Annotated in this window: 92 protein-coding genes, 2 tRNA genes and 2 pseudogenes (2 of these 96 running past the window's edge); 62 read left to right on the top strand and 34 right to left on the bottom strand. The window is 73.9% G+C overall.

Translation table 11 applies throughout. The features are described from left to right. Positions 1-1708: the 3' portion of a cytochrome c oxidase subunit I gene (locus tag ICW24_RS04320; protein WP_443588037.1), read on the top strand. The gene continues 11 nt to the left of window position 1, outside the view; 1708 of the gene's 1719 nt are visible here — the last part of the coding sequence; the start codon falls outside the window, past its left edge; its stop codon occupies positions 1706-1708. 4 nt (positions 1709-1712) lie between these two features. Here ICW24_RS04320 and ICW24_RS04325 read toward each other — a convergent pair whose 3' ends face one another. The 4 genes from ICW24_RS04325 to ICW24_RS04340 all read right to left on the bottom strand — a co-directional run bounded on the left by ICW24_RS04325 (position 1713) and on the right by ICW24_RS04340 (position 10753). Then, entirely contained in the window at positions 1713-2510 is a 798-nt protein-coding gene (locus ICW24_RS04325) for an SGNH/GDSL hydrolase family protein (RefSeq protein WP_226344486.1), read from the bottom strand. Positions 2511-2686: 176 nt separating this feature from the next. Then, complete coding sequence (gene glgB / locus ICW24_RS04330) at positions 2687-7003, bottom strand: 1,4-alpha-glucan branching protein GlgB (RefSeq protein WP_226344487.1); 4317 nt, start codon at positions 7001-7003, stop codon at positions 2687-2689. Beyond that, positions 6996-8711 carry a maltose alpha-D-glucosyltransferase gene (gene treS / locus ICW24_RS04335; RefSeq protein ID WP_226344488.1) on the bottom strand — a complete coding sequence of 572 codons (1716 nt, stop codon included), beginning with the start codon at positions 8709-8711 and terminating at the stop codon, positions 6996-6998. Before treS ends, glgB begins: the two co-directional genes overlap by 8 nt. Further along, positions 8711-10753, bottom strand: a complete 2043-nt coding sequence (locus tag ICW24_RS04340) for an alpha-1,4-glucan--maltose-1-phosphate maltosyltransferase (protein WP_226344489.1) — start codon at positions 10751-10753, stop codon at positions 8711-8713. The genes treS and ICW24_RS04340 overlap by 1 nt, the downstream gene beginning before the upstream one ends. A 301-nt stretch (positions 10754-11054) precedes the next feature. On the opposite strand from ICW24_RS04340, the gene ICW24_RS04345 reads away from it, so the two are divergent. Next, positions 11055-13619: a glycogen/starch/alpha-glucan phosphorylase gene (locus tag ICW24_RS04345; protein ID WP_226344490.1), complete on the top strand. Its 2565-nt coding sequence runs from the start codon at positions 11055-11057 to the stop codon at positions 13617-13619. Positions 13620-14005: 386 nt separating this feature from the next. Continuing rightward, a complete protein-coding gene (locus ICW24_RS04350; protein ID WP_226344491.1) occupies positions 14006-15481 on the top strand; it encodes a CocE/NonD family hydrolase in 1476 nt (491 codons plus the stop codon). Here ICW24_RS04350 and glgX read toward each other — a convergent pair. Further along, on the bottom strand, positions 15466-17661 hold the full coding sequence (glgX, locus tag ICW24_RS04355) for a glycogen debranching protein GlgX (RefSeq protein WP_226344492.1): 2196 nt from the start codon (positions 17659-17661) through the stop codon (positions 15466-15468). The genes ICW24_RS04350 and glgX overlap by 16 nt on opposite strands. A gap of 80 nt (positions 17662-17741) precedes the next feature. On the opposite strand from glgX, the gene ICW24_RS04360 reads away from it, so the two are divergent. The 5 genes from ICW24_RS04360 (at position 17742) to mnmA (ending at position 23037) form a co-directional block, all read left to right on the top strand. Next, the gene (locus ICW24_RS04360; protein WP_226344493.1) at positions 17742-18215 is read left to right on the top strand and encodes a hypothetical protein; all 474 of its coding nucleotides are present in this window, start codon (positions 17742-17744) and stop codon (positions 18213-18215) included. A gap of 226 nt (positions 18216-18441) precedes the next feature. After that, the gene (locus ICW24_RS04365; RefSeq protein ID WP_226344494.1) at positions 18442-19230 is read left to right on the top strand and encodes an electron transfer flavoprotein subunit beta/FixA family protein; all 789 of its coding nucleotides are present in this window, start codon (positions 18442-18444) and stop codon (positions 19228-19230) included. A gap of 24 nt (positions 19231-19254) precedes the next feature. Next, complete coding sequence (locus ICW24_RS04370; RefSeq protein WP_226344495.1) at positions 19255-20211, top strand: electron transfer flavoprotein subunit alpha/FixB family protein; 957 nt, start codon at positions 19255-19257, stop codon at positions 20209-20211. 529 nt (positions 20212-20740) lie between these two features. Continuing rightward, positions 20741-21943, top strand: coding sequence for a cysteine desulfurase family protein (locus ICW24_RS04375; RefSeq protein WP_226344765.1), 1203 nt, complete (start codon positions 20741-20743; stop codon positions 21941-21943). Beyond that, a complete protein-coding gene (gene mnmA / locus ICW24_RS04380; protein ID WP_226344496.1) occupies positions 21943-23037 on the top strand; it encodes a tRNA 2-thiouridine(34) synthase MnmA in 1095 nt (364 codons plus the stop codon). Before ICW24_RS04375 ends, mnmA begins: the two co-directional genes overlap by 1 nt. A gap of 27 nt (positions 23038-23064) precedes the next feature. Here mnmA and ICW24_RS04385 read toward each other — a convergent pair whose 3' ends face one another. Next, on the bottom strand, positions 23065-23922 hold the full coding sequence (locus ICW24_RS04385; protein ID WP_226344497.1) for an IclR family transcriptional regulator: 858 nt from the start codon (positions 23920-23922) through the stop codon (positions 23065-23067). A gap of 61 nt (positions 23923-23983) precedes the next feature. Between ICW24_RS04385 and ICW24_RS04390 the strand changes: the two genes are divergently transcribed. The 8 genes from ICW24_RS04390 to ICW24_RS04425 are packed head-to-tail and all read left to right on the top strand — an operon-like array spanning position 23984 to position 32771. Beyond that, positions 23984-25594: an ABC transporter substrate-binding protein gene (locus ICW24_RS04390; protein WP_226344498.1), complete on the top strand. Its 1611-nt coding sequence runs from the start codon at positions 23984-23986 to the stop codon at positions 25592-25594. 7 nt (positions 25595-25601) lie between these two features. Further along, positions 25602-26642: an ABC transporter permease gene (locus ICW24_RS04395; RefSeq protein WP_226344499.1), complete on the top strand. Its 1041-nt coding sequence runs from the start codon at positions 25602-25604 to the stop codon at positions 26640-26642. After that, positions 26639-27454, top strand: a complete 816-nt coding sequence (locus ICW24_RS04400; RefSeq protein ID WP_226344500.1) for an ABC transporter permease — start codon at positions 26639-26641, stop codon at positions 27452-27454. The genes ICW24_RS04395 and ICW24_RS04400 overlap by 4 nt, the downstream gene beginning before the upstream one ends. Next, entirely contained in the window at positions 27454-29292 is a 1839-nt protein-coding gene (locus ICW24_RS04405; RefSeq protein ID WP_226344501.1) for an ABC transporter ATP-binding protein, read from the top strand. Before ICW24_RS04400 ends, ICW24_RS04405 begins: the two co-directional genes overlap by 1 nt. Next, positions 29289-30425 (top strand): serine hydrolase domain-containing protein, encoded by a 1137-nt coding sequence (locus tag ICW24_RS04410; RefSeq protein WP_226344502.1) that lies wholly within the window; start codon positions 29289-29291, stop codon positions 30423-30425. Before ICW24_RS04405 ends, ICW24_RS04410 begins: the two co-directional genes overlap by 4 nt. Beyond that, a complete protein-coding gene (locus ICW24_RS04415; protein ID WP_226344503.1) occupies positions 30422-31309 on the top strand; it encodes a beta-keto acid cleavage family enzyme in 888 nt (295 codons plus the stop codon). The genes ICW24_RS04410 and ICW24_RS04415 overlap by 4 nt, the downstream gene beginning before the upstream one ends. A gap of 8 nt (positions 31310-31317) precedes the next feature. Then, a complete protein-coding gene (locus ICW24_RS04420; RefSeq protein ID WP_226344504.1) occupies positions 31318-32325 on the top strand; it encodes a 3-hydroxyacyl-CoA dehydrogenase NAD-binding domain-containing protein in 1008 nt (335 codons plus the stop codon). Then, on the top strand, positions 32322-32771 hold the full coding sequence (locus tag ICW24_RS04425; RefSeq protein WP_226344505.1) for a thioesterase family protein: 450 nt from the start codon (positions 32322-32324) through the stop codon (positions 32769-32771). The genes ICW24_RS04420 and ICW24_RS04425 overlap by 4 nt, the downstream gene beginning before the upstream one ends. Positions 32772-32828: 57 nt before the next feature. Here ICW24_RS04425 and ICW24_RS04430 read toward each other — a convergent pair whose 3' ends face one another. Then, the gene (locus tag ICW24_RS04430) at positions 32829-33704 is read right to left on the bottom strand and encodes an alpha/beta fold hydrolase (protein WP_226344506.1); all 876 of its coding nucleotides are present in this window, start codon (positions 33702-33704) and stop codon (positions 32829-32831) included. Positions 33705-33953: 249 nt separating this feature from the next. On the opposite strand from ICW24_RS04430, the gene metH reads away from it, so the two are divergent. Then, complete coding sequence (gene metH, locus ICW24_RS04435) at positions 33954-37715, top strand: methionine synthase (protein ID WP_226344507.1); 3762 nt, start codon at positions 33954-33956, stop codon at positions 37713-37715. Between the two features lie 109 nt (positions 37716-37824). Here metH and ICW24_RS04440 read toward each other — a convergent pair whose 3' ends face one another. From ICW24_RS04440 to ICW24_RS04455, 4 genes are all read right to left on the bottom strand, one after another. Next, complete coding sequence (locus tag ICW24_RS04440) at positions 37825-41334, bottom strand: DEAD/DEAH box helicase (protein ID WP_226344508.1); 3510 nt, start codon at positions 41332-41334, stop codon at positions 37825-37827. An 86-nt stretch (positions 41335-41420) separates the two neighbouring features. Further along, positions 41421-42206, bottom strand: a complete 786-nt coding sequence (locus tag ICW24_RS04445) for a DUF4232 domain-containing protein (protein WP_226344509.1) — start codon at positions 42204-42206, stop codon at positions 41421-41423. A gap of 151 nt (positions 42207-42357) precedes the next feature. Then, complete coding sequence (locus ICW24_RS04450) at positions 42358-44028, bottom strand: ABC-F family ATP-binding cassette domain-containing protein (protein ID WP_226344510.1); 1671 nt, start codon at positions 44026-44028, stop codon at positions 42358-42360. Next, positions 44025-44672: a TetR/AcrR family transcriptional regulator gene (locus tag ICW24_RS04455; protein WP_226344511.1), complete on the bottom strand. Its 648-nt coding sequence runs from the start codon at positions 44670-44672 to the stop codon at positions 44025-44027. Before ICW24_RS04455 ends, ICW24_RS04450 begins: the two co-directional genes overlap by 4 nt. 232 nt (positions 44673-44904) lie before the next feature. Between ICW24_RS04455 and ICW24_RS04460 the strand changes: the two genes are divergently transcribed. The 6 genes from ICW24_RS04460 (at position 44905) to gatB (ending at position 54735) form a co-directional block, all read left to right on the top strand. Beyond that, on the top strand, positions 44905-45966 hold the full coding sequence (locus ICW24_RS04460; protein WP_226344512.1) for a uroporphyrinogen decarboxylase/cobalamine-independent methonine synthase family protein: 1062 nt from the start codon (positions 44905-44907) through the stop codon (positions 45964-45966). Positions 45967-46024: 58 nt separating this feature from the next. Then, positions 46025-48382, top strand: a complete 2358-nt coding sequence (ligA, locus tag ICW24_RS04465) for an NAD-dependent DNA ligase LigA (RefSeq protein WP_226344513.1) — start codon at positions 46025-46027, stop codon at positions 48380-48382. 13 nt (positions 48383-48395) lie between these two features. Beyond that, positions 48396-51152: an alpha/beta hydrolase gene (locus ICW24_RS04470; protein WP_226344514.1), complete on the top strand. Its 2757-nt coding sequence runs from the start codon at positions 48396-48398 to the stop codon at positions 51150-51152. A 44-nt stretch (positions 51153-51196) separates the two neighbouring features. Beyond that, positions 51197-51493 carry an Asp-tRNA(Asn)/Glu-tRNA(Gln) amidotransferase subunit GatC gene (gatC, locus tag ICW24_RS04475; RefSeq protein WP_226344515.1) on the top strand — a complete coding sequence of 99 codons (297 nt, stop codon included), beginning with the start codon at positions 51197-51199 and terminating at the stop codon, positions 51491-51493. Positions 51494-51626: 133 nt separating this feature from the next. Beyond that, entirely contained in the window at positions 51627-53174 is a 1548-nt protein-coding gene (gatA, locus tag ICW24_RS04480) for an Asp-tRNA(Asn)/Glu-tRNA(Gln) amidotransferase subunit GatA (protein WP_226344516.1), read from the top strand. A gap of 1 nt (position 53175) precedes the next feature. Beyond that, positions 53176-54735, top strand: a complete 1560-nt coding sequence (gene gatB / locus ICW24_RS04485; protein WP_226344517.1) for an Asp-tRNA(Asn)/Glu-tRNA(Gln) amidotransferase subunit GatB — start codon at positions 53176-53178, stop codon at positions 54733-54735. A gap of 82 nt (positions 54736-54817) precedes the next feature. Here gatB and bfr read toward each other — a convergent pair whose 3' ends face one another. After that, complete coding sequence (gene bfr / locus ICW24_RS04490) at positions 54818-55303, bottom strand: bacterioferritin (protein ID WP_226344518.1); 486 nt, start codon at positions 55301-55303, stop codon at positions 54818-54820. After that, positions 55290-55496 (bottom strand): (2Fe-2S)-binding protein, encoded by a 207-nt coding sequence (locus ICW24_RS04495; protein ID WP_226344519.1) that lies wholly within the window; start codon positions 55494-55496, stop codon positions 55290-55292. Before ICW24_RS04495 ends, bfr begins: the two co-directional genes overlap by 14 nt. Positions 55497-55661: 165 nt before the next feature. Here ICW24_RS04495 and ICW24_RS04500 point away from each other — a divergent pair, with 165 nt between their 5' ends. The 8 genes from ICW24_RS04500 to ICW24_RS04535 all read left to right on the top strand — a co-directional run bounded on the left by ICW24_RS04500 (position 55662) and on the right by ICW24_RS04535 (position 66152). Continuing rightward, a complete protein-coding gene (locus ICW24_RS04500) occupies positions 55662-56231 on the top strand; it encodes a SixA phosphatase family protein (protein WP_226344520.1) in 570 nt (189 codons plus the stop codon). A 303-nt stretch (positions 56232-56534) separates the two neighbouring features. Beyond that, a complete protein-coding gene (locus ICW24_RS04505; protein WP_226344521.1) occupies positions 56535-58232 on the top strand; it encodes a reprolysin-like metallopeptidase in 1698 nt (565 codons plus the stop codon). A 146-nt stretch (positions 58233-58378) separates the two neighbouring features. Beyond that, complete coding sequence (gene ilvD, locus ICW24_RS04510) at positions 58379-60124, top strand: dihydroxy-acid dehydratase (protein WP_372360491.1); 1746 nt, start codon at positions 58379-58381, stop codon at positions 60122-60124. Positions 60125-60754: 630 nt separating this feature from the next. Next, entirely contained in the window at positions 60755-62641 is a 1887-nt protein-coding gene (locus ICW24_RS04515; protein WP_226344523.1) for an acetolactate synthase large subunit, read from the top strand. Further along, positions 62638-63150, top strand: a complete 513-nt coding sequence (gene ilvN / locus ICW24_RS04520) for an acetolactate synthase small subunit (protein WP_226344524.1) — start codon at positions 62638-62640, stop codon at positions 63148-63150. Before ICW24_RS04515 ends, ilvN begins: the two co-directional genes overlap by 4 nt. A gap of 48 nt (positions 63151-63198) precedes the next feature. Beyond that, positions 63199-64230 (top strand): ketol-acid reductoisomerase, encoded by a 1032-nt coding sequence (gene ilvC, locus ICW24_RS04525; RefSeq protein ID WP_226344525.1) that lies wholly within the window; start codon positions 63199-63201, stop codon positions 64228-64230. Between the two features lie 206 nt (positions 64231-64436). Continuing rightward, positions 64437-65024, top strand: coding sequence for a Uma2 family endonuclease (locus ICW24_RS04530; protein WP_226344526.1), 588 nt, complete (start codon positions 64437-64439; stop codon positions 65022-65024). A 99-nt stretch (positions 65025-65123) separates the two neighbouring features. Continuing rightward, positions 65124-66152 carry a hypothetical protein gene (locus ICW24_RS04535; protein ID WP_226344527.1) on the top strand — a complete coding sequence of 343 codons (1029 nt, stop codon included), beginning with the start codon at positions 65124-65126 and terminating at the stop codon, positions 66150-66152. 22 nt (positions 66153-66174) lie between these two features. Here ICW24_RS04535 and ICW24_RS04540 read toward each other — a convergent pair. Further along, a pseudogene (locus ICW24_RS04540) lies at positions 66175-67643 on the bottom strand (alanine/glycine:cation symporter family protein). Between the two features lie 824 nt (positions 67644-68467). Here ICW24_RS04540 and ICW24_RS04545 point away from each other — a divergent pair. The 3 genes from ICW24_RS04545 (at position 68468) to ICW24_RS04555 (ending at position 71750) form a co-directional block, all read left to right on the top strand. Further along, on the top strand, positions 68468-69532 hold the full coding sequence (locus tag ICW24_RS04545; protein WP_226344529.1) for a 3-isopropylmalate dehydrogenase: 1065 nt from the start codon (positions 68468-68470) through the stop codon (positions 69530-69532). 491 nt (positions 69533-70023) lie between these two features. Next, entirely contained in the window at positions 70024-71130 is a 1107-nt protein-coding gene (locus tag ICW24_RS04550; protein WP_226344530.1) for a branched-chain amino acid aminotransferase, read from the top strand. Positions 71131-71210: 80 nt separating this feature from the next. Then, positions 71211-71750, top strand: coding sequence for a DUF1707 domain-containing protein (locus ICW24_RS04555; protein WP_226344531.1), 540 nt, complete (start codon positions 71211-71213; stop codon positions 71748-71750). Between the two features lie 239 nt (positions 71751-71989). Here ICW24_RS04555 and ICW24_RS04560 read toward each other — a convergent pair whose 3' ends face one another. Next, a complete protein-coding gene (locus ICW24_RS04560) occupies positions 71990-72943 on the bottom strand; it encodes a 3-methyladenine DNA glycosylase (RefSeq protein WP_226344532.1) in 954 nt (317 codons plus the stop codon). A gap of 94 nt (positions 72944-73037) precedes the next feature. Between ICW24_RS04560 and ICW24_RS04565 the strand changes: the two genes are divergently transcribed. The 5 genes from ICW24_RS04565 to ICW24_RS04585 all read left to right on the top strand — a co-directional run bounded on the left by ICW24_RS04565 (position 73038) and on the right by ICW24_RS04585 (position 77843). After that, positions 73038-73967, top strand: a complete 930-nt coding sequence (locus ICW24_RS04565) for an SGNH/GDSL hydrolase family protein (protein WP_226344533.1) — start codon at positions 73038-73040, stop codon at positions 73965-73967. 43 nt (positions 73968-74010) lie between these two features. Beyond that, entirely contained in the window at positions 74011-74787 is a 777-nt protein-coding gene (locus ICW24_RS04570; protein WP_226344534.1) for a fumarylacetoacetate hydrolase family protein, read from the top strand. A 36-nt stretch (positions 74788-74823) separates the two neighbouring features. Then, positions 74824-76344, top strand: a complete 1521-nt coding sequence (gene gltX / locus ICW24_RS04575) for a glutamate--tRNA ligase (protein WP_226344535.1) — start codon at positions 74824-74826, stop codon at positions 76342-76344. 75 nt (positions 76345-76419) lie between these two features. Next, positions 76420-77064 (top strand): uridine kinase family protein, encoded by a 645-nt coding sequence (locus ICW24_RS04580; protein WP_226344536.1) that lies wholly within the window; start codon positions 76420-76422, stop codon positions 77062-77064. Further along, on the top strand, positions 77061-77843 hold the full coding sequence (locus tag ICW24_RS04585) for an HAD family hydrolase (protein WP_226344537.1): 783 nt from the start codon (positions 77061-77063) through the stop codon (positions 77841-77843). The genes ICW24_RS04580 and ICW24_RS04585 overlap by 4 nt, the downstream gene beginning before the upstream one ends. Before the next feature lie 10 nt (positions 77844-77853). Here ICW24_RS04585 and ICW24_RS04590 read toward each other — a convergent pair whose 3' ends face one another. The 9 genes and pseudogenes from ICW24_RS04590 to ICW24_RS04630 form a co-directional block, all read right to left on the bottom strand. Continuing rightward, the gene (locus ICW24_RS04590; protein WP_226344538.1) at positions 77854-78375 is read right to left on the bottom strand and encodes a glycine cleavage system transcriptional repressor; all 522 of its coding nucleotides are present in this window, start codon (positions 78373-78375) and stop codon (positions 77854-77856) included. A 124-nt stretch (positions 78376-78499) separates the two neighbouring features. Continuing rightward, positions 78500-78961, bottom strand: coding sequence for a SufE family protein (locus tag ICW24_RS04595; RefSeq protein ID WP_226344539.1), 462 nt, complete (start codon positions 78959-78961; stop codon positions 78500-78502). Continuing rightward, positions 78958-79872 carry a sulfurtransferase gene (locus ICW24_RS04600; RefSeq protein ID WP_226344540.1) on the bottom strand — a complete coding sequence of 305 codons (915 nt, stop codon included), beginning with the start codon at positions 79870-79872 and terminating at the stop codon, positions 78958-78960. The genes ICW24_RS04595 and ICW24_RS04600 overlap by 4 nt, the downstream gene beginning before the upstream one ends. Positions 79873-79974: 102 nt before the next feature. Then, positions 79975-81474 carry an FAD-dependent monooxygenase gene (locus ICW24_RS04605; RefSeq protein WP_226344541.1) on the bottom strand — a complete coding sequence of 500 codons (1500 nt, stop codon included), beginning with the start codon at positions 81472-81474 and terminating at the stop codon, positions 79975-79977. Beyond that, entirely contained in the window at positions 81471-82349 is an 879-nt protein-coding gene (locus ICW24_RS04610) for an MFS transporter (protein WP_226344542.1), read from the bottom strand. The genes ICW24_RS04605 and ICW24_RS04610 overlap by 4 nt, the downstream gene beginning before the upstream one ends. A gap of 53 nt (positions 82350-82402) precedes the next feature. After that, a pseudogene (locus ICW24_RS19625) lies at positions 82403-82537 on the bottom strand (hypothetical protein); the annotation flags it as partial. Positions 82538-82603: 66 nt separating this feature from the next. Further along, positions 82604-83650 carry a DUF3500 domain-containing protein gene (locus ICW24_RS04620; RefSeq protein WP_264176185.1) on the bottom strand — a complete coding sequence of 349 codons (1047 nt, stop codon included), beginning with the start codon at positions 83648-83650 and terminating at the stop codon, positions 82604-82606. A gap of 38 nt (positions 83651-83688) precedes the next feature. Then, a complete protein-coding gene (locus ICW24_RS04625) occupies positions 83689-83898 on the bottom strand; it encodes a hypothetical protein (protein WP_226344544.1) in 210 nt (69 codons plus the stop codon). A gap of 2 nt (positions 83899-83900) precedes the next feature. After that, a complete protein-coding gene (locus tag ICW24_RS04630) occupies positions 83901-84581 on the bottom strand; it encodes a FadR/GntR family transcriptional regulator (RefSeq protein ID WP_264176186.1) in 681 nt (226 codons plus the stop codon). On the opposite strand from ICW24_RS04630, the gene ICW24_RS04635 reads away from it, so the two are divergent. Together ICW24_RS04635 and ICW24_RS04640 are read left to right on the top strand one after the other, a co-directional pair. Further along, complete coding sequence (locus tag ICW24_RS04635; RefSeq protein WP_226344546.1) at positions 84558-85070, top strand: fumarylacetoacetate hydrolase family protein; 513 nt, start codon at positions 84558-84560, stop codon at positions 85068-85070. The genes ICW24_RS04630 and ICW24_RS04635 overlap by 24 nt on opposite strands. A gap of 279 nt (positions 85071-85349) precedes the next feature. Continuing rightward, positions 85350-86606 carry an HNH endonuclease signature motif containing protein gene (locus ICW24_RS04640; protein WP_226344547.1) on the top strand — a complete coding sequence of 419 codons (1257 nt, stop codon included), beginning with the start codon at positions 85350-85352 and terminating at the stop codon, positions 86604-86606. 71 nt (positions 86607-86677) lie between these two features. Here the strand turns inward: ICW24_RS04640 and ICW24_RS04645 are convergent, their stop codons facing one another. The 3 genes from ICW24_RS04645 to ICW24_RS04655 all read right to left on the bottom strand — a co-directional run bounded on the left by ICW24_RS04645 (position 86678) and on the right by ICW24_RS04655 (position 90033). Next, positions 86678-87121, bottom strand: a complete 444-nt coding sequence (locus tag ICW24_RS04645) for a DUF309 domain-containing protein (protein WP_226344548.1) — start codon at positions 87119-87121, stop codon at positions 86678-86680. A gap of 232 nt (positions 87122-87353) precedes the next feature. Continuing rightward, positions 87354-88265: an NAD-dependent protein deacetylase gene (locus ICW24_RS04650; RefSeq protein WP_226344549.1), complete on the bottom strand. Its 912-nt coding sequence runs from the start codon at positions 88263-88265 to the stop codon at positions 87354-87356. A 67-nt stretch (positions 88266-88332) separates the two neighbouring features. Further along, positions 88333-90033, bottom strand: a complete 1701-nt coding sequence (locus tag ICW24_RS04655; RefSeq protein WP_226344550.1) for a glutamine--tRNA ligase/YqeY domain fusion protein — start codon at positions 90031-90033, stop codon at positions 88333-88335. Positions 90034-90243: 210 nt separating this feature from the next. Between ICW24_RS04655 and ICW24_RS04660 the strand changes: the two genes are divergently transcribed. Continuing rightward, positions 90244-90315 (top strand) — tRNA-Gln (locus ICW24_RS04660). A 169-nt stretch (positions 90316-90484) separates the two neighbouring features. Continuing rightward, positions 90485-90557 (top strand) — tRNA-Glu (locus ICW24_RS04665). Between the two features lie 84 nt (positions 90558-90641). Here the strand turns inward: ICW24_RS04665 and ICW24_RS04670 are convergent. Next, entirely contained in the window at positions 90642-91403 is a 762-nt protein-coding gene (locus ICW24_RS04670) for an IclR family transcriptional regulator (RefSeq protein WP_226344551.1), read from the bottom strand. Positions 91404-91530: 127 nt separating this feature from the next. On the opposite strand from ICW24_RS04670, the gene leuC reads away from it, so the two are divergent. The 3 genes from leuC to ICW24_RS19630 all read left to right on the top strand — a co-directional run bounded on the left by leuC (position 91531) and on the right by ICW24_RS19630 (position 94376). Continuing rightward, positions 91531-92973, top strand: a complete 1443-nt coding sequence (gene leuC, locus ICW24_RS04675; RefSeq protein WP_226344552.1) for a 3-isopropylmalate dehydratase large subunit — start codon at positions 91531-91533, stop codon at positions 92971-92973. Between the two features lie 21 nt (positions 92974-92994). After that, positions 92995-93585, top strand: a complete 591-nt coding sequence (gene leuD / locus ICW24_RS04680; protein WP_226344553.1) for a 3-isopropylmalate dehydratase small subunit — start codon at positions 92995-92997, stop codon at positions 93583-93585. 392 nt (positions 93586-93977) lie between these two features. Next, a complete protein-coding gene (locus tag ICW24_RS19630; RefSeq protein ID WP_226344554.1) occupies positions 93978-94376 on the top strand; it encodes an HU family DNA-binding protein in 399 nt (132 codons plus the stop codon). A gap of 364 nt (positions 94377-94740) precedes the next feature. Here the strand turns inward: ICW24_RS19630 and cofC are convergent, their stop codons facing one another. Beyond that, the gene (gene cofC / locus ICW24_RS04690; protein ID WP_226344555.1) at positions 94741-95445 is read right to left on the bottom strand and encodes a 2-phospho-L-lactate guanylyltransferase; all 705 of its coding nucleotides are present in this window, start codon (positions 95443-95445) and stop codon (positions 94741-94743) included. A 102-nt stretch (positions 95446-95547) separates the two neighbouring features. Between cofC and ICW24_RS04695 the strand changes: the two genes are divergently transcribed. From ICW24_RS04695 to ICW24_RS04705, 4 genes are all read left to right on the top strand, one after another. Next, entirely contained in the window at positions 95548-96570 is a 1023-nt protein-coding gene (locus tag ICW24_RS04695; protein WP_226344556.1) for a lysophospholipid acyltransferase family protein, read from the top strand. Next, a complete protein-coding gene (locus ICW24_RS04700; protein ID WP_226344557.1) occupies positions 96563-97564 on the top strand; it encodes an NAD(P)H-dependent glycerol-3-phosphate dehydrogenase in 1002 nt (333 codons plus the stop codon). Before ICW24_RS04695 ends, ICW24_RS04700 begins: the two co-directional genes overlap by 8 nt. Positions 97565-97728: 164 nt before the next feature. Next, complete coding sequence (locus tag ICW24_RS20010) at positions 97729-97950, top strand: hypothetical protein (RefSeq protein ID WP_504739321.1); 222 nt, start codon at positions 97729-97731, stop codon at positions 97948-97950. 569 nt (positions 97951-98519) lie between these two features. After that, on the top strand, positions 98520-99647 hold the full coding sequence (locus ICW24_RS04705) for a D-alanine--D-alanine ligase family protein (RefSeq protein WP_226344558.1): 1128 nt from the start codon (positions 98520-98522) through the stop codon (positions 99645-99647). A gap of 37 nt (positions 99648-99684) precedes the next feature. Here ICW24_RS04705 and ICW24_RS04710 read toward each other — a convergent pair whose 3' ends face one another. After that, positions 99685-100182 (bottom strand): DUF3515 family protein, encoded by a 498-nt coding sequence (locus tag ICW24_RS04710; RefSeq protein WP_226344559.1) that lies wholly within the window; start codon positions 100180-100182, stop codon positions 99685-99687. Between the two features lie 107 nt (positions 100183-100289). Here ICW24_RS04710 and ICW24_RS04715 point away from each other — a divergent pair, with 107 nt between their 5' ends. Then, positions 100290-101294: a thiamine-phosphate kinase gene (locus tag ICW24_RS04715; protein WP_226344560.1), complete on the top strand. Its 1005-nt coding sequence runs from the start codon at positions 100290-100292 to the stop codon at positions 101292-101294. Positions 101295-101348: 54 nt separating this feature from the next. Here the strand turns inward: ICW24_RS04715 and rpmB are convergent, their stop codons facing one another. Next, on the bottom strand, positions 101349-101543 hold the full coding sequence (rpmB, locus tag ICW24_RS04720; protein WP_226344561.1) for a 50S ribosomal protein L28: 195 nt from the start codon (positions 101541-101543) through the stop codon (positions 101349-101351). A 303-nt stretch (positions 101544-101846) separates the two neighbouring features. Here rpmB and ICW24_RS04725 point away from each other — a divergent pair, with 303 nt between their 5' ends. From ICW24_RS04725 to mutM, 8 genes are all read left to right on the top strand, one after another. After that, positions 101847-103700, top strand: coding sequence for a DAK2 domain-containing protein (locus tag ICW24_RS04725; RefSeq protein WP_226344562.1), 1854 nt, complete (start codon positions 101847-101849; stop codon positions 103698-103700). Positions 103701-103773: 73 nt separating this feature from the next. Then, entirely contained in the window at positions 103774-106047 is a 2274-nt protein-coding gene (locus ICW24_RS04730) for an ATP-dependent DNA helicase RecG (RefSeq protein WP_226344563.1), read from the top strand. Positions 106048-106051: 4 nt separating this feature from the next. Next, complete coding sequence (gene rsmD / locus ICW24_RS04735; RefSeq protein ID WP_226344564.1) at positions 106052-106633, top strand: 16S rRNA (guanine(966)-N(2))-methyltransferase RsmD; 582 nt, start codon at positions 106052-106054, stop codon at positions 106631-106633. A gap of 86 nt (positions 106634-106719) precedes the next feature. Continuing rightward, entirely contained in the window at positions 106720-107238 is a 519-nt protein-coding gene (gene coaD, locus ICW24_RS04740) for a pantetheine-phosphate adenylyltransferase (protein WP_226344766.1), read from the top strand. 239 nt (positions 107239-107477) lie between these two features. Next, the gene (locus tag ICW24_RS04745; RefSeq protein WP_226344565.1) at positions 107478-108062 is read left to right on the top strand and encodes a YceD family protein; all 585 of its coding nucleotides are present in this window, start codon (positions 107478-107480) and stop codon (positions 108060-108062) included. Position 108063: 1 nt separating this feature from the next. Next, positions 108064-108258: a 50S ribosomal protein L32 gene (rpmF, locus tag ICW24_RS04750; protein ID WP_226344566.1), complete on the top strand. Its 195-nt coding sequence runs from the start codon at positions 108064-108066 to the stop codon at positions 108256-108258. A gap of 25 nt (positions 108259-108283) precedes the next feature. Then, positions 108284-109069, top strand: a complete 786-nt coding sequence (rnc, locus tag ICW24_RS04755) for a ribonuclease III (protein WP_226344567.1) — start codon at positions 108284-108286, stop codon at positions 109067-109069. Next, entirely contained in the window at positions 109062-109997 is a 936-nt protein-coding gene (gene mutM, locus ICW24_RS04760; RefSeq protein WP_226344568.1) for a bifunctional DNA-formamidopyrimidine glycosylase/DNA-(apurinic or apyrimidinic site) lyase, read from the top strand. Before rnc ends, mutM begins: the two co-directional genes overlap by 8 nt. Before the next feature lie 187 nt (positions 109998-110184). Here the strand turns inward: mutM and ICW24_RS04765 are convergent, their stop codons facing one another. Further along, positions 110185-111159 (bottom strand): Abi family protein, encoded by a 975-nt coding sequence (locus tag ICW24_RS04765; protein WP_226344569.1) that lies wholly within the window; start codon positions 111157-111159, stop codon positions 110185-110187. Positions 111160-111589: 430 nt separating this feature from the next. On the opposite strand from ICW24_RS04765, the gene ICW24_RS04770 reads away from it, so the two are divergent. Both ICW24_RS04770 and ICW24_RS04775 read left to right on the top strand, forming a co-directional pair. Then, positions 111590-112249, top strand: a complete 660-nt coding sequence (locus ICW24_RS04770) for a hypothetical protein (protein ID WP_226344570.1) — start codon at positions 111590-111592, stop codon at positions 112247-112249. A gap of 9 nt (positions 112250-112258) precedes the next feature. Then, positions 112259-112540, top strand: a complete 282-nt coding sequence (locus ICW24_RS04775; RefSeq protein WP_226344571.1) for an acylphosphatase — start codon at positions 112259-112261, stop codon at positions 112538-112540. Positions 112541-112551: 11 nt separating this feature from the next. Here ICW24_RS04775 and ICW24_RS04780 read toward each other — a convergent pair whose 3' ends face one another. After that, entirely contained in the window at positions 112552-113436 is an 885-nt protein-coding gene (locus tag ICW24_RS04780; protein WP_226344572.1) for a hypothetical protein, read from the bottom strand. Positions 113437-113805: 369 nt separating this feature from the next. Further along, a complete protein-coding gene (locus tag ICW24_RS04785; RefSeq protein WP_226344573.1) occupies positions 113806-114651 on the bottom strand; it encodes an SCO4651 family lipoprotein in 846 nt (281 codons plus the stop codon). A gap of 269 nt (positions 114652-114920) precedes the next feature. Between ICW24_RS04785 and smc the strand changes: the two genes are divergently transcribed. Continuing rightward, positions 114921-115343 carry the beginning of a chromosome segregation protein SMC gene (gene smc / locus ICW24_RS04790; RefSeq protein ID WP_226344574.1) on the top strand. The gene runs 3195 nt beyond the window's last position, so the window shows 423 of its 3618 coding nt (coding positions 1-423); the start codon lies at positions 114921-114923; its stop codon lies off the right edge, out of view.

Genomic DNA, 115343 nt, shown 5'->3' on the forward strand with positions numbered 1-115343 from the left:
CTCGACGACGGCCAGACCGTCGAGGACGACCACCCGGTCACGCAACCCCGGGTATCCCGGCCGCCCCGGTCGACGCAGACGCTCCGAGCCGGCCCGCCCACCCCCGCCACCGCCGGGTCACCGGGGGCGACGCGTCCTCGGCTGGGTGACGAGCACCGACCACAAGGTCATCGGCAACCTCTATCTCGTCACGGTCTTCGGGTTCTTCATGATCGGCGGGCTGCTCGCCATGATCATCCGCGCGGAGCTGTTCGCACCGGGGTTGCAGGTCGTCGACAACCTCGAGCAGTTCAATCAGATGTTCACGATGCACGGCTCGATCATGCTGTTGCTCTTCGCGACCCCGTTCTTCGCCGGCTTCGCCAACGCGATCATGCCGCTGCAGATCGGTGCGCCGGACGTCGCCTTCCCCCGACTCAACATGCTCGCCTACTGGTTCTATCTGTTCGGCGGGCTCATGGCCGTCTCAGTATTCCTCGTCCCCGGCGGCGCGGCCTCCTTCGGGTGGTTCGCCTACGCCCCGCTCTCGAACGCCACCTTCACTCCCGGCCTCGGGGGCGACCTGTGGCTCGTCGGCCTGGCGCTGTCCGGCTTCGGCACCATTCTCGGCGGCGTCAACTTCGTCACGACGATCGTCTGCCTGCGGGCCCCCGGGATGACGATGTTCCGGATGCCGCTCTTCACGTGGACGGTCCTCATCACCTCGATCATGGTGCTCATGGCGTTCCCGGTGCTCACCGCCGCCTTCTTCGAGATCATCAGCGAGGTCCTGCCGGTGTTCTCGCGGAAGCCGCTCTTCGGCTACAAGGGGCTCATCTTCGCGACGATCGCCATCGCCGCGCTCTCCATGACGGTGTGGGCGCACCACATGTACGCGACGGGTCAGGTGCTGCTGCCCTTCTTCGCCATGATGTCCATGCTCATCGCCGTGCCGACCGGGGTGAAGTTCTTCAACTGGGTCGGCACGATGTGGGGCGGATCGCTCACCTTCGAGACGCCGATGGTGTGGGCGCTCGGTTTCCTCACGACGTTCCTCTTCGGGGGTCTGACGGGCATCGTCCTCGCCAGCCCGGCGCTGGACTTCCACGTGACCGACACGTACTTCGTCGTCGCCCACTTCCACTACACCGTGTTCGGCACCGTCGTCTTCGCGATGTTCGCGGGCTTCTACTTCTGGTGGCCCAAGCTGACGGGGCGGATGCTGGACGAGAAACTCGGCAAGGTGCACTTCGCCATGCTCTTCATCGGATTCCACGGCACGTTCCTCATCCAGCACGTGCTGGGCATGCAGAACATGCCGCGCCGCTACGGCGACTACCTCGTCGAGGACGGGGTGACGGGCCTCAACCAGGTCTCGTCGATGTTCGCCTTCCTCCTCGGCGCCTCCACCCTCGTGTTCCTCTACAACGTGTGGCGGTCGCGCTCGGCGCCTCTCGTGCTGGACGACGACCCCTGGGGGTACGGTTCGTCGCTGGAGTGGGCCACCTCGTGCCCGCCGCCCCGGCACAACTTCGACCAGATCCCCCGCATCCGCTCCGAGCGACCGGCCTTCGACCTGCACCACCCGGAGGCCTCGGCGCAGGAGACGACCCAGGTGGACCCCGACCCGCACACCCTGGCGAGATTGGAGGAGTCGACCGGCCGGGAGACGACCGGCCGGGGCCCGACCACCCGGGGCGCCGCCGATCGCGACCCCCCGGTGCGCTGACCGCCTAGCCGCCGAGATCGACGGGCGCGACGACGGGACGCTTCGCGGAGCGCCCGTCGCCGCTGCTGCGGCCCCGCATATGGCGGTGGACCCAGGGCGCGAGATGCGTGCGGGCCCATTCCCGGTTCGCCGCCATCGACGCGAGCCGCGTGAGCGGCGTCGCGGGCGGGAGGGCCTCGAGGGGCTCGACGTCGTCGAGACCGAGGGTCCAGGCGGCGGCGTCGGCGACGACCCGGTGCCCGCGGGAGCTGAAGTGGATCCGGTCGGGCGCCCACATGCGCAGGTCCTGCAGCTCACGCAGCGTCCACAGGTCGACGACGGGGCAGTCGTGCCGCTGGGCGATGCCCCAGACGTGGGCGGTCAGCTCGGCCATGCGCGGGTTGACCCGACCGACGATCGGCATCCACCCGATGTCGGGCGCGGTCACCATGAGCACGTCGGCGCCCGTCTCGCGCACCCGCGCGACGGCGGCCTCGAGCCCGTCGGCGACCTCGGCCAGGCTGACCCGCGGGCGCAGGAGGTCGTTCCCGCCGGCCGAGATCGAGACGAGGTCGGGAGCGAGGTCGAGCGCGGCGTCGAGCTGCGGGCCGGCCACGTCGGCGAGCACGCGCCCCCGCACCGCGAGGTTCGCGTAGCCGAAGTCGAGACCGGCCCGGGTGTTGCGTCGCGCCAGCCGCGCGGCGAGCAGGTCGGCCCAGCCGACGAACGAGTCGGGGTCGTCGGCCGAGGCGTCCATGAGTCCCTCGGTGAACGAGTCCCCGAGCGCGACGTACCGCTGCCACCTGCGACCCTCGACCTGCATCCTCCGGTGACCCCCCGTCGTCGATCCTCGTCGGTACTCGTGCGGCCCCGACGCTATCAACCCGCGCTCCGCCCGCCCCGGCGCCCTCCGCCCGCACCGGCGGGCCCACGGCCAGGACGCGGCGCGCCCCTCGACCGCGAGGGTCGAGGGGGCGCGCCGTGACACGGCGGGGACGCTCAGGTGATCGTCGGCGGCGCGTCCGTCGGGTTCGCGAGGTCGGCGTCGCGCTCGGCGCCGCTGCCGGAGGTCCCCACGGGGGGTTCGGCGATCTCCTCGGGCGAGACGTCGGCCGCGACGGCCTCCTCCTCGACGACGGGTGCCCCGCTCAGTTCGGGCCGGGCCACCCCGGGGGTGCGGGCGCGGCGCGAGGCGTCGGCGCTCGGGAGCGGCTCCGACGGCGTCGACGTCGGCTCGAACCACACCGCACCGAGCTTGGGCAGCGTGATGAGCGCCGAGTACGGCTGCCCGTGCCACGGCACCTCCTCGGCCACGACCTGACCGAGGTTGCCGACCCCCGAACCGCCGTAGTCGGTCGAGTCGGTGTTGAGGACCTCGCGCCACGGGCCCGGGTGGGGCAGGCCGACGCGGTAGCGGTGGTGCTCCGTGCCCGCGAAGTTGACGACGGCGGCGAGGACCGGGCGCTCACCCGACTCGTCGGCGGTGCCGTACCGCAGGTAGGAGTACGTGTTGCCGGCGGCGTCGTTCGCGTCGATCCACGCGAAGCCCGACGGGTCGTTGTCGTGCGCCCACAGCGCCGGGCGGGACGTGTAGAGCCGGTTGAGGTCCTTGAGCAGCGCGTGCATCTTCCAGTGCGGCTCGTGGTCGAGCAGCCACCAGTCGAGGCTGCGCGCGTCGGCCCACTCCGACTCCTGCGCGAACTCCTGGCCCATGAAGATCAGCTGCTTGCCGGGGTGGCTCCACATGAAGGCGTAGTACGAGCGCAGGCCGGCGAGCTGCTCCCACCGGTCGCCCGGCATCTTCCGCAGCATCGAGCCCTTGCCGTAGACGACCTCGTCGTGGCTGATGGGCAGGCAGAACTTCTCGGAGTACGCGTACACCATCGCGAACGTCATCTGGTGGTGGTGGTACTGCCGGTAGACGGGCGGCTGCTCGACGTAGGAGAGCGTGTCGTGCATCCAGCCCATGTTCCACTTCAGCCCGAACCCGAGCCCGCCGAGGTACGTGGGCGTCGTGATCCCGGGCCAGCTCGTCGACTCCTCGGCGATCGTCACGGCGCCGGGGTAACGGCGGTAGACGGTCGCGTTCATCTCCTGCAGGAGCTCTACGGCCTCGAGGTGCTCGCGGCCGCCGTAGCGGTTGGGCAGCCACTCGCCGTCGTTGCGCGAGTAGTCGAGGTAGAGCATCGAGGCGACGGCGTCGACGCGCAGCCCGTCGACGTGGAACTCCTCGATCCAGTACGAGGCGTTGGCCACGAGGAAGTTGCGCACCTGCGGGCGGCCGAAGTCGAACACGTGGGTGCCCCAGTCGGGCTGGTCGCCGCGGCGGGGGTCCGGGTGCTCGTAGAGGGCCTGCCCGTCGAACTTCGCGAGCGCGAACGAGTCCTTGGGGAAGTGACCCGGGACCCAGTCGAGGATGACCCCGATGCCGGCCTGGTGCAGGCGGTCCACGAGGTAGCGGAACTCGTCGGGCGAGCCGAACCGCGACGTCGGGGCGTAGTAGCCGGTGACCTGGTAGCCCCAGCTCGGCCCGTACGGGTGCTCCATGACGGGCATGAACTCGACGTGCGTGAAGCCGAGGTCGCTGACGTAGTTGACGAGGTGCTCGGCGAGCTCGGTGTAGCTCAGACCCTGGCGCCACGAGCCGAGGTGGACCTCGTAGACGCTCATGGGCGCGTTCTGCGCGTCGGTGTTCTCGCGCCGCTCGAGCCACTGCGCGTCGCCCCACTCGTACCCCGAGCGGGTGACGACGGAGGCCGTCTCGGGCGGGCACTGGGTGGCGCGGGCCATCGGGTCGGCCTTGGGTCGCCAGTAGCCGTCGGCCCCGAGGATCTCGTACTTGTACGTCGTGTTCTCGGCGACGCCGGGCACGAACAGCTCCCACAGGCCGGTCGAGCCGAGGGCGCGCATCGGGTGCGACTGGCCGTTCCAGTGGTTGAACTCACCGATGAGGCGGACGGCGCGGGCGTTGGGGGCCCACACGGCGAAGCTCGTGCCGACGACCTCGCCCATCGCGCCGGGGTAGGTGCGTACGTGCGAGCCGAGCACCCGCCACAGCTCCTCGTGGCGGCCCTCGCCGATGAGGTGGAGGTCGACGTCGCCGAGGGTCGGCCAGAAGCGGTAGGGGTCATCCTGCGTGATCGCCTCGCCGCCGGCGTAGGTCACTTTCAGGCGGTAGTCGGACAGCTCGGCGCGGTCGAGGTGGACGACCCAGACGCCCGAGTGCTCGTGGGTCATCGGGTGGACCGAGCCGTCGGGCAGCTCGACCTCGACGCTCTCCGCCAGGGGCCGCAGCGCCCGGACGGTGACGCCGCCCGCGAAGGGGTGCGCGCCGAGGACGTGGTGCGGGTCGCCGTGGCCGCCGCGCGCGAGCAGGGCGAGCTCGTCGCCGTCGACGGGACGCGGGCCCGACGGCCGGTCGCCGGCGGGGGAGTCGGCGCCGTCGGATCCGGCGGGGGAGTCTGCGGGGGTGACACCGGCGGCGGGCGTGGGCACGCCCGAACCGGCCACGGCGCCGGTCGCGCCCGTGGTCCCCGCGGCGTCGGCGGACTCGGCGTCGACCGCCGGGTCGACGACGGGGTCTCCCGAGGCGACGACGCCGGTCGAGGACGTCTGAGCTGTGGGGTTGTCGGGGTGTGTGGGGGCCGCGAGATCCGGCCGGCCGGTGGACGCCTGGTCCGAGCGGGTCGGGGGGGTGGGGTCCGACATGGGGGTCGGTGTCCTTTCGGTCGGGGCGGTCGGAGGACCGCCGTGACCCGCGACGACCGGCGTCACGGGGACGTCGTGGTCGTCGCTCAGGTCGGGGATGGCGCTGGGGCTGACGCGGACGCGCGCCGAGCCGGGCTGCGGCTCGCACAGGCGAGCGACGGCGCCGGCGGGGATGGGCAGCCACGCGGGGCGGTTGCGCGCCTCGTAGCCGACCTCGTACAGCGCCTTGTCGAGTTCGAGTGCGGCGAGCAGGGTCGCGCTGTTCGGGTCGTGCCGGGGGTCGGCGCCGGAGCGCGCGGCGTACCCGGCGAGGAACGCCTCGCGGGCGTCCGCGGCCCAGCGCGCCGCGGCGGACGGGCCGGCGGCGGCGGTGCCGGGATCGGACGCCGACGCCGAGGCCGACTCCAGGTCGATCGAGCCGGCCGCGTAGTCGAAGGAGCGGAGCATGCCGGCGACGTCGCGCAAGGCGAGGTCGGGGACGCTGCGCTGGGCCAGGGGCCGCAGGGGCTCGCCCTCGAAGTCGAGGAGCACCCAGCCCCGCCCTGGCACGCCGAGCACCTGCCCGAGGTGGTAGTCGCCGTGGACGCGATGCAGGCGCGGCCAGTCCACGGACACCGCGGCCGCGAACACCGCGTCGATGCGGTCGGACAGGCCGGCCAGCTCCGGGTCGGCCGCGAGGGCCGACGCGCGGCGAGAGGCCCACTGGGCGGCGAGGGCGTCGCGGTCGGAGGCGGTCGCCTCGATCGTCGGCATCGCCTCCGCGAGGACGGCGTGCACCTCGGCGGTCGCCTCGCCGAGGGCGTGGGCCTGCGCGGTGAAGTCCTGGCCCGCACGCGCCGCGTCGAGCGCCACGCGCCACGCGTCGGCGCTGCCGGGCAGGAACTCCTGCGCGAACGCGAGGTGGCCGCGGGCCTGGGGAGCGTCCGAGCCGTCGGCGGGCGCGGTCGCCCACGACGCCTCGACGGCGCCGACGGAGGCGGGCACGCGCGTCGACCCGGCGGCCGAGATGGCGCCCTGCACGACGACGTCGGGGTTCTCGCCGGCCTGCAGCATGCGGAACACCTTGACGATGACGTTGTGGACGACGCCGTCCTCGCCGGTGGCCGCGCAGATGATCGACGTGTTCGACTGCTCGCCCGAGAGCACCTTGCTCGCGGTCACCTCCAGCGCCGCCGTGCCGGGCTGCGGTCGGCCGACCACTCGCAGCTCCGGCGTCCACGACACGCTCGCGTGCTGCGCCTGCACCCGGCCCTGGGCCAGCGCGAGCAGCTGCTGCGCGTACACCGGGTCGTGCGTCGCGTCGTAGACCCACCGGTGCCCGAGGACGCCGTGCTCGGTCTCGCCGACGAGGGCGCGCTCGGCGCCGTCGAGCGGCGAACCGCGGTAGGTCAGCGGCACCTGGTAGACGACCGGTTCGTCGCCGGCGGTGTCGAGGACCACGAGGGTCTCGATGCCGACCTCGTCGCGCGGGTCGTCGAGGCGGTAGCCGTCGAGGCGCGTGAGCCGCGGCGTCCGCCCCTTGTTCGCGTACCACCGCTGCCGCCCGATCCACGCGGAGACGAGCTCGAGCTTGCCGGGTTCGACGGTCGTGTCGTAGATCTCAGCCACGGTCGCGCTCCACGAGCTTGAGCCAGAAGAAGTCCCGCGAGCCCAGCGTGAGCTGCACGGTCGCGTCGTCGCGGACGTCGGCGAACCCGCTGCCGCCGAACAGGTCCCGCACGCGGGCCCCGGCGAACCGCTCCGGGAGCTGCACGACGCCCGCCTGCGGGCGCGACGAGAGGTTGTTGACGACGAGCACGGTCTCGCCGTCCTCGTACCCGTCCGGGGCGTCCTGCTCGGACAGGTCGCGCACGTACGCGAGCAGCGCCTCGTTGTCGGTGGTCATCATGTCGAACGTGCCGAGCCCGAAGACGGGGTGCCGGCGGCGCACGTCGAGCATGGCGCGCACCCAGTGCAGCAGCGACGAGCTCGTCGCCATCTGCGCCTCGACGTTGATGTTGTTGTGGTGGTAGACGAGCGACTGGATGACCGGCAGGTAGAGCTTGCCGGGGTCGACGTTGCTGAAGCCCGCGTTGCGGTCGGGCGTCCACTGCATCGGCGTGCGCACGGCGTCGCGGTCGGCGAGCCAGATGTTGTCGCCCATGCCGATCTCGTCGCCGTAGTACAGGCACGGGCTGCCGGGCAGCGAGAGCACGAGCGCGTGGATGACCTCGGTCTCGGGACGGCTGTTGTCGAGCAGCGTCGCGAGGCGGCGGCGGATGCCGACGTTGGCCCGCATCCGCGGGTCGGGCGCGTACCAGCCGTACATCGCGGCCCGCTCCTCCGGCGTGACCATCTCGAGCGTCAGCTCGTCGTGGTTGCGCAGGAACGTGCCCCACTGGGTGCCCTTGGGGATGGCGGGGGTGTCGGCGAGCACGTCGATGATCGGCGTCGCCTTCTCCTCGCGCAGCGCCGAGTACAGGCGCGGCATGACGGGGAAGTGGAAGCACATCTGGCACTCCGGCGCCTCCTCGGTGCCGAAGTAGTCGACGACCTCGTGGGGCATCTGGTTCGCCTCGGCCAGCAGGACGCGGCCCGGGTACTCCTCGTCGACCATGGCGCGCAGCTCGGCGAGGAACTCGTGCGTCTTGGGGTGGTTCTCGCCGTTGTGCCCCTCCTCCTCGAAGAGGTAGGGCACGGCGTCGAGCCGGAAGCCGTCGATCCCGAGGTCCATCCAGAAGCGGACGACGTCGAACATCGCCTCCTGAACCTTCGGGTTCTCGAAGTTCAGGTCGGGCTGGTGGCTGAAGAAGCGGTGCCAGAAGAACTGCCGGCGCACGGGGTCGAAGGTCCAGTTGCTGACCTCGGTGTCGACGAAGATGATGCGCGCGTCGCCGTACTTCGTGTCGTCGTCGGACCACACGTAGAAGTCGCCGAACTCGCCGTCGGGGTCGGACCGGCTCGCCTGGAACCACGGGTGCTGATCGCTCGTGTGGTTCATGACGAAGTCGGTGATGATGCGGATTCCGCGGGCGTGGGCCTGGCTGACGAGCTCGGTGAACTCCACGAGCGTGCCGAACTCCGGCAGCACGGCCGTGTAGTCGGCGATGTCGTAGCCGCCGTCGCGCAGGGGGGAGGCGTAGAACGGCGGGATCCACAGGCAGTCGACGCCGAGCCACGCGAGGTAGTCCAGCTTGCCGATGAGCCCCGTGAAGTCGCCCGAGCCCGTGCCCTTGGAGTCGGAGAAGGCTCGCACGAGGACCTCGTAGAAGACCGCGGTCTTGAACCAGTTCGGGTCGTGCTTGAGGCCGGGCTGGGAGAGGTTGAGCCCCTGCATCAGAACCTCCTGACGTGGATGATGTGCACCGGCTCGCCGTCGCGGCCGACACGGACGAAGTTGTGGGCGCCCCAGTCCCAGGACTCGCCGGTGACGAGGTCCTTGGCGAGGAACCGGTCGTCCCAGCCGAGGCCGAGCGAGGGCATGTCGAGGTGGATCATCGTCTCCCGCGTGGAGTGCGGGTCGGTCGCGGCGACGACGATGACGACGTCGTCGATCCCGTCGCGCGTGTAGCGCTTGGAGAAGCACAGCACCGAGTCGTCCTCGACGATCTGGGCGCGGTAGTTGCGCAGCCACTGCAGGGCGGGGTGGGCCCGGCGGGCGTCGTTGAGCATGCGCAGGTAGTCGGCGAGCCACAGCTGCCCGGCGAGCGGACCGCCGGGCTCGTAGTCGGCCCAGCGACGGTCCTTGAACTCGTACTTCTCGTTGTCGATCTGCTCCTCGGCGCCCGGGCGGGCCACGGACTCGATGAGCTCGTAGCCGGCGTAGATGCCGTACGTGGGCACGAGGGTCGCGGCCAGGGCGGCCCGCAGCTTCCACGCCGTCGGCCCGCCGTACTGCATGTACGGCGTGAGGATGTCGTGGGTCGTGGGCCAGAAGCTCGGGCGCATGAACGCCGCGGTGTCCTCCGACAGCTCGGTCATGTACTCCTCGAGCTCGGCCTTGCCGTTGCGCCAGGCGTAGTACGTGTAGCTCTGCTGGAAGCCGACCTTGGCCAGGGCCGCCATCATCGCCGGCCTGGTGAACGCCTCGGCGAGCCAGACGACGTCCGGGTGGTCCTTCGCGACGTCGGCGATGAGCCACTGCCAGAACTCGACCGGCTTGGTGTGCGGGTTGTCGACGCGGAAGATCTTCACGCCGTGGTCGATCCACACCTGCACGACCCGGCGGACCTCGGCGTAGATGCCGGCCGGGTCGTTGTCGAAGTTCAGGGGGTAGATGTCCTGGTACTTCTTCGGCGGGTTCTCGGCGAAGGCGATGGTGCCGTCGGCGCGCGTCGTGAACCACTCGGGGTGGGAGGTGACCCACGGGTGGTCGGGGGAGCACTGCAGCGCGAGGTCGAGGGCGACCTCGAGGCCGAGGTCGGCCGCCCGCGCCACGAAGTGGTCGAAGTCGTCGAAGTCGCCGAGGCTGGGCTCGATCGCGTCGTGGCCGCCGTCGGCGCTGCCGATCGCGTACGGGCTGCCCGGGTCGGCCTCGCCCGCGACGAGGGTGTTGTTGGGGCCCTTGCGGTTCGTGCGACCGATCGGGTGGATCGGGGTGAGGTAGACGACGTCGAAGCCCATCCCGGCGATGGCCGGCAGGCGCTCGGCGGCGGTGCGCAGCGTGCCGGTGACCCACTCGCCGGTCTCGGGGTCGCGGTGGCAGCCCTCGGAGCGCGGGAAGATCTCGTACCAGGCGCCGTACAGGGCGCGGACGCGCTCGACGAGCCAGCCGTACTCGGGGCTCGGGGAGACGGAGTCGCGCAGCGGCCGGGCGTGCAGCTCGGCCACCACGTCGGCGGTCATCCCGGCCGCGAGGCGGGTGGCGGCCGACCGGTCGGCGTCGCGCAGCGCGGCGACGGCGTCGGTGAGGGCGCGCGTGCCCTGCTCGGGGCGCCCCGGCACCGCCAGCGCGCGCTCGAGGACGAGCGCGCCCTCCTCGAGCATGAGGTCGACGTCGACACCGGCGGCCACCTTGATCGACGCGTCGTGCTCCCAGGTGCCGTACGGGTCGGACCAGCCCTCGACGCGGAACGACCACGCGCCCTCGGCGTCGGCGACGACCGTGGCCTCCCACAGGGACAGACCGACGTTGGTGCAGGTCATGGGGACGTGGTGCTCGCGCCCCGCGGCGTCGGTGACGACGACGGTGGCGTTGGCCGCGTCGTGGCCCTCGCGGAACACGCGGGCGGTCACGGGGACCTGCTCGCCGACGACGGATTTCATGGGGAAGGCGCCGTTCTCGACGACGGGGGTGACGTCGAGCACCGGTATCCGCCCGAGGGGGCGTTGCGGGGGCGACGACTGGGCGATCGGGGTGTTCGCAGAGGTCGTGGTCACGGCCCCGACGCTATCGAATCGATGCAGCCGACGACACCCCGAGGCGTGCCTCCCCCCGGCCGACCCCCGGCCGCCCCGCCGGCCGAGGTGTCGGCGGTCTTGCGCACGCCGCCCATCGGCGCCCGTTTCGTCCCGGATCGGGGCCGACGAGCGGGCGCCGGGCCCCCTGCCGGCGGCTCGGGAGCGGCCGGAGCGGACCGGCGGTCGCCTATCCTGGCAGGCGAGACCGGACCGTGGTTCCGCGCAGAAGCGGGCCGGAGCATCCAGCACGTCCGGATCCCTCGACGACTCCGGAGGCGAGATGACCCAGAAAGCCACTCCGCACGCGACACCTGCGAGCTGGCTCGCGGACGAGAACCCCCAGGCGTACAGCGCCGATCACCAGGGTCCCGCGATCACCCCGACGAGCCCGCTGGCCACCGCACCGGTGACCCGCCCCCCGCGGACGGTGGACGGTTTCGCGAAGGAGTTCCTCGAGGAGCTCAACTTCGGTGAGGGCGTGCTGCTCTCGCGGTCGACGCCCAACGACCAGTACCTGGCCCTGGCGCGCACGGTCCGCACCTACCTCATGGCCGACTGGCTCGAGACGGCCCGCGCCCGGCGCGAGAAGCCGACGAAGATCGTCGGGTACCTGTCCGCCGAGTACCTGCTCGGGCGCCAGATGGGCAACGCCCTCCTCGCCACCGACCTCGGCGACATCGCCTGCGAGGCGCTCGCGAGCCTCGGGCTCGACCTGCCGACGCTGCGCGCCCAGGAGGTCGAGCCCGGCCTCGGGAACGGTGGCCTCGGCCGGCTCGCGGCGTGCTTCATCGACTCCCTCGCGACGATGGACGTCCCGTGCATCGGCTACGGCATCCGCTACGAGTACGGCATCTTTCGGCAGACGTTCGAGGACGGCCGCCAGGTCGAGGTGCCCGACTCGTGGCTGCAGTACGGCGCCCCGTGGGAGTTCCCGCACCCCGACCGCGCCGTCCGGGTCGACTTCGGCGGGCGGACCGAGACCTACGTCGACTCCTCCGGCCGCGAGCGCTCGCGCTGGATCTCCGACTGGCACGTCCTCGGCGTGCCCTACCACTACATGGTCCCGGGCTTCCAGAACGGCGTCGTCAACACGCTGCGGTTGTGGTCGGCCAAGGCCACGCAGGAGTTCGACCTGCAGGTCTTCAACGCCGGCGACTACGCCGAGGCCGTGCGCGCCCAGACGTTCGCCGAGAACATCTCCAAGGTGCTCTACCCGGAGGACTCGACGCCGCAGGGCCGCGAGCTGCGCCTGCAGCAGCAGTACTTCTTCGTCGCCTGCTCCCTCAAGGACTTCCTCGACCGGACGCTGGGTCCCGACTTCGACCTGACCCGGCTCGACGAGCGGATCATCTTCCAGCTCAACGACACCCACCCGGTCATCGCCATCCCCGAGCTCATGCGCCTGCTCATGGACGAGCACGGCTTCGAGTGGGGTCCGGCGTGGGAGATCACCCAGCGCTGCTTCGCCTACACGTGTCACACCCTGCTGCCGGAGGCCCTCGAGGTGTGGCCGGTCGACCTCCTCGGTCGCCTGCTGCCGCGCCACCTCGAGATCATCTACCGGATCAACGAGGAGTTCCTTGCCGACGTCCGGGCGCAGTTCCCGGGCGACGAGCTGCGGGTGCGCCGCATGTCGATCATCCAGGACCACCCCGAGCGGGCCGTGCGCATGGCGAACCTCGCGACGGTCGCGGGCGTCAAGGTCAACGGGGTGGCGGAGCTGCACAGCCAGCTCCTGCGCGACAAGGTGCTGCCCGACTTCTCGCAGATGTGGCCGGAGAAGTTCACGAACGTCACCAACGGCGTGACGCCGCGCCGCTTCGTGCGCCTGGCCAACCCCAAGCTCTCCGCGCTCGTCACCGACACGATCGGCACGGGCTGGGAGACCGACCTCGACCGACTGTCGGGGCTCGAGGCCTCCGTGGACGACCCGGAGTTCCGCACCCGCTTCCGCGAGGTCAAGCAGGCGAACAAGGACCGCCTCCGGGCCCTGCTCGCCGTGCGCGACGGGATCGAGCTGCCGGAGCACGCGATGCTCGACGTCATGGTCAAGCGGCTGCACGAGTACAAGCGCCAATCGCTCAAGCTCCTGCACATCGTCACCATGTACCGCTCCATCGTGGAGGGCGAGGTCACCGCGGATGACGTCGTCCCGCGCGCCTTCGTCTTCGGCGCCAAGGCGGCGCCCGGGTACCACATGGCGAAGGAGATCATCTTCCTCATCAACTCGGTCGCGGCGACGATCAACGCCGACGAGCGGGTGCGCGGGGTCATGTCGGTGGCCTTCCCGGCCAACTACAACGTCACCCTCGCGAACAAGCTCATCCCGGCCGCCGACCTCTCCGAGCAGATCTCGCTCGCGGGCAAGGAGGCGTCGGGCACGGGCAACATGAAGTTCGCGCTCAACGGTGCGCTGACGATCGGCACCGACGACGGCGCGAACGTCGAGATCCGCAAGCTCGTCGGCGACGACAACTTCTTCCTCTTCGGCATGTCGGAGCCGGAGGTCGCGCAGCTCCAGGCGGCGGGCTACGTGCCGAGCGCCGTCTACGAGTCGAACGAGACGCTGAAGAAGGCGATCGACCTCCTCGCCAGCGGGCACTTCACCGGCGGGAACCGCAACCTCGCGGCCCCCGTCGTCGACGACCTGCTCTACAACGACCGGTTCATGACCCTCGCCGACTTCCAGTCCTACGTCGACGCGCAGGCGCGGGTCGACGAGGCCTACCGCGACGAGGAGGGCTGGACGCGCTCGGCGATCCTTAACGTCGCCCGCTCGGGCTTCTTCTCCTCCGACCGTTCGATGCGCGACTACCTCGACCGCATCTGGATGCCGCAGGGCTGAGCCGCCGCTGCCCGCCGCGGCCGGCCCGCCGCCCGCGCCCCGCACGCCCTCGCGTGCGGGGCGCCGGCGTGTCCCGGCGGGGCGCAGCAGAGGGTCGCGTGCGGCGTGGGCCCCGCCCGGGTGAGGATCGTGGACATGGACCCTCTGCGCCGTCTCGGCGGGACCCTCGCCGATCGTTCCTCGGGCTGCCGCCCGCCATCGACCGGCACGTCGTCGACCGCGACCTGCCGTGCCGATGCCCGACGGGGTCACGCTCCTCGGCGACCGCTACCGGCCGGCCTCGGCCACCGGGCCGCTGCCCGTCGTCCTCGTCCGGCTGCCCTACGGGCGGGGGAACGTCGCCGGCCTCGCGTTCGGGGCCGTGTTCGCGCGGCGGGGGCTGCAGGGTGTTCATCCAGTCGACGCGGGGCACGTTCGGCTCCGGCGGCCAGTTCCGGCCCTTCACGACCGAGCACGAGGACGGACTCGCGACCCTCGAGCGGGTGCGGCGGCAGCCGTGGTGCGACGGCCGGGTGTCGATGACCGGCGGCAGCTACTTCGGGCACACGCAGTGGGCGATCGCCCCGTACGCCGACCCGCCGCTGGTCAGCGTCTCGCCGCACGTCACCGCGGCCCGGGTGACCCGGGCGTTCTACGAGCACGGCGCGCCGGGCCTGCGCACCGCGTTGACCTGGAGCGCCCAGATCGGCCGCCAGGAGTCCCGCGGTCTGCCGAAGGCCGTGCCCGACCCCGTCGCGACGGCGCGGCTGCGCGCCGCGATGCGGGGGCTGCCGCTCCAGGCCGCCGACACCCGGGCCGTCGGCGCACCGGTCACGTTCTGGCGCGACTTCGTCGGGCACGCCGCCCCGGGCGACGCCTTCTGGGACGTCGCAGACCACGACCACGTCGACATGTCCCGCATGCCCCCGGCCAACATGGTCACCGGCGGGTGGGACCCGTTCGTGGCGGGACAGCTCCGCGACTTCCGGGTCCTGCGGGAGGCGGGCGTCGACGCGCGGCTCCTCGTGGGGCCGTGGCTGCACGGCGAGCCCGCGGAACTGAGGGCGATGCTGCGCAGCGACGTCGAGTGGCTGCGGCACCACCTCGCCGGCGGGCCCGCGCCGCAGGGCGGGCGGGTCCGCCTCCACCTCCAGCAGGCGGGCACCTGGCTGCACCTCGACGAGTGGCCGCCGCCCGTCGAGACGCTCGGCCGGTACCTGCGCGGCGACGGGCGGCTCACCCCGGAGCCCGAGTCGGGCGCGGCCGCGCCCAGCGCGTTCACGTACGACCCGGCGGACCCCACCCCGAACCTCGGCGGCCCGCTCCTCACCCCGCCCGGAAAGCAGGCCGACCAGTCGGCCGTCGAGGCGCGCCCCGACGTCCTCGTCGTCACCGGCGAACCCCTGACCGCCGACCTCGACCTCGTCGGCGAGGTGAGCGCCCGCGTCCACGTCCGGACGGAGCTCCCGCGCGCCGACCTCGTCGTCCGGCTGTGCGACGTCGACGAGCGCGGTGTGTCGCGCAACATCACCGACGGCATCCGGCGCCTTGAGCCGGGCACGGTTCCGGCGCCCGACGTGCGCGTCGGCGACGACGGGGTCCTCGCGGTCGACGTCGAGCTGTTCCCCACCGCCTACCGGGTGAGGGCGGGCCACCGCCTCCGGGTGCAGGTCGCGGGCGGCGCCTTCCCGCGGTTCGCCCGCAACCTCGGCACCGACGAGCCGTTCGGCGCCGCGAGCACCGGCCGGACCTGCCGGTTCGAGGTCTTCCACGACGCCGACCACCCCTCGGCCGTCCGCCTGCCCGTGCTGCGCACGGGCGCATCGCCGGCCGAGGGACCCGTCGACCCGGCGGGTGGACCGCTCGGTCAGACGACGCAGTAGACGCGCAGGCAGTGGGGGCCGATCGCGTCGGTCGCGCCGCCGGGCGTGCGGGCCGGCTCGGCGTCCTGCGGCGCCGGCCGCTCCCAGCTCGAGTCCCACAACAGCTCGTAGGTCCGGGCGCCGGCGCCGGCGCCGGCGTCGACGTCGGGCAGGCGCACGTGCGCCGGGCCGTGCTTGCCCTGGAAGACGAGGAGCAGGGAGGTCGGGTGGTCCACGGAGCCGGGTCGGTGGTCGGTCTCGTCGGCGAGGAGCAGCATCTGCAGGACCCGGCTGCGCGGGTCCTCCCAGGCCTGGTGCGTCATCCGCTCGCCGAGGCGACCGAACCACAGCACGTCGGCGCGGCCGTCGCCGGGGCGCGGCTCGTCCGAGAAGAACGTGCGCTGGCGCAGGACCGTGTACGTCCGGCGCAGCCGGGTGAGGAACGCCGTCGTCGCCGCGAGGTCCTCCTGCCAGGGGGCGAAGTCCCAGTCGACCCAGGAGAGGTCGTTGCGTACCCCGACGGCCGCGCAGTAGGCGTTGTTGTTGCCGCGCTGCGTGCGCCCGAACTCGTCGCCCGCGGTCAGCATCGGCACGCCGGTGGCGAGCAGGGTCGTCCCGAGCAGGTTCCGGATCGAGCGGCGTCGGGCCGCGAGGATCGCCTCGTCGTCGGTCGAGCCCTCGACACCGTGGTTCCACGAGCGGTTGTCGCCGTGCCCGTCGCGGTTGTCCTCGCCGTTGGCCTCGTTGTGCTTGTGCTCGTACGCCGTCGTGTCGGCCAGGGTGTAGCCATCGTGCGCGGCGACGTAGTTGATCGACGCGAGCGGCCCGCGGGCCGACGGCCCGTCGAAGAGGTCCTGGCTGCCGGCGAGGCGCGTGGCCAGCTCGCGGACCCCGTGCCCGTCGACGCGTCCGGCGTGGCGGCTCGGGTGCGCGACGTCCGGGAGCCAGAACGTCCGCACGGCGTCGCGGAACCGGTCGTTCCACTCCGAGAAGGGCGCCGGGAACTGGCCGGTCCGCCAGCCGTGGATGCCGACGTCCCACGGCTCCGCCACGAGCTTGACCCGCGAGAGCACCGGATCGGTGCGCAGGGCCATGAGGAAGGGGTGGTCGGGGTCGTAGTCGTCGCTGCGGCCGCGGGCCAGCGCGACGGCGAGGTCGAACCGGAAGCCGTCGACGCCGTAGGCCGTCACCCAGTGCCGGAGCGAGTCGAGGACCATCCGCAGCGTCGTCGGATCGCGCAGGTCGAGCGTGTTGCCGCAGCCGGTCACGTCGACGTCGTGGCCGCGCGCGTCGAGGCGGTAGTAGGCGGCGTTGTCGAGGCCGCGCCAGGACAGGGTCGCCCCGGCGCGGGACTGTTCGCACGTGTGGTTGTAGACGACGTCGAGGAGGACCTCGAGACCCCGCTCGTGGTAGGCGGCGACCATGGCGGCGAACTCCGCGAGCACCTCGGCCGGCTCGGTGGCGGCGGCGTAGGCCGCGTGCGGGGCGAAGAAGCCGAGGGTGTTGTAGCCCCAGTAGTTCTCCCGGCCGTTCGTCGCCAGGTGCGGCTCGCTCGTGAAGGCGTGCACGGGCAGGAGCTCGAGGGTGGTCACGCCCGTGGCGACGAGGTGGTCGAGCACCGCAGGGTGGGCGAGGCCCGCGTAGGTGCCGCGCAGCTCCTCCGGCACCCCCGGGTGCCGGGCCGTCGCGCCGGCGACGTGCGCCTCCCAGATCACGGTCGAGGCCCAGGGGACGCGGCGGGTCGGGACGACGCCGCCGGCGGCGGAGGCGTCGACGACGACGGAACGGGGGACGAACGGTGCGCTGTCGCGGTCGTCGCGGACCTCGGGGTCGCCGGCGAGACGATCGTCGACGAGGTGCCCGTAGATCTCGGGCCGCCAGGCCACCTCGCCCTCGATCGCGCCCGCGTACGGGTCGAGCAGCAGCTTGGCCGGGTTGTGGGTGTGCCCCAGGTCGGGGCGCCACGGCCCGTGGACCCGGTAGCCGTAGCGCTGCCCCGGGCGCACCCCCGGCACCCGCGCGAACCAGACGCCGTGGACGTTGTCGGTCAGGGGGATCCGGCGCTCGGAGCTCCCGTCGCGGTCGTCGGTGTCGAAGAGGCACAGCTCGACGCGCTGGGCGTGGCCGGCGGCGACGGCGAACGACGTCCCGGTCTCGTCCGGCGTGGCCCCGAGCGGGGGAGGCAGATCGGGATGAGGCACGACCCCAGGGTAGGGGGGCCCGCGGCGTGTCCGGGGTGGCGCACGTGTCGCCGCCGCGCCGAACTCGGTAGCGTGGAGGCATGACCGATCCGACCAGCCTGCCGAACTTCCCCCCGCCCGCCGACGAGCATCCGCTTCGCGGCCGCGTGCTCGACGCCCTCCAGGACGAGGGGTTCCGCCCCGACATCGACGCCGACGGAGACGTGAGCTTCAAGGTCGAGGGCCAGCAGCTCTTCGTGCACATCACCGAGGGCGAGCTGCCGGTCATGCGCGTCTTCGGGCAGTGGACCATCGCCGAGAACCTCACGACGGACCCGCTGACCCAGTACCGCGCCGCCAACGACCTCTCGCTGCGCCTCAACATCGTCAAGGCCGGCATCAACGAGGGCACGCTCGTCGTCACGTGCGAGCACATCGTCGGCCCTGACGCCGACGTACGCGGCCTCGTGAGCATCAGCTACCAGCTCGTCCTCACCGCCGTGCACATGTGGCACCAGATGATGATGGGCGAGGACCCCTTCGGCGACCCGGGCGCCGGCGACGCCCCCGCCTGACCGGACGGTCCGACCCGACCGTTCCCCGATGCCCGCGACCCGACCGGTCGCGGGCGTCGTCGTCTCCGCCGGGCTCGATGTGGGGACTCTCACGCTCCGTCGCGTTGGGGTGGCCCCGGTGCCCTGAGTAGGGTTGACAGGGATTGCAGAGCGGCCCGACACCCACGGGCCGCGCCGCCGGCCGACCGGCGCCCGATCGTCATCGACCCCCACGAGAGGCTGACGCATGAACATCGTGGTCTGTGTGAAGCACGTGCCCGACGCCCAGTCGGACCGCACCTTCGACGCCGCCGACAACACCACCGAGCGCGAGGCCGTCGACGGCCTGCTCTCCGAGCTCGACGAGTACGCCGTCGAGGAGGCTCTCAAAATCAAGGAGGCGGCGGGCGACGACACGACCGTCACGATCCTCACGATGGGCCCCGCGAAGGCGGCCGACGCCGTCAAGAAGTCGCTGCAGATGGGCGCCGACGCCGGCGTCCACGTCAGCGACGACGCCCTCGCCGGCTCGGACTCCATCGCCACGTCGCTCGTGCTCGCCAAGGCCGTCGAGAAGATCGGCGGGGTCGACCTCGTGCTCACGGGCATGGCGTCCACCGACGGCACCATGTCCGTCGTGCCGGCGATGCTCGCCGAGCGCCTGGGCCTGCCGCAGGTGACCTTCGCCTCGGAGCTCACCCTCGACGGGTCCACCGTGACGATCCGGCGCGACGGCGACGTCGCCACCGAGGTCGTCCGGGCCTCGCTGCCGGCCGTCGTCTCGGTGACCGACCAGATCAACGAGCCGCGCTACCCCTCCTTCAAGGGGATCATGGCGGCGAAGAAGAAGCCGGTGCAGACGTTCTCGCTCGCCGACCTCGGCGTCGACGCGAGCGAGGTCGGCCTGGACGCGGCGTGGACGAAGGTCACGCAGATCACCCAGCGGCCGCCGCGCCAGCAGGGCCTCGTCGTCACCGACGACGGCAACGGCGGCGCGGTCCTCGCGCAGTTCCTGACCATGCAGAAGTTCGTCTGAGCGAGCCAAGGAGACATCGACCACATGAGTGAAGTCCTCGTCCTCGTCGACCACGTCGACGGCCAGGTCCGCAAGACGACGTCCGAGCTGCTCACCCTGGCCCGCCGTCTCGGCGAGCCGTCCGCGGTGTTCCTCGGCCCCGGCTTCGACGCCGCCAAGGAAACCCTCGCCGCCTACGGCGCCCAGAAGGTGTACCGCGTCGAGAACCCCGACGTCGACGACTACCTCGTCGTCCCCGTCGTCGACGTCCTCGCCGCCCTCGTCGAGCAGGCCGCGCCCGCCGCCGTGCTCGTCTCGAGCTCGGCGCACGGCAAAGAGATCGCGGCCCGCCTGGCGGTCCGCACCGGATCCGGCCTCATCACCGACGCCGTCGACATCCGCGCCGGCGGGTCCGGCGTCGAGACGACGCAGTCCGTGTTCGCCGGCGGGTACACGGTCGAGGCGACCGTCACCCGCGGCACCCCGATCGTCACGGTGAAGCCCAACTCGTGCGCGCCGGAGCAGGCCCCGGGCGCCGCGGCCGACGAGGTCGTCGACGTCACGGTCTCGGACGCCGCGAAGACCGCGCAGATCACCGAGCGCCGCGAGAAGCAGAAGAGCGGGCGGCCCGAGCTGTCCGAGGCCGCGATCGTCGTCTCGGGCGGGCGCGGCACGAACGGCGACTTCTCGCCCGTCGAGGCGTTCGCCGACGCCCTCGGCGCGGCGGTCGGGGCGTCCCGCGCCGCGGTCGACGCCGGGTGGTACCCGCACACGAGCCAGGTCGGGCAGACCGGCAAGCAGGTGTCGCCGCAGCTCTACGTCGCGTGCGGCATCTCCGGGGCCATCCAGCACCGCGCCGGGATGCAGACCTCCAAGACGATCGTCGCCGTCAACAAGGACGAGGAGGCACCGATCTTCGAGCTCGTCGACTTCGGCGTCGTCGGCGACCTGTTCACGGTCCTGCCGCAAGCCACCCAGGCCGTCGAGGCCGGCAAGGGCTGAGCCCTCCCGCTCCGAGCGAGCCGACGAAAGGTCGCGCGAGCCCCGTCCCCGCTGCGTCGGGGGCGGGGCTCGCGGCCGTTCCGGGACCGTCCGAGGGCGCCGGGTGGCCCGGCCGTGTGCAGGCCGGGGCCGGACGGCACTGAGCCCCGACGGCCTCGGGGGGCGGCGTCGGGGCTCAGTGGTCCAAGGGGCCGAACCGATCCGATCGGAACAGGCCGCGGTCGTCGCGGACTCGGATCGGGCGGGCCGAGAAAGGAAGATGTGGCGCGACGAGCATGAGATCGCCGTCGTGGCCGGGGTTCGTGCCGTGCGGATGGAACGTCTCAAGATTACCGGATGAGGGGTGCCCGCCCGGCTCACCTCTAGACCTTTGCGCAACATTTTGCGGTGGGGCGCCGACCCGGTGGCCCTGCGGCCCTGTCGCGGTCCTGCGGGCGGGATACGGTTCGCTCTCCGCGCGGTCCGGGTCGCCGCCGCCACCGCCGGTTCGGCCGGGCGCCCGCGCCCGTACGATCGAGGGGTGTCTGCCGTGTACCTCGACCACGCCGCCACGTCCGTGCTCCGACCGGACGTCCTTGAGGCGATGTCGCGTGAATGGGCGCGCGTCGGAAACCCCTCCTCGCTGCACGAGCCCGGCCGCGCCGCCCGCCGCGTCGTCGAGGAGTGCCGCGAGCGCCTCGCCGACGCCCTCGGTGCGCGCCCCTCCGAGGTCCTGTTCACCTCCGGGGGGACCGAGTCCGACAACATCGGCGTGCTCGGGGGATACCGCGCCCGGCGGGCGGTCGACCCCGCCCGCCGACGCCTGCTCGTCGGGGCGGCCGAGCACTCCGCGGTCCTCGACGCCGCCGAGCACCTCGCGCGGTCCGAGGGCGCGCTCGTCACGCTCGTCCCGCCCGGCCGGGACGGCGTGTCCACCGCCGAGGCCTTCGTCGCGGCCGCGCACGAGGGGGAGGGCGGCCCCGACGCCGTCGCGCTCGCCGCGTGCCTGTGGGTCAACAACGAGGTCGGGACCGTCACCGACGTGCCGGGTCTCGCGAGCGCCCTGCGCGAGCTGGGCATCCCGCTGCACACCGACGCCGTCCAGGCCGCGGGCCGCGTGCCGGTCGACTTCGCCGGCAGCGGCGCGGCCACCGCGGCGGTCACGGCGCACAAGCTCGGCGGGCCCACCGGCATCGGGGTCCTCCTTGCGCAGCGGGACGCGGCGCTGCAGCCGCTCTCGTACGGCGGGGGTCAGGAACGCGGCGTGCGCAGCGGCACCCTGCCGGCCGCGCTCGTCGTGGGCCTCGAGGCGGCCGTCACCTCGGCCGTGGCGCAGCTGCCGACCGAGGCGCCCCGCCTGGCGGCGCTGCGCGACCGGATCCTCGACGGGGTGCTCGCCGCGGTGCCCGGCGCCCGCGTGACCGGGGCGTGGGAGCGCGGTGAGGTGTCCCGACGCAGCCCCGCCAACGCCCACGTGCTCGTGCCCGACTGTGAGGGCGACTCCCTGCTGTTCCTGCTCGACGCGGCCGGGATCGCCTGCTCGACGGGGTCGGCCTGCCACGCGGGCGTGCCGCAGCCGAGCCACGTCGTGCTCGCGATGGGGTACGCCGAGGCGGAGGCGCGCGGCGCGCTGCGCCTCTCGCTGGGCTGGTCCTCCACCGACGCCGACGTCGACGCCCTCCTCGACGTGCTGCCCGACGCCGTCGCCCGCGCCCAGCGGGCGCACGCCGCGGCGTCGGCGCGGGCGAGGTGATGCGGGTCGTCGCCGCCATGAGCGGCGGGGTCGACTCGGCGGTGGCCGCGGCGCGGATGCTGGACGCGGGCCACGACGTCGTCGGGGTCCACCTCGCCCTGTCGCGCTCGGCCGCGACCCTGCGCGAGTCGGCGCGGGGCTGCTGCACGGTCGAGGACGCGGGCGACGCCCGCCGGGTCGCCGACCGGTTGGGGATCCCCTTCTACGTCTGGGACCTCGCCGACCGGTTCCAGGCGGACGTCATCGAGGACTTCGTCGCCGAGTACGAGGCCGGCCGCACCCCCAACCCGTGCCTGCGCTGCAACGAGAAGATCAAGTTCGCCGCGCTGCTCGACAAGGCCCTCGCGCTCGGCTTCGACGCCGTGGCGACCGGCCACTACGCGCGGATCGTCGAGCCCGGTGACCCGGCGTGCGCGACGGGCCGGCGCGAGCTGCACCGCGCGGTCGACGCCGCGAAGGACCAGTCGTACGTGCTCGGGGTCCTCGACGCCGACCAGCTCGCCGCCGCGTTCTTCCCGCTCGGGGACACGACGAAGCCGGACATCCGGGCCGAGGCGGCCCGGCGCGGTTTCTCCGTGGCCAAGAAGCCGGACAGCCACGACATCTGCTTCATCGCCGACGGCGACACCCGCGGCTGGCTCGCCCGCCGGCTGGGGGAGCGCCCGGGCCCGATCGTCGACGCCGACGGCGCGGTCGTCGGCGAGCACGGTGGCGCCTACGGGTACACGGTCGGTCAGCGCCGCGGCCTGCACCTGCGGCGCCCCGCGCCCGACGGCGCTCCGCGCTACGTCGTCGGCACCGACACCGCGACGAACACCGTCACGGTCGGCGTGGCCGAGCTCCTCGGCATCGACGAGATCGTCGGCGAGCACGCCCGGTGGTGCGGGCCTCCTCCCGAGGGGGTCGTCGAGGTCGGTGTCCAGCTCCGCGCCCACGGGGCGGAGCTGCCCGGCCGGGCGTGGTCCGCCGGGGACGAGGTGCACGTCCGGCTGGCCGAGCGCACGCGGGGCGTGGCCGCCGGCCAGTCCGTCGTGCTCTACGACGGCACCCGCGTCGTCGGCTCCGCGACCATCGCCCGGACCGGTCGCGCCTGAGCGCCGCGCCTCCGGCGCGCGGTCTCCTCACGCGCGGGACAGGGTCGCCGCCGCGTCGCGGACGAGGTGCCCGGCGGCCGCGGCGGCCTCGTCGTCGAGCCGGCTCACCGGCCACCACAGGCTGACGACGCCCACCGGGCGGCCGCGCCCGTCGAGCACGGCCGAGCTCACCCCGTCGAGCGTCGATTCCAGCTCGCCGCGGCACGTCCCGTACCCGCGCTCGCGCGTGAGTTCCAGATCCCGCAGCAGCGCGTCGCGGTCGGTGATCGTCGTGTCGGTGTGGGCGACCGGCGGCCCCGGGCCGAGCAGGGCGACGCGCTCGCGCCCGCCGAGCGCGGCGAGGTAGGCCTTGCCGGTCGACGTGGCGTGTAGCGGGACGCTCCGCCCGGCCCAGCTCGCGGCGAGCACCCTCGCCGGGACGACCTCGTCGACGTAGACGAGGGACCCGCCGGAGGGGACGGCCAGCGCCGCCGTCTCGCCCGTGCGCGCGCTGAGGGCGAGCAGGGTCGGATGCACCCGGTCGACGAGGGCCTCGTGCCCGGCGGCGGCCGCGATCTCGACGAGGCCCGGCGCGATCCGGAACGCCCCGGACGGGTCGCGTCCGAGCAGGCCCTCCGTCTCGAGGGTCAGGAGGATCCGGTAGGCCGTGGCCCGGTGCAGGCCGCACGCGGCCGCGAGCGCCGGGACGGTGGCCTCCGGAGTCGGCCCCGCGTCGTGAGACGCCGCGGGCGTGGGCGCCCCGGTGGATCGCGCGGCCAGCGAGGCGGCGGCGACGGCGCGCAGCAGTTGCGCTGCGCGGTGGACGGATTGGACGGAGTTGTCCCGGGGCCCGGCCGGCGGCGTCGCGGCGGGGGCGCGGCGGGAGGCTCGCGAGTCGCTGCGCATGACACCCCTTGACGTGTGATCTGGGTCACCCCTATGTTCGCATCACGTCGAAGGGGTTCGCATGGTGAATCAGCACGTCCGGAACGACCCGAGGTCGGCGGCCCCGGGCGCCTGGCTCGAGATGTCGCGCCGGGAGGCGCTGCGCCTGGCCTCCGCCGGGGTCGCGAGTCTCGCGGGGCTGGGCCTGACCGCCGGCTGCGGATCGGTGCCGGCGCCCGCGCCCGCGAACGCCCCCCGCCGGCGCGGCGGCGTGTACAGCCACGGCGCGACCGGGGGCGGGCTGAAGGACACCCTCGACCCCCACTTCCCGGTGACGAACCCCGACATCGCGCGCTGCTTCAACCTCTACGAACCCCTCCTGCGCTGGAACAACGACTACGAGGTCGAGCCGGCGCTCGCCGAGAGCATCGAGCCGAGCGACGACGCGCTGACGTGGACGGTGCGTCTGCGGCAGGGGGTGGAGTTCCACCACGGCAAGACGGTGACCGCGCAGGACGTCCTGCACACCCTCGCCGTCGTCACCGACCCGAAGAAGACGGCCCCGGGCGGGGTGCAGCTCGCGGAGGTCCTCGACCTCAAGGCCAGCCGGATCGTCGACCCGCGGACGATCTCGCTGAAGCTCAAGACGCCGTATGCGATCCTCGACCAGCTCCTCGCCGAGTACACGGTCGGCATCATCCCCACCGACTTCGACCTGTCGAACCCGGTCGGCACCGGGCCGTTCCGGTACGAGCGCTTCGTGCCGGGCCAGCTCTCGCAGTTCCGGCGCCACGACGGGTACTGGGACACCCCGGCCTACGTGGACGAGCTGTTCATCTACGACTTCGCCGACGACGCCGCCAAGGTCAACGCCCTGCTGGCCGGGCAGGTGCAGAGCATCGACAACCTGCCCACCTACCTCGTCGGGACGATCGGGAACCAGGGGGCCTCCACGCTCGTCGCCGACTCGGGGGCGTGGGTCCCGTTCACGATCCGCGTGGACGTCGCGCCCTTCTCCGACCCGCGGGTCCGCGAGGCCCTGCGGCTCGTCGTCGACCGCCGGCAGATGATCGACCAGGCCCTCAACGGCTACGGCTTCCTCGGCAACGACCTGTACGCACCGTTCGACCCGGCCTACGCGCGAGACCTCCCGCAGCGCGAACGCGACGTCGACCGGGCCCGCTCGCTGCTGCGGGCCGCCGGGCAGGCGGACCTCGACGTCGAGCTCGTCACCTCGACCGCGGTGGGCGCGGGTGGGGTCGAGTCGGCGAACCTCTTCGTCGATCAGGCCCGCGGCGCCGGCATCCGGGTCCGGCTCACCAAGGCCGACCCGAACACGTTCTACGGAGACCGGTACCTGTCCTGGAACTTCGCGCAGGACTTCTGGAACACCCGCAACTACCTGCCGCAGGTCGCCTCGTGCGCCCTGAAGTCCTCGCCCTACAACGAGACCCACTTCGACGACCCCCAGTTCGTCCAGATCGTCCGCGCGGCGAGCGCCGAGACCGACGAGGCCGCCCGGAACCGCCTGCTGCACGACGCCCAGGAGATCGAGTACGAGCGCGGCGGCTACATCATCTGGGGCTTCCGGCGCCAGGTCGACGCGTACTCCAATCTCGTCACGGGGCTGAAGCCCCACCGCTACCAGCCGTGCGACGCCTTCGGGTTCAAGCACGCGTCCTTCGTCTCGTGAGGCCGTCATGACCGATACCTCCACCGACACCGCCGCCCTCGCGACGCTGCCCGGCCCGGGCGTGCGGCGGCGCCCGGCGACCGGGGCCTGGGCCCTGTGGATCGGTCGGCGCCTCCTGCTCGCCCTGCTCACGCTGTGGCTGTGCTCGCTCGTCGTCTTCCTCGCCACGAGCGCGCTCGGTGACCCGGTGCGCGCCGTCCTCGGCAAGGACTACGGCACGAGCCCCGAACGGGTCGCCGCGCTGCGCGAGCAACTCCACCTCGACGACCCCGTGCTGACCCGGTACTTCTCCTGGCTGGGGCACCTGATCACCGGCGACCCGGGCGTCTCCGTCGCGAGCGGCCTGCCCGTCGGCGAGCTCATCGGCCCCCGCGTCGCGAACTCGGCCGTGCTCGTCGTCGTCGCCGCGCTCGTCATGATCCCCGTCGCCATCGGGATCGCGATGCTCTCCGCGCACTACCGCGGGCGCCGGGCCGACGGGATCATCCAGGTCGTGCTGCTCACCCTGGCCGGGCTGCCCGAGTTCGTCATCGGGATCCTGCTCGTCGCGGTCTTCTCCACGACCGTGCTGCACGTGCTGCCGGCCGTGACCATCGCCGGCGGCGGGGCCCCGCCCTGGAGCACTCCGGTGTCGATGATCCTGCCGGTCGTCACGCTCGTCGTCGCCGTCGCGCCCTACGTCTCGCGGATCGTCCGCTCCAGCCTGCTCGAGGTGCTCGACTCGGACTACGTCGAGCTCGCGCGGCTCAAGGGGGTGCCCGAGTCGATCGTCATGCGCCGGCACGCGCTGCGGAACGCGATCGTGCCCGGCGTGCAGGTCATCGCCCTGCAGTTCGCGTGGCTCGCGGGCGGCATCGTCATCGTCGAGTACCTCTTCTCCTACCCGGGGGTCGGGGCGAGCCTCGTGGACTCGGTCCGCAACAGCGACTTCCCGATGGTCCAGGCGCTCGCCATGGTCCTCGCGGCGGTCTACGTCGCGGTGAATCTCGTGGCCGACGTCGTCTCGATCCTGCTCACCCCCCGCGCGAGGACGGCGATCGCGTCATGACCGCCCTGCTGCCCTACCTGCGCTCCCGCCGCTTCGTCGTCGGCCTCGTCGTCACCCTCGCGGTCGCCCTGCTCGCCGTGACCGGGCCCTCGTTCGCCCCCCACGGGCAGAACGACATCGTCGGCCGCCCCTTCACGACCGACGGGGCGTTCGGCACCGACTACCTCGGCCAGGACGTCCTGAGTCGCGTCCTCGCCGGCGGCCGCTCGATCCTGCTCGTCTCCCTGCTCGCGACGATCCTCGGGATGGTGCTCGGCGTCCTCATCGGCGTCGTCGCCGCCTACGCGGGCGGCTGGATCGACGAGGCCCTCATGCGCCTCAACGACGTGGTCCTCGCGTTCCCGCAGATCCTCCTCGCGCTGCTCGTGCTCACGGCGATCAGCGAACCGGCCTGGTGGGTCATCGTCCTGCTCGTCGGGTTCTCCCACGCCCCGCGGGTGGCCCGGGTGGCCCGGGGCGTCGCCCTCGGCATCGTCCCGCGCGACTTCGTCACCGCCGCCGAGGCCCTGGGCGAGTCCCGCGCCCGGGTCCTGCTCGCCGAGGTGCTGCCCAACATGACCGCCCCGCTGCTCGCCGAGGCCGGCCTGCGGCTCACCTACTCGATCGGCATGGTCGCGGGCATCGGGTTCCTCGGGTTCGCGACCAACCCGGGCGCCGCCGACTGGGGGCAGATGATCAACGAGAACCGGCTCGCCCTCCTCGTCCAACCGTGGGCCGTCGTGCTGCCCGTCCTCGTCATCGGAGTGTTCACCATCGGCACCAACCTGCTCGCCGACGGCGTCGCCCAGGTCGCCGGGAAGGGAGGGCAGTGATGCCCGCCACCGCCGCCGAGGGCGCGCCCTCAGATGACCAGCACGGCCCCGACCGGCCCGGCTCCCACGGCGCCGGGACCGGGGCCCGCGTCACCGACCTGCGGGTCGCCCTCACCGGGAGCGGCATCGACGTCGTCGACGACATCGACCTCGTCCTCGAACCGGGCGAGATCGTCGGCCTCGTGGGGGAGTCCGGCTCGGGAAAGACCACCGTCGGGACCGCCCTGCTCGCGTACTCCCGTGCGGGGGCGCGCATCACGCAGGGCGCGGTCGACATCGACGGCCATGACCTGCTCCGCCTCGACCTCGGCGCCGTCCGCGCCATGCGGGGACGCCGGGTGGCCTACGTCCCGCAGGACCCCGGAGCCGCTCTCAACCCGGCGATCCGCATCGGCCGCCAGATGGTCGAGCTGCTCGAGCTCGCGAAGGAGGGCAGCGCCGCCGACCGGCTCGCCCGCGCCCGCGCCGGACTCGCCGAGGTGGGCCTGCCGGGCGACGAGGAGTTCCTCGCCCGGTACCCGCACCAGCTCTCGGGCGGGCAGGTGCAACGGGTCGCGCTCGCGATGGCCTTCCTGCCCCGCCCCAAGGTCCTCGTCCTCGACGAGCCGACGACCGGGCTCGACGTGACGACGCAGAACCTGGTCCTGCGTACGGTCAAGGACCTGTGCGCGGCCCACGACGTCGCCGCCCTCTACGTCACCCACGACCTCGCCGTCGTCGCGAACCTCGCCGACCGCGTCGCCGTCATGTACGCGGGCCGCATCGCCGAGATCGGGCCGCGCGAGGAGATCTTCGCCCGCCCGGCCCACCCCTACACGCGGGCCCTGCTGGACGCGATTCCGCACCTGTCGTCGGCGCGGGCCCTCGCCGGCATCCCCGGGAGCACGCCCGGGCCGGGGCGGCGCCCGCAGGGCTGCCGCTTCCACGACCGCTGCGCCTACGCGACGGACGAGTGCGCTCGCGTGGACCCGCCACCCGAGACGGTCGGCCCCGCCCACGTCGTGCGGTGCCTGCACCACGCGGAGCTCCCGCCGTGGAGCATCGACACCGGCGACATCGCCGACACGGCCCCGAGCGCACAGCGCGACGTCGTGCTGCGCGTCGAGCACCTCGACGTCTTCTACGGCCGCACGCAGGTCGTCTTCGACGTGAACGTCGACCTCGCCCGGGCCGAGGTCCTCGCGTTCGTCGGCGAGTCGGGCTCGGGCAAGACCACGACCGCCCGGGCCATCGGCGGGCTGAGCCGCCAGTGGACGGGCCGGGTGGAGCTGGGCGGGCACGAGCTCGCCCGCGGCGCCCGCGGGCGCAGCGCCGCGGACCGCAAGCGGATCCAGTACATCTTCCAGAACCCCTACCTGTCCCTGAACCCGCGCCTGACCATCGAGCAGATCGTCACCCGCCCGATGGAGCTGTTCGGGATCGCGAAGGGGAAGGCGGCGACCGACCGCGCGGTGGAGCTCCTCGACGCCGTGGCCCTCGGTCCGACCGTCCTGACATACCGGACGAACCGACTCTCGGGGGGCGAACGTCAGCGCGTCGCCATCGCGCGGGCCCTCGCCGCGGAACCCGACGTCCTCGTGTGCGACGAGATCACCTCCGCCCTCGACGTCTCCGTCCAGGGGTCGATCGTCGCGCTGCTCGACCGGCTCAAGAGGGAGCGCGGCATCAGCATGCTCTTCGTCACGCACAACCTCGCGCTCGTGCGGTCCATCGCCGACCGGGTCCAGGTGCTGCAGCGCGGCAGGGTCGTGGAGCAGGGCTTCGTCGTCGAGGTCATGGAGAACCCGCAGGAGGACTACACGAAGACGCTGCTCGCGAACACCCCGACGCTGCGGTGAGCTCCCTGATCGCGCAGGTGCGACTCGTCGACCCTGCTCCGGCGCGGTCCGTCCCGGTCCCGGCCACCGACCCCCGCCCGCTGCCCGACGCGACCGGGCGGGGCCGGGACCCGCTCGAGCGACTCACGCTCGCCGGGGGCGGGCGGACCTGGACCCTGCCCGAGGTGCTCGACGAGCTCGCCTGGAGCGCGCTCGTCGTCGTGCGGGACGGCGCCCTCGTCCACGAGGCGTACGCGGACGACGTGGCCGCGGACACCCGTCTGCTCGGAGCGTCCGCGACGAAGTCGGCGCTCGCCCACCTGGTCGGGCGGGCCGTCGTCGCGGGCGAGCTCGACCTCGACGCCGCCGCGGAGGTCCTCGCTCCGGAGCTGCGCGGGACCGGATACGCCGACGTGCCGGTCCGCGACCTGCTCCGCATGACGAGCGGGACCGACTGGGTCGAGGACCACCGGGACCCGGCCGGGCCGGCGTCCCGGCTCGTGTCGGCGGCCCTGACGGGGGTCGGGTCGGTGCGGGACCCGGCGACCCGGGTCGGGCGGGGCGCCGCGCCGGGGACCCGATGGCGGTACTCGAGCGCCGACTCCCAGGTGCTCGACCTCGTGCGGGAACGCGCCACCGGGCGCAGCTTCGCGGCCGACCTCACCCGGCTCTGGGCCGATCTGGGGTGCGAGCACGACGCGCTCGTCCTCGTCGACGGCGACGGTGTCGCGTTCGCCGGGGGCGGCCTCGCGGCGACGGCGCGCGACTGGGCCCGGCTCGGCCTCCTCCAGCTCGACGGGCGCGGCACGGCGTCGCGCCCGCTGCTCGACGCGGCGTGGCTCGGGACGACGTCGCGCCCCGCGCTGCCGTTCACCCGACCCGGGCGGCTGCCGAGCACGATCAGCACCCACGTCGGGTTCGGCGGGCACTGGTGGCCCCTCGACGACGCGGGGCGGCGGGTCGCCGCCGACGGCAGCCGCGGCCAGTTCGTCGCGGTCGACGCGCCCTCCCGCACGGTCGTGGCGTGGCTGTGTCGGTGGGCCTACGACGACGCCTGGCACGACCGGGCGTGCCGCGACCTCGCCTACCTCGCCCTGGCCGCCGTCCTCGACGCCGGGGCCGGCCCGACCCACGACCGAGAGGATCCTCCATGAACCGCAAGGTCATCATCACGTGCGCCCTGACCGGCGCCGGCGACACGACCGCGAAGTCCGAGCACGTGCCCGTCACCCCCGCGCAGATCGCCGAGGCGGGGATCGAGGCGGCGCGCGCGGGGGCCGCGATCGTCCACGTCCACGTGCGCGATCCGCGGACGGGGCAGGGCAGCCGCGACGTCGCGCTGTACCGCGAGACCGTTGAACGCCTCCGCGGGTCCGGCGTCGACGTCGTCATCAACACGACCGCGGGGATGGGAGGGGACCTGTACGTGGATCCCGACGACCCGGGCGGCGGGCCGGGGGAGGGGACCGACCTCGTCAGCGGTCTCGAGCGCCTGGCCCACGTCGAGGAGCTCCGGCCCGACATCTGCACCCTCGACTGCGGGTCGCTCAACTTCGGGGAGGGGAGCCTGCTCTACGTGTCGACGCCCGACATCCTGCGCCAGGGCGCCCGCCGCATCCAGGAGCTCGGCGTGCGCGTCGAGATGGAGATCTTCGACACCGGGCACCTCTGGTTCGCGAACACGCTCGTCGCCGAGGGCCTCGTCGACGCCCCCGCCATGTACCAGCTCTGCATGGGCATCCCCTACGGCGCGCCGGCGGACCCCGGGCTGCTCATGCGGATGGTCGAGCAGGTGCCCGACGGGGCGGTGTGGGCGTCGTTCGCGCTCGGGCGGATGCAGATGCCCTGGGTCGCGCAGTCGGTGCTCCTCGGCGGGCACGTGCGCGTCGGGCTCGAGGACAACCTCTACCTCGGCAAGGGCAACACGGTCACCAACGCCCGGCTCGTCGAGAACGCGCGGACCATCGTCGAGGCGATGGGCGCGAGCGTGGCGACCCCCGACGAGGCGCGCGAGATCCTCGCGCTGCGGCCGCGGTGAGCCGGCGGGTGAGCCCGGCCGACGTGCGCACCGTCGCGTGCGTCGGGGCGGGCGTCATCGGCGGTGGCTGGACCGCGTACTACCTGGCCCGGGGGTACGACGTCCGGGCCCACGACCCCGCGCCCGACGCCGAGCAGCGCCTGTCCGCGCTCGTCGACGCGGCGTGGCCGGCCCTGCAGGAGGTGGGCCTGGCGCCCGGCGCGAGCCGGGACCGCCTGACGATGTGCGACCGGCTCGAGGACGCGGTCGCCGGCGCCGACGTCGTGCAGGAGAGCGCGCCCGAGGTGCTCGACCTCAAGCGCGCCCTGCTCGCCGCGATCGACGCCGCCGCCGGACCGCACGTCGTCGTCGCGTCCTCGACCTCGGGGTACGGGATGAGCGAGATGGACACCGGCGTCGTCCATCCGGAGCGCTTCGTCGTCGGGCACCCCTTCAATCCCCCGTACCTCATCCCGCTCGTCGAGGTCGCGGGCAGCCCGCGCACCGATCCCGACGTCGTCGCCTGGGTCGGCGAGTTCTACTCGCGGGCGGGCAAGTCCGTCCTCGTCCTCGACGCCGAGGTGCCGGGCTTCGTCGCCAACCGGCTGCAGGAGGCCCTGTGGCGGGAGGCGCTGCACATGGTCGCCAACGGCGAGGCGAGCGTCGAGCAGATCGACGCCGCCGTCGTGCAGGGGCCGGGGCTGCGGTGGGCGTTCCACGGGCCGATGCTCACGTTCCACCTCGCCGGCGGGCCCGGGGGCATGGCCCACATGCTCGACCACTTCGGCCCGTCGCTGCTCTCGCCGTGGACGCGGCTGGAGGCCCCGGAGCTGACCCCGCGGTTGCGGGACGAGGTCGTGGCCGGGTGCGACCGAGAGGCGGGCGGCCGCAGCGTCGCCGACCTCGTCGCCGAGCGGGACGCCTCCCTCATCGCGGTCCTGCGGGCCACGGGGCGCCTGCCGGCGGGGTCGACGCACCCGGACGCCCCGGCGGATCGCCCGGAGCGCGCGTCCGGGTGGGCGGGTGAGGACACGTGAGCGCCGTCGTCGAGTGGACCGAGGACGTGCGCCCGGAGTGGATCGACTACAACGGCCACGTGTCCGAGCCGTACTACGTCCTCGTCTTCGGGCACGCGACCGACGAGGTCATGCGGCGCATCGGCCTGCCGCCCGAGGACGTGGTCGCCACCGGGGCCTCGCTGTACACGGTGGAGGCCCACGTCCGCTACCTCGACCAGGTCCCGCCCGGGGCCACCCTTCACGTGCGCAGCAGCATCATCGGGTGCGGCGCCAAGACCCTGTGGCTGTGGCACGAGATGTGGGTGCAGGGGCGGCTGCGGGCCACCGAGGAGATCCTCGGCCTCCACGTCGTCACCGACGCCGGGACCCGGGCGAGGGCGTTCCCTCCCGCCGTCGTGGCCCGGATCGAGCCCCTGACCGTGAGCCCGCCCGACGAGGCGGGCCGCCGGATCCGGGTGCGCTGAGGGGACGGACAGGCGGATGGCCGGCGGCGCGCGTGCGCCGCCGGCCATCGCCGCCGGTCAGGCGTCGCGCGCGGCGCCGAGCACGATCTGGGCGATGCGGTCGGCGTGCGAGTAGAGCGGGAACGTGCCCGCGTCGAGCACGGTCACGTCCACCCCGGGAAGCTCGTCGGCGAGCGTGTCGACGTCGGTGCCGCCGGGGTGGTCGAAACTGGTCTCGCCGACGACGACGTGCACGGGGACGGGGATGCGCCCGTAGGTCGCCCGCAGCGGGACGTACGGGCCCTGCGTGGGCAGGGAGAAGGCGGTGACGAGGACGTCGGTCGTGGGGCGGTAGATCCACCCGCCCTCCGTCTCGCGCACCCCGAACGCGATCTCGGGGCGCAGGTCGCGGTCGACGTCGAGGAGCCAGTCCCGGGTCGCTCGTTCCGTGATCGCGTCGATGAGCTCCTCCCGTTCCTGCGGCGTCCGCGCCACCGTGTCGAGCCCGAGCCGCTCGGTCATCTGGGGCCCGAAGTCCTCGTCGATGGGGTTCTCGTGATTGAGCTCGTGCGGTTCGGCGACGGCCGGGAAGAGGCCGTTGACGAGGACGAGCGCACGGAACGCGTCGGGCCGGGCGATCGCCGCGGCGGCGGCCGCGGCGTTGGTCGCGCTCTGGGTGAGCAGCACGGGCCGGTCCAACCCCAGGGCCTGTGCGACGCGGCCGAAGTCGTCGGGGTCGGCCGAGCCGACGACGGGCTCGGCGGTGCTGCCCGCGTGCCCGCGCAGGGCGAGCGCGACGAGGCGCGCGCGGCCCCGCAGGGCGTCGGCGAGGCCCGACAACTGGAGGGGGCCGAAGCCCGGGTAGTGGGTCGCGAGCACGGCCGGGCCGTCCCCGCCGAAGTCGATCCCGGAGAGTTCTCCGCCGTCGTCCGTGCGGACACCGAATTCACGCATTCCACCATCATCGCAGCTCAGGACCCCATATGTGGGACACACGTGACCCGTCACACATCGAGCTCGGCCGGCGGCCTCCCGCGGGCCGGGGCCACGCCCTCCGGCCGCGACGCCCCGCTCGTGCTCGCCGGGGCCCGCCGACGCACGCCGACGCACGCCGGGTCCCGCCGGGGGCCGCACGAGGTCCACAGGGAGCGCCCGGCGTCCGGCGATACAGTCGTGCTGCCCGCGACCCGAAGGGATCCACCTGTGAGCAGCCGCTCCGACGCCCCCACGACCGACCTCCGCCCCGACGCCACCGACACCCTGCGGGCGGCGTTCGCCACCCGCATCCACGTCTTCGACGGCGCGATGGGCACGTCGATCCAGCACCACCAGCTCGACGAGTCCGACTACCGCGGGGAGCGGTTCGCCGACTGGGAGCGCGACCTCAAGGGCAACAACGACCTCCTCTCGTTGACCGCGCCGGAGCTCATCCGGGGCATCCACGACGAGTTCCTCGACGCCGGGGCCGACTTCGTCGAGACGAACACGTTCAACGCCCAGCGGATCTCCCTCGCCGACTACGGCATGGAGGAGCTGGCGTACGAGTTCAACGTGACGTCGGCGCGGATCGCGCGGCAGGCCTGCGACGCGCACGAGGCCGCCGACGGCCGCCCCCGGTACGTGCTCGGCGCCCTCGGCCCGACGAACCGCACGGCCTCGATCAGCCCCGACGTCAACGACCCGGGGGCCCGCAACGTCGCCTTCGCCGAGCTCGTCGAGGCCTACCTCGAGCAGGCGAACGGCCTCGTGGACGGCGGCGCCGACGTGCTGCTCGTCGAGACGATCTTCGACACCCTCAACGCCAAGGCCGCGATCTTCGCCCTCGAGACCCTCTTCGAGGAGCGGGGCCGGCGCTGGCCGGTCGTCGTCTCCGGCACCATCACCGACGCGTCGGGCCGCACCCTGTCGGGGCAGACGACGGAGGCGTTCTGGAACAGCGTCCGGCACGCCCGGCCCCTGGCGATCGGCCTCAACTGCGCGCTCGGCGCGGAGGAGATGCGGCCGTACGTGGCCGAGCTGGCCCGCGTGGCCGACTGCTTCGTCTCGTGCTACCCGAACGCGGGGCTGCCGAACGCGTTCGGCGAGTACGACGAGTCGCCCGAGTCGATGGCCGCCGTCGTCGGGTCGTTCGCCAAGGACGGCCTGGTCAACGCCGTGGGCGGGTGCTGCGGCACGACGCCCGAGCACGTGCGCGCCATCGCCGAGGCCGTCGAGGGGCTCGCCCCGCGCGAGCCGGCGGCGGCGGCACCGGCGCTGCGCCTGTCGGGGCTGGAGGCGTTCACGGTCACGCCCGACTCGCTGTTCGTCAACGTCGGGGAGCGCACGAACATCACCGGGTCGGCCCGCTTCCGCCGCCTCATCAAGGAGGGCGACTACGGCACCGCGCTCGACGTCGCCCGCCAGCAGGTCGAGAACGGCGCGCAGGTCATCGACATCAACATGGACGAGGGGATGATCGACGGCGTCGAGGCGATGGACCGCTTCTGCAAGCTCGTCGCCTCCGAGCCGGACATCTCGCGGGTCCCGGTCATGGTCGACTCGAGCAAGTGGGAGGTCATCGAGGCAGGTCTGCGGTGCATCCAGGGCAAGTCGATCGTCAACTCGATCTCGATGAAGGAGGGCAAGGAGCCCTTCGTGGAGCGGGCCCGCCTGTGCCGCAAGTACGGTGCGGCGATCGTCGTCATGGCGTTCGACGAGGACGGGCAGGCCGACGACCTGGCGCGCCGCATCGCGATCTGCGGGGAGGCGTACCGGATCCTCGCCGACGAGGTCGGCTTCCCGACGCAGGACATCATCTTCGACCCGAACATCTTCGCCATCGCGACGGGCATCGACGAGCACCGCAACTACGGCGTCGACTTCATCGAGGCCACCCGCTGGATCAAGGAGAACCTGCCGGGTGCGCTCGTCTCGGGCGGGGTCTCGAACGTCTCGTTCTCGTTCCGGGGCAACAACCCGGTCCGCGAGGCCATCCACGCCGTGTTCCTCTACCACGCGATCCGCGCGGGGATGGACATGGGCATCGTCAACGCCGGCGCGCTCGTCGTCTACGACGAGATCGATCCGCGCCTGCGGGAACGGATCGAGGACGTCGTCCTCAACCGCCGGGAGGACGCCACCGAGCGCCTCCTCGAGATCGCCGGCGAGTTCGCCGGGACGGGCGAGCAGGCGGAGGTGGCGGCGCAGGAGTGGCGGTCGCTGCCCGTGCGGGAGCGGATCACGCACGCGCTCGTCAAGGGCATCGACGCCCACATCGTCGACGACACCGAGGAGATGCGGGCCGAGCTCGCGAGCGAGGGCCGGCGCCCCCTCGACGTCATCGAGGGCCCGCTCATGGACGGCATGGGCGTGGTCGGCGACCTCTTCGGCGCGGGAAAGATGTTCCTGCCGCAGGTGGTCAAGTCGGCGCGGGTCATGAAGAAGGCCGTGGCGCACCTGATCCCCTACATCGAGGCCGAGAAGAAGCCGGGCGACGCCGCCCGGGCGAAGGGCAAGATCGTCATGGCGACGGTCAAGGGCGACGTCCACGACATCGGCAAGAACATCGTCGGGGTCGTCCTGCAGTGCAACAACTACGACGTCGTCGACCTCGGCGTCATGGTGCCGGCGAGCAAGATCCTCGACGCCGCCAAGGAGGAGAACGCCGACCTCATCGGGCTCTCCGGCCTCATCACCCCCTCGCTCGACGAGATGGTGAACTTCGCCGCCGAGATGGAACGCCTCGGGCTCGAGATCCCGCTGCTGCTCGGCGGCGCGACGACGTCCCGGGCGCACACGGCCGTCAAGGTCGACCCGAAGTACTCCGGCCCCGTCGTCTGGGTCAAGGACGCGAGCCGGTCGGTGCAGACGGCGTCCGCGCTGCTGTCCGACTCGCGCCGCGAGCAGTTCATGGCCGACGTGCAGGAGGACTTCGACGCGCTGCGCCGCCGGCACGCGGCCAAGTCGAACGAGCGGCCGCTGATCCGGTACACGCAGGCGCTGGCCGACCGCACCCCGATCGAGTGGGCGGACTACACGCCCCCGAAGCCGGCGATGCTCGCCGGCGGCGCGCCCGACGGGTGGACGCGCACGTTCGAGGAGTACCCGCTGGCCGAGCTGCGCGAGTACATTGACTGGCAGCCGTTCTTCAACGCGTGGGAGATGAAGGGTCGCTTCCCCGACATCCTCAACAACCCCGCCACCGGCGAAGCCGCCACGAGGCTGTGGGAGGACGCCCAGGCGATGCTCGATCGCGTCGTCGACGAGGGCTGGCTCACCGCCAACGGGGTCATCGGCTTCTTCCCGGCGACGGCCGTGGGCGACAGCATCGAGCTGTACCGCGACGAGGACCGGGCGCAGGTCGCGACGACGCTGCACCACCTGCGCCAGCAGGGTCAACACCGGGCGGGCGTGCCGAGCCGGTCGCTGGCCGACTACGTCGCCCCGAAGGACGCCGGGAAGGACGACTGGGTCGGCGGGTTCGCCGTCACCGCGGGGCTCGGGGCCGGCGACCGGATCGCCGCGTTCAAGGCGGAGCTCGACGACTACAGCGGCATCCTGCTCGAGTCGCTCGCCGACCGCCTCGCGGAGGCGTTCGCGGAGCGGCTGCACGAGCGGGTCCGGCGCGAGTTCTGGGGTTACGCCCCCGACGAGCAGCTCGAGGCCGACGCCCTCATCGCGGAGAAGTACCGCGGCATCCGCCCCGCCCCCGGGTACCCGGCCTGCCCCGACCACACCGAGAAGGAGACGCTGTTCGACCTCCTCGACGTGACCGAGCGGACCGGGATCGAGCTCACCGAGTCGATGGCGATGTGGCCCGGCGCCGCGGTGTCGGGGTGGTACTTCTCGCACCCCGACAGCCAGTACTTCGTCGTCGGCCGGGTCGGCCAGGACCAGGTCGAGGACTACGCCAAGCGCAAGAACTGGTCGATGGCCGAGGCCGAGAAGTGGCTCTCGCCCAACCTCGGCTACGAGCCGGAGGACTGAGCCGCCGGGCCCGGTGACCCCGGGCCCGGCGCGCCGGCGCTCGCCACGCCGGCGCTCGCCACGCCGGCGCTCGCCACGCACGGGGCGATGCGGGCTCCCGGCCCGCGCGTCACGGTGCGAGCAGGGCCCGGATGTCGTCGGGCGACAGGGGCGCGGCGACGTCCGTGGCGTCGCCGACGACCTGGTCGAAGAGGTCGCGCTTGCGCTGCTGCATCGCGACGACCTTGTCCTCGATGGTCGCGTCGGCGACGAGGCGGTAGACCATGACGTGCTTGTCCTGGCCGATGCGATGGGCGCGGTCGATGGCCTGGTCCTCGGCGGCCGGGTTCCACCACGGGTCGAGGATGAAGACGTAGTCGGCCTCGGTGAGGGTCAGGCCGGTGCCGCCCGCCTTGAGGCTGATGCAGAAGACCGGGTCGTCGCCGGTGCGGAACGTCTCGATCCGCTTCGCCCGGTCCCGGGTGCGGCCGTCGAGGTAGACGTGCCCGATCCCCTCGGCGGTGAGCCGCTCGCGCACCATGCCGAGGAACCGCGTGAACTGGCTGAAGACGAGCGCGCGGTGGCCGCCGGCGACGACGTCCTCGAGCAGCTCCATGAGGACGTCGATCTTCGTGCCCGCGGCGGGCGCGCCGGTGTCGAAGGGTGCGGCGGAGGCGTCGACGAGCCCGGGTGCGAGCGCGAGGAGCCGCAGCGTCGTCAGGGACCGGAAGATGACGAGCCGGTTCTTCTCGAACCCGCCGGAGTCGAGCAGGTCGAGCACCTTCTGCCGCTCGCGGTGCAGCACGCGGTCGTAGACGCGGCGGTGCGCGGGGGAGAGGTCCACCGAGACGACCTGCACCTGCTTGGGGGGCAGGTCGGCGGCGACGGCCTCCTTGGTGCGCCGCAGCACGAGCGGCCGCAGGTGCCGGTGCAGCCGCTCGAGCTTGGCCGGGTCGGTGCCCTCCTCGATGGGACGGCGGTAGACGTCGGCGAAGGTCTCGGGGTCGGGGAACAGGCCCGGGGCGGCGATCGACAGCAGCGACCACAGGTCCATGAGGCTGTTCTCGAGCGGCGTGCCGGTGACGACGAACCGCCGCGGCGCGCCGATGCGCCGGATCGCGTGGTACGTCTTGCTGCGGTGGTTCTTCACGGCCTGCGCCTCGTCGAGGACGACCCCCGACCAGCGCAGTTCCGCGAACTCCGGGCCGTCGAGCCGGGCGATGGCGTACGTCGTCAGCACGAGGCGGGCGCCGCCCACCGCCTGCGCGAGGGGCGTCTTCCGGCGGCGCGTCGTCGAGGTGATCGCCGCCACCGGGAGGTCGGGGGCGAACGCGGCGGCCTGTTCCTCCCAGGCACCGACGACGCTCGTGGGCGCGACGACGAGCAGCGGCGCCCCGTCGAGGTCGCCCCGCTGCGCGGCGCGCACCGCGACCGCGAGGACCTGGAGGGTCTTGCCCAGCCCCATGTCGTCGGCGAGGACCCCGCCGAGACCGGCGTCCCAGAGCAGCGACAACCACCGGAAGCCGTCGAGCTGGTAGGGCCGCAGCGTGGCCCGCAGCGACTCCGGCGGCGGGGACTGCGCGGCCGCGGCGGCGCCGGGGCCCGCCTCGAGCAGGGCCCCGACCGATCGCACCCACGCCGCGGACTCCTCCACGACGACGCCGATGGCCGTGAGGTCCTCCCAGAGGCCGGCGTGCACGGGCCGCACCGACAGGGTCGAGCCCTGGTGGTCGGACAGGTGCCGGGACTCCTCGATGAGTTCCCGGAGCCGGTGCAGGGCGGGGGAGGCGAGGGAGAAGTAGCGGCCCGAGTCGAGCAGCATCCGCGGCTGCCCCTTCGCGAGCGCCGTGAACAGCGCCTGGAACGGGACCCGCTCGCCGTCGACCTCGACGGACACGTCGAGGTCGAACCAGTCGGTCCGCTCCGAGCGCAGCCCAGGGCCCGCGTCGCGCACGGCGAGGCGGATCTGGGGCTCCTGTTCGGCCTCGCGGTAGTCGAGGGGGTCACCGACGACGGTGACCCGGACGTCGTCCCGCCGCGCGAGCGCCGGCAGCAGCTCGTTCGCGACGGCGATGGTGTCCTCACCGGAGAACCGCTGCACCGGCACGAGCGCCCGCCGCGGGCCCACCGGCGTCGTCAGCCCGTCCGGGGAGTCGGGGGTGGGCAACGCGTCGACGATCCGCTGCTCGGCGGCGACGTCGCGGGCCACGTCGTCGGGGCCCGCGCCGGCGGGGCGCGCCCGCGGCGGGACGACGGGCACGTCGTAGACGTGTTCGCCCACGACGTACCGGAACCCCCAGCGCAGGAGCACCTGGTGACCCTCCTCGAAGCGGGCCTCGAGGGTGAGCACGGGGGGTTCGGGGGCCGGCAGGTCGAGGTCGTGCTCGAGCAGGACCGTGCCCGCCCGCAGTTGCGGGTAGTAGGCGGCGGTGAAGCGGTCGACGTCGCCGGCCGGGACGTGCACCGTCTCGGGGCCGAGGACGAGCCCCTCCTCGACCGGGCGCAGCCGGGCGTCGAGCCCGGCGACGACGAGGTCGACCCCCGCGCCGTCGCCCCCCGCCCGCGCGGCCCCGTGGTGCGTCCCGGCGGACCCCGACCCGAGGAACGCGACCCCGTGCGGCGGGGAGCCGCACCACATGACGTCGCGGGCCGGCCGTGACACCCCGTCGAGGAGCACGCGGGGGGCCAGGGACAGCCCGCCGTCGGGCGCCCGCCGCACGTCGATCCCGAACCGGGCCTCGTCCGGGGCCAGCCGGACCGCGGTCACGCTCCGGTCGGCGGGAACGAACTCGACCCCCACTCCGGCGGCCTCGGCGAGCAGCGCCCACACGGCGGGGCCGAGGCCGTCGACCTCGAGGTGGTCGGGCGCGCGCACGTAGGCGTAGCGGTTGACCGGGCGCAGGGCGGCGAGGCGGCGCAGCACCTCGAGGTGGGCGGCGTCGGCGCGGCCGGGGAGGAGCCGGTCGAGGTCCTCCCAAGCGGCGCCGGTGCGGCCCCACCGGCCGGTGCGGGTCCGCCGCAGCGGGCGCAGGCGCAGGCGCGGCTCCCGCGACGGCGGCCGCGCGCCCCACCGGTCGGCGGCGGGCGGGACGCCGAGCGAGAAGCCGAGCGCGAGCGGCTCGCCCACGTCGGCCGAGCCGGGGTGCGGGCCGGTGGGGGCCTGCAGCGCGTGCCGGAGCAGGGCCTCCCAGGCCGGCACGTCCGAGGTCCCGTCCGGGTCGGTCGTCGTGGCGTCCGCCGTCGCGGGGTGGCGGGCCAGAACGGGACCGTCGGCCCCCGTCGAGGTCGCCGCGCCGTCCGCCGTCAGCCCGGCCAGGGCCCGGGCGCGCAGCACGACGGCGACGACGTGCTTGCAGTCGGACCGCATCGGGCAGGAACACCGGCTGCTCAGGCCCGCCCGCGCCCCGCCGCCCCGGTTCGCGGGCGCTCCCGCGAGCACGAGCGTCTGGTAGGGGAGGGCATCGCCGCCCGCGACCCGGGCCGTGACGAGGCGGCCGTGGTCGCCGGTCTCGAGGGCGCCGACCCGCCCCGCCCGCGCGTACGCCCGGCCGCGCTCGAACGTCGCCTCGCCGAAGCGGCGCAGCAGCGCCGCGTCGTCCAACGACGCGAGCCAGGCGGCGTCGAGCAGGGGCGGCACCATGCCCTGCACGATAGGGGCCGCCACCGACAGTGACGACGCGCCGGGTCATCGAGGTCGAGACCCGGCGCGGAGCCTGCAGGGCCGGGTCAGCCGACCCGGGCGCGCCAGGGACCGACCTCGACGATGGCGCCGTCGACGACGTCGAACGGGGCAGGGGCGCGGTCGAGGGGCACGTCGGCCGTCGCGGGCGACGAGGTGAGTCGGAGGACGAGCCGCTGCGGGGTCTGCTGGTCGGCCGCGGTGCGGTAGCCGCGCCACCACATCGTGAACGCCGCCCCCTCGCCGGGGTCGAGACCCACGGGGCGGGCCGTCTCCGGGGCGCCGGAAGGCTCGAGGCGGCCGGGGTCGTCGGTGCGCTGCACCGTGAGGGCGAGGGGCCCGCCCTGTTCGAGCCGCACCTCCGGGTAGCCGGACAGGCTGCAGCGCCGACCGGAGCTGTTCGTCGCGACCACCCTCGTCCACGTATTGCCGACGGCGGCGTCCCACCCGTCGTTCGTCAGGCGGAGGTCGTCGAGCGTGCAGGTGCCCGCGCCGCCGGCGGGGGCGGGCGTCGCCCGGGTCGCCGGGGGAGGTGGCGGCGGGGCGGCGGCGGTCGGCACCGGGTCCGGCGTCGCGCGGAGCTGCGGCGGCGCGGACCACCTCGGGGCCGGCGGCGCGGCGAGGAGGATCGCCAGGGCCGTGCCGAGCAGACCCGCCCCGACGATCCCGGCCGCGATCCACCGGGACCGCGCTCGCCGCCGTTCTGCTCCCGGCCGCGCGTCCTGGCGCGGCCCGATCGGATCGGGCCCGCCGATGACGGGCAGCTCGGCGACCCCCGGCCGCCGGAGCGGCTCGCGCGCGTCGTCCGACGTCCGCGTCCGACCTCGATCCACGTCGGTGCCCCTTCCCCCCGCCGACCGCGACCCCCGCGCCGGTCCTGCGGATGGTCCCGGACGGACCCGTGAGCCCCCTGAGGGCCCGGTGCGCGGGCGCTGGGCACCGCGCGTGGCGAGGGTGGCCCTGGTCAGGGCGCAGCGGACCGGGTCAGGGGGCCCGGTCGGGCTCGATCTCGGTGACGGTGCCGCCCTCCACGTGCAGGCGGCGGGTGAGCCGGACCGACTCGAGCATGCGGCGGTCGTGGGTGACGAGCAGGAGCGTGCCGTCGAACGACTCGAGCGCGCTCTCGAGCTGCTCGATCGCCGGCAGGTCGAGGTGGTTGGTCGGCTCGTCGAGGACGAGCAGGTTGGTCCCGCGCGCCTGCAGGAGCGCGAGCGCGGCCCGGGTGCGTTCCCCGGGGCTGAGGGAGGCGGCGGGCCGGTCGACGTGGTCGCCCTTGAGGCCGAACTTCGCGAGCAGGGTCCGGACGTCGGCGTCGGACCAGTCGGGCATCTCCCGCCCGAACGCGCGGGCCAGGGCCGTGTCGTCGGCGAACGCCGCCCGCGCCTGGTCGATCTCGCCGACGTGGACGCGCGAGCCGAGGGACGCCTCGCCCTCATCGGGGGCGATCCGACCGAGCAGGAGCGCGAGCAGGGTCGTCTTGCCCGCGCCGTTGGGCCCCGTCACGGCGACCCGATCCCGGACGTCGAGGTGCAGGTCGACCGGGCCGAGCTCGAACGCCCCCCGCCGCACGCGGGCGCCGCGCGCACTCGCGACGACGTCGCCGGACCGCTCGGCCGCGGCGATGTCGAACTGGAGTCGCCACTCCTTGCGCGGCTCGACGACCTCGTCGAGCCGCTCGATCATCCGGTCGGTCTGCCGCGCCTTGGCCGCCTGCTTCTCGCTCGTCGCGCGCTGGTGGGCGCGGATCGACTTGTCGCGCTCCTGGCCCGAGCGGGCCTTGGCCTTGCGCGCCACCTGCTTCGTGCCCTTGTCGAGCCACGCCCGCTGGCGGCGGGCGCGTTCCTGCAGCGACGACTTACGGGCCGCGTACTCGTCGTAGGCCTCGCGCGCGTGGCGGCGGGCGATGCTCCGCTCCTCGAGGTAGGCGTCGTAGCTGCCCCCGTACACCGCCACGCGCTCGAGGCTGCGGTCGATCTCGACGACGGAGTCGACGGTGCGGGAAAGGAACTCGCGGTCGTGGCTGACGAGGACGACGGGCGCGGGGGCGTCGAGGACGAAGTCCTCCAGCCGCGCGAGGCCCGCCGCGTCGAGGTCGTTCGTCGGCTCGTCGAGCAGGTAGGCGTCGTAGCGCGACACGAGCAGGGCCGCGAGCCCGACCCGCGCGCCCTGGCCCCCGGAGAGGGTGGTGACGACCGCGTCGGGCCCGACGTCGAGGCCGAGGTCGGCCAGCACCGCGTCGAGCCGTTCCTCGACGTCGGCCCCGCCGAGGGCGAGCCACGCCTCGAGGGCCGTCGCGTAGGCGTCGTCGGCGCCGGCCACGCCGTCGGCGAGGCGCTGCGCCCAGGTGTCCATCGCCTCCTGCGCGTCCGCGACGCCGGTCCGGCGCCGCACGAGCTCGACGACCGACTCCCCGGGCACGCGCTCGACCTGCTGGGCGAGATGGCCGAGACGGGCGTCCCGGGGGGAGACCTCGATCCGGCCCCGCTGCGGGCTCTCGAGTCCGGCGAGGAGGCGCAGCAGCGTCGACTTCCCGGACCCGTTCGGCCCGACGAGACCGACGACGTCCCCGGGCGCGACGACGAGATCGAGACCGGAGAAGAGGAGGCGGTCCCCGTGGCCCGCGGCGACCCCGCGGGCCTGGAGGGTGGCGCTCACCCGGCGCGGCGCAGGCCGGTGCCGCGGCCGGACCGGTCCTCGCGGTGGCCGAGCATGCCGAGGACCAGCCGCCGGTACTGCGCGGCGATGTGGGCCACCTCGTCGGCGTCGTCGGTGCGGTACCAGCGACAGCAGTCCGAGATCAGAGAGGTGATCGCGACCGCGGTGACCGGGACGTCGACCGGGTCGAAGATCCCCGCGGCGATGCCGCGCTCGATGGTGTCGGCGATCCGGGAGGTGACCTCCCCGCGCATGCGCAGGATCTCGTCCTGGTGGTCGGGGCCCAGCCGCTCGACCTCGTTGTTGATGACGCGGGCGACGTCGTGCCGGTCGAGGTGCCCGGCGACGACCCCCTCCGCCAGCGCGCCCATCTGCTCGGCCGGGTCGTCGGAGACCTCGAGCGCCTCCCGGACCAGCCCGTCGACGAACTGGTGGCCGCCGAGGGAGATGACGTAGAGCAACTGCTCCTTGCTGCGGAAGTGCACGTACAGCGACGCGGGGGACAGGCCGACCTCGCTCGCGATGTCGCGGGTGGTCGTGCCGTCGAAACCCCGTTCGGCGAAGATCTTCATGCCCGCCTCGATGAGGCGCCGCCGCGCGGGGTCGCCGGGGGCGGTCGAGCGCTGTCGGCTCTTGGTGGCCACCATCACGTCCTCTCCGCGGTCGAGGCGGGCCGGCGTTCCGACCCCACCCTCGCCGTTGCTGCTGTCCGTTCCGGTGATCCCCCGCCGGTCGGACGGTCGACCTGTTGGTCCAGCATACCGACCGGTATGAGCAATCGCTTAGTCACGCTCGCGTCGAGTTGCGCGAACTCGACGACGCCGCGCGGGGATCCGGCGACGGACCGACCGGAGGCGCCCCGTCTAGGGTGGCGGGGTGACAGCAGCGACGGGCATCGGATCGTGGCCGGGTACCGACGCGGGGCTCGCGCAGCGCGTCGTGCGCGACACGCTCGCCGACGGGCCGGAGGGGCTGCCCTTCCTGCCCGAGCTGCCGGCGCGAGGCCCCGGGTCGGACCTCGTGGGCCGCGCGGCCGCCCTCCTGTCGGGGCTGAGCGTCGACCTGCAGCCGTCGGGGTGGCGCCTCGTCGACCACGCCGGGCGCGACGAGGAGCGGGCCGTCGCCACGATGCGGCGCGACCTCGACGACCTCGCCGAGACCTTCGACGGGTACACCGGGCCGTTCAAGCTCGCGGTGAGCGGTCCGTGGACCCTGGCCGCCGAGCTGCGTCTGGCGCGGGGCGAACGGGTGGTCGGCGACCTCGGCGCGAGCCGGGACGTCGCGCAGTCCCTCGCCGAGGGCCTGCGTGGGCACGTGGCGGACGTGCGGCGGCTGCTGCCGGGGGCCCGGGTCGTCGTCCAGCTCGACGAGCCGAGCCTGCCGGCGGTGCTCGCGGGCCGACTGCCCACGTCGTCGGGGTACGGCGCCCACCGCGCGGTCGACCCCGAGGAGGTCCAGCGCCGCCTCGCCGAGGTCGTGGCCGCGGCGCGCGAGGCGTCCGCCGGCTCGGGCGCGCGGGCCGGGGCGGGCGCCGCTGCCGCCACCGAGGCGGGGAACGCCGCCGCCGACGTCGTCGTCCACTGCTGCGCGGCGCAGGTTCCCGTCGGCCTGCTGAGATCCGCGGGGGCGCAGGCGCTCTCGCTCGACACCACGCTGCTCGACGCGCGGGCGTGGGAGGACGTCGCGGGCGCCGTCGAGGCGGGCGTCGAGCTGTGGCCCGGGCTGGCCGTGCCGGCCGACCGTCGCGGGTCGGTCGCCGCCCTCACCGCCGGGCTCGAGCGGTCCTGGTCGGAGGTCGGCCTCGAGCGTGAGCGGCTGCTCGGCGTGACGCTCAGCCCCACGTGCGGCCTCGCCGGCGCCTCGCCGACGCAGGCCCGCGAGACGCAGGTCGCCGTCCGCGAGGCGGCCCGGTCGCTCGCCGAACGCATCCGGTCCTGAGGCGCCGAGGTCGACAGGGTCCCGAGGGGACGGGCGCATCGACCTTGTCGGTGGCCTGATGCAGGATGAACGCGTGACCGACGCCGACCCCGCCGTCCCGCCCGCCGACCCGCATCCGGGGGCCGGCCCGGCCGACGGTGCCGGCGGGCCCGAGCCGTCCGCGGCGCCCCCGCCGGAGTCCGCCCGCCACGAGTGGGAGGAGCTCGCGGAGACGATCCGCGGCCACCAGTTCGCCTACTACGTGCGCGACGCACCCACCGTCGACGACGCCGAGTTCGACCGGCTCCTGCGCCGGCTGCAGGCCCTGGAGGAGGAGCACCCCGGCCTGCGGGTGCCCGAAAGCCCCACCCAGCGCGTGGGCGGCACCTTCTCGACCGAGTTCACGGCGGTCGACCACCGCGAGCGGATGCTCAGCCTCGACAACGTGTTCACCTCCGACGAGCTGCGGGAGTGGATCGACCGCACGCTCGCCGCGGCCGGCGGGGCCCAGGTGCACTTCCTCACCGAGGCCAAGATCGACGGCCTCGCGATCAACCTGCTCTACGAGGACGGCCGGCTCACGCGCGCCCTCACGCGGGGCGACGGCCGCACGGGCGAGGACGTCACGCACAACGTGCGCACCATCGAGGGGGTGCCGCACCGGCTCGAGCGGCCCGCCGACGCCCACGACGAGGCCACGGCCACTGTCGACGTGCCCGCCCTCGTCGAGATCCGCGGCGAGGTGTTCTTCCCCACCGAGGCGTTCGCCGAGCTCAACGCGCGCCTCGTCGAGGCGGGCAAGCCGCCCTTCGCCAACCCGCGCAACGCGGCCGCGGGGTCGCTGCGCCAGAAGGACCCCCGGGTCACGGCGAGCCGCCCGCTGCGGATGCTCGTCCACGGCCTCGGGGCGCGCACGGGGTTCGACATCACGCGGCAGAGCGAGGCGTACGAGATCCTGCGCGGATGGGGCCTGCCGTGCTCGACGCACAACCGGGTGGTCTCCACGGCCGACGAGGTGCTGGACCGCGTCGCGTACTTCGGGGAGCACCGCCACGACGTCGAGCACCAGCTCGACGGCCTCGTCGTCAAGGTCGACGAGGTGGCCGTCCAGCGGCGGCTCGGGTCGACCTCACGCGCCCCCCGGTGGGCCATCGCCTACAAGTACCCGCCGGAGGAGGTGACGACGCAGCTCCTCGACATCCGCGTCAACGTGGGCCGCACGGGGCGCGTCACCCCGTACGGCGTCATGGCCCCCGTCGTCGTCGCCGGGTCCACCGTCGAGATGGCCACGCTGCACAACGCCGACGAGGTGCGCCGCAAGGGCGTGCTCATCGGCGACACCGTCGTGCTGCGCAAGGCCGGCGACGTCATCCCCGAGATCCTCGGCCCGGTCGTCGACCTGCGCGACGGCACGCAGCGCGAGTTCGTCATGCCGACCCACTGCCCCTCCTGCGGCACCGCCCTCGCCCCCGAGAAGGAGGGCGACAAGGACATCCGGTGCCCCAACTCGCGCACCTGCCCGGCCCAGCTGCGCGAACGGCTCTTCTCCCTCGCCGGCCGCGGCGCGTTCGACGTCGAGGCCCTCGGCTGGGAGGGGGCGGGAGCGCTGCTGGAGTCCGGCGTCCTCACCGACGAGGGCGACCTGTTCGCCCTCACCGGCGCCGACGTCGCCCGCGTGCCCCTGTACACCCGGGCGGCCTCCACCAAGGAGACCGCAGATCCCGACAGCGTCCCGGCCCCGGGCATCCTCGACGGCCGCGTGCTGTCCGCCAACGGCCGGCGGCTCGTCGACAACCTCGCCGGGGCCCGCGAGCAGCCCCTGTGGCGCGTGCTCGTCGCGCTCTCGATCCGCCACGTCGGGCCCACGGCCGCCCGCGCGCTCGCGGCGCACTTCGGGTCGATGGACGCGATCCGGTCCGCCTCCCGCGAGGAGCTCGCGAACGTCGACGGGGTCGGCGGGGTCATCGCCGACGCCGTCCTCGCGTGGTTCGACGTCGACTGGCACGCCGACATCGTCGCGGCCTGGGCCCGCGACGGCGTGCGGATGGAGGACGAGCGCGACGCCTCCGTCGCCCGGACGCTCGAGGGGGTCACGGTCGTCGTCACCGGCTCGCTGCAGGAGTTCTCGCGCGACGAGGCCAAGGAGGCGATCCTGGCCCGCGGTGGCAAGGCGTCGGGGTCGGTGAGCAAGAAGACCCACGTCGTCGTCGCGGGCGAGAACGCCGGCTCCAAGGCCGACAAGGCCGAGCAGCTCGGGGTCCGCATCCTCGACGAGGCGGGGTTCCGGCTCCTGCTCGAGGGGGGCCTCGACGCCCTCCCCGAGCCCGAGCCCGAGCCCGCAGCGGCGAGCGAGCCGGGGCCCGAGCCCGGGGCGGGCGCGCGGGGCGAACGCACCCCCGAGAGTTCGACGCCGTCGGTCGACGGCGCGGCCGGCTGAACGGGCGCGCATCGTGAGCGACGACGCGGCGGGGCGAGCGGGCGGCCCGGGGGCCGATCCACCGGCCCCTGGGAAGTCCGGGCCGGCGTCGGCGGCGCTGCGCACCGCGTCGGTGGCGATCCGCGACCTCGCCGGCCGGATGGGCATCCCCGAGATCGTCCACACCCCCGGCGACGCGCTGCCCGGGGCGACGACGGGCCACGTCGTCTACGACCTCGGCATCGCGCTCTCGGTCGCGCTCGGCGACGTGGCCGACTACCTCGCCGCGACCGCCGACCAGGCGGCACACGAGGGCCCCGCGTCGGGGGCCCGCGCGACCCGACGCACAGACTCGTGCGACCCGTCCGACGCGGCCGACCCTTCCGACCCGTCCGCCTCTCACGACGGGCCCGATCGTCCCCCTCCGCCCGACCTGCCCGACCCGCCCGACCTGCCCGACCCGCCCGACCGTGACCACCGGGTCGACGGGGCCGAGCACGTCGACCCCTGCGGCCCGACCTCGGCGGCCTGGGCGCCCCCGGCGCGGGCCCGCCGCCGCCCGGTGATCCGCACGGCGCAGCACCCCGCCGCCGCTCACCGCCGCCGGGCCCTCATGGCGCGGGTGACGTCGTCGTTCGTGCACCCGTGGATGCTCGTGTCGCCGCACGTCGTGGGCGACGTCACGGCCCAACTCGACGCCCACGCCGCCCGGCTCGACGCCATGCTCGCCGACGCCGCCCGGGCGCTCCCGCCGGGCCTGGCCCTCGCCCCCGCGCTCCACGACCTCACCGAGGCGGTCGCCCTCGCGCAGGACGCGTTCGCCGGGCTCGCCGAGGCGATGGACACCCACGTGGCGGAGCTGACCCGGCTCGAGGACCGCATCGGCGCCGCGCCGCCGTGGCGGTGGCGCGCGCTGCGGGCCGACGTCCGGGCGCGCACGGACGCCCTGTCGACCGCCGACGTGGCGTGCCGACGCGGTCTGGAGGCGGCCGTCCGGACGGTGCCCGACAGCGACGCCGTCTGCGCGGGTGGGGGATGGGTGATCGGCCTGCGCGTCCTCGCCGACCTCCCGCCGGACCCCGCGCTCCCGCGTGCCGGCCGCGCCGTCGACCGAGCTGTCGACCGAGCGCTCGACCGGGCCGGCGACGACGGCGCCGGTCGGGCCGCCGGCGCGCGGGCCGTCCTCGCGGCGCTGCCCGCCGACCGGCTCGTCGCCGTCGCGCCGCTGCGCCCCGACCTCGTCGCGCGTCTCGTCGCCGGGGGTGACGACCCGGGCCGGGGCGACGGCGGCCGGCCGGCGCCCGCCCCCGCGTCCGCCCACGCGTCCGAGGGTGCGGCCGCGGGCCAGGTCGAGGTCGCCTGGCGGCAGCTCGCGGCCGTGGCCGGGGACGCGCCGCCGCTCGGTCCGCCGCGCGGCCCGGGGCTCGGCCTGCCCGGCGCGCCCGACGGGACTGCTGCCGAGGTGGTGCTGCGGCGGGTCCTCGCCGTCCGGGAGGTGTTCGCGGGCTGGCCGCCCGACCTCGCGACGCGGGTGACCCTGACGCGGCCGCACCTGCTCGGGCGGCTCGACGGGGTGCCCGTCGACCTGCGGGTCGCGGCCAACCGCCTCCACCTGCGCGCCACCCTCGGGGCGTCGCGGCGCACCGACGTCGACCTCGAGGCGCGGGCCATCGCCCGGCGCGCCGTCGACGGGCAGCGATGGTGGCGGCGACTGCGCGGCGCCGTCCTCGACGCCTGGCTGACGACCGATCGCCTCACGTCCGTCGCCGACCTCGACACCGACCGGCCGCTGCTGCTGCGGGCCGACCTGCGGATCCGGGTCCGGCTCTACCAGTCGCTGCTCTACGACCGGGGTCCCCGCCGCCTGCTGACGTTCGACCCGGCCGGCCGCGGCCGCCTCGCCGAGCTGTGGGGCACCCCGCCCGGGCGGGCCCGGGCCGTCGTCGTCCTCGTGCCCGGGACCGGCACCGCGGTGCGGGGGTTCCACCTGCCGACCCGGGTCGCGGCCGACCTCGCCGCGCAGGCCGGGCCGGGCACGTGCGTCCTCGCCTGGATGGGGGCCGACTTCCCGTACGCCGTGGGCACCGACGCGCCCTTCTCCGTGTTCGCCCGGCGCGCGGCCGTGCCGCTGTGCGCGGTCGTCGAGGCCCTCGACGCGCCTCCGGACGCCGTCGTCACCGTCGCCGGCCACTCCTACGGCGGCGTCATGGTCGGGGCCGCCGAACGCGCCGGCCTGCGGGCCGACCGCGTCGTCCACCTCGCCTCGGCCGGGGCAGGGCCGGGCGTCGTCTCCGTCGGCGACTACCCGAGCACCGACGCCCTCGGGAGACCGCGGCGCGTCGAACGCTTCAGCCTGACCGCGCCGGGCGACCCCATCGTCTACGCCAGGCGCGCGGCCGGGCTCCTGCGCCGCCTCCCCGGTCCGCCCGGCCGGGCGCTCGGGGCCCGCGCCCGGCTCGGTCTCGGTGCCGACCCCGACGGCCTCGACGGCGTGCGGACGCTGCCGGTCGGCGTCTGGGAGGAGGCCCGCGACGGCCACCGCGTCGGCGAGGCCCTGGTGGGCCGGGTGGGCCACGCCGGCATCCTCGAACGCGGCACGAGCTCGTTCCGCCGCGTCGTCGAGATCGCCACCGCCCCGCGCGGCGGCGACGCAGGCGCGGCGTCCCAGCGACCTGCGCCGGAGCTCGGCCCCGAGCCGCCCCCGGACCCCTCCGCCGAGCCCCCGTCGGAGCTCTCGGCGGAGCCCGGCCACGAGTCGGGCCCGGTGTCCGGTGCGCAGACACCCCCGTAGGACGCGCCCCGGGCGACGACGACGAGCCGCCTAGACTGCCGGGTATGACGACGATCACCCGTGACCAGGTCGAGCACCTGGCCATGCTCGCGCGCATCGACCTCACCGACGAGGAGACGACCCGCCTCGCGACCGATCTCGGCGTCATCCTCGAGGCCGTCGAGCAGGTCGGCGAGGTCGCCTCGGACGACGTCCCCCCGATGTCGCACCCGCTGCCGCTCGTCAACGTCCTGCGCGCCGACGAGGTCCGCCCGTCGCTGGCCGTGCAGGAGGCCCTGTCCGGGGCCCCCGAGGCGCAGGACGACCGGTTCGTCGTGCCCCGCATCCTCGGCGAGGAGTAGGGCTCCGGGCCCCCGCCGGCGCGCGACGCTCCCGAGTCCACAGGCCCGCCCGGACCCCCGCCCCCGGGGCGCGCGTCAGGCCCGAACCGGCCCCACCCACCCGCCACCCACCCGACGAAGAGGTGCCGCCACCGTGACCGACCACCCAGACCTCGTCCGGCGCAGCGCCGCCCGCCTCGCCGCCGACCTGGCCGCCAGGGACGTCAGCGCGGTCGAGGTCGTGCGCGCCCACCTGGACCGCATGGACGCCGTGGACGGGGCCGTCCACGCCTACCTGCACCGCGACGACGAGGGGGCGCTCGCCACGGCCCGCGAGGTCGACGCGGCCCGCGCCCGCGGCGAGGCGCTCCACCCGCTCGCCGGGGTCCCGGTCGCCGTCAAGGACGTGGCCTGCACGGTCGGTCAGCCCACGACCGCGGGCTCGAAGATGCTCGAGGGCTGGATGCCGCCGTACGACGCGACCGTCGTCGAGCGGCTGCGGGCCGCGGGCCTGCCCATCCTCGGCAAGACGAACATGGACGAGTTCGCGATGGGGTCCTCCACCGAGCACTCCGCGTACGGCGTCACCCGCAACCCGTGGGACCTCACGCGGGTGCCCGGCGGGTCGGGCGGCGGCTCGTCGGCGGTTCTCGCGTCGTTCCAGGCGCCCCTGGCCGTGGGGTCCGACACCGGCGGCTCGATCCGGCAGCCGGCCGCCGTCACCGGCACGGTCGGGACCAAGCCGACCTACGGCGGGGTCTCCCGCTACGGCGTCATCGCCCTCGCGAGCAGCCTGGACCAGATCGGCCCGTGCGCGCGCACCGTCCTCGACACCGCCCTCCTGCACGAGGTCCTCGCCGGGCACGACCCGCGCGACTCGACGTCCATCGACGCACCGGTCCCGCCCGTCGTCCAGGCCGCCCGCCGCGCCGACGTCGCCGGGCTGCGGATCGGGGTCGTCGGCGGGCGCGACGCCACCGGGTACCAGCCCGGGGTGCTCGCCCGGTTCACCGAGGCCCTCGACCGCCTCGAGGCGGCGGGCGCCACCGTCGTCGACGTCGCCTGCCCCCACTTCGACTACGCCGTGGCCGCGTACTACCTCATCCTCCCGTCCGAGGCGAGCAGCAACCTCGCCCGGTACGACGCCATGCGGTACGGCCTGCGCGTCGACCCGTCCCGCGGCGGGGCGAGCAGCGCCGAGCAGGTGATGGCCGCGAGCCGGGAGGCGGGCTTCGGCGACGAGGTCAAGCGCCGCATCATCCTCGGCACCTACGCGCTGAGCGCCGGCTACGTCGACGCCTACTACGGGCAGGCGCAGCGGGTGCGCACGCTCGTCGCCCACGACTTCGCGGCCGCGTTCGAGCAGGTGGACGTCCTCGTGTCGCCGACGACGCCCACGACCGCGTACCCGATCGGCGAGAAGGTCGACGACCCGCTCGCCATGTACCGCCTCGACGTGACGACCATCCCGGCGAACCTCGCCGGGGTGCCCGGCCTGTCCGTGCCCGTCGGCCTCGCCGACGAGGACGGTCTGCCCGTGGGGTTGCAGGTGCTCGCCCCCGCGATGGCCGACGACCGCCTCTACACCGTCGCGGCCGCCCTCGAGCGCGATCTCGTCGACGCCTGGGGCGCCCCCCTGCTCGACCGGGCCCCCGAGGTGTCCACGAGCCCCGTCCCGACGCCGACGCGCCAGGAGGCCTGACATGCCCGTCACCGACGACGTCCTCGACCTGACCGAGGTCCTCGCGTCCTACGACCCCGTCATCGGGCTCGAGGTGCACGTCGAGCTGAGCACCGCGACGAAGATGTTCTGCGGGTGCGCGACGACGTTCGGCGCCGCGCCGAACACGCAGACGTGCCCGGTGTGCCTCGGCCTGCCGGGCGCGCTGCCCGTGGCCAACGCAGCGGCCGTCGACGCGGCGATCCGCATCGGGCTCGCCCTGAACTGCTCCATCGCGCAACGCTGCCGCTTCGCCCGGAAGAACTACTTCTACCCGGACATGACGAAGAACTTCCAGACGAGCCAGTACGACGAACCGATCGCCTTCGACGGGCACCTGGACGTCGAGGTCCCGACCGGCGACGGCGGCTCGTTCACCTACCGCGTCGAGATCGAGCGCGCGCACATGGAGGAGGACGCGGGCAAGTCGACGCACGTCACGACCGGCGGCGGCAGCAGCCGCATCGTCGGGGCCGACCACTCCCTGCTCGACTACAACCGCGCCGGCACGCCGCTCGTCGAGATCGTCACGCGCCCGCTGGTCGGGGCCGGCGAACACGCGCCCGCGGTCGCCCGCGCCTACGTGGGGGCGCTGCGCGACATCGTGCGCGCCCTCGACGTCTCCGACGCGCGGATGGAGCAGGGCTCGCTGCGGTGCGACGCGAACGTCTCGCTCCGCCCGCGCGCCGGGGAGGACCGGAGGGGCCCCGAGCAGCTCGCGGTCCCGCTCGGCACGCGGACGGAGACGAAGAACGTCAACTCGCTGCGCTCGGTCGAGCGGGCGGTCGTCTACGAGATGACCCGCCAGGGCGCGGTGCTCGGCTCGGGCGCGGCCGTCACGCAGGAGACCCGGCACTGGCACGAGGACTCCGGGACGACGTCCGCCGGCCGGCCCAAGTCCGACGCCGACGACTACCGCTACTTCCCCGAGCCGGACCTCGTCCCGGTCGCCCCGTCCGCGGAGCGCGTCGAGAAGCTGCGGGCCACCCTGCCCGAACCCCCCGACCGGCGCCGCCGGCGGCTGCAGGGCGAGTGGGGCCTGTCCGACCTCGAGCTGCGCGACGTCGTCGGGTCGGGCGCCCTCGACCTCATCGACGCCTCGGTGGCCGCGGGCGCGAGCCCGGCCGGCGCCCGCAAGTGGTGGATGGGCGAGGTGCTGCGACGGGCCAACGCGCAGGCGCGCGAGCTGGGCGAGATGGGCCTGACGCCCGAGCACGTCGCCGAGCTCGACGCCCTCGTCGGCGCCGGCCGCCTCAACGACTCGATGGCCCGGCAGGTCCTCGACGGCGTCCTCGCCGGCGAGGGGACCCCCGAGCAGGTCGCCGACGACCGCGGGCTCGCGCTCGTCAGCGACGACGGCGCCCTCACCGACGCGGTCGACCGCGTCATCGCCGCCAACGAGGCCGTGGCCGCCAAGGTCCGCGGCGGCAAGGTGGCGGCCGCCGGCGCGCTCATCGGTCAGGTGATGAAGGAGATGAAGGGGCAGGCCGACGCCGCCAAGGTGCGCGCGCTCATCCTCGAACGCCTCGGCGTGGCCGGCTGACCGGCCACCGCCCCGCGCACGCGAACGGCGCCCGCTCCCCGAGAGGAGACGGGCGCCGTTCTCGTGCGCGGGGCGGAGGGCCCTACGGCGTCTCGCCGACCGTGAGCTGCTGGGCCATGTAGTTCTCGAAGCCCATGGTGCGGATGGCGTCGAGCTGACCCTCGAAGTAGTCGGCGTGGGTCTCCTCGTCGAGGGCCATCGCCTCGAACGTCGAACCGGAGGCGCGGTCCCCGACCTCGTGGCACTCGCGGGCGGCGTCGTTGAACTGGTTCACGGCGGCGATCTCGCTGGCGAGGGCGAGCCGCAGCATCTCGGCCGGGTTCTCGCCGATCTCGATCGGGTTGAGGCGCTGCACGTTGGGGTGACCGTCGAAGAAGAGGATGCGCTGGATGAGCTCGTCCGCGTCCTTCATCTCGGCGATGGACAGGTCGTAGAAGACCTTGCCCAGCTTCCCGAACCCCCAGTTGTCGAGCATCCGGGCGTTGAGGAAGTACGTGTTGACGACGGTCAGCTCGAACGTGAGCGCGTCGTTGAACAGCTCGACGATGCGGGGACTACGCGGCTTCATCCTGGTCCTCCGAGGTGGCGGGTGAGGGGGCCTCAGCGTACCCCTCCATGCACCGCCGGACCCCGAGGACGCATCCCCCGCACGTCTGCCCCGCGCCGGTGCGGCCGCACACCGCGGCCAACGTCCGTGCGCCCGAGGCGATCGCCCGGCCGACGTCGGAGTCCCGCACGACGCGGCAGTGACAGACGATCATGTAGGTGAGGCTAACTTCACGGCGGCCGGTAAGGCAAGGCTTGCCACGCGGGCGAGCCGATGCGTGTCGTCGGCGTCGGGACGGTGCCGTCCCCCGGCCGATCGGGCGGCGTTTCCGGTGGCCCGATCCGACCGATCGTTCTCGGCCTTTGGCAGGCTGGGGAACATGAGTCAGCCCTGGGCCCCGACCTCCGACCCCGCGGACCCCGCCGGCGACGGCGCAGACGTCGAACCGCTGCGCATCCTCGTCCTCGTGCGGCACGGGAAGGCGCGGGACAGCTCTCCGAGCGGCGACGCCGGGCGCGAACTGAGCGGCGCCGGCCGATCCGCGGCGACGGAGCTGGGCCGGTGGCTCGCCGGTCAGGGGGTGCGGCCCGACGCCGTCGTCGTCTCGCCGTCGACGCGGACCCGGCAGACGTGGGAGGCGCTCGAGGCGGGCGGGCTGTCCGCCGGTTCGGTGTGGGCCGACGCCGCGCTGTACGAGGCGGAGGCGGTCGACGTCGTCGAGTCGATCGGTGCCGTCTCGGACGACGTCCGCACCCTCGTCGTCGTCGGGCACGCTCCCGCGATCCCGGCGGTGGCGCGTGACCTGCCCGATCACCGCGACGGCGCGGTGACGCCGCTCGCCGAGGCCGGGTGGCCGCCGGCGACGTGCGCGGTCGTGGGTCACCGCGGCTCGTGGGCCGACTTCCCGGGGGACGCCTCCGCGGTGGTCGCCGTGCGCTTCCCTGCCTGAGCCGGGCCGAGCCGGCTGAGCCGCGGCGGCGGAGGCCTGCCGACGCGTGGCGCCCGATCCGTCGGGCTGCGGGCGCGCCCCGCGATCTTTTTTCGGACCGAGCGATCAGAGCGGCCAAGTCATTTCGCGTCCTCTTCGGGGCGAGCGTCCGACTAGGCGCTCAAGGCCGCGCCCGCCGCGCCGATCAGTGGCCTGAGGACGCGCACGGATGTGCGTCCGACAATGCTCACGGAAGGGCACGCACGGATGCTCACCACGCGACGGATCGCACGCTCGGCGACGGCACTGGCCGTCGTCTCCCTGGTGTCTGCCACCATCTACGGTGCCCCGCTCGCATTCGGCGCGGGTGAGGCGAGGCCCACGCACGCGGCGCTCGAGGGCACGGTCGTCCGGCTCGCCGACGCGCCCGGGGCGCCCCACGTCGACGGCGAGGACGAGGGCACGACCGGTGCCACGGTCCTCCAGCTCCCCGACCGCACCTTCGTGCCCGTCGACGGGGCGGCCGTGCAGCGCGTGTCCTCCGGGCAGAAGGTGCGCGTCACCGTCGTCGTCCCCCCGGCCGTCGCGGCGGCCGCGCGGGCCGGCGACGCGGCCCCCGTCAAGGGCGGCACCATCACCCTCGACCGCGGCGACCTCGCGAGCGCCGAACGCGACGGCGCGGCCGCCCCGACCTCGGATCTGTCGCGGGCCACGGCGGCCGCCGCCTCGGCGAGCGGGGCCGGACTCGCCACCTCCGGCGTGACCGTGCTCGGCGCGGCGCCGGCGGCGCTGTACCGCCCGGCCGTCCACGACCTGTACGTCGCGGTCGTCACGCCGCGCGGCGTGTCCGGCACCCCGGCCACCGCCGCGCAGGTCCGCGCCCAGGTCGCCGCCGCGTCGGCCTACTGGTCGGAGCAGTCCGGCGGCGGTGTCTCGTTCCGGGTCCGGGTCGTCACCGCGCCCTACCGTTCCGCCTTCCGCTGCACCGACGACGTCTTCAAGCCGTGGTCCGAGGCCGCCGACCGCATCGGTTTCACCGAGGCGCCGAACCGCCACCTCGTGCTCTCCTACCCCCGCGGGGCCGACACCCAGGGGTGCTCCTACGGCCTCGCCTCCATCGGCGCCGGCCCGAACGCCGGCGGCATCGCCCTCGTCTCGGACACCGCGTGGCCGGTGCTCGCCCACGAGCTCGGCCACAACCTCGGCCTCGAGCACGCCAAGGCCCTCGTGTGCACCCGCGCCGACGTCGCGCTGAACGGCCTGCCGCGCGGATGCTCGGTGACCGAGTACGGCTACCCGTGGGACGTCATGGCCGCCTCGGCGCCCGACCGCGCGGGGTCGCTGTCGGCGCCCCAGGCCATCCGCCTCGGGTTCCTGCGGGCCGGGCAGTTCGCGTCGGTCGCCTCCGGTTCGCGGACGCTCACCCTGGCCCCCCGGGCCGCGGCCACCGGCGTGCGCGCCGTCGAGGTCGCCGACCCGGTCTCGAAGGCGAGGTACTACGTCGAGTACCGCGCCCGCGTCGGCAGGGACAAGGTGCTCTACAAGAACGTGCCTGCGGGGGTCCGCATCGTGCGCCTCGACGCCGGCGGGCGCGGTTCGATGGTCCTCGATGCCACGCCCACGGGGCGCACCGACGACGTCCGCCAGATCGCGCCCGGCGCGGCCTTCACCTCCTACGCGGGCGGGGTCCGGGTCGAGGTCCGCTCGGCGGGCGCGACCGCCACGGTCGTCGTCTCCTCCGGAACCGCGGCCGTCCGCGCCGCCGCCAAGGCGGCCGCCCTGGCCCGGGCCCGTGCGGCCGCGGCGATCAAGGCGAAGGCGGCGAAGGCCCGTGCGGCCGCGATCAAGGCGAAGGCGGCGAAGGCCCGTGCCGCCGCGATCCGGGCGAAGGCGGCGAGGGTCGCCAAGGCCCGGGCCGCGGCTCGGGCGACCTCCCGCGGGATCAGCGTGCGGGCGTCGGTGCCCACGAGCTCGCGGGCGAACGTCACCTGGCGCGGGGCGGCCCGACACGACATCCGCTGAACTCTGGACCACGACGCTCGCTCGACGCACCGCCGACGCGGTCTGCCCGCGGTTCCCGCGCCTCACGCCGGACGGATCCGGGCGTGTCCCCTCCGGCCGGAGCAGCATCCGCGCCCGCGTCGGCGGGGGAGGGCCCGCTCGCTACGATGGCCGCCATGACGCAGATCACCTCCGAGAACGCAGCCCCGGCCGGCGGTCCGGGGCCCGACATCAAGCCCCGCAGCCGGGACGTCACCGACGGCCTGGAGAAGACGGCGGCGCGCGGGATGCTGCGGGCCGTGGGGATGGGCGACGACGACTTCGCCAAGCCGCAGATCGGGGTCGCGAGCAGCTGGAACGAGATCACCCCCTGCAACCTGTCGCTCGACCGGCTCGCCAAGGCCGTCAAGGACGGGGTCCACGCGGCCGGGGGGTACCCGCTCGAGTTCGGCACGATCAGCGTCTCCGACGGCATCTCGATGGGCCACGACGGGATGCACTTCTCGCTCGTCAGCCGCGAGATCATCGCGGACTCCGTCGAGACGGTGATGAACGCGGAGCGGCTCGACGGGTCCGTCCTGCTCGCCGGCTGCGACAAGTCGCTGCCGGGCATGCTCATGGCGGCCGCGCGTCTCGACCTCGCGTCGGTCTTCCTCTACGCCGGGTCGATCCTCCCGGGCATCGCCAAGCTCTCGGACGGCACCGAGAAGCAGGTGACGATCATCGACGCGTTCGAGGCGGTCGGCGCCTGCGCCCGGGGGCTCATGTCGCGGGCGGACGTCGACGCCATCGAGCGCGCGATCTGCCCCGGCGAGGGCGCGTGCGGCGGCATGTACACCGCCAACACCATGGCGAGCGTCGCCGAGGCCATCGGCATGTCGATCCCCGGCTCGGCGGCCCCGCCGGCCACGGACCGCCGCCGCGACGGGTTCGCCCGCAAGTCGGGCGAGGCCGTCGTCGGGATGCTCCGCCGGGGCATCACGGCCCGCGACATCATGACGAAGGAGGCGTTCGAGAACGCGATCGCCGTCGTCATGGCCTTCGGTGGGTCGACGAACGCCGTCCTGCACCTGCTCGCCATCGCGCACGAGGCCGACGTCGACCTGACGATGGCCGACTTCAAGCGGGTGGGTGGGAAGGTGCCGCACCTCGCCGACGTCAAGCCCTTCGGCCAGCACGTGATGACCGATGTCGACCGCATCGGCGGCATCCCCGTCGTCATGAAGGCCCTGCTCGACGCGGGCCTGCTCCACGGCGACTGCCTGACGGTGACCGGGCACACAGTGGCCGAGAACCTCGCGGGCATCACCCCGCCCGACCCCGACGGCCACGTCATCCGGGCCATGACCGAGCCCATCCACCCGACGGGCGGGCTCACCATCCTCTCGGGGTCCCTCGCCCCGGAGGGCGCGGTCGTCAAGTCCGCCGGGTTCGAGTCCGACGTCTTCGAGGGCACCGCGCGCGTCTTCGACGGGGAGCGCGGTGCGATGGACGCCATCGAGGACGGGTCGATGGCGGCCGGCGAGGTCGTCGTCATCCGCTACGAAGGCCCCAAGGGCGGGCCCGGCATGCGCGAGATGCTCGCCGTCACGGGCGCCATCAAGGGGGCGGGCCTCGGCAAGGACGTCCTCCTGCTCACCGACGGCCGCTTCTCGGGCGGCACGACCGGCCTGTGCGTCGGCCACGTCGCACCGGAGGCCGTCGACGGCGGACCCATCGCCTACGTGCAGACCGGCGACCGGATCCGGTTGAACGTCGCCGACGGCACGCTCGACCTGCTCGTCGACGACGCGGAGATGGCGCGCCGCCGCGAGGCCGGCGTCACCGCGCCGGAGCCGCGGTTCACCCGCGGCGTGCTGGCGAAGTACCGGCGGCTGGTGGGGTCGGCGAGCAAGGGCGCGGTCTGCGACTGACGACGACGCGGCGAAGGACGGGGCCGGGTTTTCACGACAACTGCACTGCCATCGACGTCACTGCTCGAATCGCTCCTGGTCAGAGGGTCGACCTGCACGCCTACACCCCTGAGGCAGTGCAGTTGTCGTGACAACTTGGGCCGCCGTCCCCTGGGCGCCGCTCGATGAGCCCGGCCGTGTCTCGGTGACCGAGGTGAAGTCCAGCTCCCGAATCGCCCGAACACCGCAGGCGCGGTCGCTCCACTCAATGGTCCGCCCCCTGGGCGGGCACCGCACGGCCCCGTGTCGGGCGGAGGGCAGCCTAGCGCCCGTTTGCGCGTGGTTCTGGCGGCACACGCGCCTTGTCCGCGTGGAACGGTCCATATGTCAAGACGTGCGTCTCACGCCTTTGACACCTCCTCCCGGGTCGGCCAGAGTGGCGACGTGGCCCGAATTCTCGTACTTCCCTGAGCGCGCCGGCGTCTGTGCCGACGCGCCACCCCTTCGTCCGTCCGCGGACCGAGGGGATTTTTTGTGAGTCGGGCCGTCACGCGTGGGTGGTACGCCTCACCGGTGGAGTCCGAGCGAACCGGACTGCGAAGCCAGGCCCGCAACCGAGGTAGCCCAACCTCACGAAAGTGGTGACCGATCGTGACCAGCACGACACCCGCCCCACGCCCTGCGCCGCCCGCGCGGCCGGCGGCGCGCCCCACCCCCACCCCCGCCCCCGCCGCGAGCCGCGTCGAACACGTCACGGGGGCCCAGAGCCTCATCCGTGCCCTCGAGGAGGTCGGCGCAGAGGTTGTCTTCGGGATGCCGGGCGGCGCGATCCTGCCCGCCTACGACCCGCTCATGGACTCCACCCGCGTGCGCCACGTGCTCGTCCGGCACGAGCAGGGTGCCGGGCACGCCGCCGAGGGGTACGCGGCCGCGACGGGCAAGGTCGGGGTCTGCATGGCGACGTCCGGGCCGGGGGCCACGAACCTCGTCACCGCGCTCGCCGACGCGAACATGGACTCGGTGCCGATCGTCGCGATCACCGGTCAGGTGGGCAGCGCCGCCATCGGGACCGACGCCTTCCAGGAGGCGGACATCCGGGGCATCACGATGCCGATCACCAAGCACAACTACCTCGTCACCGACCCGGCCGACATCCCGCGCGTCGTCGCCGAGGCCTTCCACATCGCGAGCACCGGACGGCCCGGCCCGGTCCTCGTCGACGTGACGAAGGACACGCTGCAGGCGCAGACGACGTTCAGCTGGCCGCCGACGTTCGAGCTGCCCGGGTACCGCCCGGTGACGAAGCCGCACGGCAAGCAGATCCGCGAGGCCGCCCGGCTCATCCGCGAGGCCCGCCGACCCGTGTTCTACCTCGGCGGCGGCCTGATCCGGGCCGACGCGAGCGAGGAGCTGCGCGAGCTCGTCGAGCTGACGCAGATCCCGCTCGTCACGACCCTCATGGCGCGGGGCGTCGTCCCCGACTCCCACCCCCTGCACCTCGGGATGCCGGGCATGCACGGGTCCGTCGCGGCCGTCACCGGGCTGCAGAAGGCCGACCTCCTCATCGCCCTGGGCACCCGCTTCGACGACCGGGTCACCGGCAAGCTCGCGACGTTCGCGCCCCTGGCCAAGGTCATCCACGCCGACGTCGACCCTGCCGAGATCGGCAAGAACCGCATCGCCGACGTGCCGATGGTGGGCGACGCCCGCGAGGTCTGCGCCGAGCTCCTCAAGGCGCTCTCCGGCGAGGACGCGCTCGGCGACTACGCCGCGTGGCGCGCCGAGGTCGCCGACTACAAGCGGCGCTACCCGCTCGGCCACACCGCGCCCGAGAGCGGCCTGATGTCTCCGCAGCACGTCATCGAGCGCATCGGCGCGCTGAGCGGGCCGGAGGCGACGTACGTCGCCGGGGTCGGCCAGCACCAGATGTGGGCGGCGCAGTTCATCGAGTACAGCCGCCCGAACAGTTGGCTCAACTCCGGCGGCCTCGGGACCATGGGCTACTGCGTGCCCGCGGCCATGGGCGCCAAGGTGGCCGAGCCGGAGCGGGTCGTGTGGGGCATCGACGGCGACGGGTGCTTCCAGATGACGAACCAGGAGCTCGCCACCTGCGTCATCAACAAGATCCCGATCAAGATCGCCGTCATCAACAACAGCAGCCTCGGCATGGTCCGTCAGTGGCAGACGCTGTTCTACAACGAGCGGTACAGCAACACGGATCTGCACACGGCCCACGGCGGCTCGCGCGTTCCCGACTTCGTCAAGCTCGCCGAGGCCTACGGCTGCGCCGGGCTGCGCTGCGAACGCGAGGAGGACCTCGACGCGACCATCCAGGCGGCGCTCGAGATCGACGAACGGCCCGTCGTCGTCGACTTCGTCGTCTGCCGCGACGCGATGGTGTGGCCGATGGTGCCCGCCGGGGTGAGCAACGACGAGATCCTCTACGCGCGTGACCTCTCGCCGGTCTGGGACCGCGAGGAGGACGACATGACCGGTGGCAACGTGCCCGACCAGGAAGAGCAGGTGCCGGCCCGATGAACACCCACGTGCTGTCCGTCCTCGTCGAGAACAAGCCCGGTGTGCTCGCCCGCATCGCCGCGCTGTTCAGCCGTCGCGGCTTCAACATCCACTCCCTCGCGGTCGGTCCGACCGAGCACGACGAGATCTCCCGCATGACGGTCCTCGTCGACGCCGACGAGCTGCCCCTGGAGCAGGTGACCAAGCAGCTCAACAAGCTCATCGAGGTGCTCAAGGTCGTCGAGCTCGAGCCCGAGCAGACCGTGGAGCGGCGCATCATCCTCGTCAAGGTGCGCACGGAGCCGTCCACGCGCTCGCACATCCTCGAGACGGCCGAGCTGTTCCGGGCCCGCGTCGTCGACGTCGCCGCCGACTCCGTGACCATCGAGGCCACCGGCCGGCTCGACAAGCTCGAGGCGCTGCTCGCGCTCCTGCAGCCCTACGGGGTCAAGGAGCTCGTGCAGTCCGGCCTCGTCGCCATCGGGCGCGGACCCCGCTCCATCACCGACCGCGCCCTCAAGACCCACTGACGCGCACGAACTTCCCCCCCCTCAACGCAACGACACGAAGGATTCGACATGGCTGAGATGTTCTACGACGACGACGCCGACCTCTCGGTGATCCAGGGCCGCAAGATCGCTGTCATCGGTTACGGCAGCCAGGGCCACGCCCACGCCCTCAACCTGCGGGACTCGGGCGTCGACGTCCGGATCGGCCTCGCGGAGGGCTCGCGCTCCCGCGCCAAGGCGGAGTCGGAGGGCCTGCGCGTCCTCACCGTCGCCCAGGCCGTCAAGGAGGCCGACGTCGTCGTCATCCTCACGCCCGACCAGGTGCAGCGCACCGTCTACGCGGAGGAGATCAAGCCCAACCTCAACGAGGGCACCGCGCTCGTCTTCGGCCACGGCTTCAACATCCGCTTCGACTACATCAAGCCCGACGCCGGCTCCGACGTCTTCATGGTCGCCCCCAAGGGCCCGGGTCACCTCGTGCGCCGCGAGTTCGTCGACGGCCGCGGCGTCCCCGTGCTCGTCGCCGTCGAGCAGGACCCGTCGGGGTCCGCCTGGGAGCTCGCCAAGTCCTACGCCAAGGGCATCGGCGGCCTGCGCGCCGGCGGCATCAAGACGACCTTCACCGAGGAGACCGAGACCGACCTGTTCGGTGAGCAGTCGGTGCTCTGCGGTGGCGCGTCGCAGCTCGTCATGTACGGCTTCGAGACGCTCATCGAGGCCGGCTACCAGCCCGAGGTCGCCTACTTCGAGTGCCTGCACGAGCTCAAGCTCATCGTCGACCTCATGATCGAGGGCGGCATCGCCAAGCAGCGTTGGTCGATCTCCGACACCGCCGAGTACGGCGACTACGTCTCCGGCCCGCGGGTCATCTCGCCGGAGGTCAAGCAGAACATGCAGGCCGTACTCGCCGACATCCGCTCCGGCGCGTTCGCCAAGCGGTTCATCGACGACCAGGACTCCGGCGCCCCGGAGTTCAAGGCCCTGCGCGAGAAGGGAGCCCAGCACCCCATCGAGGCCACCGGCAAGGAGCTGCGCAAGCTCATGGCCTGGGTCAAGGACACCGACAGCGACTACGTCGAGGGCTCGGCCTCCCGCGGCTGACGCCGTCCCGGGTCCGCTGAAGGGGCCGGTCACCGCCGTCGGTGACCGGCCCCTTCGCGTCGGTCGTCGCCGGGGCGGCCGGGACGCCTGTGGACGGCGCCGCGGCGCGCTCGAGGATCGGTGGGAGGGTGTCGGTCCACCGTCCACCGTTGCCGCACCTCGTCACCGGGGCGCACACTGGAGATCACCGAAGGAGGGAGCCCACGATGAGTCTCGTCGCGGGATCGTGGTTGCCGAGCCGGATCGACCTCGAGATGTGGGACGAGTACGCCGGCCTCCACGACGACGCCTTCGAGCTGGTCGAGGGCGTGCCCACGATGTCACCACCGGGGGAGGGGCCGGTCAACCGCGGCGCCGGCATGATGCTGGCGCTCGCGATCAACCGTGACCGTGGCGAATGGCTGGCGGTCGAGGAACTCGATGTGACCTTGTGGGAGGTGCCGCGCCCGACCGTGCGTCGACCGGATGTCGTCGTCGCGCCGGCCGCGGCGTTGCGGCGGGGCGCCCAGCCGCCGCAGATCCGACGGGTGCGCGCCGATCAGGCGCTCTTCATCGCCGAGGTCGTCTCGGAGTCCTCCGTCGAGCGCGACCACGTGGCCAAGCGTCGCGACTACGCCCTCGCGGGGATCGCCTCCTACCTCGTCGTCGACCTGCGCAGCGACCCGGGCGAGCTGTGGCTCTACGAGGAGCGCGACGCCGACGGGCTCTTCGTGGAGGTCGCGCCGCGCGAACGCGTCGTGCTCGCGGTCGCGGGCGTGACGATCCCCCTCTCGCTGGACGATCTCGAGCCGTAGCCCCGGCGCCCTGCGCCTCGGGACCAGGCTCGAAAAGGGTTCGAGGCGCACGCCGCCGCGTGCGAGCCTGATCGCATGAATGCTCGGACGGATGCCGGGGTGTCACTCGAGGCCGACGCCGCGACGTTCCGAGCGCTCGCGCGCAGCTCGCGACGCCTGTGGGGGTCGGTCCGGTTGTCGGTGTCGGAATGCGGGCCCTGGGCGGGCGACGGGTGGCGGGCGTGGGTCCGCCGTCCGAGCGCCTACCGGCTCGAGCGGCTCGACGGGTCGCTGCAGGACGCGGAACTCGACCAGGGCGGGACGGGGTCGACCGCCTTCCTGCGCGGTGAGGTCGCCGACCCGGAGGAGCACTACGGCCCCGAGGCCACGGCGCTGCGACGGGAGGCACTCGATCTGGTGGGCGACCTGGCCCGCCCCGCCACCCCCGACGAGGACGCCCTCTCCGTCGTGATCCGCGCCCGGGACGAGGCCGAGCGGCGCCTGGCCGCGAACCCGCGCCTGCTCGCCGGGCGGTTGCTCGCCGACCCGCCGACCTCCCGGCCCGAGGACGGCGTGCCGTTCTTCGTGAACTATCGGCGGATGGCTCTCCTCGAACCCGACGAGCTCGCCGACGGCGAGGCCGATCCGGTCGAGGAGCTGCCCGACGGCGTCCCGTGGGAGTCCATGACGCCGCAGGAGCAGGAGTTGCACCACGCCCGCGAGATCCGGGACCTCGCCGTGGCGGTGACCGAGACGGCCCGCGGCGACCTCGCCCGCTGGGACCGCCCCGCACTCGAGATCGCCCGCGTCGACCGCGTCGACCACCACGGGAGGCCCGCGCTGGAGGCGGTCGTGCGGACGACGCCGGCGTACTCGCCCCGCTGTTCGTGCTGCCCGCTGCTCGCCGGCCGCCACGCGCTCGCGACCGAGCGCGACGCGATGGGGGAGGAGCAGGCCCGGCAGATCGGGTGGCCGGATCCGGCCGAGGGCGGCGTCGACTTCCGGGTGCGGCTCGACGCCGGCACCGGGATCTGCGTCGAGGTCGAGGCCCTCGACGGCATCGAGCCGGGCGGCGGCTTCACCGCCGTCGTCGAGGAGGTCGACGTCCGCTATCCCGACGCCCTGTTCACCGAGCGCTCGACCCCGTGACGACGCGCCCGGCCGGCGCGCCTCACCCCCGCGTCACCGCGGCCTCCTCGCGCCGGCGCGCGACGGCCGCCCACACGGGCGCGTTGGTGATGCCGACGGTCTCGGGATCGAAGACCGGGTCCTGACCGGCGCGGCGCTGTCGTTCATAGTCCTTGAACACCGCCACCGCCTTCGGGGCGAGGAAGACGAGGGCGATGAGGTTGATCCACGTGTAGAGCCCGATGCCGATATCGGCCAGGGCCCACGCGAACTCCGAGGACCGGAAGGAGCCGAGGAGGATCGAGGCGGCGAGGACGAGCTGGAAGACCGTGTTGATCGCCCGGCCCCGCCGGTGGGTGCGCAGCAGGTAGGCGATGTTCGTGTCGGCGTAGAAGCCGAACGAGAGCAGGGTCGTGAAGGCGAAGAAGAACATCGCGACCGCGATGAAGCCGGAGCCGAGGCCGGGGAACACGCTGTCGATCGCCGTCTGCGTGTACGCCGGTCCCGCCTCGAGACCGGGGAGGTACTCGACGATCATCGACCCGTCCGGGCCCGCCACGTTGTAGCTGTTCGTCGACAGGATCATCAACCCGGTGACGGTGCAGACGAACAGGGTGTCGACGTACACCGAGAAGCCCTGGGCCAGGCCCTGCTTGACGGGGTGGGACACCTCGGCCGCGGCCGAGGCCTGCGCGCCGGAGCCGGTGCCCGCCTCGGAGGAGTAGATCGCCCGCCGGACGCCCCACATGATGACCGCGCCGAGCATGCCGCCGAACATTGCCTCGCCCCCGAAGGCGCTGCGGAAGATGAGTCCGAACATGGCCGGCACGGCGTCGGAGTTGAGCACGAGCATGACGACGCCGAGCAGGACGTAGGCGGCCGCCATGATCGGGACGACGAGCCCGCAGACCTTCCCGATCCGCTTCATGCCACCGAGCGCGACCGCGCAGAAGAGGAGCGCGACGACGAGACCGGTGATGCGGGGGTCGACGCCCCAGGCGTTGTCGACGGACTCGGCGATGTTGTACGCCTGGATCGAGGGCCCGGTGATCGTGCAGGCGAAGACCGTCGCGAGCGCGTAGAGGGCGGCCAGCCACTTCAGGCCCAGGCCCTTCTCGATGTAGTAGGCGGGGCCGCCGCGGTACTCGCCGTTGACCTCCTGCTTCCACACCTGCGCGAGGGAGGACTCGACGACGGCGACCGCGGAGCCGACGAACGCCGTCATCCACATCCAGAACATCGCGCCCGGCCCGCCGAAGTGGATGGCCGTCGCGACGCCGGCGATGTTGCCGACGCCGACGCGCCCGCCCAGCGCCATCGCGAACGACTGGAACGAGGACACCCCGCGGGTCGAGTCGCCCCCGCCGACAGATACCGCAGCATGTCGGGGATGCGTCTGATCTGGGGAAAGACGAGGCGCACGGTGAAGTACAGGCCCACCGCGAGCACCAGGTAGATCATCGGTGTGCTCCACAGCAGGTCCACGACGGTCGTGACGGTCTTGTCGAGCATCGGCGTCCCCCTCGAGGGTCGGGGTGACCGGCCCGCCGCGACGCGGTTCGCGCCGGGCACAGGGGATCCGGTCGACAGGTGACCCACCCTGTCAGAACCGAGCGGCCCGTCGGCTCATCAGCGCCGCCCGGGAGTGTGCGCGATCGCCACCCGCACCCGCGCGTCCGGGGCGCCACTGCCTGTGGACGACGGCGGCCGCCCCCACCCGAGGGCGCCACGCCGGTCTTGCCGCCGCGAGGGCCGGCCCGGACACTGAGGGAGAGGAGGACGCCCCTGATGAGTGCCGTCGAGCAGGACGAGATCACCGCCACGACCGAGCCGATGCCGACGCTGATCGACCATCGACGTCACGGTCGCGGATCTCGTGCCCTGAGGGCGTTCACTCCACGAGATTTGTGTCTCGCCAGATGGACAGGGTCTCGGAGCTCCTCCGCGGGCGCGCCTAATCTGATACGGCGGCTCAGGCGTCGGTGACCACCGGCCCGCCGCGACGGACCGGTCGCCCGGCCCCGGAGATCCCGAGGGCGCCGAGCATCCTCCGCCTCATCGGCGGCGCCCGGTCCACCGGACGAGGACACGAGCCTGGGCGCCGTCGCGCCGGGGTGGGGGAGGAATGGGATCGACATGACCGAAGAGCAGAAGGACGCGCGCCGCGCCCTGCAGGAGTCGATGGACCTGCGGGACCAGGGCCACAGCTGACCCCGCGTCACCGACGTGGGCGGGCCGGCCACCCCGATGGGGGTGGCCGGCCTTCGCGTGTGACGAGCCGTTCCACGACCTGGGATCCCGTGTCCGACAGGCAAGACTTTGCCTACGATGCCGCCATGTCGAACACGAGCGCCCGCCCCCTCGATCTGGCCGTCATCGCCGGAGACGGCATCGGTCCCGAGGTCGTGGAGCAGGGTCTCCGCGTGCTCGAGGCGGTCGTCGGCCGCGACGCCGTGACGACCACCGACTACGACCTCGGCGCCACGCGTTGGCACCGCACCGGCGAGGCGCTGCCCGAGGGCACCCTGGAGGAGCTGCGCCGCCACGACGCGATCCTCCTCGGCGCGGTCGGCGACCCGAGCGTGCCGAGCGGCGTCCTCGAGCGGCAGCTCCTGCTCACCATCCGGTTCGCGTTCGACCACTACGTCAATCTGCGCCCCTCCCGGCTGTACCCGGGCGTCGCGAGTCCGCTGGACGTCGCCCGCGTCGCGCCGGACGGCATCGACTTCGTCGTCGTCCGGGAGGGGACCGAGGGCCCGTACACCGGCAACGGGGGAGCGCTGCGCGTCGGAACGCCCGCGGAGGTCGCCACCGAGGTGAGCGTCAACACCCGGTTCGGCGTCGAGCGCGTCGTCCGCGACGCCTTCGCCCGCGCGCAGGCCCGCCCCCGCAAGCACCTCACGCTCGTGCACAAGCACAACGTGCTCTCCTACGCCGGGCACCTGTGGCGGCGCACCGTCGACGAGGTCGGCGCGGAGTTCCCCGACGTCGAGGTCGCCTACCAGCACATCGACGCCGTGATGATCTTCCTCACGACCGACCCCGGCCGGTTCGACGTCATCGTCACGGACAACCTCTTCGGCGACATCGTCACCGACCTCGCGGGCGCCGTCGTCGGCGGCATCGGCCTCGCGGCCAGCGGGAACATCAACCCCGACGGCACTTTCCCGAGCATGTTCGAGCCCGTGCACGGCTCGGCCCCCGACATCGCCGGGCAGGGCAAGGCCGACCCGACCGCGACGATCCTGTCCGTCGGCCTCATGCTCGAGCACCTCGGCCGCCCCGACGATGCCCGCCGCGTGCAGGAGGCCGTCGCCGCCGACCTCGCCGAGCGCGCGGCCACGACCGCCCCGCGCTCGACGAGCCAGATCGGCGACGCCGTCACCGCCCGCCTGGGCTGATCGCAGGGCTCGCACACGGAAGACCCGCCGGACGCGATCCCGGTCACCGGAACGGTTGCCGTCAGCGGGTGGCGCCGTCGGCGTGGGAGAGGGCGGCGACGACCGCCCGGCGCCACGGCCCGTCCGTCGTGCCCGGGGCGCGACCGGCGGCCCCGCACCGGCACTCCCACGTCCAGCCCCCGCGCCGCCGCTGCACCCACGGGTGGTGCCATCTCGCCACTGCGCCGCCCGACCGTCGCACCGCGACCTGCATGTCCGCCCACTCTCCGTCGCGCCGATCCTGCCCTCGAGCCCCCGTGACTCCAGGCTGCGCCCGCCCTCGCCGCCCGGGCGTGAGCCACGCCGTCCGAAAGCCCCGGAAGGCGCGCCCGCCCGAGCGGTACCCTGCTCGGAAGACCGCCTCGAGCCCGCCGCGACCCGGCCGGCTCGGACGGACCGCCCCGCCGATCGGTCGCCGAGGAGTCGGCGACCAGTCAAGGAGTCGCAGCCCCATGTCGACGCTTCAGTTCCCCGTCACCGCTCACCCCTCGCCGGCGACGGAGGACCGGCGCCGCGAGATCCTCGCGAACCCCGGGTTCGGCAAGCAGTTCACCGACCACATGGCGCTCGCGACGTGGACGGCCGAGGCGGGCTGGCACGACGGGAAGATCGCCCCCTACGGGCCGCTGAGCATCGACCCCGCTGCGGCGGTCCTGCACTACGCGCAGGAGGTCTTCGAGGGCCTCAAGGCGTTCCGCCACGAGGACGGCTCCGTCTGGGCCTTCCGCCCCGAGGCCAACGCGCGGCGCATGAGCCGCAGCGCCCACCGCCTCGCCCTCCCCACGCTCTCGGAGGAGGACTTCATCTTCTCGGTCCGGGCACTCGTCGCGGAGGACGTCGAGTGGGTGCCGGACTACGGGACCGGCGAGACGAGCCTGTACCTGCGGCCCTTCATGTTCGCATCCGAGGCGTTCCTCGGCGTGCGGCCCGCGAACGAGATCACGTACTGCGTCATCGCGTCCCCGGCCGGCGCGTACTTCGCGGGCGGCATGAAGCCCGTGTCGCTGTGGGTGTCCACCGACTACGCGCGCGCCGGCTCCGGCGGCACGGGCGCCGCCAAGTGCGGCGGCAACTACGCCTCCAGCCTCGCGGGGCAGCTCGAGGGCATCGGCCACGGCTGCGACCAGGCCGTCTTCCTCGACTCCGAGACGCACACGTACATCGAGGAACTCGGCGGCATGAACCTGTTCCTCCTGTTCTCCGACGGCCGCCTCGTCACGCCGGAGCTGACGGGCTCGATCCTCGAGGGCGTCACGCGCGACTCGATCCTCGAGCTCGCCAAGGACATGGGCCTGCAGCCCGAGGAGCGGCGCATCACCATCCAGGAATGGAAGGACGGCGCGGCCTCCGGCGAGCTCGCCGAGGTCTTCGCCTGCGGCACGGCCGCGGTCGTCACGCCCGTCGGACGACTCGTCTGGGAGGGCGGCGAGTGCACCGTCGGCGACCCGGACGTGAACGGCGGGGCCGGCGCCACGACCCTCGACATCCGTCGGCGACTGCTCGACATCCAGTACGGCCGCGCGGAGGACCCCCACGGCTGGATGACCCGACTCGTCTGACCCGCCGGTCCGGTGGTCGCGCTCGGCGCGGCTCTCCGGCCCGCACCGCTTTCGACCCACCCGAGCTGAGGACGACCGACATGAGTGACGACGCGATTCCCGAGCGCTGGCGCGAGGCCGCGCGGGCCAAGCTCGACCGGCACTGGCAGGCGGGCACGATCGACGCGGCCGACCACGAGGCGCGCACGACCGCCGTCCGCAACGCGGCGAGCGTCGCCGACCTCGAGGCTGCGGTGAGCGGGCTGCCGGCCCTGCCGGACCCGACCGCGGAGACCGACGAGCCCCGCCGCGACGAGGCCGGGATGCTCACCCTCGGGGACGACGGGTCCCCCGGTGACGCCCGGGGGAGCGGGGCGGGCGCGACCGCCGCGACGCCGCCCCCGACCCCCGATCCGGCCGCCCCGGCGTCGCGCGACGTCGAGCCGCAGGGCTCGGGCGGGCTGTTCCCGCTCACACCGGGTCAACGGCGCACCGTGCTCATGGTCCTGCCGATGCTCGCGGTCCTGCTGTTCCTCGTGACGAAGCAGTGGTGGTGGTTCCTGCTCATCCCCATCGTCGGCATGCTGCTCGGCGGGGGCGGGCCCGGTCACGGCGACCGGGACTCCCGCCGGGGCGACTGAGCGTGGCGCGCGGGGGGCTCCCCGGCCTGTCGACCCGGGCCAGGAACACGCTCATGGGTCTCGCGCCCGTCCTGTGCGTCGTCCTGTTCTTCGCGACGCGGAGCTGGCTGTGGTTCCTGCTCCTGCCCGTGGTCGGGGTCGCGCTGTACGGCGCCCGCAACGACGCCTGAGCCCGGCGAGCCCGCTTCTCGGGGCGAACGTGCGCCCCGGCGTGCGCGAGCCGAGAACCCGCCTCGGACTCAGCCTGCGAGGGCGTCGCAGGCGGCGATCAGGCGTTCGCGGACGAGGGCGCCGCGGTCGGCGAGGTCGCGTTGGGCGGCGACGTACTCGGCCCGGCCGGCGGGGGTCTCGATCCGGATCGGCTCGTACCCGAGGTCGTAGGGCGAGGCCCGCATGTCCACCTCGCGGGCGGCGAGCGCGAGCTCGAAGGCGTCGAGGACGAGCTCGGCGGGGATCCCCGGGGTGAGGGTGTGCGCGTGCTTGTAGAGATCCATCGTCGCGTGCATGCATCCCGGCTGCTCGAACGCCGCGCGGTCGCCCGGGCCCGGGGACAGGCGGTTGAGACCCCGCGCCGACGGGGTGAAGAACCGAAACGCGTCGAAGTGCGAGCAGCGCACGGGCAGCGACTCCGTCACCGCGTCCGTGCCCTCGGCACCCAGCCGCAGGGGGCGCGGGTGGCGCACCTCGTCGGGGTCGGTCCGGTGCACCATCGCCCACTCGTGCAACCCGAAACAGCCGAAGGCCGCCGGCCGGGCCGCGGTCGCCGCGAGCAGGGTCGCCACGTCCCGTAGGTGCCGCCCGCGCGCCGCCCGGAACGCCTCGACGTCGAGGCGCGTCGTGCCGTCTTCGCGGACGTAGAAGCGCTGGTCGCCCCGACCGTCGGGGTCCTCGCCCAGCAGCTCGACGCCCGGACCCGGGTGCCAGCGGCGCAACTGCCCCGGCCGGAACCGGTAGTACGTGAAGAGGAAGTCGACGACGGGGTGCTTCTCACCCCGGCTCGCCCGCTGCCGGTGGGCCGCGGTGAGGGAGTCGGCGCGCTCGGTGTGCGCCGCCTCCTGCGCCCGCCACACCTCGAACTCCCTGCGCTCACCCACGAGGATCCAGCCTACGGGCGCGCCGGTGGCCCGGACCGAGGCGGCCGGCGGCGTATCCTCGACCGCCGGGTCGAGGTCGGGAAAGGGGTTGGGTGTCATGGGTGTTCGTCACGCCGGTGGTCGTCACGTCGAGGCGGGGTCGGGGGTCGGGTCCGGAACGGGGCGCGCCTCGGGGTCGACCGGGCGACGACGCGTGCGTCGGGTCCTCGCCGTCGCCGCGGCGGCCTGCGTCGGGCTGGCCGGGGCCACTCCGGTCGCGTCCGCCGCCGCGGGTCTGCCGGCGGCGCCCGCCGCGAACGTGCCGGCGGCGCCCGGTGCGGCGACCCACCAGGCGGCGCCGCCGGCCGCCCGCCCCGCGGCTCCGGCGCCCGCGGCCCGGGTCCGGGCGACGCCGTATCTCGCGCTCGGTGACTCGCTCACCGCGGGCTACCAGCCGGTGCGCGGGGACGACCGGCGGGGCGGCTACGTCGGCGTCGTCCGCCGGGGCCTGGCCGGGCGCGGCACGCCCGTCACGTCGACGAACCTCGGGTGCACGGGCGAGACGACCGCGACGTTCACGCACGGCGGGCGGTGCGGGTACGCCCGCGGCAGCCAGCTCCGCCAGGCCGAGGCGTTCCTGCGCCGGCACCCCTCGACGAGCCTCGTCACGCTCTCGCTCGGCGCGAACGACCTCAACGCCTGCCGGACCGGCACGCAGGTGCGTCTCCGGTGCGCGCTGTCCGCCGCGGACACGGCCGGGGATCGCCTCGACGCGGCCCTGACCCGCCTGCGCCGGGTCACTCCCCGTACCCGGATCGTCGTCCTCGAGTACTACAACCCCTACCTCGCGCTGCGCCTGAGCGAGCCGCGCCGCCGGGCGGCGTCGGTCAACTCGACCCTCGGGCAGAACCGCCTCAACGCCGAGATCCGGTCCGCGGCCGTGCGCCACGGGGCGAAGATCGCGCGGGTGTCGACGGCGTACCGGTCCTACGACCTGCGGTCGACCTCGATCCCGGGCCGGGGGCGGGCGCCGCGTAACGTGGCCACCATCTGCTCCTGGACGTGGATGTGTTCACGGGCGGACATCCACCCCAACACCACGGGATACGGCGTCATCGGCCGCACCGTCCTCGCCCGCCTCTGAGCGGGCCGGACCGGAACGGACCGGTGCAGAAGAAGGGTGAACCATGCGCATCGTCCGCTACACGATCGGCGACCAGCCCTCCTACGGGGTCGTCCAGGGCGACCCGGGCTCGGAGTGGATCGCGGCCGTCGCGGGCGACCCGCTGTACACGCAGGTCTCGGGCACGGGGGAACGGGTCGAGCTCGCCGACGTGCGCCTCCTCGCCCCGGTCATCCCGCGGAGCAAGGTCATCGGCATCGGCCGCAACTATGCGGCCCACGCCGCGGAGCTCGGCAACGACGTGCCGGAGCGCCCCCTCATGTTCCTCATCCCCAACACCGCCGTCATCGGCCCCGACGACCCGGTCGTCATCCCGTCGGTCGTCACCGAGGCCAGCTACGAGGGCGAGCTCGCCGTCGTCATCGGCCGCATGTGCAAGGACGTGCCGGTCGAGAAGGTCGACGACGTCATCTTCGGCTACACGTGCGCGAACGACGTCACGGCGCGTGACCTGCAGCAGTCGGACAAGCAGTGGGCGCGCGCCAAGGGCTTCGACACGTTCTGCCCCCTCGGGCCGTGGATCGAGACCGACCTCGACCACCGCGACGTCCGGGTGCAGACCCGCCTCGACGGGCAGACCGTGCAGGACGGGTCGACCTCGCTGATGATCTTCGACATCCCCACCCTCGTCGCGTACGTCTCGTCGGCGTTCACGCTGCTGCCCGGCGACGTCATCCTCACCGGCACCCCCGCGGGCGTCGGCCGGGTCGAGGACGGACAGAGCGTCGAGGTCGAGATCGACGGCATCGGCACCCTGCGCAACCCGTTCGTGCGTCGCTGAGCGGCCCTCGGTGGCCTCGGTAGGCTGGGCGGCATCATGTCGAACGCATCCAGCCCCGCACGCCTGCGCGTCGCCCCGTCGCCCACCGGAGACCCCCACGTCGGCACCGCCTACATGGCGATGTTCGACGTCGCCTACGCCCGCCGCACCGGCGGCCGGTTCGTCCTGCGCATCGAGGACACCGACCGGGCTCGCTTCCAGGCCGACAGCGAGGCGCAGCTGCTCGACTCGCTGCGCTGGCTGGGCCTGGACTGGGACGAGGGGCCCGAGGTCGGCGGCCCGTACGGGCCCTACCGGCAGTCGGAGCGGCTCGACACCTACCGGCCGTACGTCGAGGCGCTCCTGGACTCGGGGGCGGCGTACCGCTGCTGGTGCTCGGGCGAGCGGCTCGCGCAGATGCGCGAGGAGCAGCAGTCGAGCAAGTCGTCGGTCACCGGCTACGACCGGCTCTGCCTCGGGATGACGCAGCAGGAGCGGGAGAAGCTGCCCGGGTTCACGCCCACGCCGGTCGTGCGCCTGCGCATCCCGGACGACGTCGAGCTCGGGTGGGACGACCTCATCATGGGCCGCACGAGCGCCCCCCGCCCCGACGACCAGGTCATCCTCAAGGCCGACGGGTTCCCGACCTATCACCTGGCCGTCGTCGTCGACGACCACGAGATGGGCATCACGCACGTCGTCCGCGGCCAGGAGTGGGTGAGCTCGACGCCCAAGCACCTGCTCCTGTACAAGCTGCTCGGATTCGAGGCGCCGCGGTTCGCGCACATGCCCCTCCTGCTCGACGAGAACCGCAAGAAGATCAGCAAGCGCAAGAGCCCGTGGGCCAAGCTCACGTGGTTCCGCGAGCAGGGGTACCTGCCCGAGGCGCTGCTCAACTTCCTCGCGCTGCAGGGGTACCCGCCGATCGTCGAGGCCGACGGCACCGAGCGCGAGATGTTCACCTTCGACGAGTTCGTCGACCGGTTCGAGTTCTCGCGCGTCGACAAGGCGGGTTCGGTGTTCAACCTCAAGAAGCTCGACTGGCTCAACGGCCAGTACATCCGCAGCCTGAGCCGCGAGGAGCTCGCCGCCCGGCTGCTGCCCGTCCTCGTCGACGCGGGGGTGCTGCCCCCGCGGCCGTCGCTCGGCGAGCTCGGCCGGCTCAAGGCCGTCACGGCGCTCATCGCCCCTCGCCTCGTCAAGCTCGTCGACGCGCCCGCGCTCGTCCGGCCCTTCTTCACCCCCGACGAGGAGCTGCCGATCGCCGACGACGCCCGGGCCGCCCTCGGGGACGACGCGGCCGCCGTGCTCGACGCCGGGATCGAGGCGCTCGAGGGGTTGCCGGACGTCGAGGGCGACATCTTCGGCGACGGCCGCGGCTGGACGCCCGAGAACATCGAGGCCGCGCTGCGGTCGGCGCTCGTCGAGAAGATGGGCCTCAAGCCGAAGGTCGCGTTCGGGCCGCTGCGGACCGCGGTCTCGGGGGCGAAGGTGTCGCCGCCGCTGTTCGAGTCGATGGACATCCTCGGCCGCCACTCGACGCTGACCCGCCTCCGCGCGCTGCGCGCGAGCCTGTGACGGCTCCGGGCGGCGCCGACCCCCCGGTGGCCCGACGACGACGAGCCCCGCTTCGAGGCGGCCGCGACGATCCCGGTGGAGGAGCTGGCCCGCCGGGTCGAGGCGACGCCGGCCCGGGGCGGTCGCGTCGTCGTCGCCGTCGACGGCCGCAGCGCAGGCGGCAAGACGACCTTCTCGGCGCGTGTGGCGCACGGACGCGACGGCTGGTCCGTCGTCCACACCGACGACGTCGCCTGGCACCACTCGTTCTTCGACTGGGCCGACCTGCTCGCGACCGGGGTGCTCGCGCCGGCCGTCGCCGACGGCGGCGAGCCCGTCGCCTTCCGCCCGCCGGCCTGGGACGAACGCGACCGGCCGGGCGCGGTCGACGTGCCGGCCGGCACAAGGGTGCTCGTCGTCGAGGGGGTCGGGGCCTCCCGCGCCGAGTTGGCGCCGTGGATCGACGTCGCCTGCTGGGTGCACACGCCGTTCGACGTCGTCCTGCGCCGCGAGGACGACCGCATCGCGGCGGGGGAGTCCGACGCCGATCTGTCCCGCGACTGGCTGAGCGCCGAGGCGGCCTTCCTCGCCGCCGACCGCCCCTGGAGCCGCGCCGACGTCGTGATCGCGGGTTCCCCGGTCGCGGCGGGGCCGGCCGCCGACGAGGGCCGGGTCACCGTGCTGCTCGACCCCGCCGACGTCGACCGACGCCTGGCCGCGACGGCCGCGGCCGACCGATGAGCGCCACCGACCCGACCCGCTCGGGGGCCCCGACCCCGATCCCACCCGGCGACGAGTGGGCCGAGCCGGTGCGCGGTCTCGTGCTCGACATCGACGACACCCTCGTCGACACCCAGGCCGCGATGCGGTCCTCGTGCGCGCAGGCGGCGGCCGCGGCGTGGCCGGGGCGGGGCGCCGACGACCACGAACTGATCTCCGACGTCTTCTACACCGACCCGGAGAACTTCTTCGACCGCTACACCCGCGGAGAGTTTCCCTTCGAGGCGATGCGCCGGGCCCGCTACGCGCGAGCGCTCGCGGATCTCGGGCTGCCCGACGAGCGGTTCGAGACCTTCGAGGGCGCCTACCTCGACGCGTTCGCCGGTGCCCAGGTGCTGTTCGCCGACGCCGTGCCGCTGCTCGACGCGGCCGACCGGGCCGGCGTGGCCGTGTGCTTCCTCACCAACTCCGGTGATCGCCAGACCGCGATCAAGCTCGAGGCCGTCGGCCTCGCCGGGCGCGCGCCCGTCGTCACGACCGACACGATCGGGGTCGGCAAGCCCGACCCTCGCCTGTTCGCTCTCGCCTGCGAGCGGGCCGGCGTCACCGCGGCCGAGGTGCTGTGCGTGGGGGACACGCTGCCCACCGACGTGCTCGGCGCACGGGGCGCGGGCCTGCGCGTCGCGTGGCTGCAGCGCCCCGACCGGCCCGAACCGCGTCACGCGGGGTGGGGTACGCCGATCGACGATCCCGGGGTCCGGATCGTCCCCGACCTCGACGCCGTGACCGCCCTCCTCTGAGCGGGAGGGATCAGGGGGCCGTCTCGGCCAGGGTCACGTCGACCATGAGGTCGCGCGCCAGCGCCTCGAGGTCGTCCCGCACGGCGTCGAGGTCGGCCCCGGCGGGCGCCTCGAGCAGCGCCGTCGCCGCGAAGATGCGGCCGCCGGACATGGGTGCGTCACTGCTGTCGGTGGTCAGCGAGACGACGTTGACGTCGCCCGCCGACAGGGCCTGGCTGATCTCCCGGACGATGCCGGGGCGGTCGTTACCGAGCAGGTCGAGGCGCAGCGAGACGCGGTCGGGGCCCGCGGCCGGCGCCCCCGCGCGGCGGGCCGAGACGTCGAGGACCCCTGCGAGGGAGCGCAACCCGTGGAGCAGGTCCTCGGTGCGCCCGTCGGCCACGCCCACCTCGACGAGGCCCGCGAACGTGCCCCCGAGGTGCGCCATCCGGCTGTCCTCCCAGTTGCCGCCGTGGGAGGAGACCACCTCGGCGAGCGCGTGCACGAGCCCCGCGCGATCGTCGCCGATGACCGTCAGCACGAGTCGAGCCACGTCGTCCACCTCTTCGTCGAGCGGGAGAATGCCGCGCTCGAGTCTACGCACCCCGGGCCGGCCCGCCGCCGGGGCTTCGGCCCCCCGGGCAGGGGCAGGCCGGGCAGGGCAGGCCCGGCGGGGTTCAGGCTCCCAGCCCGGCCTTCTCGCGCGTCTGCCGCTTGATGCGGCCCAGCATGCCGGCCATGCCGCCCAGCCGAAGGGGGCTGACGAGGTCGGTCAGGGCCAGGCGGCCGGGCAGGTCGTTCGGCACGTCGAGGACCTCCTGGGCGGTGGCGCCGTCGAGCCCCTCGGCCAGGATGCCCGCGAACCCGCGCGTCGTGGGCGCCTCCGGCGGCGCCGAGAACGCGAGACGCACGGCAGCGTCCGGTCCCTGCCCCTCGACGTCGACGACGACGAAGATGGGGGACTGGCACTCCGGGACGGGTTCGAGGAGCTCGGGGTGGTCGGCGTACTTCTGCGGGAGGGCCGGGAGGCCGGTGCTGAACTCGAGGAGCAGGGCGAGACGCTGCGACTCGGGCATCTCGTGGAAGTCGGTGACGACCTCGGCGAGCGCCTCCGGCAGGCCGGTCGTGTCGGCGCTCACGCGCGCCCACCCCTGCTCGAGGGCACCTCGCCCGGCGTCTCGCCGCGCACGATGGGCACCCGCACGGCGTTGCCCCACTCGGTCCACGAACCGTCGTAGTTGCGGACCTGCTCGAAACCGAGCAGGTAGGTGAGCACGAACCACGTGTGGCTCGAGCGCTCGCCGATCCGGCAGTACGCGACGACGTCGTCGCCCGGCTCCAGGCCCTGTTCCTGCTGGTAGATCGCCTCGAGCTCGGCGCGGGAGCGGAACGTGCCGTCCTCGTTCGCCGCGCGCGCCCACGGCACCGACCTGGCTCCGGGGATGTGGCCGCCGCGCAGCGCCCCCTCCTCCGGGTAGTCGGGCATGTGCGTGCGCTCACCCGTGTACTCCTGCGGGGAACGGACGTCGACCATGGGCTTGCCGAGGTGCCCGAGCACGTCCTCCTTGAAGGCGCGGATCGTCTCGTCGTGGCGCTGCACGACCGGGTAGTCGGTGGGCTCGACCGCCGGCTTGTCCGTGGTCATGGGCCGCCCCTGCGCCTGCCAGAGGGCGCGGCCGCCGTCGAGCAGACGCACGTCCTCGTGGCCGAAGAGCTCGAAGACCCACATCGCGTAGGCCGCCCACCAGTTCGACTTGTCGCCGTAGACGACGATCGTGTCGTCGCGCGAGATGCCCTTGGCGCTCATGAGCCGCGCGAACCCCTCGCCGTCGACGTAGTCGCGCGTCACCCGGTCGTTGAGCTCGGTGTGCCAGTCGACCTTGACGGCGCCGGGGATGTGGCCCGTCTCGTAGAGCAGCACGTCCTCGTCGCTCTCGACGACCACGAGCCCGGGGGTTCCGAGGTGGTCGGCGAGCCACTGCGTGGAGACGAGGCGCGACGGGTCGGCGTACTCGGCGAACGCCGGGTCGTCGTCGTGGGGCACGGGCATGATCGGCCTTCCGGATGGGGGGAATCGGTCTCCCTGCATTCTCCCACCGTCGCTCCCGCGCGCGGCGGCCGGCGGGCGCCGGGCGCCACGGGCGGGGCGCCGTCAGCGCCAGAGGGAGCGGCGCAGCGCGTCGGCGACCTGGTCGGGGTGCTCGCCGCGCCAGGCGACGTGCCCGTCGGGACGCACGAGCACGAACGGGCGCTCCCAGGCGCCCAGGGCGGCGTCGCGGTCCGCCTCGGGCAGCTCGACCACGGCGCAGTCGCCGAGGTCGCCGGACGGCGCTCCGTCGGGCAGGTCCCGGGCCGCGAGCAGGGTGAAACGCGGGCCCAGCGCGTCGTAGACGGAGCGGCCGTCGGAGAGCCACAGGTGCGGCAGGATGCCGCCCGGGCAGGCCGACGGGTGGTGCACGACCGGGTCGTCCGGCGGCGGGCGGGTGCCGTCGGGCACGACGATCGGGGAGTCGGCGGAGGTGTAGCCGAAGACGATCCCCTCCGCGTGGAACTCGGCGTCCTTGACCGCGAGGCGCTCGCCCACCTCGGCCCGCGCCGCGTCCCCCACCGGGCCGTCGTCCGCGAGGCCGGGGACGACGAAGGAGTACGCGAGGGCGGTGCCGTTCGCGGCGGCCGTCTCGATCATCCGGGCCGCGGCCGGTCGGCGTTCGGCGGCGTAGGAGTCCAGCAGGGCGGAGCCGGCGCGACCCTGCAGGACCTCCGCGAGTTTCCACGTGAGGTTGAGCGCGTCGACGACGCACGTGTTGAAGCCGTGGCCGCCCCACGGCGGGTTGAGGTGGGCGGCGTCGCCGACGAGGAAGACCCGGCCGCGGCCGTAGCTCTCGGCCAGGAGCATCCGGGCGGTCCAGGGGTCGCTACCGAGCACCTCGACGTCAACGTCCACCCCGGCCAGGGCGCGCACGAGGTCGGCCGGGTCGGCGCCCTGCTCCGGGTCCACGCCCTGGACGATGGCCCACCACCGTTCGTCCAGGTCGAGGCGCCCGAGCATCCCGCTCACGGGCCCGACGATCCAGTACTGCACCGCGTCCCCGAGGGTGACCCGATCGGCGAGCTCGCGGGAGCGGAAGACGTTGACGTTGGGGCGAGGCGCCGACGAGCCCTGCAGGGGGATGCCCAGGCTCTTGCGCACCGCCGACGCGCCGCCGTCGGCCGCGACGACGTAGTCGGCGCGGATCCGCCGCTGCAGCACCTCCTCGACGACCGGCTGCGGCACCCGCTGGCCGATCTCCGGAGCGTGGGCGAACCCGTCACGGTAGAGCTGAAAGGCGTGGCGGAAGCGGCGCAGCTCGTGCCCCGCCACCCCGGTCGCGAAGACGACGTCCTCCGAGTAGTCCGCCGTCAGGGGTGAGGCGGCGCGGAGCCGGTCGGCGACCCCGAGCGCGCGCAGCAGCGTCATCGTCCGGGCGTTCGTCGTCTTCGCGCGCGGCCGGAACGGGTCGACCTGCTCTCGGGGTTCCACGACGAGGCAGTCGATGCCCCGGCGGGTGAGGTCGAGCGCCGCGACGAGGCCCGACGGGCCCCCGCCCGCGACGAGGACGCTCACGTGCTCGGGCAGGTCCTCGAGGGCACGCGGGGCCCGTTCGGCGGTCACGCCGCGGGCTCCGTCGCGACCGGCGCCGCCGCGGAATCGGGCGTGGGACGGGTCCGGCGGCCGACGAACGAGGGCATGGCGAGCGCGATGACGGCCCCCACCGCGGCGGGGATCCCGAACGCGAGCGCCGCGTCGCGCACCCCGCCGTTCGTGCCGATGAGGAACGCCCCGTACGTCGGCCCGGCGATGGCCCCGAGGCGGCCCACGGCGAGGGACCAGCCGAGGCCCGTGGCCCGCAGGTGGGCGGGGTAGTACTGCGCGGTGTGGCCGGCGATCATGTTCTGCGTCCCGAGGCCACCGACGCCGGCGAGCACGACGGCCGCGACGAGCAGAGCGCCGTCCGGGCGGGTCCAGATGACGGCGAGCGCGACGACCGCGCAGCAGAACCCGGCCACCACCATGACCTTGGGCGACGTCCGCTGCCCAATCTGCGAGGCGACGAGTGTCCCGACGATCGCGCCGAGGGAGTAGAAGAGCAGGAAGCTGATCGCCGCCGAGGTGCCGTAGCCGGCCTCCCGCATGAGCTGGGGCAGCCACGTCGTCAGTCCGAAGATCGTCAGGAGGCTCACGAGGGTGACGAGCCAGATGCACACGGTGGACCGGGCGTGCCCGTCGCGGAACAGGCGGACGGCGGCGCCGCGGGTCGCGCTGCCGAACCGGCGGGGAGCCGCCGGGATCGCCAGGCCGTAGCGGGCGCTGATGACGGCCGCCTCGTCGTCGCGCCCGACGGCGCGCAGGTAGGCGGGCGACTCGGGCAGGACCTTCCAGGCCACCGGAAGCAGGAGCAGCGCGACGGCGCCCAGCGCGTACACGGGCCGCACGCCGTAGGTGGGCAGCAGCGTGAGGGAGGTGAGCGAGGCGACGACCGTGCCCACCGCCGGCCGAACCGGTCGGTCAGGACCCCGGCGGCGAGCGAGCCGATGAGCATGCCGACGAGGGCGAGACTCCCGACGAGACCCGCCGTGGCGCGGTCGACGTTCCACGGCGCCCGGCCGATGAAGCCGGGCAGGGTGGCCCCGTAGACGTACAGGTCGTAGCCGTCGGCGAGCAGGCCAGCCAGCAGACGAGGAAGATCGGCAACGCCGAGTGGGCCCGCGTGGGCGTGGGTTCGGACATGGTCTGCGGCCTCTCAGGGGCGGGCGTGGTCGGTCGGGTCGGGGCGGGCGGAGGCGCCCCTCCGGTCGTCGTGCTCGTCCTGCCACTGGCGGACGAGGGCGCGGCCGTAGTCGTTGCCGTTCGGGGTGCGCAGCACCGTGTGGACGTGGAACGCCTGCGGGGTGTCGTAGTCGGGGAAGACCCCGCAGTGGTGGTCGAGCTCGGCGACGACGACCGGACTCTGGACCCGGTAGTAGAAGACGTCGTCCGGGCCGTGCCCCCCGATCCAGCTGAACCAGGTGTCGCCGAGGTGGGCCTCCACCTCCCGGCGCTTGGCCCGGGCCGGTCCGGGCGGCATGACGCCCACGAACTCGTCGACGACGGCGAGCAGCAGGTCCCTCGCCTCGTCGGACAGCTCGTCGGCGCGCACCCCCTCGTAAGGGATGACGCGGTTGTCCTGGAAGGCCCCCGCCAGGTGCCGCTCGTCGCCCGGGTGGACGCGGCCCTCCGGCATCGCCGGGTCCACCATCTGCTCGTACACCGTCGCGGCGGCCCGCTGCTCGGGGGTGAGGGCGCCCATGAGCCGGCGGCCGAGGTCGATGCGGGTCGCGAAGGCCGCGTCGCAGGCGTGCGGGCCCTCGTCGATGGCGTCGGGCTCGGCGCCGCGGAAGACCGGTGCCATGACGAGACGCCCGCCCACGACCAGGGCGTTGACGGCGCAGTGGTGGCCGTAGAGCTGCCAGCCCCATGGGTCGGAGGTCGAGGGGGTCCCGTAGAGGGCGATGTTGTAGCTGAGCTCGGAGAGGATGAGGGGCAGGTCCACGACCTCACCGAGGAAGCCGTTGATGCGCATCATCGTGCGGATCGCGGTGAAGCCGGCCTCGCTCGTCGACGCCCGCACGAGGTCGAAGACCGCCTCGACGGTCTGCGGAGCGAGGTTCTCCAGGCGCAGCCCGGTGTCGAACTGCATGAACTCGGGGTTGGCCCAGGTCTGCCATTCGACGGCGTCCACGGGGTAGGCGATCCGGTCGCGTTCGGCCGGGGACAACCGGTCTAGGAGCCGCTGCGCCGCCTCGACCATGGCGGCGGTGGGTGCGGCCTCCTCGGGCGGGGCCTCGGTCAGGGGGGGTGGAGGCCGCTCACGAGGTCGCCGTCGCTGGTGACGCCGCGGAAGGGCTGCGCGTACAGCGGGCGCCACCCCGCCACGAGGCCGCCGGTGAACCCACCGCCGGCCGCCACCTCGCGGTAGGCGTACGCGTCGATGCCGCGGATGTCGGCGAGGCGGGGGTGGTCGTGCGGGAACAGGTACTGGCGGAAGGGCGCGCTCATGGTCACTCCTGGTCGATCCTGGTCCGGGCGCTCTGCGCGCTCTGGGCGGTGTCGTTGTGGGCGAGGGCGGCGGCGCGGATCTGCTCGGCGTCGTCCGCGACGATGGCCTCGACGAGCCGGCGGTGCACGTCCGCGCGGTCGGACAGGTAGGCGCCGACCTCGTCGTCGCTGCCGTACGAGGCGACGTTGCGTGAGATGTAACCGAGGCAGCTGGCGTAGACCGAGGCGAGCATCGCGTTGGGGCACAGAGCGGCGACGCGTTCGTGGAGGGCCCAGTTGCGGTGCATGAAGGCCGCGAAGTCGTTCGTCGCCGTGCCCAGGTCGGCCACGAGCGCACGGAGCTCGGCCGCCTCCGCCGGGCCGCAGACGCGCGCGGTCGCGAGGGCGACCGGTTCTTCGAGGGCCTCGCGGAGCTCGATGGCGTCGCGCACCGAGACGGGGGAGCCCGTCGCCTTGAGCAGGGTGTGGCGCAGCCGGACGAGGGGCGTCGGGTCCGCGACGAACAGCCCCCCGTGGCGCCCGGGCCGGATCTCGAGCAGGCCGCGCTCCCGCAGCAACCGGACCGCCTCGCTGACGGTCGAGCGGGCGAACCCGACCTCGGCCCGGACGTCGTCGAGGGTGCCGACGCGGTCGCCGGGGCGCAGCCCGCGGTCGACGATGTGCGCGGCGAGGGTGTCGGCCAATCCCTCGGCGCGCGAACGAGGCGGGATGACGGACAGCTGCTCGAGACTGGACTCCGGTGTCACCCGACGTACAGTGGCGACCTCACGGCCCGCATCGCCCAGAAGCTCACGTCGCAGTGGATCCTCAGCAAGAACGCCGACCGGTCGGGCCCCATCGGACCGCTCGTCACCGCCGACGAGGCCGGCGACCTGCGCGACGGGCTGGGCCTGCGGACCCGCGTCAACGGCGAGACCGTGCAGGAGAGCACCTCGGACCTGCAGATTTACGAGGCGGGCGAGACCGTCGCGCACATCTCGCGGACGTTCACGCTCCACGCGGGCGACATCCTGTTCACCGGCACCCCCTCGGGGGTGGGGTACGCGCGCGACCCGGAGTGGCTGCTCACCGACGGTGACGTCGTCGAGGTCGAGGTGGACCGGCTCGGGGTCCTGCGCACGCCGATCGGGGGGACGCGCGGGGCGCCGGCGCCCGGCGGCGTGGCTCGGTGAGATCGGCCGGCGCGACCACCTGCAATGTGATGCAGATCACATGTCGACCGAGCCGTGAGAAGCGTTGCCGCGCACGGGTTTTGATGCCGGTCAAGAGCGCTCGAAACCCCGTGTGGCACTACGCCTTTCGCCTGTGGATAACCCGTTTGTCGGATGCGTGTTCGATAGAATAGGGCATGACGTCGACCACCCTTCCCCGAGTCGCCGGCCGTGCCGGCCGGGGATGGGTTCCGGGCGCAGATCGACGCCATTCTGGCTTTCCCGCGGGGTTTGTCCGCGGTGGCGAATGCGGAGTTGGCGGGTCTGGCCGCGTTGACGGCGGAGCTGGTCGCGGCGGCGTCCGCCGCGCAGGCGGCGGTCGTGTTGGAGGCGTCGACGCGCGGGGTGATCGCGGAGTCCGATCACCCCAGGACGCGGGCCTGGGTGGAGCAGTCCTGCCGGGACGCGGGAGTGCCGGTCGCGAAGGCCCAGGCGAGGAATCTGCACGAGGTCGCGCAGACGTGCGTCGGGTATGACGTCGAGGCGCTGCGGGCCGCAGTGACGCAGGGCCGGATCGGCATCGACCTGGCGGGGGTGGTCGCGAAGTCCTTCCGCCGGTTGAAGCGGGACATCGAGTACCCGAATTGGGACGCGCTGCTGCAGATCCTCATCGACCATGCGGCCGAGGGCGCGCCCGTGAAGGACTTCGCGGCGATCGAAGATCTGCTCATCGGGCAGTACGGGATCCCGGGTCGGCTGGACGACCAGCACGAGCGGGCGCGGGACCGGCGCGAGCTGACCGGCTTTCACCGGGACCGGAACGGCATGCTGGTGGCGACGTTGCGGCTCGACCCGGCTTCCGAGGCCGTCTTCACCGCCGCGATCAACGCCCTGTCCGCGCCGATCGTCGACGAGCACGGCCACCTCGACCCCCGCTCGACCGGCGCCCGCCGGGCGGACGCGCTGCTCGACATGGTCGCCGCGGCGACGGAGGCCGATCGGGATGTGCCGGGGTCGGGGACGAAGGCGAAGGTCGTCGTGACGATCTCCCTGGAGACCCTCATGTCCGGGCTCGAAGAGGCCGCCGAGAAGGGGTGGGCGACGACGGGGTTCTCCCAGGCGCTGTCGCCGAGCGAGGCGCGGATCCTCGGCTGTGACGCCCAGATCATCCCCGCCGTCCTCGGAGCCAAGAGCGAACTCCTCGACCTCGGCCACGCGAAGCGCCTCATCACCCCGGCTCAGCGCCTCGCGCTGCAGCAAAGAGACCAGCGCTGCACCTTCCCTGGCTGCACGATCCCGCCCGCCTGGTGCGACGGGCACCATCTGATCTATTGGGCCCTGGGAGCGGCGAACGGAGGCGAGCTTGCGAGCCGCAGTGAGCGCGACAGAGGGATCGGCGGGCCCACGGACATGGACAATCTGGCCCTCCTCTGTCGTCACCATCACACCGAAGTCCACCGACAACGTCACCGCGGGAAAGTCACCCCGGACGGGGTCCGATGGACCCGATCCGACGGCTCCCCGATCGGCAACGCCCTGCGCGCCACGTCCTTCTGAGTTGAGGCGTGCCCGACCGTCGTCACCACACCCGACCGAGCGTCGCCGGTCGCTGCGCCCTCAGCATCGGCTCAACCGCGCGCGTCGTCCCCTCCCGGTTCCGAGGCCCGCGCGCAGACGAGGACGGCGTCGAGGTCCAGGCCGTACCGGGGGCCGTCGCCGGCGGCGTAGGACTCGACGCGACCGGCCCCCCGGTCGAGCAGGCGCCGCGCGCCCTCGTGGTTGCCGCGGGCGGCGTGGGTGAGGCCGACGCAGATCTGGGCGAGGCCCTGCCAGAGGTCGCGCTCGGTGTCCGGGGCGGCCTTCCAGCGGGCCTCGAGCACCTCGTGGGCGGAGAAGGGGCGGCCGTCACGCACGAGCCGGCGAGCGACGTCGAGGGTCTCGAGCGGCGGCAGCGCCTCCTCCGGCACCGGCTCCACCCCGGCCTCCCCGTACGGCAGCGGCCGACCCAGGGCGTCGCGGGGCCGGGCCTGGCGCGGGCGCCCGGCCACGTCGCGGTCTCGGTTCCTCGTCACCGACCCGACGCTACGCGCACCCGAACCGGGCGAGGCCCCCGCGCTCTGGCTGTGGCAGAAAGCCGCACGACAGCGCTACGGCGCCGTCGCGTAGCCCGCCCGCGCTGCCTGCGCCGATCGGGGTCGGCACGTCGCCGAGTGCCAGGTGCCGACGGGGGCTCGTTCTCGGCGGGCGTCACCATGACTGCGGTCCGGGGATCCCCCGACGCTCGTGCCCGGCCCGGCAAGGGGATCAGGTCAGCCCGAGCGGGAGGCCGGTGGCGTACTCGCCGTCGACGACCTCGCCGAAGTCGTCGGTGAGGCCGAGGAGCCGGGCGAGCCCGACGAGGGACTCGCCGAGTCCGGCGTCGAGGCGCCACGTCGCCTCGTCGTCGCCGCGGGTGCGTCCGCGGGTGACGATCGCGACCGGGCGGCCCGCCTTGTGCGAGTGCCGCACGAACCGGTAGCCGCTCATCACCTTGAGGCTGGAGCCCAGGACGAGCAGGAGCCGGGAGGCGTCGACGGCCTCGTAGGCGCGCGCGACGCGGTCCTTCGGCACGGGCTCGCCGAAGTAGACGACGTCGGGCTTGAGGGTGTCGGCCCCGCACACCCGGCACGTCGGCAGGACGAAGGCGGCGACGTCCGCCTCGGCCAGCGTCACGTCACCGTCCGGGCGGATCTCGCCCGTGCGGACGCCACCGGCGAAACCCGGGTTCAGCGCGTCGAGCTGCTGCTCCATCACCGCCCGCGGGATGCGGTCCTCGCAGGTCAGGCAGCGGACGAGGCCGAGAGTGCCGTGCAGCTCGAGCACGTCGCTCGCGCCGGCCTCCTGGTGGAGGCCGTCGACGTTCTGTGTGACCAGCCCGCACGTGAAGCCCTCGCGCTGCAGGGCGGCGACGACGCGGTGCCCGGCGTTCGGGGCGGACGCCGCGAACCGCCGCCAGCCCACGTGCGCCCGCGACCAGTAGCGGCGGCGCGCGTCGGTGGAGGCGACGAACTCGCCGTACGTCATCGGCGTGACCCGGCGCGTCCCGTCGGGGCCCCGGTAGTCGGGGATGCCCGATTCCGTGCTCATGCCCGCCCCCGTGAGGACGCAGACCCGCCCGCCGGCGACGAGGTCGGCGACCGCCTCGAGGGTGGCCGCGTCGGGGTGTCGCGCGGTCACGGGCGCCCCGGTGCGGGCACGGTCGGGCGGACGGACCGAGCGGCCGCCCCGGCCCCGGCGGCGACCGTCACCTGCCCTGACGCTTCTGGATGTTGGCCCACTCGTCCTTGAGCCCCACGGTCCGGTGGAAGAGCAGGGGCGTGCGGGGGTCGTGCGCGAAGTAGCCGAGCCGCTCGAACTGGACGACCTCGCCGGGCGGGGTGTCGGCGAGGGCCGGCTCGAGCTTCGCGTCGGCGATCAGCTCGACGGAGTTCGGGTTGAGGTCGTCGAAGCTGTCGCCCGTCGCCTCACCGGGCGCCTCGGCCGTGAAGAGGCGGTCGTACAGCGCGACGCTCGCGTCGACCGCGTGGGCCGCCGACACCCAGTGCATCGTCGACTTCACCTTGCGCCCGTCGGGGGAGTTGCCGCCCTGGCTGGCCGGGTCGTAGGTCGCGCGCACCTCGACGACGTCGCCGGCGTCGTCGGTGACGACGTCGGTGCACGTGACGAAGTAGGCGCCGCGCAGGCGCACCTCGCGGCCGGGGGAGAGCCGGAAGAACTTCGGCGGCGGGTCGGCCGCGAAGTCGTCGCGCTCGATCCACAGCTCGCCGGAGAAGGGGACGGATCGCGTCCCGTCGGCCGGGTTCTCCGGGTTGTTGACGACCTCGACCTCCTCGACGACCGGCCGGCCCACGGCGTCGGTCGGCCAGTTCGTCAGCACGAGCTTGAGCGGCCGGAGGACGGCCATCCGCCGCTGCGCCGTGAGGTTGAGCTCGCGCCGCACGAACGACTCGAGGAGCTCGATGCTGTGGCGGCTGTTCGTCCGCGTGACCCCGATGTAGGCGCAGAAGTCGCGGATCGCCTTCGCGGGGTACCCGCGGCGGCGCAGCCCGCGCAGCGTGGGCATCCGCGGGTCGTCCCAGCCGTCGACGACGCCGTCGGCGACGAGCCTCGCGAGCCGCCGCTTGCTCGTGATCGTGTGCGTGAGCTCCAGGCGCGCGAACTCGGTCTGCCGGGGCCGGTCGCCCGGCAGCGGCAGGTGCTCGAGATACCAGTCGTAGAGGGGGCGGTGGCTGTCGAACTCGAGCGTGCACAGCGAGTGCGTCACGCCCTCGATCGCGTCGGACTGCCCGTGCGCCCAGTCGTAGGTGGGGTAGAGGCACCAGCGGTCGCCCGTCCGGTGGTGGTGGCGCCGCCGGATCCGGTACATGACCGGGTCCCGCAGCTGCATGTTCTCGGCGTTCATGTCGATCTTGGCGCGGAGCACCTTGGAGTTGTCCTCGAACTCGCCGTCGCGCATGCGGCGCAGCAGGTCGAGGTTCTCCTCCGGCGAGCGGTCGCGGTACGGGCTCGCGACGCCCTCCTGCCCGTAGCCGCCGCGGCCCGCCGAGATCGTCTCGGCGTCCTGCTCGTCGACGTAAGCGAGTCCGTTCTCGACGAGGTGCTCCGCCCACAGGTAGAGCTGGTCGAAGTAGTCGGACGCGTGCCGGACCGGCTCCGGGGGCGTGAACCCCAGCCAGGCAAGGTCGGCGAGGATCGCGTCGCCGAACTCCTGCTCCTCGGTGTCGGGGTTCGTGTCGTCGAGCCGCAGGTTGCACACCCCGGCGAAGTCGTCGGCGATGCCGAAGTCGACGCAGATCGCCTTCGCGTGACCGATGTGAAGGTAGCCGTTCGGCTCCGGAGGGAAGCGCGTCTGCACCCGGCCCGCGAAGGTGCCGGCCTCGTTGTCGCGGGCGATCAGATCGCGGATGAAATCGCCGGTGGCAGCCGGTGCGGCGGGCTCGCTCATGACGCTCAACGGTACACGGGGGATCGGGCGCCGCCCCGGACTCCTGTGCAGCCCGGCGAGAGGGCGGCGCGCCCGCTCGCACCGCCGATTTGGGGCGGCGGGCCGGGGGCCGCTAAAGTTGTTCTCCGGATCACGGTCCGACTCACACTCCTCGATTCGACGCGTTTCATGCGTCATTCGGGAAGGCGAGAGTCGGGCCTTGACTTCCGTTGGGGTATGGTGTAATTGGCAGCACGACTGATTCTGGTTCAGTTAGTCTAGGTTCGAGTCCTGGTACCCCAGCGCGGATCACGCGCCCGCGGAGGCCTCGCCCCCGGCGAAGGCCCCCGCCTCATCGAGGCGGAAAGCGGATCGTGTGGTTTTGGAGAACGTCGCCGGTCACGGTAACGTTCTCTCCGCTCCACCGGCTCCGGTCGGCGGATCCGACGCCCCAGGCGTCACCTCGGTACACGGCCCCGTTGTGTAGCGGCCTAGCACGCCGCCCTCTCAAGGCGGTAGCGCGGGTTCGAATCCCGTCGGGGCTACCGATGCGACAGGCCCCCTCCTCGGAGGGGGCCTGTCGTCGTTCCGGGCCGCTCGCGTCGCTCGCCCGCTCGCCGGCCGGGAGCTCAGTCCCCGTCGGCGACCCGGGGCGCCGACGACTGCTGCTGGGCGAGGTGGGCCCGCTGCAGCACCTCGGTGAGCTTGTTCGCGCCCGCGACGACCGTGGCCGCGTGCAACCGGCCGGGCTGACGCGAGACGCGCTCGATGGGGCCGGAGATCGACACGGCGGCGATGACCCGGCCGGCCGGGTTGCGCACCGGCGCCGACACCGAGGCCACCCCGGGCTCGCGCTCGCCCACGCTCTGCGCCCAGCCGCGGCGGCGGACCCCCGACAGGGTGGTCGCGGTGAACTCGGCGTTGTGCAGTCCGCGGTGGAGGCGGTCGGGCTCCTCCCAGGCGAGCAGGACCTGGGCGGCGGAGCCCGCGAGCATCGACAGGGTCGCGCCGACGGGCACCGAGTCGCGCAGGCCCATCGGGCGGTCGGCGGAGGCGACGCAGATGCGGTTCTCGCCCTGCCGACGGAAGAGCTGGGCACTCTCGTGGGTGTGATCGCGCAGGGCGCCGAGCACGGCCCCGGCCGCGGCGAGCAGGCGGTCCTCGCCGGCGGCGGAGGCGAGTTCGCCGAGGCGAGGTCCGAGGATGAAGCGACCCTGCATGTCCCGGGACACGAGGCGGTGATGCTCGAGCGCGACGGCGAGGCGGTGCGCCGTGGGCCGCGCGAGCTGCGTGGTGTTGACGAGTTGCGCCAGCGTCGCGGGTCCCGCCTCGAGGGCGGCCAGCACGGTCGCGGCCTTGTCCAGCACGCCCACACCACTGCTCGTGTTCATGGTCAGATCATGCCGTCTCATTGCCTGAGACTCAAGCCCGCCACATCTTGGACCTGGCCAAAAATCGGGGAAGGAGTTCGCGCCGCGGAGCCCTCGACTCGCGGCCGCCCGTCGCCCGAGGAGAGTCATGAGTCGCACGCTGGCCGAGAAGGTCTGGGACGCCCACGTCGTCCGTTCGGTCGAAGGTGAGCCGGACCTGCTCTATATCGATCTGCACCTGCTGCACGAGGTGACGAGCCCGCAGGCCTTCGACGGGCTCCGTCTCGCCGGCCGCGGTCTGCGCCGCCCCGACCTCACCCTCGCCACCGAGGACCACAACGTCCCGACGACGCCGGGCCCGATCGAGGACCTCACGAGCCGCACCCAGGTCGAGACGCTGCGGACCAACTGCGCGGAGTTCGGGGTGCGGCTGCACCCGATGGGTGACGCCGAGCAGGGGATCGTCCACATCATCGGCCCGCAGCTCGGCCTGACCCAGCCCGGGATGACGGTGGTGTGCGGCGACAGCCACACCTCCACGCACGGCGCCTTCGGGGCGCTCGCGTTCGGCATCGGCACGAGCGAGGTCGAGCACGTCATGGCGACGCAGACGCTGCCGCTCAAGCCCTTCCGCACGATGAGCGTGACCGTCGACGGCGAGCTGCCCGACGGCGTCACCGCGAAGGACGTCATCCTCGCCGTCATCGCGAAGATCGGGACCGGCGGCGGGCAGGGGCACGTCATCGAGTACCGCGGCAGCGCCATCGAGGCCCTCTCGATGGAGGCGCGGATGACGATCTGCAACATGTCGATCGAGGCGGGCGCCCGCGCGGGCATGATCGCCCCCGACGAGACGACGTTCGCCTACCTGCAGGGGCGCCCGCACGCGCCGGCCGGCGCCGACTGGGACGCGGCGGTCGAGGCGTGGCGGGGGCTGCGCACCGACGAGGGCGCCCGCTTCGACACCGAGGTCCACCTCGACGCGGCGGAGCTCTCGCCGTTCGTCACCTGGGGGACCAACCCGGGCCAGGGGCTGCCGCTCTCGGCGTCGGTGCCCGACCCCGCGAACCTCCCCGACGACGAGCGCGCCGGCGTCCAGCGGGCCCTCGACTACATGGGCCTCACGCCGGGGACGCCGCTGCGGGAGGTCGGGGTCGACGCCGTCTTCGTCGGCTCCTGCACGAACGGGCGCATCGAGGACCTCCGCGCCGCCGCCGACGTCGTGCGGGGCCGCCACGTGGCCGACGGCGTGCGCATGCTCGTCGTCCCCGGCTCGGCGCGCGTGCGCCTGCAGGCCCAGGAGGAAGGTCTCGACGAGGTCTTCACGGCGGCCGGCGCGGAGTGGCGCCTCGCCGGATGCTCGATGTGCCTCGGCATGAACCCCGATCAGCTCGCGCCGGGGGAGCGGTGCGCCTCGACGAGCAACCGCAACTTCGAGGGGCGCCAGGGCAAGGGCGGGCGCACGCACCTCGTCAGCCCGCAGGTCGCCGCGGCGACGGCGGTGCGGGGCACCCTCAGCTCACCGGCCGACCTCGACGGTCCCGGTGGGCCCGGCGGGCCCGGAGTCCGCGCCGTGCCCGTTCGAGGCTGACCGACCGATCAGGAGAGCATGATGGAGAAGTTCACCACGCACACCGGCGTCGGGGTGCCCCTGCGCCGCAGCGACGTCGACACCGACCAGATCATCCCGGCCGTCTACCTCAAGCGCGTCTCCCGGACGGGGTTCGAGGACGGCCTGTTCGCGGCCTGGCGCGGCGACGAGTCGTTCGTCCTCAACGCCCCTGCCTACGCCAGGGGGTCGGTGCTCGTCGCCGGGCCCGACTTCGGGACGGGATCCTCGCGGGAACACGCGGTCTGGGCCCTGATGGACTACGGGTTCCGCGTCGTCGTCTCGCCCCGGTTCGGCGACATCTTCCGCGGCAACTCCGGCAAGGCGGGCCTGCTCACCGCTCAGGTCGGCCAGGACGACGTCGAGCTGCTGTGGAAACTTCTCGAGGAGGACCCGGGCACCGAGATCACGGTCGACCTGACCGATCGGACCATCACCTGCCGCGAGGCGGTCCTGCCGTTCGACGTCGACGACTACATCGCCTGGCGCCTGACCGAGGGGCTCGACGACATCTCCCTCACGCTGCGCCACGAACCCGACATCACCGCCTTCGAGGCGACGCGCAGCAGGATCCTGCCGACGACGACCGGGTGACACCCGACACTCCAAGGTTCTTCGTATACAAGCGAATCGGCCACGTTTACCGCTCTGACCTGCGGAAACGTGGCCGTTCTGCGTCCCGGGGGGCCGGGTGCGACCCCCGGAGAGGGTGGAATCCACTGTCCGTCATGCCCATTGGTGCCGATAGGTGGGCAGGTCCCGACACCGGTCGGGACCGATGGCGGCCCTGCCGTCCGTCCCCGTCGGCCCTGCGCGATCCGCAGACGCCGAACGGCCGGGCGGGCCCGGCCGGACGCCACGACGAGCTGGAGGGCGCGTCCACCGGGTCACCGGAGCGCGCCCGTACACCGACGTCGCGGGGGGTGAGACCTCCGTCGCGTCGACGGCCGAAGGATCGGCCGGTCATCTCTGGAGGGAGAGATCAAGTGAACAAGGCTGACCTGGTCGATGCGTTGGAGACGCGTCTCGGCGGCAAGAAGGCCGCCAGCGATGCGCTCGAGGCCATCTTCGACGTCATCATCCGAGAGGTCGCGCGCGGAGGGAAGGTGGGGATCACGGGCTTCGGCACGTTCGAGCGGGTCGACCGCGCCGCTCGAACCGGCCGCAACCCGCGCACCGGTGAGTCGGTGCGCATCGAGTCCACCGCCGTCCCGAAGTTCCGCCCCGGCACCGCGTTCAAGCTGTACGTGGCGGAGCCGGACACACTGCCCAAGGCCGGCCCGGCCGCGGCGCGAGCCGCCGCCGGCACGGCCGCCGAGGTGCGTGCGCGCGCCGAGGCCGCCATCGCCTCGTCCGGCAAGAAGAAGGGCCGCAAGAGCGCCTGACGCGCAGTTTCTCCCCTCCAGGCACGGGGCCGCCCCTCTCGGGGCGGCCCCGTCGTCGTGCCCGGACAGCCGCGGTCTCGGGTGGGCACCGCCGGGCGGGCTCGGGATCGCGCTCACTGCGGCTCGCGGGCTGGCCTCCGTTCGCCGCTCTGAGCCTTCTGTCGCGCTCACTGCGGCTCGCGGGCTGGCCTCCGTTCGCCGCTCTGAGCCTTCTGTGGCGCTCACTGCGGCTCGCGGGCTGGCCTCCGTTCGCCGCTCTGAGCCTTCTGTGGCGCTCACTGCGGCTCGCGGGCTGGCCTCCGTTCGCCGCTCTGAGCCTTCTGTCGCGCTCACTGCGGCTCGCGAGCTCGCCTCCGTTCGCCGCTCAGAACCCTCGGTCGCGCTCACTGCGGCTCGCACGCTCGCCTCCGTTCGCCGCTCGTAGGAGGCGGGCCGTGGCCGCCCCCAGACCCAGGCGGGTCGCGGCCCGCAGGTCCGACGCGTCGTCGACGTCCCGCCGCAGGCGGGGCAGGTCGAGGTCGAGCCGCCGGGCCGTGCGGGCGTGCGCCGCGGCCGACCCGCCGCCGAACCGCGGGTCGAACCCCGCGCCGGCCGCGAGGAGGAACACCGTGCCGATCCCGTCCGCGTCCGGGACGAACGCCGCCAGCGCCCCACCGGCGAGGGCGTCGGCCGCGGCCTCGAACGCGGCGGCGAGATCGGGCGCCCGCACGGCGGGGACGTCCCCGAGCAGGGCCGCCGCGGCGCCCGGTGCGCCCGCCCATCCCGCGCGGACCGCCGCGTTCAGCCCGGCGCCGGGGTCGGCCACGACCCCCAGGCCCAGGGAGCGCGCCAGGCCGGCCACGTCGGCGTCCGACGTGACGACGACGGCCTCGACCGGGGCCGCCGTCGCCGTCGACCCGCTCCGACCCGCCGTTTTCGCCGGCTCGTCGGCGAGGGCCGCGACGGCCGAGAGCGTGTCCTGCGCCAGGGCCCGGGCCAGCGAGGCGCGGTCGACACCGGACGGCGGGACCAGGCGCGACTTGGCGGCGGCGCCGCCCTTGACGGGCACCACGAGGCGGGTCCGACTCACGGGACGTGATCCTCGCAGGGCCCCGACACGGGTCGACACCCGGTGCGGCGCCGGAGAAGATGGCGGGCGGGCGCGTGGCGCGCCCGGGACGGAGCGACGAGCGTGAGACACGAGGCCGAGACGGCCACCCGCGCGCAGGCGCCCGGCGCGTACCGCGCGGCCATCGGCGTCATCCGCCCGGTCATGCGCGCGCTCACCCGACGCGACTGGTCCGGCGGCGAGAACCTGCCCGAGACCGGCGGTGTCGTCGTCTGCGCGAACCACGTCTCGTACGCCGACCCGCTCGCCGTCGCCCACTTCCTCGTCGACCACGGCCGACGGCCGGTGTTCCTCGCCAAGGCCTCGCTCTTCACGATCCCGTTGCTCGGCCGCTGGATCGCCGCGTGCGGGCAGGTGCCCGTCCATCGGGGCGACCGCCGCGCCGCGGACGCCTACCGCGACGCCGTCGCCGCCGTCCAAGCCGGGCAGTGCGTCGTCGTCATGCCCGAGAGCACCGTCACGAAGGACCCCGACCACTGGCCGATGACCGCGAAGTCGGGGGCCGCGCGCATCGCGCTCGCGACCGGGGTGCCCGTCCTCCCGCTCGCCCAGTGGGGGGCCCAGGAGCTGCTCGGGCGCGACCTGCGCCTGCACCCGACGCGTCGGCCCGTCGTCTCGATGCGCCTGGGCCCGCCCGTCTCCCTCAGCGACCTGCGGGGACGCCCCGTCGACCGGGAGCTGCTGCGGGAGGCGACCGACCGCATCATGGGGGCGATCCTCGCCGGCGTCGAGGACCTCCGCGGGGAGAGCGCCCCCGTGGGGGCCTGGGATGTCCGCGAGGGTCGACGCGTCCCGGGCACCTCCGTGCGCCGGGACTCGCCCGCGTTCGGTGGCCCGCCGCGGCCCGCGGACTCCGTCGCCGGCGATCCCGCCCGCACCGATCCCTCTCGCACCGATCCCTCTCGCACCGATCCCACCGTCACGGGGTCCACCGGCGATCCCGCCGGCCTGCGCGCCGAGGCCCGTGGGTCGTCCGCCGGCCGCGGACGCCCACCCGCCCGTGGGGGAGAGCGGCCCGCGGGGGAGGATCGTCCCGCGGCCCCGCCGGGGCCGGCCGACGGCCACCGAGAGGAATTCCATGCCTGAGATCGCCGTGCTCGGCACCGGGAGCTGGGGGACCGCGTTCGCCGCGGTCCTCGCCGACGCCGGGGCCGGGGTACGCCTGTGGGGTCGCCGACGCGAGGTGGTCGAGGCGATCGCGGCGACCCGCGTCAACGCGGGTTACCTGCCCGACCTGGTCCTGCCCGACGGCGTCACGGCCACCCCCGACGTCGCCGACGCGCTCGCGGGGGCCGACGCCGTCGTGCTCGCCGTCCCGTCGCAGCAGCTGCGGGGCGCGCTCGGTCAGTGGACCGGGCTCATCGAACCCGACAGCGTCCTCGTCTCCCTCATGAAGGGGATCGAACTGGGATCGCGCAAGCGGATGTCGCAGGTCATCGCCGAGGTGACCGGGGCGACCCCCGACCGGATCGCCGTCGTCACCGGCCCCAATCTCGCGCGCGAGATCGCCGAGCGGCAGCCGGCGGCGGGCGTGGTCGCGTCGGCGAGCTCGGCGACGGCCGAATGGGTCGCCGAGGCCTGCGCGACCCCGTACTTCCGTCCGTACATCGACACCGACGTCATCGGCTGCGAGCTGGGCGGCGCGGTGAAGAACGTCGTCGCCGTCGCCGTCGGCATGGCCGAGGGGCTCGGCTTCGGCGACAACACCAAGGCCACGCTCATCACGCGGGGTCTCGCCGAGACCGTGCGCCTCGGGGTTGCGCTCGGCGCCGACCCGGCCACGTTCTCGGGCCTGGCCGGCGTGGGCGACCTCATCGCCACGTGCATGTCGCCGCTGTCGCGCAACCACCGCATCGGCGTGGGGCTCGGCCAGGGGCTCACCCTCGCCGAGGTCGTCGAGCGGACGAAGCAGACCGCCGAGGGCGTGACCTCGTGCGAGTCGATCCTCGCCCTGGCCCGTGAGCACGACGTCGACGCCCCGTTGGCCGAGGCCGTCGTCGCCGTCTGCCACGACGGGATGCCGCCCGCGCTCATCGCCGACGCGCTCATGACCCGCGAGCGCAAGCCCGAGAAGGCCTGACCGATCGGTCGGGTCCCCGGCCGGCGCCGGGCCGCCTACGACTCCGCCAACCCTGCACACTATGAAAGCGCCGCATGGGCACCGAGGCAACGAACCAGGAGGAGCCGAAGATGATGAGCGGCATCTGTCAGGCGTTCAGGCGCCAGCCCTCGCTGGATAGACACATGACTCCCTCGCGACGGCACGTCAACAGGTCTGTCCTGCTTGGTGTCACTACGGCGGCGGTCCTCGTCCTGGGGGGCTGCTGGAAGGAGAAGCCGTGCGGCGACGACCAGTACCCCGTCAAGGCAAAGGACGCGGGAGGGTCGATCTGCGTTGGCTCTGGCGACCCCATCCCGTCCAACTTCACCACGTACCCGCCCGGCGCAACCCCCACCGGCCCTTAGCAGGAACCACAACCGGTCGGAGAACCGAAATGATGGCCCTTGTGTCCTGGCCGGACTTCTTCACACGACCCCTTGGTCTGGAGTGCTGGTCCCCCCACCCGCGCCGACGCTCGCGCAAGAGCTGATCGCACCCTCGGCGCCTGCCCTGGGGTCGGCGACCACCTACCTCTCCCCGTGAGTTCAGCGAGAACTCGCGCCTGTGGGAATCGATGACCCCCGCCCGACGGGAGGCCGTCGAGCGTGACCTCGACGCCTTCGATCGACAGGTCGCTGCGGGGCTCAGCGCCGTCCCCGATGGGGCAGTGCTTTCTCGGCGCTGACGCGTCACGGCGCCGCCTCGCTGAGCCCTGATCCACCAAGGGTGGGTGGATTCGATGGCGACGTCATGGGGTGTGGGGACTGCCGAGTTGCGGGTGTGGCTGCCCTGCCGGTCTGCTGCGGCTCCTCCACGTGGGCGGGTCCCCGGGGTTGCGCCGTCGCCGGCGGGTGCCCGCTTCTCGATAACCGCCCGCCAAGGCCGCGGCCGCGGTCGCGGGGCGGTCCGGCCCGCGCCGGTAGAGTCGCCCACGATGACTACGCAGCAGCCGCCCTCTCGTCCCCGGGTCGCCCTCGTCTTCGGCGGCCGCTCCTCCGAGCACGCCGTGTCGTGCGCGACGGCGGCCGGCGTCCTGTCGGCCATCGACCGGGACGCGTTCGACGTGATCCCCATCGGCGTGACCAAGGACGGCCGGTGGGTGGCGGTCGAGGCCAACCTCGACGCCCTCGCGCTCAACGCCGGGCACACGCCCGAGGTGGCGCCGTCCGAGTCCGAGGTCGTCCTCCCGCTCAACACGCGCAGCCGTGCCCTGTCTGCGGTCCGGGCCGGGGTGCCACCGGAACCGCTCGGCGACGTCGACGTCGTGTTCCCGCTGCTGCACGGCCCGTTCGGCGAGGACGGCACCGTCCAGGGCCTGCTCGAGCTCGCGGACATGCCGTACGTCGGCTCCGGCGTCCTCGCCTCGGCGCTGATGATGGACAAGCACTTCATGAAGGTCGCGTTCGCAGGGGCGGGGCTCCCGATCGGGCCGTACGAGGTCGTCACCGACCGCGACTGGGTGCGCGACCCCGGCGCGGCGTGCGCGCGGGTCGCGCGGCTCGGGTTCCCCCTGTTCGTCAAGCCGGCCCGGGCGGGCAGCAGCGTCGGGATCTCTCGCGTCGTCGACGCCGACGGGCTCACCGAGGCGATCGAGGCGGCCCGCGTCCACGACCCGAAGGTCGTCGTCGAGGCGGCGATCTTCGGCCGCGAGATCGAGTGCGGCGTCCTCGGCAGTCGCGGCACCGACCCGCACCGGGCGAGCGAGCTCGGCGAGATCGCGGTGACGAGCGGCGGCCACCAGTTCTACGACTTCGAGGCCAAGTACCTCGACGAGTCCGACGTGCGCCTCTCGTGCCCCGCCGACCTGCCCGCCGACGCGGCGGTGCGGATGCGCGAGATGGCCGTCGATGCCTTCGAGGCCGCCGGCTGCGAGGGTCTCGCCCGGGTCGACTTCTTCTACACGACCGACGGCGAGATCGTCGTCAACGAGATCAACACGATGCCCGGCTTCACCCCGACGTCGATGTACCCCATGCTCTGGGCCGCGACGGGCCTGAGCTACACCGGCCTCATCACCGAGCTGCTCGAGCTCGCGCTCACCCGCCGCGTCGGCCTGCGCTGAGCGGGCTCCCTGCCGGGCGCGTCCTCGCCGGCGGGCCTCAGCTGCAGCGTCGTTCGCTCTGGGGGACGGCGCGGGCGGCCTGGCCCAGCGACCCGAGCACGAGGGGTTCGGGCGCGTACTCGGCCGGCACGAGCACCTCGAGGGCGGGGACGCGTCCGTAGGTGGTGAACGCGGTGCCCCCCTCGAGGCGTTCGACCACCCAGTCGACCCCGTCGACGTCGAGGCACTCGTTCGTCGTCGGCCCCGGCGGGCTGACGCCGCACCGGGCGACGATCGCGGGGTCGCCCCACGCCGCGACACCCGCCGCACCGTCCGGGGTGTCCGCGCGGACCTCGCGACGCTCGCGACCGCCGACCGTGGCGGGCCACGCCGCCGCCACCCGCGCGCAGCCGGGGTCACGCGCCCCCGCGGGGACCCCCGCCTCGACGGGGGAGGCGCAGCCGGCGAGGGCGGCCGCGGCGACCGCGACCAGCGCCACCGTGCGGCGGCCGAGGCCCACGGTCGCGCGTCGCGGCGAGGTCCTGCCCCTGGCCATCACCCGTCTCCTCGTTCGCTGTCGGTGCCGACGTCTAGCGTTACCGGCGAACGCTACCGACCCGGGCCGACGACCGTCCCCGGCGGGCGGCGCACGAGGAGGCGGACATGGGCGGGGCCACCCCGGAACGGCTGGCGGACATCGGCGAGGAGGACCTGCTCGCCCGGATCTTCCCGCTGTTCGGGATCGAGCAGGACGCGTACCTGCCGGTCGGGCCGGGCGACGACGCCGCGGTCCTGTCGGTGCCCGACGGGCGCGTCGTCGCGACGACCGACGCCATGGTGCGCGGCAGCGACTGGCTCGACCACTGGAGCTCCGGCGCCGACGTCGGCGCGAAGTGCGTCGCCCAGAACGTCGCCGACGTCGCGGCGATGGGGGCGCGGCCGACCGGGCTGCTGCTCACGCTCGCGGCCGAACCCGACACCCGGGTCGACTGGGCGCTCGACCTCGCGCGCGGGATCGCGCAGGCGGCCCGGGAGTTCGGGTGCCGGGTGATCGGCGGAGACCTGTCGGGCGCGCCTGCGGGCCTGCTCCTCGTGTCGATCACCGCCCTGGGCGACCTCGAGGGGCGGGCTCCGGTCCGCCGCGACGGCGCGCGCCCGGGGGACGTCGTCGCCGTGGCCGGCTCCCTCGGCCGGGCCGCGGCCGGGCTGCTCGCGCTCGAACGCGGGGCCGGCGACGCGGCGCCCGACCTCGTCGCCGCCCAGCGCCGCCCCCGTCCACCCGTTCAGGAGGGGCCGCGGGCCGCCGAGCTGGGGGCCCACGCCATGATCGACCTCTCCGACGGGCTTGTCCGCGACGCCGGCCGGGTCGCGCGCGCCTCGGGGGTGACGGTCGACCTGTCGTCGGCCGCCCTGGCCGCCGACGTCGACGCCCTCGTCGACGCCGGCCACGATGTGCTCACGAGCCACGACGCCCGCGGCTGCGTGTTCGGGGGCGGGGAGGAGCACTCCCTGCTCGCGGTCTTCCCGCCCGACGTCGCGCTGCCCGGGCCCTGGCGGCCCGTGGGGCGGATCGTCGCCCGGTCGGGCGAGGACTCCACGCCCCCGTCGGGGGTGACCGTCGACGGCGACCCCGTGGACGTCCAGGGCTGGGACCACTTCGGTGGCTAGCGGCAACGCGAAAAAGCCGCCCCGGGGGGCGGCTTCACGCGGATGCGCGTCGGGTCAGCGAGTGACCTTGCCCGCCTTGAGGCAGGACGTGCACACGTTGAGGCGCTTGGGGGTCTTGCCGGAGGCACCGACGAACGCGCGGACGCGCTGGATGTTCGGGGTCCAGCGACGCTTCGTGCGGCGGTGCGAGTGCGAGATGTTGTGGCCGAAGGTCGGCCCCTTGCCGCAGACGTCGCAGTTGGCAGCCACGGGTAACTCCTGAGAACGATGGTGGATGAGCTCGGTCGGCCCCGCTGCGGGCACCACCTCGCCGCCGGGGCGGACGGAGGAGGTCGCCGCCGTGAGGTGCGGCTGCGGCGGTGCGGAGACAGCTGCGGTCACAGATGCAGCCACACGTGCAGGCACGCCACGACACGGGGGAACCGGTCAAGGATAGCCGAGCCGCCCGCAGACGCCCAAACCCGGGCGCCCACGCGGGTGAGCAGGCGGATCGACCCCTGCGCTCTGCGCATCGCTCTGCGCATCTCCGGGCGCCGGTGTGAGGATGGGGGCGTGAGAGACGACCCACCCCTGCGCGTGCTCGACGTCGCGGCCGTCAACCGGTGGGCCTTCCGTGCGCGCGGGGCGCTCGGGGACTACCGCCGGCGCATCGACGACCTCAACGTCTTCCCCGTGCCCGACGGCGACACGGGCACCAACCTCTACCTCACCCTGCACTCCGCGCTCGAGGCCCTCGTGCGCGACGTGCGCCCCGACGGCCGGTCGGGGCTGACCGACGGGGCGCTCGGGTTGGCCCGCCGCATCCTCCTCGGCGCGCGCGGCAATTCCGGCGTCATCCTCGGACTCCTCGTGCGCGGCCTCGCGCAGGGGCTCGACGAGGCCGGCGGCGAGCCGGTCGACGGGCGACGCTTCGCCCACGCCGTCACGCGCGCGAACGCCGCCGCGTGGCGGGGGGTGAGCGAGCCGGTCGAGGGCACCATCCTGTCGGTCGCCGCGGCCGCGGCGACCGCGGCGCGTCGAACCGCGGAGGCGGGCGGCGACCTGCCCGCCGTCGTCGCCGACGCCGTGAACGCGGCCCGCGACGCCCTGGAGCGCACCCCGCGCCAGCTCCCGAGCCTCGCGCGCGCCGGCGTCGTCGACGCCGGGGGCGCCGGGCTCGTCGTCATCCTCGCGGCCCTCGCCGAGGTCGTCTCCGGCGAGCCGGTGCACGTGCGCCTGCCCGGGCGGGCGGCCGCGTCGGTCGTCGCCGGCGGGCCCGGGCTCGCGCCGGCCGCTCGCCCCGACGACCCGGGCTCCTCCGGGACGTCGTCGACCCGGACGCGCGGCGGGTCCGGCCTGGACGATCCCGTCGAGTACGAGGTGATGTACCTGCTGGAGGCGTACGCCGACGACGACGCCGACGCGCTGCGGGCCCGGTTGGCGCAGCTCGGCGACTCCCTCGTCGTGGCCGGCGACGAGACCCTGCGCACCGTCCACGTCCACGTCCAGGACGCCGGCGCGGCGATCGAGGCGGCGCTGCCCCTCGGCCGGATCCACGGCATCCGCGTCACGTGGCTGCCGGGCGCGGACGCGTCCGCCCCGGGGCAGGGGGCCGGCGCCTGCCACCCCGCCGTCCCCGACGGCGCCGAGGGCCGGACCGAGAACGGCCTCGGTGCCGACGGGCCCGGGCCGGCCGCGTCACCCGGGCCGCCCGGCACACCCGAGACGCCCGCGGGCCCGCTGCCCGCGCACCCCGGCATGTCCGCCGGCGTCGTCGCGTGCGCGTGCGGTCCCGGGGTCGTGGCGGCCCTCGCCGAGGCCGGGGTGCGGGTCGTGTACGACGCCCCGGGCGATCGCGCGCGGCCGCAGGACGTCCTCGACGCCATCCGGGAGCAGGACCCCGCCGGCGACCGGTGCGTCCTCGTCCTGCCCGACGACCGCGACGCCCGCCTCGCCTGCCTCGCCGCGATCGACGCGGCTCGCGAGGAGGGCCGAGAGGCCCATCTCGTCGAGACGGTCTCGGTGGTGCAGGCGCTCGCGGCGCTGTCCGTCCTCGACCCCGGCGCGGACGCCGAGGCGCTGCGAGACCACCTCGCCTCGACCGCCGCGGCCGTGCACACGGGCCTCGTCGCGGTCACCGACCGGGACGCCGACACCCCCGCCGGTCCCTGCCGCGCCGGTGACCTCGTGGCCCTGCTCGGCGACGACGTCGTCGCCGTCGGCACCGACCTGACGGACGTGACGGAGAAGCTGGTCACCGCCCTCGGTGGTGCCGTCGCCGAGGTGATCACCCTCGTCCTCGGCGCCGACGCCGGCGTGGACGCGCCGACCCTCACGCGGGCCGTCGCGGACGCCCACCCGGAGGCCGAGGTCACCGCGCTCCTCGGCGGCCAGCCCGTCTACGCGTTGCTGGTGGGGGTCGAATGAGCGCGCCGACTCCGCCCCGCACGCGGCGCCCACGACCGGCCGGGTGGCGGCCCGGTCACGCGCAGGAGGCGCCGTGGACCTGAGCACCCCGCTCGCCCGGGCCCTGCCCGAGGCGGCCTACAAGCAACTCCGCAAGGCGGAGGCGTTCGAGACCGTCGCCGACCTGCTGTGGCTGCTGCCGCGGCGCTACCTCGATCGTCACTCCGATCTCGGAGCGCTCGAGAAGGACGCCTACGTCGTGTTCATCGGGACGGTGGTGTCGGCGTCGACGCGGCCCATGCGCAACCGCCGCGGCACCATGCTCAACGCGACGGTCCGCAGCGGCGAGCACACGCTCGCGCTCACGTTCTTCCGGGCCTACGGCCACGACAAGAAGCTCGTCGCGGGTCGGGTCGGCCTCTTCTCCGGCACGGTCAGCCGCTACCGCGACACGTGGCAGCTCGCCCACCCGCACTACGAGATCCTGCGCGACGGCGGCGGCGACGACCTGCTCGTCGGGATCCGCGCGCGGTCCGGACCGGAGGGGTCGGACCACTTCGAGGTGCGGGACGAGCTCGACCACCTGGTCGGCGACCGCGCGGTCTTCCCCGTCTACCGCGAGGTGCAGGGCATCCCGTCGTGGACCCTCAACGACTGCATCCGGCTCGTGCTCGATCAGCTCGAGGCCGACGGCAGCGTGGCCGAGGTCGTGCCGCCCGGCGTCGCCCGCGAGCGCCGGCTCCCCGGCTTCCTCGAGGCGATGCGGCTGCTGCACCTGCCCGCCACGCGCGACGAGCCGCATCGGGGGCTGCGCCGCCTGCGGTACGAGGAGGCGTTCGTCGTCCAGGTCGTCCTCGCGTTGCGGCGCCGCGAGCAGGCGCAGACGGCCGCGGTGCCCCGGGATCCGCGCCCCGGCGGCGTCCTGGAGGCCTTCGACGCCCGCCTGCCCTTCGAGCTCACCCCCGGCCAGCACCGGGTCGGGGACGACATCGCGGCCGACCTCGCATTGCCGCGGCCGATGAACCGGCTCCTGCAGGGCGAGGTCGGGTCGGGCAAGACGGTCGTCGCGCTGCGCGCGATGCTGGCCGTCGTCGACGCCGGCGGCCAGGCGGCCCTGCTCGCCCCCACGGAGGTGCTCGCGGCGCAGCACCATCGCTCCATCACGGCGATGCTCGGCGACCTCGCCGAGGGCGGCCTGCTCGGCGGGGCCGACCAGGGCACCCGGGTGGCCCTGCTCACCGGCGGCCTGCCCGCGGCCGCCCGCAAGGAGGCGCTGCTGCAGGCCGCCTCCGGGGAGGCCGGCATCGTCGTGGGCACGCACGCCCTCATCCAGGACCGGGTGCAGTTCGCCGACCTCGGCCTCGTCGTCGTCGACGAGCAGCACCGGTTCGGGGTCGAGCAACGGGACGCCCTGCGCGTCAAGGCCGGCCAACCGCCGCACGTCCTCGTCATGACGGCCACCCCCATCCCGCGAACGGTCGCCATGACGGTCTTCGGCGACATGGAGACCTCGGTGCTCGACGAGCTGCCGCGGGGCCGCTCACCCATCACGACCCACGTCGTCGACAACCCCCGCTGGTACGAGCGGGCCTGGGAGCGCGTCGCCGAGGAGGTGCGGCAGGGGCGCCAGGTCTACGTCGTCGCCCCGCGGATCGGGGAGTCCGACGCGCGGGGGGCCGCCGCGGGGGAGGGGTTCGAGCAGGCCGCGTACGACGACGCGCCGCCGGTGGGCGAGGAGGGCGAGGCCGCCCGGCGGCCCCTGCGCTCGGTGCTCGACATCCACGCGGAGCTGCTCGACACCCCCGCCCTCACCGGGGCGCGCATCGAGATCCTCCACGGCCGGATGCCCTCGGAGGAGAAGGAGGCCGTCATGGCCGCGTTCGGGGCCGGCGACATCGACGTCCTCTGCTCGACGACCGTCGTCGAGGTGGGCGTGGACGTGCCCAACGCCTCGGTCATGGTCGTCCTCGACGCCGACCGGTTCGGCGTGAGCCAGCTCCACCAGCTCCGCGGCCGCGTCGGGCGCGGGGGCGCACCCGGTCTCTGCCTGCTCGTCGCGCAGGACGCCCCCGAGCCGGCGCGCGAGCGGCTCGCGGCCGTCGCGGCGACGACGGACGGGTTCGAGCTGTCCCGCTTCGACCTCGACCAGCGCAAGGAGGGCGACGTGCTCGGCGCCCGCCAGAGCGGCGGCGCCTCCCAGCTGCGCGTCCTGCGCCTCGCCCGCGACGAGGAGACGATCCTGCAGGCCCGCGCCGACGCGGCCGACCTCGTCGAGTCCGATCCCACCCTCGCCGGGGTCCCGGCGCTCGCCGCCGCCGTCCGCGAGCGGATCGACGAGCGCCAGGCCGCCTTCCTGGAGAAGGGGTGAGCCGGTGACGCGCATCATCGCGGGAACCGCCGGGGGGCGGCGGATCGACACCCCGCCCGGCGCGGCGACCCGACCGACCTCCGATCGCGTGCGGGAGGCCCTCTTCTCGCGCCTCGGCCACCTCGACGTCCTCGCCGGCGCCCGCGTCCTCGACCTCTACGCGGGATCCGGGGCGCTCGGGCTCGAGGCCCTCAGCCGGGGCGCGGCCGACGCCGTCCTCGTCGAGTCGGCCCGTCCCGCGGCGCTGGTGGCCCGTCGCAACGTCGCCGCCCTCGGGTTGCCCGCCCGCGTCGTCGCCGACACGGCCGAACGGGCCCTGGCCGGGTCCGCCGCCCGCGGTCCGTTCGACCTCGTGCTCCTCGATCCGCCCTACGACGTCGACGAACCGACGCTCGCCGGGGTGCTCGGGGCCCTCGTCGAGCCCGGCCGCCTCGACCCCGACGCCGTCGTCGTCGTCGAGCGCTCCACCCGCAGCCCCGAGCCGGCGTGGCCGCGCGGCCTTCGCGCGTTCGCCGACCGGGCGTACGGCGAGACGACCCTCTGGTACGCCGAACCCGACCCCGACGACCCGCAGGAGCTCCCGTGACCGAGCCCGGTACCCCCGCCACGTCCCCGACCGCCGACCGTCCGGACCCGACGCGAGCTCCGGACGGGGGTGACGGCGCCCGCCCCCTGCGCCGCTGCCTGTGCCCGGGCTCCTACGACCCGATCACGCGCGGCCACCTCGACGTCATCGCGCGGGCGGCGCGGCTCTACGACGAGGTCGTCGTCGGCGTTCTCGAGAACGCCGGCAAGAACGCGCTGTTCAGCGCGACCGAGCGCGTCGGGCTCATCGAGGCCGAGCTGGCGGAGCTCGACCTGCCGGGCCGGGTGCGGGTCGTCACGTTCGGCGGGCGCCTCCTCGTCGACGTGTGCCGCGACCTCGGGGTCGAGGCCGTGGTCAAGGGGTTGCGCGGCGAGGCCGACTACGCCTACGAGCTGCCGATGGCGATCATGAACCGGCACCTGAGCGGGGTGGAGACGCTGTTCATGCCCGGCGACCCCCGCTACGTCCAGGTCTCGAGCTCGCTCATCAAGGAGGTGACCCGCTTCGGCGGCGACGTCGGCGCCCTCGTGGGCCCGCACGTCCTGGCCGCGCTCCGCGCCCGGCTGGGCGACGGCGCCGGCCCGGCCGGGCCCGGCGCCGGGTGAGACTCACCCGCCGTTTGGGGCGGGCGAGGATGCTGGTCTAGCATGGTGAGTCGGTCTGCGTCGGCGGGCCCGTGCTCCGTCCGCCCGCCTCGCGGCGACGCCTTCTGTCGCCCATGACGTGCGGATTCGCGCGGTCCACCTCGCCCGACGGCCCGACCGAGACCACGACGACAGCCGGCTCCCGCCGGTGCTCACCACCGCCGGCTTCCCCCGGCCACGACCAGGACGAGTGACGCGACATGACCAGGCCCGATCCTCGCGGACCGTGGGTGCTCGATACCCGCGAGCTGCAGCGTCGACCCGGCGCCATGCGCGAGGTCACCCGCACCGTCGAGGCTCCGGACGAGTTCGGCACCGACGTGATCTCGGTGCCCGCCGGCCGGCCCATCGACCTCGACGTCCGCCTGGAGTCGGTGATGGAGGGCGTGCTCGTCAGCGGGACCGCCAAGACCGTCGCGACCGGCGCGTGCGTGCGGTGCCTGGACGACGTCGACGTTCCCGTCGACGTGCCGTTCCAGGAGCTGTTCGCGTACGCCGATCGGGCCGCGCACCACCAGGAGGTGGGCGCGAACGAGGCCGACGAGGACCAGTACGTGCTCCAGGACGACCTCGTCGACCTCGAGCCGGTCCTGCGGGACGCGGTGTTGCCGACGCTGCCGTTCCAGCCGGTGTGTTCGGACGACTGCCCGGGCCTGTGCTCCGAATGCGGAGTGCACCTGGCGGCCGACCCGGACCACCACCACGAGAACATCGATCCCCGGCTGGCGGCACTGTCCGCCCTCCTGGACGCCGGGGACGACCGCACCGAAGAGAAGAGGAACTGACGTGGCCGTCCCGAAGCGGAAGATGTCGCGCTCCAACACCCGGTCCCGTCGGGCCCAGTGGAAGGCGAGCGCCACGACGCTCACCTCGTGCCCCCGCTGCAGCGCGCCGAAGCAGCCGCACATCGCCTGCCCGTCCTGCGGTGTGTACGCCGGGCGTCACTACTACGCCGCCGAGCGCACTGAGCACCAGGCCTGACGCGTCGGCCGGAAGCAGCCGCCGCATGGGTCGCAACGCCCGCGCCGACGCAGGTCGGCCCGTGGCCGGGCTCGCCGAACGGATCGAGACGATCCTCGGCGCCCCGGTCGGGGCCGACCTGCTCACGCACGCCCTGACGCACCGCTCGTACGCGTACGAGAACGGTGGGGTGCCGAACAACGAACGCCTCGAGTTCCTCGGCGACTCCGTCCTCGGCCTGGTGGTCACGGAGTCGCTGTACTCCGAGCACCCCGAGATGGCGGAGGGACAGCTCGCGAAGCTGCGCGCCGCCGTCGTCAACATGCGCGCCCTCGCCGGGGTGGCCCGCACCCTCGGGGTCGGTGACTACCTGCTCCTCGGGCGCGGTGAGGAGAGCACCGGCGGCCGCGACAAGGCGTCGATCCTCGCCGACACGATGGAAGCCCTCATCGGGACCGTGTTCCTCGCGCACGGTCTCGACGCCTCCCGCCTCTTCGTCCACCACCTCCTCGACCCGCTCATGAGCTCGTCCGCCCGGCTCGGCGCCGGCCTGGACTGGAAGACGAGCCTGCAGGAGCTCGCCGCGTCGGGATCCCTCGGCACGCCCGAGTACCGGGTGGCCGAGGAGGGGCCCGACCACGAGAAGGTCTTCACCGCGACCGTCGTCGTCGGCGACGAGGCCCTCGGTGAGGGGGTCGGGCGCAGCAAGAAGGAGGCCGAGCAGCGGGCCGCCGAGCACGCCTGGACCGAGCTCAATCGGCGCGCCAACGCCGTCCTGAGCAGCGAGCCGGAGCCCGCCGCGCAGGGCGAGTCGCCCGCGCCGGATGCCTGAGCTGCCCGAGGTCGAGGTCGTCCGGGCGGGCGTCGCCCGCCACGTCACCGGCGCGACGCTCGGCGGCGTCGAGATCCTCGGCCGGCGCGTGGCCCGCCGCCACCTCCTCGGGAACGCCGACCTCACAGCCCGCCTGCTGGGCCGCGAGGTGCAGGCCGTGCGCCGCCGCGGGAAGTACCTGTGGCTCGACCTCTCGCCCGCGCCGGCCCCCGAGGCGCTCGTCGTCCACCTCGGCATGAGCGGCCAGCTCCTCGTCGCGGACGCCGACCGGTCGCGAGCCCGCCACCAGCACGCGACGTTCGACCTCGTCGGGGGCGCCGCGGGCGCCGGACGTCAGCTCCGGTTCGTCGACCAGCGCACGTTCGGGGGCCTGGCCCTCGTCGACGTCGTGCCCGACCCGTTCGCGCCCACCGGGTCGCCCGCGACGTCCGGCACCGGGGTAGCCGCGCGGGACGGCGCGGGCCGGCCGCTCGTGCCCGCGACCATCGCCCACATCGCGCCCGACCCGTTCGAGCCGGCGTTCGACCCCGACCGCGTCCAGGCCCTGCTGCGGCGGCGGCAGAGCGCGGTGAAGCGGTCGCTGCTCGACCAGGGCCTCGTCTCCGGGATCGGCAACATCTACGCGGACGAGGCCCTCTGGCGCGCCCGCCTCCACGGCGAGCGCCTCGGCTCCGGCCTGCCGCGGGCCCGCGTCCTCGAGCTCCTCGACCACGCCCGGGACGTCATGGGGGAGGCGCTGGAGGCGGGCGGGACCAGCTTCGACGCCCTCTACGTCGACGTCGACGGCGAGTCGGGATACTTCGCCCGGAGCCTGAATGCCTACGGACTCGCCGGGCACCCGTGCACGCGCTGCGGCACCCCCATCGTCAGGGAGCGATTCATGAACCGCTCGAGCTACTTCTGCCCGGCCTGCCAGCGAAGACGGTAGATGGGCGGCCGGTATCACGCAGGCCGATAGCGTGGCGTCGCCCGACCGGTGGCACACCGATGTAGGGCGAGCACCGCGCATTCTGGACTCCGGCGGTCCTGCTCGGGCGCCGGAGCCACAGCGAAACAGACAGGCGCTCCCGGAGCTGATCGGTCCTGGTGTCCCGAGATCGTGCTGGGGTTGTTGCTCAGCCGAGGTGCCGGCGCCAGAACGGGTCGTCGGACCATGAGTCGGGAACACCCATGCCGCTCAGATTCATCGGCGGACGCGTGGCGATCAGTTCGTGGAGCCGACGTGCCCAGCTGCTGCGCGGCGAGACCGAATCGAGCACAGACTGCAGTGACACGAGCACGGGGTAGAGGCGCTTCCTCGACCGGTCGGGGAGGGCGTCCGTGCCCGCCAGCCACGAGACCGTCGGAGAGGTCGGGATCGCCGGGTAGACGCCGAGCCCGACGTTCCACAGCCGTCCGTGGTGCGCGCAGACATTCCTCACCCGCACGAAGGTCTGGAGCCAGGATTCGAGGATCGTTGCAGTGAGGCCGACACTCCTGGCGACGGCGGTTCGGTCGGCGCGTTCGCCCAGGTTGCGGTACACGCCGGCCAGCTGTCCGATCGTCAAGGTCTCGACCATGAGCCAGGACGGCGGCAGCTCGGGCGAGGCGTAGGTGGTCAGGTAGTGCTCGAGGGCGGAGCGGTGGACCAGCGAGTCCTCGCCGGCGTCCGGTGTCCTGCGCAGCTGCTCGTCGCAGGTGTCTCGGACGATCTTGAGGAGTCCGGAGTGCTTGCCTCGGTCGCCGAAGTGCCGGGTGTCCACGTACCAGTGGGAGTCGTCGTACGTCGTCGACATGTGATCGGTGAGCGCCGCACGAACGGCGACCTCGACCCGCTCGAGGGCGTCCATGACCAACAGCCGCAGAGCGCGGTCGAAGACGTAGAGGTCGAGCACATCGTCGAACGTCGTACCGTTGCGGAACACGTGGTCGGGCTGACCCTGCTGGAAGGGAATCGTGTAGGGCGAGAGACGGTAGTAGCCGATGTGGCGCAAGTACCGCGCGGCCCGCTCGGGCTCTGGGACGATCAGACCACGTTCGGACAGGCGATCGACGAGCTCGTCCAGACCCAGCGGCGGCTTGTTGTAGTTCTGTGAGCCGCGCGAACGCATTGGCCGAGGCGTGCGCCGGGGTGGGGCCATGTGTGCTCCTCCCGGCACGGGCGCAGAAAAAATCCCCCAAGTGCGCATCGTCGAGAGGCGTGGGGGATGTGGTCCGCCCAGATTAGCACGGTCCGCGCCTGGACCATCAGTGACGGGAGAGTGACGAGCCGGGGTCGAGTTGCTTCAGGGACAGTGGTCGGGCCGGTCGGCTCCGACGCAGCGGCGCTGCAGGGCGGGTCTTCTTGTGCGGCGATGCTCCGGCTGCCCGTGCGCGGTGCGGCGCGACGATGTGGCGCGAGGCCGATCTCCTGAGCGATCGGTGCGTCCGTCGGCGCGCCTCCACGGTCCGCCACGGGACATTCACGCGGCGTTCATGCCCTCGGCGCGCCCAGGCCGCCGCGGTCGCGCACCGTGGGGCGGGGACGGAGGAGACATGGTCATGACGGGGACCCGGGTGGTCGGGCTCGACCTGGGGGTGACGGACGGTGTGAGCGCCGACGCCATCGCGTCGCAGCTCGCGTCCCAGGCGCGGGCTCAGGGCGCGAGCGCCGCACGCCTCGTCGTCGGAGTACATCGGGTCCTGGGGGCCGGGCCGGCCGACCCCACGCTGCCGGGGACCGGCCACCTCGCCCTCTCGCTGCGCGCCGACGACCTCGACGACGAGCAGGTGTGGGCGGTGGCGTCGAAGGTGGCCGCGCGCGTGTTGGGCGAGCAGCCGGACCGCGGCGCCCTCGTGCTCGGCCGCCGACGCAGCGGGCCCCGGCCGCTGCAGCGATGCGCGGAGGCGGCGGCCCGCGAGCAGACCGATCGCCTCGCCGGCCGGGCCGTCGCGTTCCCCGGCGACGGCCTCGTCGGCGCGGTCCAGGTGGGGGACCTCACGAGCGGCACGGTCATCGACGAGGTGCTGGATCTTGCGGGTTCCGGACCCCGTGCGGACGACCTCGTGCTGCTCGCCGGGCGCGCGCGGCCGCGCTGGCAGTTCGGCTCCCTCGTCCTGCACGTGCTGCCCGCCCCGGGCGCGGGTGACGGGGCCGTGTACGTCCCGGTGGAGACGATGCGGACCGGCCCGGTCGCGTCGGAGGCCGGGCCCGCTGCCTAGTCTGGCGCCATGAGCAGCGCGGGGTTCTTCGTCCGAGGCCGGGTGCAGGGGGTCGGGTTCCGCTGGTGGACGCGGTCACGCGCCCTCGAGCTGGGCCTCGTCGGCTTCGCTCGCAACTGCGACGACGGGCGCGTCGAGGTCGTCGCCCAGGGCGCCCCCGAGGCCGTGGACCGCCTCGAGGAACTGCTGCGGGAGGACCCGAGCACCTCGGGCCGCCCCGGCCGGGTCGAGAGCGTGGGCCGCCGGGACGTCGACGAGCGGCCGGACCTGCAGGGCTTCGTCGAGCGCTGAGAGGCGGCGCGTCAGGCCGGGGGCGCCGCGGCGCGCGGGGCGGCGCGCACGCGATCCGGGGCGGGCATCCGCACGTCCACCGGGTCGCCGTGGCGGCGGTAGACGATCTCGACGACCCCGCCCGGGGAGCGGGTGAGCAGGCGGCGCAGGCGCCGGCGCCCGTCGGTCCAGACCTCGTAGGCGCCCGGCGCCGCGGCGTCGCCCGCGCCGTCGACGGGGCCAGGACCGTCGACGGGGCCAGGGCCGTCGACGGGGCCAGGACCGTGGTCGCCCTCGCCCGTGCCGCCCGTGCCGCCCGTGCCGCCCGGGCCGGCGGGGCCCCGAGGATCGCCGGAGGCACCGGACCCGCGGGCCGGGGCGGTCGACGGGGCGACGAGGAGCACGTAGTGGCGCAGTCGCTCGGTCGAGCCGTCGGGGTCGGGTTCGGCCCCGAGGAACCGCACCTCGCGCACCGCCGCCGCCTGCAGGGCCGGCGACGCGAGGGGGTCGACGGTGTTCGCGAGATCGACGCCGATGGCGGCGACCCGGTCGCGGGGGTAGGCCGTGAACGTGCCGCCGCGGCCGGGCTCGGCGACGAGGACGCGGCCGCCGTCGGTGAGGACGGTGGTCGCGCGCCGGCCGGACCCGGCGACGAACGCGCCGGCCCACGGCCGGTCGGGCCGTGACACGTCGGCCTGTGCCGTCATCGAGGCGACGGAGCCGTCGTCGAACAGCGACATGACCTCCACCCGCACGGTGCCCGCGGCCGACTGCGCCGAGCCGACGCCGCGCAGGAACGCGCCGGTGCCGACGAGTGAACCGGGGCCCGCCGTGAACGGGTCCGCGGAGGCCCGCGACGGGGAGCGGGCCGGCCCCGAGGCTGCCGGGGTGCTCGGGCCGGGCAGGGGAGCGGCCACGTGGCCCTCGCCCGAGCGGGGTGCCGGTGCCGCCGCGCACGCGCCCGACCCCGCCAGCACGAGGAGGGCCGCGCCGGCCGCGCCGACGCGCGTGCACCCGGCCCGCGCTCGCCCGGTCCGACGGCGCTCGGCGTGCGGTCGGCCGGTTCGTGCCCGCTCGGTCCGTGCTCGGTTCGTCATGGTGGCCCGCTTCCCCAGGTTCGCGGTGGTACGGCGCGGGCGCCCCACGCACCCGCGCCCACACCCTAAGGAGGGTGTGGGCGCGTGTGGGTCGTCCCGGCGTCCGGTCGCCGCCGGCCGCCCGGGTCTCGGACCCGGGTCGTCAGGCCCCGGTGTCGAGCCGGGTGCGGAGCGGGTCGCGGGCGGGTGTCAGCTCGCGGACGGCGCCGGCTGGGACCCCGGCATCGCGGGGGCCGTCGTCACCTGCGCGGCGGGCGGGGCGGCGACCTTGACGGGCTCGCCGTACTTGCTCACGGCCATGTCGATGGTGGCCCCGTTCTGGGTGAGCTGCATCTTGCGGACGAGCTTGCCCGAGTCCACCCACACGTCGTAGGGGATCTTGGCGGCGGCGGTGCCGGTCGGCGCCGGCACGTTCGTCGCGCCGGCCGCCTTCTGCGCCTTGACCGGGTCGATGACGAGGGCGTAGCGGCGCAGCTTCTCGCCCGAGACGTCCTCCTCGCCCTTGAAGGTGATCGCGTCGATCGCCTGCTGCTGGGCCTTGAGGCTCTCGCTCGGGTTCATCATCTTCTTGAAGTCGACCCCGCCCTGGGCGGCCAGGTCCTGCATCGACATCTTCACGAACTTGCCGCCGGCCTGGCCGGGCATCTTCAGGTAGACGCTCTCGCCGTCCATGATCATGTCGACGCCGCCGGTCTGGCCGGGCGCGCTCATCGTCAGCGTGGCCTTCGGCTTGTTCGGGTCGGACACGTCCTGATCGCCGGTCATCGTGATCTTCTGACCCTGCGCCGACATCGTCATCTGCATGTGGAACGTCTTCTTGTCCTGCTGCGCCTTCTGCGTCTCGCCGAGGAAGGTGGCGACGTCGACCTGCGTGCCGGGGGCGACGGTGAACGGGTCGGCGGCGGCCTGTTCGCTCGTGGCGGCGGTCGTGGAGTTGCCGGCGGGCGCCGCCTGGTCGGCGCCGCTGCAGGCCCCCAGCCCGAGGAACAGCGGCAACGCGAGGGCGGCGGCGGCGCGGGTGGTGCGAGTCTGCACGAGGATCTCCCCTGATCGTCGGTGGACGCGGGCCGGGTGACCTGCGCGCTCTGCCGACCACTGTACGGACACCCGCCTGGATGCCCCCTGCGAGCCGCGGCGGGCGCGGCGGCCGGTTCGCCCCGGGCTGCGCAGGAGTTCCCGCCCAGTGGCCCCGTGCGGCGCTGCGTCGCGGCTCGGGCGGGCGGCGCCGATACAGTGCCGGGGCAGGGCCACCCACGCCACGGCGCGGTCCGCACCCAGCATCGACCCCGGGGAGACCACGGAACGTGTACGTCAAGAGCCTGACCCTGCGCGGCTTCAAGTCGTTCGCGTCGGCGACCCACCTCCGCCTCGAACCGGGTATCACGTGCATCGTCGGGCCGAACGGGTCGGGCAAGTCGAACGTCGTCGACGCCCTGGCCTGGGTCATGGGGGAGCAGGGCGCCAAGACCCTGCGCGGCGGCAAGATGGAGGACGTCATCTTCGCGGGCACCTCGGGGCGTCCGCCGCTCGGCCGGGCCGAGGTGACGATGACGATCGACAACACCGACGGGGCCCTGCCGATCGACTACGCCGAGGTGACGATCAGCCGGACGATGTTCCGCACGGGCGGGTCCGAGTACGCCATCAACGGGACCGGGTGCCGTCTCCTCGACATCCAGGAACTGCTGTCCGACTCCGGGATCGGCCGCGAGATGCACGTCATCGTC

This window comes from Agilicoccus flavus (assembly GCF_014857905.1).
Classification (GTDB): Bacteria; Actinomycetota; Actinomycetes; order Actinomycetales; family Dermatophilaceae; genus Agilicoccus; species Agilicoccus flavus.

Bases quoted from the DNA above. Each gene is read 5' to 3' on its own strand.
- ICW24_RS04555 (WP_226344531.1), top strand. From the start codon at position 71,211: ATGAGTGACGACGCGATTCCCGAGCGCTGGCGCGAGGCCGCGCGGGCC.
- ICW24_RS04765 (WP_226344569.1), bottom strand. From the start codon at position 111,159: ATGCGTTCGCGCGGCTCACAGAACTACAACAAGCCGCCGCTGGGTCTG.
- ICW24_RS04570 (WP_226344534.1), top strand. From the start codon at position 74,011: ATGCGCATCGTCCGCTACACGATCGGCGACCAGCCCTCCTACGGGGTC.
- rnc (WP_226344567.1), top strand. From the start codon at position 108,284: ATGGGTCGCAACGCCCGCGCCGACGCAGGTCGGCCCGTGGCCGGGCTC.
- ICW24_RS04370 (WP_226344495.1), top strand. From the start codon at position 19,255: ATGAGTGAAGTCCTCGTCCTCGTCGACCACGTCGACGGCCAGGTCCGC.
- ICW24_RS04345 (WP_226344490.1), top strand. From the start codon at position 11,055: ATGACCCAGAAAGCCACTCCGCACGCGACACCTGCGAGCTGGCTCGCG.
- ICW24_RS04385 (WP_226344497.1), bottom strand. From the start codon at position 23,922: ATGCGCAGCGACTCGCGAGCCTCCCGCCGCGCCCCCGCCGCGACGCCG.
- ICW24_RS04545 (WP_226344529.1), top strand. From the start codon at position 68,468: ATGTCGAACACGAGCGCCCGCCCCCTCGATCTGGCCGTCATCGCCGGA.
- ICW24_RS04390 (WP_226344498.1), top strand. From the start codon at position 23,984: ATGGTGAATCAGCACGTCCGGAACGACCCGAGGTCGGCGGCCCCGGGC.
- ICW24_RS04620 (WP_264176185.1), bottom strand. From the start codon at position 83,650: ATGGTCGAGGCGGCGCAGCGGCTCCTAGACCGGTTGTCCCCGGCCGAA.
- ICW24_RS20010 (WP_504739321.1), top strand. From the start codon at position 97,729: ATGACTCCCTCGCGACGGCACGTCAACAGGTCTGTCCTGCTTGGTGTC.
- gatB (WP_226344517.1), top strand. From the start codon at position 53,176: ATGCCCGTCACCGACGACGTCCTCGACCTGACCGAGGTCCTCGCGTCC.
- ICW24_RS04600 (WP_226344540.1), bottom strand. From the start codon at position 79,872: ATGCCCGTGCCCCACGACGACGACCCGGCGTTCGCCGAGTACGCCGAC.
- ICW24_RS04655 (WP_226344550.1), bottom strand. From the start codon at position 90,033: ATGAGCGAGCCCGCCGCACCGGCTGCCACCGGCGATTTCATCCGCGAT.
- treS (WP_226344488.1), bottom strand. From the start codon at position 8,711: ATGCAGGGGCTCAACCTCTCCCAGCCCGGCCTCAAGCACGACCCGAAC.
- ICW24_RS04440 (WP_226344508.1), bottom strand. From the start codon at position 41,334: ATGGTGCCGCCCCTGCTCGACGCCGCCTGGCTCGCGTCGTTGGACGAC.
- ICW24_RS04360 (WP_226344493.1), top strand. From the start codon at position 17,742: ATGACCGATCCGACCAGCCTGCCGAACTTCCCCCCGCCCGCCGACGAG.
- leuC (WP_226344552.1), top strand. From the start codon at position 91,531: ATGAGTCGCACGCTGGCCGAGAAGGTCTGGGACGCCCACGTCGTCCGT.
- ICW24_RS04550 (WP_226344530.1), top strand. From the start codon at position 70,024: ATGTCGACGCTTCAGTTCCCCGTCACCGCTCACCCCTCGCCGGCGACG.
- ICW24_RS04775 (WP_226344571.1), top strand. From the start codon at position 112,259: ATGAGCAGCGCGGGGTTCTTCGTCCGAGGCCGGGTGCAGGGGGTCGGG.
- ICW24_RS04710 (WP_226344559.1), bottom strand. From the start codon at position 100,182: ATGGCCAGGGGCAGGACCTCGCCGCGACGCGCGACCGTGGGCCTCGGC.
- mnmA (WP_226344496.1), top strand. From the start codon at position 21,943: ATGCGGGTCGTCGCCGCCATGAGCGGCGGGGTCGACTCGGCGGTGGCC.
- gatC (WP_226344515.1), top strand. From the start codon at position 51,197: ATGACGACGATCACCCGTGACCAGGTCGAGCACCTGGCCATGCTCGCG.
- ICW24_RS04405 (WP_226344501.1), top strand. From the start codon at position 27,454: ATGCCCGCCACCGCCGCCGAGGGCGCGCCCTCAGATGACCAGCACGGC.
- ICW24_RS04585 (WP_226344537.1), top strand. From the start codon at position 77,061: ATGAGCGCCACCGACCCGACCCGCTCGGGGGCCCCGACCCCGATCCCA.
- ilvD (WP_372360491.1), top strand. From the start codon at position 58,379: ATGGCCGCCATGACGCAGATCACCTCCGAGAACGCAGCCCCGGCCGGC.
- mutM (WP_226344568.1), top strand. From the start codon at position 109,062: ATGCCTGAGCTGCCCGAGGTCGAGGTCGTCCGGGCGGGCGTCGCCCGC.
- ICW24_RS04325 (WP_226344486.1), bottom strand. From the start codon at position 2,510: ATGCAGGTCGAGGGTCGCAGGTGGCAGCGGTACGTCGCGCTCGGGGAC.
- ICW24_RS04770 (WP_226344570.1), top strand. From the start codon at position 111,590: ATGACGGGGACCCGGGTGGTCGGGCTCGACCTGGGGGTGACGGACGGT.
- ICW24_RS04430 (WP_226344506.1), bottom strand. From the start codon at position 33,704: ATGCGTGAATTCGGTGTCCGCACGGACGACGGCGGAGAACTCTCCGGG.
- ICW24_RS04745 (WP_226344565.1), top strand. From the start codon at position 107,478: ATGACCAGGCCCGATCCTCGCGGACCGTGGGTGCTCGATACCCGCGAG.
- ICW24_RS04560 (WP_226344532.1), bottom strand. From the start codon at position 72,943: ATGACACCCAACCCCTTTCCCGACCTCGACCCGGCGGTCGAGGATACG.
- ICW24_RS04415 (WP_226344503.1), top strand. From the start codon at position 30,422: ATGAACCGCAAGGTCATCATCACGTGCGCCCTGACCGGCGCCGGCGAC.
- ligA (WP_226344513.1), top strand. From the start codon at position 46,025: ATGCAGGATGAACGCGTGACCGACGCCGACCCCGCCGTCCCGCCCGCC.
- ICW24_RS04715 (WP_226344560.1), top strand. From the start codon at position 100,290: ATGGGCGGGGCCACCCCGGAACGGCTGGCGGACATCGGCGAGGAGGAC.
- ICW24_RS04500 (WP_226344520.1), top strand. From the start codon at position 55,662: ATGAGTCAGCCCTGGGCCCCGACCTCCGACCCCGCGGACCCCGCCGGC.
- ICW24_RS04625 (WP_226344544.1), bottom strand. From the start codon at position 83,898: ATGAGCGCGCCCTTCCGCCAGTACCTGTTCCCGCACGACCACCCCCGC.
- ICW24_RS04495 (WP_226344519.1), bottom strand. From the start codon at position 55,496: ATGATCGTCTGTCACTGCCGCGTCGTGCGGGACTCCGACGTCGGCCGG.
- ICW24_RS04530 (WP_226344526.1), top strand. From the start codon at position 64,437: ATGAGTCTCGTCGCGGGATCGTGGTTGCCGAGCCGGATCGACCTCGAG.
- ICW24_RS04400 (WP_226344500.1), top strand. From the start codon at position 26,639: ATGACCGCCCTGCTGCCCTACCTGCGCTCCCGCCGCTTCGTCGTCGGC.
- ICW24_RS04700 (WP_226344557.1), top strand. From the start codon at position 96,563: ATGCCTGAGATCGCCGTGCTCGGCACCGGGAGCTGGGGGACCGCGTTC.
- ilvN (WP_226344524.1), top strand. From the start codon at position 62,638: ATGAACACCCACGTGCTGTCCGTCCTCGTCGAGAACAAGCCCGGTGTG.
- ICW24_RS04395 (WP_226344499.1), top strand. From the start codon at position 25,602: ATGACCGATACCTCCACCGACACCGCCGCCCTCGCGACGCTGCCCGGC.
- leuD (WP_226344553.1), top strand. From the start codon at position 92,995: ATGGAGAAGTTCACCACGCACACCGGCGTCGGGGTGCCCCTGCGCCGC.
- ICW24_RS04365 (WP_226344494.1), top strand. From the start codon at position 18,442: ATGAACATCGTGGTCTGTGTGAAGCACGTGCCCGACGCCCAGTCGGAC.
- ilvC (WP_226344525.1), top strand. From the start codon at position 63,199: ATGGCTGAGATGTTCTACGACGACGACGCCGACCTCTCGGTGATCCAG.
- gltX (WP_226344535.1), top strand. From the start codon at position 74,824: ATGTCGAACGCATCCAGCCCCGCACGCCTGCGCGTCGCCCCGTCGCCC.
- ICW24_RS04705 (WP_226344558.1), top strand. From the start codon at position 98,520: ATGACTACGCAGCAGCCGCCCTCTCGTCCCCGGGTCGCCCTCGTCTTC.
- bfr (WP_226344518.1), bottom strand. From the start codon at position 55,303: ATGAAGCCGCGTAGTCCCCGCATCGTCGAGCTGTTCAACGACGCGCTC.
- ICW24_RS04670 (WP_226344551.1), bottom strand. From the start codon at position 91,403: ATGAACACGAGCAGTGGTGTGGGCGTGCTGGACAAGGCCGCGACCGTG.